This window comes from Mycobacterium sp. DL592, from assembly GCF_011694515.1.
In the GTDB taxonomy this organism is placed as follows: domain Bacteria; phylum Actinomycetota; class Actinomycetes; order Mycobacteriales; family Mycobacteriaceae; genus Mycobacterium.
This window is the reverse complement of the sequence record NZ_CP050192.1, coordinates 3,352,347-3,464,403: the sequence shown is the minus strand read 5'-3', so window position 1 is coordinate 3,464,403 and position 112,057 is coordinate 3,352,347. Positions and strand designations below refer to the sequence as shown.

At 66.8% G+C, this 112,057-nt stretch carries 111 protein-coding genes and 1 pseudogene (1 of these 112 running past the window's edge); 72 read left to right on the top strand and 40 right to left on the bottom strand.

All coding sequences use genetic code 11. From position 1 onward, the window contains the following. The first annotated feature begins 76 nt into the window (after positions 1-76). The 12 genes from HBE64_RS16625 to HBE64_RS16570 all read left to right on the top strand — a co-directional run bounded on the left by HBE64_RS16625 (position 77) and on the right by HBE64_RS16570 (position 12,665). On the top strand, positions 77-1,285 hold the full coding sequence (locus tag HBE64_RS16625) for an enoyl-CoA hydratase-related protein (RefSeq protein WP_167104411.1): 1,209 nt from the start codon (positions 77-79) through the stop codon (positions 1,283-1,285). Between the two features lie 4 nt (positions 1,286-1,289). Beyond that, positions 1,290-2,450 carry an acyl-CoA dehydrogenase family protein gene (locus tag HBE64_RS16620; protein WP_167104408.1) on the top strand — a complete coding sequence of 387 codons (1,161 nt, stop codon included), beginning with the start codon at positions 1,290-1,292 and terminating at the stop codon, positions 2,448-2,450. Positions 2,451-2,472: 22 nt separating this feature from the next. Continuing rightward, positions 2,473-3,792, top strand: a complete 1,320-nt coding sequence (locus HBE64_RS16615) for an NAD(P)/FAD-dependent oxidoreductase (RefSeq protein ID WP_167104405.1) — start codon at positions 2,473-2,475, stop codon at positions 3,790-3,792. A gap of 2 nt (positions 3,793-3,794) precedes the next feature. Beyond that, positions 3,795-4,505 carry a hypothetical protein gene (locus HBE64_RS16610; protein WP_243841348.1) on the top strand — a complete coding sequence of 237 codons (711 nt, stop codon included), beginning with the start codon at positions 3,795-3,797 and terminating at the stop codon, positions 4,503-4,505. Next, a complete protein-coding gene (locus HBE64_RS16605; RefSeq protein ID WP_167104402.1) occupies positions 4,502-5,272 on the top strand; it encodes a hypothetical protein in 771 nt (256 codons plus the stop codon). Before HBE64_RS16610 ends, HBE64_RS16605 begins: the two co-directional genes overlap by 4 nt. A gap of 125 nt (positions 5,273-5,397) precedes the next feature. After that, positions 5,398-5,802: an SCP2 sterol-binding domain-containing protein gene (locus HBE64_RS16600; protein WP_167104399.1), complete on the top strand. Its 405-nt coding sequence runs from the start codon at positions 5,398-5,400 to the stop codon at positions 5,800-5,802. A 4-nt stretch (positions 5,803-5,806) separates the two neighbouring features. Beyond that, on the top strand, positions 5,807-7,351 hold the full coding sequence (locus HBE64_RS16595) for an acyl-CoA synthetase (protein ID WP_167104396.1): 1,545 nt from the start codon (positions 5,807-5,809) through the stop codon (positions 7,349-7,351). After that, on the top strand, positions 7,348-8,625 hold the full coding sequence (locus HBE64_RS16590) for a cytochrome P450 (protein WP_167104393.1): 1,278 nt from the start codon (positions 7,348-7,350) through the stop codon (positions 8,623-8,625). Before HBE64_RS16595 ends, HBE64_RS16590 begins: the two co-directional genes overlap by 4 nt. A 12-nt stretch (positions 8,626-8,637) precedes the next feature. Continuing rightward, positions 8,638-9,429, top strand: coding sequence for a coniferyl-alcohol dehydrogenase (locus tag HBE64_RS16585; protein WP_167104390.1), 792 nt, complete (start codon positions 8,638-8,640; stop codon positions 9,427-9,429). Positions 9,430-9,437: 8 nt separating this feature from the next. Beyond that, positions 9,438-10,838: an aldehyde dehydrogenase family protein gene (locus HBE64_RS16580; RefSeq protein ID WP_167104387.1), complete on the top strand. Its 1,401-nt coding sequence runs from the start codon at positions 9,438-9,440 to the stop codon at positions 10,836-10,838. Continuing rightward, positions 10,838-11,029: a ferredoxin gene (locus HBE64_RS16575; RefSeq protein ID WP_167104384.1), complete on the top strand. Its 192-nt coding sequence runs from the start codon at positions 10,838-10,840 to the stop codon at positions 11,027-11,029. The genes HBE64_RS16580 and HBE64_RS16575 overlap by 1 nt, the downstream gene beginning before the upstream one ends. A gap of 34 nt (positions 11,030-11,063) precedes the next feature. Beyond that, positions 11,064-12,665 (top strand): FAD-dependent oxidoreductase, encoded by a 1,602-nt coding sequence (locus tag HBE64_RS16570; RefSeq protein WP_167104381.1) that lies wholly within the window; start codon positions 11,064-11,066, stop codon positions 12,663-12,665. A gap of 48 nt (positions 12,666-12,713) precedes the next feature. Here HBE64_RS16570 and HBE64_RS16565 read toward each other — a convergent pair whose 3' ends face one another. From HBE64_RS16565 to HBE64_RS16550, 4 genes are all read right to left on the bottom strand, one after another. After that, positions 12,714-13,865: an acyl-CoA dehydrogenase family protein gene (locus tag HBE64_RS16565; RefSeq protein WP_167104378.1), complete on the bottom strand. Its 1,152-nt coding sequence runs from the start codon at positions 13,863-13,865 to the stop codon at positions 12,714-12,716. Between the two features lie 2 nt (positions 13,866-13,867). Next, positions 13,868-15,019 (bottom strand): acetyl-CoA C-acetyltransferase, encoded by a 1,152-nt coding sequence (locus HBE64_RS16560; protein WP_167104375.1) that lies wholly within the window; start codon positions 15,017-15,019, stop codon positions 13,868-13,870. Positions 15,020-15,084: 65 nt separating this feature from the next. Next, positions 15,085-15,762, bottom strand: a complete 678-nt coding sequence (locus HBE64_RS16555; RefSeq protein WP_167104372.1) for a TetR/AcrR family transcriptional regulator — start codon at positions 15,760-15,762, stop codon at positions 15,085-15,087. Positions 15,763-15,777: 15 nt separating this feature from the next. Next, positions 15,778-16,434 carry a TetR/AcrR family transcriptional regulator gene (locus tag HBE64_RS16550; RefSeq protein WP_167104368.1) on the bottom strand — a complete coding sequence of 219 codons (657 nt, stop codon included), beginning with the start codon at positions 16,432-16,434 and terminating at the stop codon, positions 15,778-15,780. A gap of 104 nt (positions 16,435-16,538) precedes the next feature. Here HBE64_RS16550 and HBE64_RS16545 point away from each other — a divergent pair, with 104 nt between their 5' ends. From HBE64_RS16545 to HBE64_RS24765, 13 genes are all read left to right on the top strand, one after another. Continuing rightward, positions 16,539-17,672 carry an MlaE family ABC transporter permease gene (locus HBE64_RS16545; RefSeq protein WP_371743995.1) on the top strand — a complete coding sequence of 378 codons (1,134 nt, stop codon included), beginning with the start codon at positions 16,539-16,541 and terminating at the stop codon, positions 17,670-17,672. Further along, positions 17,672-18,538: an ABC transporter permease gene (locus HBE64_RS16540; RefSeq protein ID WP_167104365.1), complete on the top strand. Its 867-nt coding sequence runs from the start codon at positions 17,672-17,674 to the stop codon at positions 18,536-18,538. Before HBE64_RS16545 ends, HBE64_RS16540 begins: the two co-directional genes overlap by 1 nt. A gap of 205 nt (positions 18,539-18,743) precedes the next feature. Beyond that, positions 18,744-19,640: a Mammalian cell entry related domain protein gene (locus HBE64_RS16535; RefSeq protein WP_371744194.1), complete on the top strand. Its 897-nt coding sequence runs from the start codon at positions 18,744-18,746 to the stop codon at positions 19,638-19,640. Continuing rightward, entirely contained in the window at positions 19,640-20,644 is a 1,005-nt protein-coding gene (locus HBE64_RS16530) for an MlaD family protein (RefSeq protein WP_371743994.1), read from the top strand. Before HBE64_RS16535 ends, HBE64_RS16530 begins: the two co-directional genes overlap by 1 nt. Next, entirely contained in the window at positions 20,641-21,603 is a 963-nt protein-coding gene (locus HBE64_RS16525) for an MlaD family protein (protein WP_167104359.1), read from the top strand. Before HBE64_RS16530 ends, HBE64_RS16525 begins: the two co-directional genes overlap by 4 nt. After that, entirely contained in the window at positions 21,603-22,724 is a 1,122-nt protein-coding gene (locus HBE64_RS16520) for an MlaD family protein (RefSeq protein ID WP_167104356.1), read from the top strand. The genes HBE64_RS16525 and HBE64_RS16520 overlap by 1 nt, the downstream gene beginning before the upstream one ends. Further along, positions 22,721-23,728, top strand: a complete 1,008-nt coding sequence (locus tag HBE64_RS16515) for an MlaD family protein (protein WP_208300493.1) — start codon at positions 22,721-22,723, stop codon at positions 23,726-23,728. The genes HBE64_RS16520 and HBE64_RS16515 overlap by 4 nt, the downstream gene beginning before the upstream one ends. Further along, positions 23,725-24,681 (top strand): MlaD family protein, encoded by a 957-nt coding sequence (locus tag HBE64_RS16510; protein WP_167104353.1) that lies wholly within the window; start codon positions 23,725-23,727, stop codon positions 24,679-24,681. Before HBE64_RS16515 ends, HBE64_RS16510 begins: the two co-directional genes overlap by 4 nt. A 45-nt stretch (positions 24,682-24,726) precedes the next feature. Beyond that, positions 24,727-25,374, top strand: a complete 648-nt coding sequence (locus HBE64_RS16505) for a hypothetical protein (protein ID WP_167104350.1) — start codon at positions 24,727-24,729, stop codon at positions 25,372-25,374. A gap of 41 nt (positions 25,375-25,415) precedes the next feature. Then, positions 25,416-26,015: a hypothetical protein gene (locus tag HBE64_RS16500; protein WP_371743993.1), complete on the top strand. Its 600-nt coding sequence runs from the start codon at positions 25,416-25,418 to the stop codon at positions 26,013-26,015. 11 nt (positions 26,016-26,026) lie between these two features. Further along, positions 26,027-26,491, top strand: coding sequence for a hypothetical protein (locus HBE64_RS16495; protein WP_243841347.1), 465 nt, complete (start codon positions 26,027-26,029; stop codon positions 26,489-26,491). Then, positions 26,488-26,874: a hypothetical protein gene (locus HBE64_RS16490; RefSeq protein WP_243841346.1), complete on the top strand. Its 387-nt coding sequence runs from the start codon at positions 26,488-26,490 to the stop codon at positions 26,872-26,874. The genes HBE64_RS16495 and HBE64_RS16490 overlap by 4 nt, the downstream gene beginning before the upstream one ends. Before the next feature lie 11 nt (positions 26,875-26,885). Further along, positions 26,886-27,461: a hypothetical protein gene (locus HBE64_RS24765; protein WP_243841345.1), complete on the top strand. Its 576-nt coding sequence runs from the start codon at positions 26,886-26,888 to the stop codon at positions 27,459-27,461. Between the two features lie 28 nt (positions 27,462-27,489). Here the strand turns inward: HBE64_RS24765 and HBE64_RS16485 are convergent, their stop codons facing one another. Then, on the bottom strand, positions 27,490-27,858 hold the full coding sequence (locus HBE64_RS16485; protein ID WP_167104347.1) for a DUF732 domain-containing protein: 369 nt from the start codon (positions 27,856-27,858) through the stop codon (positions 27,490-27,492). An 81-nt stretch (positions 27,859-27,939) separates the two neighbouring features. On the opposite strand from HBE64_RS16485, the gene HBE64_RS16480 reads away from it, so the two are divergent. After that, a complete protein-coding gene (locus tag HBE64_RS16480; RefSeq protein ID WP_167104344.1) occupies positions 27,940-28,326 on the top strand; it encodes a hypothetical protein in 387 nt (128 codons plus the stop codon). A gap of 2 nt (positions 28,327-28,328) precedes the next feature. Further along, positions 28,329-28,709, top strand: a complete 381-nt coding sequence (locus tag HBE64_RS16475; RefSeq protein WP_167104341.1) for a DUF4267 domain-containing protein — start codon at positions 28,329-28,331, stop codon at positions 28,707-28,709. A gap of 50 nt (positions 28,710-28,759) precedes the next feature. Here HBE64_RS16475 and HBE64_RS16470 read toward each other — a convergent pair whose 3' ends face one another. After that, positions 28,760-29,113 carry a DUF4286 family protein gene (locus HBE64_RS16470; RefSeq protein ID WP_167104338.1) on the bottom strand — a complete coding sequence of 118 codons (354 nt, stop codon included), beginning with the start codon at positions 29,111-29,113 and terminating at the stop codon, positions 28,760-28,762. A gap of 132 nt (positions 29,114-29,245) precedes the next feature. Here HBE64_RS16470 and HBE64_RS16465 point away from each other — a divergent pair, with 132 nt between their 5' ends. Beyond that, positions 29,246-29,935 carry a M15 family metallopeptidase gene (locus tag HBE64_RS16465; RefSeq protein ID WP_167104335.1) on the top strand — a complete coding sequence of 230 codons (690 nt, stop codon included), beginning with the start codon at positions 29,246-29,248 and terminating at the stop codon, positions 29,933-29,935. On the opposite strand, the gene HBE64_RS16460 is transcribed toward HBE64_RS16465, so the two are convergent. Next, positions 29,932-30,546 carry a TetR/AcrR family transcriptional regulator gene (locus HBE64_RS16460; protein WP_167104332.1) on the bottom strand — a complete coding sequence of 205 codons (615 nt, stop codon included), beginning with the start codon at positions 30,544-30,546 and terminating at the stop codon, positions 29,932-29,934. The two genes, HBE64_RS16465 and HBE64_RS16460, sit on opposite strands and share 4 nt — an antisense overlap. Before the next feature lie 99 nt (positions 30,547-30,645). On the opposite strand from HBE64_RS16460, the gene HBE64_RS16455 reads away from it, so the two are divergent. The 3 genes from HBE64_RS16455 to HBE64_RS16445 all read left to right on the top strand — a co-directional run bounded on the left by HBE64_RS16455 (position 30,646) and on the right by HBE64_RS16445 (position 35,384). Next, positions 30,646-32,172: an NAD(P)/FAD-dependent oxidoreductase gene (locus tag HBE64_RS16455; protein ID WP_167104329.1), complete on the top strand. Its 1,527-nt coding sequence runs from the start codon at positions 30,646-30,648 to the stop codon at positions 32,170-32,172. Beyond that, positions 32,169-33,017, top strand: a complete 849-nt coding sequence (locus HBE64_RS16450; RefSeq protein ID WP_167104326.1) for an alpha/beta fold hydrolase — start codon at positions 32,169-32,171, stop codon at positions 33,015-33,017. The genes HBE64_RS16455 and HBE64_RS16450 overlap by 4 nt, the downstream gene beginning before the upstream one ends. Positions 33,018-33,080: 63 nt before the next feature. Further along, complete coding sequence (locus tag HBE64_RS16445) at positions 33,081-35,384, top strand: family 1 glycosylhydrolase (protein ID WP_167104324.1); 2,304 nt, start codon at positions 33,081-33,083, stop codon at positions 35,382-35,384. 5 nt (positions 35,385-35,389) lie between these two features. Here HBE64_RS16445 and HBE64_RS16440 read toward each other — a convergent pair whose 3' ends face one another. Genes HBE64_RS16440 through HBE64_RS16425 form a run of 4 tightly spaced genes read right to left on the bottom strand, consistent with a single transcriptional unit; the run spans position 35,390 to position 39,825 of the window. Next, positions 35,390-36,367, bottom strand: coding sequence for an amidohydrolase family protein (locus tag HBE64_RS16440; protein WP_167104321.1), 978 nt, complete (start codon positions 36,365-36,367; stop codon positions 35,390-35,392). Positions 36,368-36,386: 19 nt separating this feature from the next. Continuing rightward, complete coding sequence (locus tag HBE64_RS16435) at positions 36,387-37,388, bottom strand: VOC family protein (protein ID WP_167104318.1); 1,002 nt, start codon at positions 37,386-37,388, stop codon at positions 36,387-36,389. Further along, complete coding sequence (locus tag HBE64_RS16430; RefSeq protein WP_167104315.1) at positions 37,385-38,251, bottom strand: alpha/beta fold hydrolase; 867 nt, start codon at positions 38,249-38,251, stop codon at positions 37,385-37,387. Before HBE64_RS16430 ends, HBE64_RS16435 begins: the two co-directional genes overlap by 4 nt. Continuing rightward, the gene (locus HBE64_RS16425) at positions 38,248-39,825 is read right to left on the bottom strand and encodes a bifunctional 3-(3-hydroxy-phenyl)propionate/3-hydroxycinnamic acid hydroxylase (protein ID WP_167104312.1); all 1,578 of its coding nucleotides are present in this window, start codon (positions 39,823-39,825) and stop codon (positions 38,248-38,250) included. The genes HBE64_RS16430 and HBE64_RS16425 overlap by 4 nt, the downstream gene beginning before the upstream one ends. 103 nt (positions 39,826-39,928) lie before the next feature. Between HBE64_RS16425 and HBE64_RS16420 the strand changes: the two genes are divergently transcribed. The 5 genes from HBE64_RS16420 to ppdK all read left to right on the top strand — a co-directional run bounded on the left by HBE64_RS16420 (position 39,929) and on the right by ppdK (position 46,129). Beyond that, positions 39,929-40,561 (top strand): TetR/AcrR family transcriptional regulator, encoded by a 633-nt coding sequence (locus HBE64_RS16420; protein ID WP_167104308.1) that lies wholly within the window; start codon positions 39,929-39,931, stop codon positions 40,559-40,561. Then, positions 40,561-41,349 (top strand): 2-keto-4-pentenoate hydratase, encoded by a 789-nt coding sequence (locus HBE64_RS16415; protein ID WP_167104305.1) that lies wholly within the window; start codon positions 40,561-40,563, stop codon positions 41,347-41,349. Before HBE64_RS16420 ends, HBE64_RS16415 begins: the two co-directional genes overlap by 1 nt. 32 nt (positions 41,350-41,381) lie before the next feature. Further along, the gene (locus tag HBE64_RS16410; RefSeq protein WP_167109303.1) at positions 41,382-42,314 is read left to right on the top strand and encodes an acetaldehyde dehydrogenase (acetylating); all 933 of its coding nucleotides are present in this window, start codon (positions 41,382-41,384) and stop codon (positions 42,312-42,314) included. Then, positions 42,311-43,330, top strand: a complete 1,020-nt coding sequence (gene dmpG, locus HBE64_RS16405; RefSeq protein ID WP_167104302.1) for a 4-hydroxy-2-oxovalerate aldolase — start codon at positions 42,311-42,313, stop codon at positions 43,328-43,330. Before HBE64_RS16410 ends, dmpG begins: the two co-directional genes overlap by 4 nt. Before the next feature lie 105 nt (positions 43,331-43,435). Continuing rightward, entirely contained in the window at positions 43,436-46,129 is a 2,694-nt protein-coding gene (ppdK, locus tag HBE64_RS16400; protein WP_167104299.1) for a pyruvate, phosphate dikinase, read from the top strand. 11 nt (positions 46,130-46,140) lie between these two features. On the opposite strand, the gene HBE64_RS16395 is transcribed toward ppdK, so the two are convergent. The 3 genes from HBE64_RS16395 to HBE64_RS16385 are packed head-to-tail and all read right to left on the bottom strand — an operon-like array spanning position 46,141 to position 48,462. Next, entirely contained in the window at positions 46,141-46,800 is a 660-nt protein-coding gene (locus HBE64_RS16395; protein ID WP_167104296.1) for a M15 family metallopeptidase, read from the bottom strand. A 20-nt stretch (positions 46,801-46,820) separates the two neighbouring features. Then, a complete protein-coding gene (locus HBE64_RS16390) occupies positions 46,821-47,735 on the bottom strand; it encodes a CPBP family intramembrane glutamic endopeptidase (RefSeq protein ID WP_167104293.1) in 915 nt (304 codons plus the stop codon). Between the two features lie 28 nt (positions 47,736-47,763). Continuing rightward, positions 47,764-48,462: a PAS and ANTAR domain-containing protein gene (locus tag HBE64_RS16385; RefSeq protein WP_167104290.1), complete on the bottom strand. Its 699-nt coding sequence runs from the start codon at positions 48,460-48,462 to the stop codon at positions 47,764-47,766. 379 nt (positions 48,463-48,841) lie between these two features. Here HBE64_RS16385 and HBE64_RS16380 point away from each other — a divergent pair, with 379 nt between their 5' ends. Beyond that, positions 48,842-49,309 (top strand): dopamine receptor D4, encoded by a 468-nt coding sequence (locus tag HBE64_RS16380; protein WP_243841344.1) that lies wholly within the window; start codon positions 48,842-48,844, stop codon positions 49,307-49,309. Positions 49,310-49,318: 9 nt separating this feature from the next. On the opposite strand, the gene HBE64_RS16375 is transcribed toward HBE64_RS16380, so the two are convergent. Together HBE64_RS16375 and HBE64_RS16370 are read right to left on the bottom strand one after the other, a co-directional pair. Continuing rightward, entirely contained in the window at positions 49,319-50,989 is a 1,671-nt protein-coding gene (locus tag HBE64_RS16375) for a SulP family inorganic anion transporter (protein WP_243841343.1), read from the bottom strand. A 52-nt stretch (positions 50,990-51,041) separates the two neighbouring features. After that, positions 51,042-51,680, bottom strand: coding sequence for a heme-binding protein (locus HBE64_RS16370; RefSeq protein WP_167104287.1), 639 nt, complete (start codon positions 51,678-51,680; stop codon positions 51,042-51,044). 132 nt (positions 51,681-51,812) lie between these two features. On the opposite strand from HBE64_RS16370, the gene HBE64_RS16365 reads away from it, so the two are divergent. Next, positions 51,813-52,652 carry an SDR family oxidoreductase gene (locus tag HBE64_RS16365; protein WP_167104284.1) on the top strand — a complete coding sequence of 280 codons (840 nt, stop codon included), beginning with the start codon at positions 51,813-51,815 and terminating at the stop codon, positions 52,650-52,652. Here the strand turns inward: HBE64_RS16365 and HBE64_RS16360 are convergent. The 3 genes from HBE64_RS16360 to HBE64_RS16350 form a co-directional block, all read right to left on the bottom strand. Then, complete coding sequence (locus tag HBE64_RS16360) at positions 52,649-53,791, bottom strand: acyl-CoA dehydrogenase family protein (RefSeq protein WP_167104281.1); 1,143 nt, start codon at positions 53,789-53,791, stop codon at positions 52,649-52,651. The two genes, HBE64_RS16365 and HBE64_RS16360, sit on opposite strands and share 4 nt — an antisense overlap. Further along, entirely contained in the window at positions 53,792-55,024 is a 1,233-nt protein-coding gene (locus HBE64_RS16355; RefSeq protein ID WP_167104278.1) for an acyl-CoA dehydrogenase family protein, read from the bottom strand. Positions 55,025-55,283: 259 nt separating this feature from the next. After that, positions 55,284-56,255 carry an alpha/beta hydrolase family protein gene (locus tag HBE64_RS16350; protein WP_167104275.1) on the bottom strand — a complete coding sequence of 324 codons (972 nt, stop codon included), beginning with the start codon at positions 56,253-56,255 and terminating at the stop codon, positions 55,284-55,286. On the opposite strand from HBE64_RS16350, the gene HBE64_RS16345 reads away from it, so the two are divergent. After that, entirely contained in the window at positions 56,254-56,964 is a 711-nt protein-coding gene (locus HBE64_RS16345; protein WP_167104272.1) for a nucleoside/nucleotide kinase family protein, read from the top strand. The genes HBE64_RS16350 and HBE64_RS16345 overlap by 2 nt on opposite strands. Before the next feature lie 103 nt (positions 56,965-57,067). Here the strand turns inward: HBE64_RS16345 and HBE64_RS16340 are convergent, their stop codons facing one another. After that, entirely contained in the window at positions 57,068-58,456 is a 1,389-nt protein-coding gene (locus tag HBE64_RS16340; protein WP_167104269.1) for an MFS transporter, read from the bottom strand. 131 nt (positions 58,457-58,587) lie between these two features. On the opposite strand from HBE64_RS16340, the gene HBE64_RS16335 reads away from it, so the two are divergent. Next, a complete protein-coding gene (locus tag HBE64_RS16335) occupies positions 58,588-59,862 on the top strand; it encodes an ATP-binding protein (RefSeq protein WP_167104266.1) in 1,275 nt (424 codons plus the stop codon). Here HBE64_RS16335 and HBE64_RS16330 read toward each other — a convergent pair. Next, positions 59,859-61,397: an ATP-dependent DNA ligase gene (locus tag HBE64_RS16330; protein WP_167104264.1), complete on the bottom strand. Its 1,539-nt coding sequence runs from the start codon at positions 61,395-61,397 to the stop codon at positions 59,859-59,861. The genes HBE64_RS16335 and HBE64_RS16330 overlap by 4 nt on opposite strands. 98 nt (positions 61,398-61,495) lie before the next feature. Beyond that, positions 61,496-63,037: a molybdopterin-dependent oxidoreductase gene (locus tag HBE64_RS16325; RefSeq protein ID WP_167104262.1), complete on the bottom strand. Its 1,542-nt coding sequence runs from the start codon at positions 63,035-63,037 to the stop codon at positions 61,496-61,498. A 143-nt stretch (positions 63,038-63,180) separates the two neighbouring features. Here HBE64_RS16325 and HBE64_RS16320 point away from each other — a divergent pair, with 143 nt between their 5' ends. From HBE64_RS16320 to HBE64_RS16310, 3 genes are all read left to right on the top strand, one after another. After that, positions 63,181-63,948: an SDR family NAD(P)-dependent oxidoreductase gene (locus HBE64_RS16320; RefSeq protein ID WP_167104259.1), complete on the top strand. Its 768-nt coding sequence runs from the start codon at positions 63,181-63,183 to the stop codon at positions 63,946-63,948. A 77-nt stretch (positions 63,949-64,025) separates the two neighbouring features. Beyond that, complete coding sequence (locus HBE64_RS16315) at positions 64,026-66,200, top strand: acyl-CoA dehydrogenase (protein WP_167104256.1); 2,175 nt, start codon at positions 64,026-64,028, stop codon at positions 66,198-66,200. An 86-nt stretch (positions 66,201-66,286) separates the two neighbouring features. Then, complete coding sequence (locus tag HBE64_RS16310) at positions 66,287-67,630, top strand: neutral zinc metallopeptidase (RefSeq protein WP_167104253.1); 1,344 nt, start codon at positions 66,287-66,289, stop codon at positions 67,628-67,630. Here HBE64_RS16310 and HBE64_RS16305 read toward each other — a convergent pair. Further along, a complete protein-coding gene (locus HBE64_RS16305; protein ID WP_167104250.1) occupies positions 67,627-68,301 on the bottom strand; it encodes a helix-turn-helix domain-containing protein in 675 nt (224 codons plus the stop codon). The two genes, HBE64_RS16310 and HBE64_RS16305, sit on opposite strands and share 4 nt — an antisense overlap. Positions 68,302-68,453: 152 nt before the next feature. On the opposite strand from HBE64_RS16305, the gene HBE64_RS16300 reads away from it, so the two are divergent. Continuing rightward, positions 68,454-69,269: a class I SAM-dependent methyltransferase gene (locus HBE64_RS16300; protein WP_167104247.1), complete on the top strand. Its 816-nt coding sequence runs from the start codon at positions 68,454-68,456 to the stop codon at positions 69,267-69,269. A 4-nt stretch (positions 69,270-69,273) separates the two neighbouring features. Here the strand turns inward: HBE64_RS16300 and HBE64_RS16295 are convergent, their stop codons facing one another. The 4 genes from HBE64_RS16295 to HBE64_RS16280 are packed head-to-tail and all read right to left on the bottom strand — an operon-like array spanning position 69,274 to position 73,068. Then, the gene (locus tag HBE64_RS16295) at positions 69,274-70,302 is read right to left on the bottom strand and encodes a nitronate monooxygenase (protein WP_167104244.1); all 1,029 of its coding nucleotides are present in this window, start codon (positions 70,300-70,302) and stop codon (positions 69,274-69,276) included. Further along, entirely contained in the window at positions 70,299-71,711 is a 1,413-nt protein-coding gene (locus HBE64_RS16290) for an MmgE/PrpD family protein (protein ID WP_167104241.1), read from the bottom strand. Before HBE64_RS16290 ends, HBE64_RS16295 begins: the two co-directional genes overlap by 4 nt. Then, positions 71,708-72,313, bottom strand: a complete 606-nt coding sequence (locus HBE64_RS16285; RefSeq protein WP_167104238.1) for a muconolactone Delta-isomerase family protein — start codon at positions 72,311-72,313, stop codon at positions 71,708-71,710. The genes HBE64_RS16290 and HBE64_RS16285 overlap by 4 nt, the downstream gene beginning before the upstream one ends. Positions 72,314-72,360: 47 nt before the next feature. Then, the gene (locus HBE64_RS16280; RefSeq protein WP_167104235.1) at positions 72,361-73,068 is read right to left on the bottom strand and encodes an SDR family NAD(P)-dependent oxidoreductase; all 708 of its coding nucleotides are present in this window, start codon (positions 73,066-73,068) and stop codon (positions 72,361-72,363) included. Between the two features lie 151 nt (positions 73,069-73,219). Between HBE64_RS16280 and HBE64_RS16275 the strand changes: the two genes are divergently transcribed. The 5 genes from HBE64_RS16275 (at position 73,220) to HBE64_RS16255 (ending at position 78,769) form a co-directional block, all read left to right on the top strand. Further along, positions 73,220-74,149 carry a LysR family transcriptional regulator gene (locus HBE64_RS16275; RefSeq protein WP_167104232.1) on the top strand — a complete coding sequence of 310 codons (930 nt, stop codon included), beginning with the start codon at positions 73,220-73,222 and terminating at the stop codon, positions 74,147-74,149. Between the two features lie 114 nt (positions 74,150-74,263). Beyond that, positions 74,264-74,698: a hypothetical protein gene (locus HBE64_RS16270; protein ID WP_167104229.1), complete on the top strand. Its 435-nt coding sequence runs from the start codon at positions 74,264-74,266 to the stop codon at positions 74,696-74,698. An 89-nt stretch (positions 74,699-74,787) separates the two neighbouring features. Then, the gene (locus tag HBE64_RS16265) at positions 74,788-75,792 is read left to right on the top strand and encodes an NAD-dependent epimerase/dehydratase family protein (protein ID WP_243841342.1); all 1,005 of its coding nucleotides are present in this window, start codon (positions 74,788-74,790) and stop codon (positions 75,790-75,792) included. Between the two features lie 19 nt (positions 75,793-75,811). Beyond that, positions 75,812-76,489 carry an SIMPL domain-containing protein gene (locus tag HBE64_RS16260; RefSeq protein ID WP_167104223.1) on the top strand — a complete coding sequence of 226 codons (678 nt, stop codon included), beginning with the start codon at positions 75,812-75,814 and terminating at the stop codon, positions 76,487-76,489. 159 nt (positions 76,490-76,648) lie between these two features. Further along, positions 76,649-78,769: a SpoIIE family protein phosphatase gene (locus tag HBE64_RS16255; RefSeq protein WP_243841341.1), complete on the top strand. Its 2,121-nt coding sequence runs from the start codon at positions 76,649-76,651 to the stop codon at positions 78,767-78,769. On the opposite strand, the gene hypB is transcribed toward HBE64_RS16255, so the two are convergent. Together hypB and HBE64_RS16245 are read right to left on the bottom strand one after the other, a co-directional pair. After that, on the bottom strand, positions 78,764-79,528 hold the full coding sequence (gene hypB, locus HBE64_RS16250) for a hydrogenase nickel incorporation protein HypB (protein ID WP_167104217.1): 765 nt from the start codon (positions 79,526-79,528) through the stop codon (positions 78,764-78,766). The two genes, HBE64_RS16255 and hypB, sit on opposite strands and share 6 nt — an antisense overlap. Before the next feature lie 23 nt (positions 79,529-79,551). Then, a complete protein-coding gene (locus HBE64_RS16245) occupies positions 79,552-79,887 on the bottom strand; it encodes a hydrogenase maturation nickel metallochaperone HypA (RefSeq protein ID WP_167104214.1) in 336 nt (111 codons plus the stop codon). A gap of 270 nt (positions 79,888-80,157) precedes the next feature. Here HBE64_RS16245 and HBE64_RS16240 point away from each other — a divergent pair, with 270 nt between their 5' ends. From HBE64_RS16240 to HBE64_RS16220, 5 genes are read left to right on the top strand one after another with little or no spacing between them, the layout of a single operon-like run. Then, positions 80,158-82,611, top strand: coding sequence for a carbamoyltransferase HypF (locus tag HBE64_RS16240; protein ID WP_167104211.1), 2,454 nt, complete (start codon positions 80,158-80,160; stop codon positions 82,609-82,611). Continuing rightward, positions 82,584-82,859, top strand: a complete 276-nt coding sequence (locus HBE64_RS16235; protein ID WP_167104208.1) for a HypC/HybG/HupF family hydrogenase formation chaperone — start codon at positions 82,584-82,586, stop codon at positions 82,857-82,859. The genes HBE64_RS16240 and HBE64_RS16235 overlap by 28 nt, the downstream gene beginning before the upstream one ends. Continuing rightward, positions 82,856-83,959 carry a hydrogenase formation protein HypD gene (hypD, locus tag HBE64_RS16230; protein WP_167104205.1) on the top strand — a complete coding sequence of 368 codons (1,104 nt, stop codon included), beginning with the start codon at positions 82,856-82,858 and terminating at the stop codon, positions 83,957-83,959. The genes HBE64_RS16235 and hypD overlap by 4 nt, the downstream gene beginning before the upstream one ends. Further along, the gene (gene hypE / locus HBE64_RS16225; RefSeq protein ID WP_167104202.1) at positions 83,952-85,028 is read left to right on the top strand and encodes a hydrogenase expression/formation protein HypE; all 1,077 of its coding nucleotides are present in this window, start codon (positions 83,952-83,954) and stop codon (positions 85,026-85,028) included. The genes hypD and hypE overlap by 8 nt, the downstream gene beginning before the upstream one ends. 2 nt (positions 85,029-85,030) lie before the next feature. Further along, positions 85,031-86,104 (top strand): phosphotransferase family protein, encoded by a 1,074-nt coding sequence (locus HBE64_RS16220; protein WP_167104199.1) that lies wholly within the window; start codon positions 85,031-85,033, stop codon positions 86,102-86,104. A gap of 102 nt (positions 86,105-86,206) precedes the next feature. Here the strand turns inward: HBE64_RS16220 and HBE64_RS16215 are convergent, their stop codons facing one another. Next, positions 86,207-87,739, bottom strand: a complete 1,533-nt coding sequence (locus HBE64_RS16215) for an amino acid permease (RefSeq protein WP_167104196.1) — start codon at positions 87,737-87,739, stop codon at positions 86,207-86,209. A 175-nt stretch (positions 87,740-87,914) separates the two neighbouring features. On the opposite strand from HBE64_RS16215, the gene HBE64_RS16210 reads away from it, so the two are divergent. Together HBE64_RS16210 and HBE64_RS16205 are read left to right on the top strand one after the other, a co-directional pair. Continuing rightward, entirely contained in the window at positions 87,915-88,964 is a 1,050-nt protein-coding gene (locus HBE64_RS16210; protein WP_371744193.1) for a putative nucleotidyltransferase substrate binding domain-containing protein, read from the top strand. Positions 88,965-88,984: 20 nt separating this feature from the next. Continuing rightward, positions 88,985-89,788 (top strand): Fic family protein, encoded by an 804-nt coding sequence (locus HBE64_RS16205; protein WP_167104193.1) that lies wholly within the window; start codon positions 88,985-88,987, stop codon positions 89,786-89,788. 19 nt (positions 89,789-89,807) lie between these two features. Here HBE64_RS16205 and HBE64_RS16200 read toward each other — a convergent pair whose 3' ends face one another. Beyond that, complete coding sequence (locus HBE64_RS16200) at positions 89,808-89,945, bottom strand: hypothetical protein (RefSeq protein WP_167104190.1); 138 nt, start codon at positions 89,943-89,945, stop codon at positions 89,808-89,810. Positions 89,946-89,967: 22 nt separating this feature from the next. Further along, positions 89,968-90,342, bottom strand: a complete 375-nt coding sequence (gene trxA / locus HBE64_RS16195; protein WP_167104186.1) for a thioredoxin — start codon at positions 90,340-90,342, stop codon at positions 89,968-89,970. A 177-nt stretch (positions 90,343-90,519) separates the two neighbouring features. On the opposite strand from trxA, the gene HBE64_RS16190 reads away from it, so the two are divergent. From HBE64_RS16190 to HBE64_RS16175, 4 genes and pseudogenes are all read left to right on the top strand, one after another. Further along, positions 90,520-90,789, top strand: coding sequence for a metal-sensitive transcriptional regulator (locus HBE64_RS16190; protein WP_167104183.1), 270 nt, complete (start codon positions 90,520-90,522; stop codon positions 90,787-90,789). 27 nt (positions 90,790-90,816) lie between these two features. Further along, positions 90,817-91,230 carry a DUF302 domain-containing protein gene (locus HBE64_RS16185; RefSeq protein WP_167104180.1) on the top strand — a complete coding sequence of 138 codons (414 nt, stop codon included), beginning with the start codon at positions 90,817-90,819 and terminating at the stop codon, positions 91,228-91,230. Beyond that, positions 91,154-91,622, top strand: a pseudogene (locus HBE64_RS16180) (response regulator transcription factor); the annotation flags it as partial. The gene HBE64_RS16185 and the pseudogene HBE64_RS16180, both read left to right, overlap by 77 nt. Before the next feature lie 329 nt (positions 91,623-91,951). After that, complete coding sequence (locus tag HBE64_RS16175) at positions 91,952-92,428, top strand: homocitrate synthase (RefSeq protein ID WP_167104177.1); 477 nt, start codon at positions 91,952-91,954, stop codon at positions 92,426-92,428. A 79-nt stretch (positions 92,429-92,507) separates the two neighbouring features. On the opposite strand, the gene HBE64_RS16170 is transcribed toward HBE64_RS16175, so the two are convergent. Continuing rightward, positions 92,508-93,992, bottom strand: a complete 1,485-nt coding sequence (locus HBE64_RS16170; protein WP_167104174.1) for a cytochrome P450 — start codon at positions 93,990-93,992, stop codon at positions 92,508-92,510. A 137-nt stretch (positions 93,993-94,129) separates the two neighbouring features. Between HBE64_RS16170 and HBE64_RS16165 the strand changes: the two genes are divergently transcribed. Together HBE64_RS16165 and HBE64_RS16160 are read left to right on the top strand one after the other, a co-directional pair. Next, on the top strand, positions 94,130-94,768 hold the full coding sequence (locus HBE64_RS16165) for a TetR/AcrR family transcriptional regulator (protein WP_167104170.1): 639 nt from the start codon (positions 94,130-94,132) through the stop codon (positions 94,766-94,768). A gap of 4 nt (positions 94,769-94,772) precedes the next feature. Continuing rightward, positions 94,773-95,642 carry an SDR family oxidoreductase gene (locus HBE64_RS16160; RefSeq protein WP_167104167.1) on the top strand — a complete coding sequence of 290 codons (870 nt, stop codon included), beginning with the start codon at positions 94,773-94,775 and terminating at the stop codon, positions 95,640-95,642. A 3-nt stretch (positions 95,643-95,645) separates the two neighbouring features. On the opposite strand, the gene HBE64_RS16155 is transcribed toward HBE64_RS16160, so the two are convergent. Both HBE64_RS16155 and HBE64_RS16150 read right to left on the bottom strand, forming a co-directional pair. After that, a complete protein-coding gene (locus HBE64_RS16155) occupies positions 95,646-96,692 on the bottom strand; it encodes a DNA polymerase IV (protein WP_167104164.1) in 1,047 nt (348 codons plus the stop codon). Beyond that, complete coding sequence (locus HBE64_RS16150; protein ID WP_167104162.1) at positions 96,689-97,291, bottom strand: TetR/AcrR family transcriptional regulator; 603 nt, start codon at positions 97,289-97,291, stop codon at positions 96,689-96,691. Before HBE64_RS16150 ends, HBE64_RS16155 begins: the two co-directional genes overlap by 4 nt. An 86-nt stretch (positions 97,292-97,377) precedes the next feature. On the opposite strand from HBE64_RS16150, the gene HBE64_RS16145 reads away from it, so the two are divergent. The 4 genes from HBE64_RS16145 (at position 97,378) to nrdE (ending at position 101,263) form a co-directional block, all read left to right on the top strand. Then, positions 97,378-97,920 carry an NAD(P)H-dependent oxidoreductase gene (locus HBE64_RS16145; protein WP_167104159.1) on the top strand — a complete coding sequence of 181 codons (543 nt, stop codon included), beginning with the start codon at positions 97,378-97,380 and terminating at the stop codon, positions 97,918-97,920. A 465-nt stretch (positions 97,921-98,385) separates the two neighbouring features. Continuing rightward, on the top strand, positions 98,386-98,628 hold the full coding sequence (locus tag HBE64_RS16140) for a redoxin NrdH (RefSeq protein ID WP_167104156.1): 243 nt from the start codon (positions 98,386-98,388) through the stop codon (positions 98,626-98,628). A 26-nt stretch (positions 98,629-98,654) separates the two neighbouring features. After that, a complete protein-coding gene (nrdI, locus tag HBE64_RS16135; RefSeq protein ID WP_167104153.1) occupies positions 98,655-99,131 on the top strand; it encodes a class Ib ribonucleoside-diphosphate reductase assembly flavoprotein NrdI in 477 nt (158 codons plus the stop codon). Then, positions 99,098-101,263: a class 1b ribonucleoside-diphosphate reductase subunit alpha gene (gene nrdE, locus HBE64_RS16130; RefSeq protein ID WP_167104150.1), complete on the top strand. Its 2,166-nt coding sequence runs from the start codon at positions 99,098-99,100 to the stop codon at positions 101,261-101,263. Before nrdI ends, nrdE begins: the two co-directional genes overlap by 34 nt. Positions 101,264-102,008: 745 nt before the next feature. Here the strand turns inward: nrdE and HBE64_RS16125 are convergent. Then, entirely contained in the window at positions 102,009-102,389 is a 381-nt protein-coding gene (locus HBE64_RS16125; protein WP_167104147.1) for a DUF5997 family protein, read from the bottom strand. A gap of 25 nt (positions 102,390-102,414) precedes the next feature. Here HBE64_RS16125 and HBE64_RS16120 point away from each other — a divergent pair, with 25 nt between their 5' ends. The 3 genes from HBE64_RS16120 (at position 102,415) to ygiD (ending at position 104,934) form a co-directional block, all read left to right on the top strand. Then, positions 102,415-103,122, top strand: a complete 708-nt coding sequence (locus tag HBE64_RS16120; RefSeq protein ID WP_167104144.1) for a LysR family substrate-binding domain-containing protein — start codon at positions 102,415-102,417, stop codon at positions 103,120-103,122. A gap of 76 nt (positions 103,123-103,198) precedes the next feature. Continuing rightward, on the top strand, positions 103,199-104,086 hold the full coding sequence (locus HBE64_RS16115) for a phytanoyl-CoA dioxygenase family protein (protein WP_167104141.1): 888 nt from the start codon (positions 103,199-103,201) through the stop codon (positions 104,084-104,086). A gap of 62 nt (positions 104,087-104,148) precedes the next feature. Next, positions 104,149-104,934, top strand: a complete 786-nt coding sequence (ygiD, locus tag HBE64_RS16110) for a 4,5-DOPA dioxygenase extradiol (RefSeq protein WP_167109295.1) — start codon at positions 104,149-104,151, stop codon at positions 104,932-104,934. A gap of 6 nt (positions 104,935-104,940) precedes the next feature. On the opposite strand, the gene HBE64_RS16105 is transcribed toward ygiD, so the two are convergent. Further along, entirely contained in the window at positions 104,941-105,456 is a 516-nt protein-coding gene (locus tag HBE64_RS16105) for a hypothetical protein (protein WP_167104138.1), read from the bottom strand. Between the two features lie 9 nt (positions 105,457-105,465). Next, complete coding sequence (locus HBE64_RS16100; protein WP_167104135.1) at positions 105,466-106,644, bottom strand: NAD(P)/FAD-dependent oxidoreductase; 1,179 nt, start codon at positions 106,642-106,644, stop codon at positions 105,466-105,468. Between the two features lie 152 nt (positions 106,645-106,796). Here HBE64_RS16100 and HBE64_RS16095 point away from each other — a divergent pair, with 152 nt between their 5' ends. The 3 genes from HBE64_RS16095 (at position 106,797) to nrdF (ending at position 110,302) form a co-directional block, all read left to right on the top strand. Further along, entirely contained in the window at positions 106,797-107,534 is a 738-nt protein-coding gene (locus tag HBE64_RS16095; protein ID WP_167104130.1) for a TetR/AcrR family transcriptional regulator, read from the top strand. A 66-nt stretch (positions 107,535-107,600) separates the two neighbouring features. Then, positions 107,601-109,154, top strand: coding sequence for an NAD(P)/FAD-dependent oxidoreductase (locus HBE64_RS16090; RefSeq protein WP_167104127.1), 1,554 nt, complete (start codon positions 107,601-107,603; stop codon positions 109,152-109,154). A gap of 173 nt (positions 109,155-109,327) precedes the next feature. Further along, positions 109,328-110,302 (top strand): class 1b ribonucleoside-diphosphate reductase subunit beta, encoded by a 975-nt coding sequence (nrdF, locus tag HBE64_RS16085; RefSeq protein ID WP_167104124.1) that lies wholly within the window; start codon positions 109,328-109,330, stop codon positions 110,300-110,302. Between the two features lie 10 nt (positions 110,303-110,312). On the opposite strand, the gene HBE64_RS16080 is transcribed toward nrdF, so the two are convergent. Together HBE64_RS16080 and HBE64_RS16075 are read right to left on the bottom strand one after the other, a co-directional pair. Beyond that, positions 110,313-111,158 carry an ABC transporter permease gene (locus HBE64_RS16080; protein WP_167104120.1) on the bottom strand — a complete coding sequence of 282 codons (846 nt, stop codon included), beginning with the start codon at positions 111,156-111,158 and terminating at the stop codon, positions 110,313-110,315. Positions 111,159-111,324: 166 nt separating this feature from the next. Next, on the bottom strand, positions 111,325-112,057 hold the 3' portion of the coding sequence (locus tag HBE64_RS16075) for a hypothetical protein (RefSeq protein WP_167104117.1). Its footprint extends 80 nt past the window's final position; only the last 733 of its 813 coding nucleotides appear in the window; its start codon lies beyond the right edge, outside the window — the gene reads right to left on this strand; the stop codon is at positions 111,325-111,327.

The window sequence follows — 112,057 nt, the reverse complement described above, 5'->3', positions numbered from 1 at the left end:
TTGAGTACCTGCCTGTCCTCGAGTTGAATGCAGATTAAATAATGTGCGTCTCGACTCGCCCGAAGAAGGGGCATCCATGTCCGAGGTATCCCGCGACGCCCGCGTCGTGGCGGTCCAGAATCTCTACGACGCACTGGCGACCGGTGACCGCGGGACGATCGATCAGCTGCTGCATCCCGACTTCGTCGGACACGCTGCCGAAGGTCTCCCGCTGGGCATGGGCGGGCGGCATATCGGGCCGGAATCGATGCGTACCAACCTGTGGTGGCGGATCGGTGAGCACTTCATCGCCCGTGCCATCGCCAGTGACTTCCAGATTCTCGGTGACGGCCGCCTCATGGTGATCGGGCGCTACCGCGGAACCGCCCGGCGCAGCGGCCACCAGCTCGATGCCGAGTTCGTCCATCTCTTCGAGTTCTCACCTGACGGACGAATCACGACGCTGCACCAGCTCACCGACACCGCGGCCTGGCATGCGGCCCTTGACGATCCGTCGCGCTTGGAGACGATCGACTACGGCGTCGACAGCGGGGTGGCCACGGTATGTCTGCACCGGCCCGCCGAACGCAACGCCATAAATCTGCGGGTTGCCCAAGACACGCTGGCCGTCGCCCGCCGCATCGCCGCGGACGCGACGGTACGGTCCGTGCTGATCTGTGGAGACGGCCCCGCCTTGACGATCGGCGGCGATATCGGCTTCTTCCTCGACGGGGGACGAGAACACTTCGGTGAGCTCTTCGTCGAGATGACCACGCCTTTCCACGAGGCATTCGCCATTCTCAGCAGGCTCGACGTGCCGATCGTCACCGCCGCACACGGGGCGGTGGCCGGCGGCGGACTCGGCTACGTCTACGCCGCCGATCTCGTCGTCGCTGCCGAGGGAACCCGCTTCGTCACCGCCTTCGCGGGTCTCGCGGTGTCGGGCGACGGTGGCGGAACGTGGCACCTGCCCCGGCTCATCGGCGCTCGCCGGGCCGCAGCCGCCTACTTGCGCAACACCCCGATCAGCGCCGAGGAGGCGCTGGACTGGGGCTTGATCAACGAGATCGTCCCCGGCGACGAGCTGCGCCGGCGAGCCACCGACCTGGCCCACGAGCTGGCGCAAGGCCCGACGACGGCATTCGCCACCATGCGCCGGTTGTTGCGCGACTCGTGGCATCGCGACCTGCCCGCACAACTCGTCGCCGAAACCCACGGACTGCGGCTGACCGGCGACAGCCGTGACGCGGCCGCAGCCATCGCCGCGTTCGCCGCCAGGACCACCCCTGGATACACCGGAAGGTAGCCAAATGTCAGGACTGATCCACGATTCCGCCGAACACAGTGCCATTCGGGCGACTGTCGCCGCCATCGCCGATCGTTATGGCCCGCAATATTTCCTCGACCGCGCCCGCAGTGGTGGCGGCATCGAGGAACTCTGGAAAGACCTCGGTGCGGCCGGCCTGCTGGGCGTGCACCTGCCCGAGGAATACGGCGGCGGGGGAGGGGGAATGGCCGAGGCCGTCGTCGTGGTCGAGGAGCTCGCCGCGCACGGCATGCCCCTGTTGATCTGGGTGATCTCGCCCGCCATCTGCGGAAGCATCCTGGCTCACCATGGATCTGAGGAGATGAAGCGTCGCTGGCTGTCGGCGATCGCCGACGGTTCGCAGAAGATGGCCTTCGGGCTCACCGAACCTGATGCCGGCTCCAACAGTCACAACGTCAAAACCACCGCACGGCGCACCAATTCGGGCTGGTCGATCTCCGGTGCGAAGTACTACATCTCGGCGGTCGATCAGGCCGACGCCATCCTGCTGGTCACGCGCGATGCCGACGAGTCGACGCCGGAGAAGCCCCGGCTGTCGCTGTTCGTCGTGCCGACCGACGCGCCAGGGCTCAGTTTCCAGCAGATCGACACATCGATTGTCTCGCCCGACCAGCAGTTCACCCTATTCCTCGATGACGTCGAAGTCGGTGATGACGCCCTGATCGGCAGCGTGGGCAACGGGCTGCGACAGGTGTTCGACGGGCTGAACCCGGAGCGAATTCTGGTGGGCGCCTTGTGCGGTGGCATCGGCCGCTATGCCGTCGACAAGGCCGCGCTGTATGCCAATGAGCGCACCGTGTGGTCGACGCCGATCGGCACGCACCAGGGCGTCGCCCATCCGCTGGCGGAATGCCATATCAACGTCGAAGTCGGCCGGCTGGCCACCATGCGCAGCGCGGAGTTGTTCGACGCCGGTGAGTCGGCCGGCGAGGCTGCCAACATGGCGAAGTTCGCCGCATCGGAAGCCGCGCTGGCAGCCCTTGACCAAGCCATCCAGACACACGGCGGCAACGGGTTGTCCCATGAATACGGACTTTCCGAGCTGTGGTTCGTCACGCGGCTGATGCGGACGGCACCGGTCAGCCGCGAGATGGTGCTCAACTTCGTCGCCCAGACCTCACTGGGTCTACCCCGTTCCTACTGACGCCCCGACAGGAGAGATATCCATGACAACAACCGAGCAGGAATTCGACGTAATCGTGATCGGCGCCGGTGCGGGCGGGCTTTTTGCCGCGGCACGGCTGGCGCACAGTGGCTTTCGCACATTGGTGGTGGAGCGCTTGGACAAGGTCGGCGGACGGGCCTCCACCGACGACATCGACGGCTTCAAGGTCAACAACGGTGCGATCGTGATCGAGGTCGGCGGCATCACCCAGCAGACATGCGAGGAAGTGGACGCGCCGTTCGACATCCGGGAGCCCAAACCGCCGCTGCTGTATCGCATCGGAGGGAAGGACGTCGACGTCACCGGCGGTGGCTGGGGTCTGTTGTTGGGCAAGCTGACCCGGCAGGGCGCCAAACTGGTGAAGGGAATCGGCGCTGCCCGCAGCGACTCGGGCTTGCCCGAAGACGAGATATCCACCGCGCAATGGGTCGCGAAGTACACCAAGAACGAAGGCGTGCACGGCATCTTCCGCAATATGTGTGCGTCGATCTTCGCGGTCGGCTCCGAAGACCTGCCCGCTCGGGTGTTCCTGACGTACTTCACCCGCAAGAGCGCATTCAAACGATTCGGCTTCCATCCTGAGGGAACCATCGGCATATGGAAGGGGCTGGCCGCCGCAGTCGAACGCGACGGCGGACAGGTGTGGTTGTCGACACCGGTGACGGGCATCGTCTCGGCGGACGGGGTCGTGGGCGGCATCGAGGCCGTTCGCGACGGCGTGCCGGTCACCGTGCACGCACCGATCGTGATCAGCGACGTCGGGCCCGCGGCGACCCTGACGCTGCTCGGCGCGGACGCGGTACCCGCCGAGTACCGCGACCTGGTCGAGCGCGGTGACCGGCCGACGGCGATGATCTCGGTAAACTTCGCCAGCACCGAGCCGCTGATCGCCGCCCCCGGCATGCTGAGTTTCGCGAAGTCGCGCCGGTTGGCCTACATCGCGAACTTCACCGACCTCTGTCCCGAGATGGCCCCGCCGGGCTGGCATCTCTACGTGGGGACCTCGGTTCCGCAGCCCTCCATCGGAGACTTCGACGAGGCGGCCGAGACCCAGCTGTTGCTCGACGACCTCCGTGACACCATCGAGGACTTCGACACTCGTGCAAGGATTCTCAACATTGCCGTCACGCGGGACGGCTGGCCGCCGCAGCGCGCGGTCGCCGGGTTCGATCTGCCCCACGAAACCCCGATCGAGGGGCTGTGGAACGTCGGCGACGCGGTCAAGGAGTATGCCAATGGCGGGACGACCGCCTGTGCGGAGACCGCCAAGCTCGTCGCGGACAAGATCGTCGCCAGTTATCGCCCGTCAGTGCGGAATTGACCGTGTCGGCGACGCTGAAGAGGTTATGTGCCTGGTCGGGGCCGGCCACCGTCGTGGTGACCCTGATCGGATGGCTCATCGCCGGCGTTCTGCCCCTGCCGCTGGGATCGTCGAGCACCACACAGGAGGTCGTGGACTTCTACGGCCATGACACCCGGGTGCTGATCGGCCTGGTGATCGCGCAACTCGGCATCTGTCTGGTGTTTCCCCTTATTGCGTTGATAGCACTGGCGATGCTGCGCATCGAGGGTCGCACACCGCTGCTGACGCTGGTCCAGGTCGTCACCGGTGCCGCCACCGGTGTCCTGCTGTTGGTTCCGATGCTGTTGATGGCCGTCATTGCGTTCCGGCCTGATCGCAATCCCGAACTGACGGTCACCCTCAACGACATAGCCTGGTTGCTTTTCCTTACGCCGATCGCGCCGTTCATGATTCAGAATGTCGCGATCGGTACCGCGATTTTGGGAGATAAGCGCTCGGTGCTGCCACGGTGGGTCGGCTACTTCAACTTCTGGGTGGCCGCGGCGTTCGTCCCGGACGTGCTGGCGTTCTTCTTCCACGCCGGACCGTTCTCGTGGCGGGGCGTTTTCGTGTTCTGGCTGGCGCTGTTCGCCTATGCCGCATTCCTCATCGTGATGGGCGTGGTGCTGCGGTCAGCGGATCTGGAGACCACGCCGACTTCCGAAGAGGCGACAAACAGGAGCGTCTCATGACCACAACCGCGCAGCCAGCGCAACAGCAGATGCAGGCGAAAACCGATTTCACGCTGCTGCGGGCCGCGCTGTGGTCGGTGTGCCTGTATGTCGGCTTCGGCCTGGTGGGATTCGCGGGCTTCGCCGGATTCTGGCCACCCCCGGGGGAGGACCTCGACGCTGCGAGTATCACTCAGTACTTCCAAACCCACGGCACCGCAATCCGAATCGGCATGGTCCTCATGGTCGTCGGCGCACCCTGCTACTACACCTGGAGTGTGGCGTTGTCGAAGATCATCAGCCGCATGGAAGGGCCGCTGGGGCCCCTGTCGTTGATCGAACTGGTCGGCGGCTTGATGACGGCCCTGGTGACCGCTGTTCCTGCCGTCGTCTGGCAGACTGCAACGTTCCGGTCGGAGGGCCGTTCACCGGAGACCGTGCAGACGCTGTACGACTTCGGCTGGCTCTTCTTCGATCTGACCTTCATGTTCTCGCTACTTCAGAGCGTGGCTGTGGGCCTCGCGATCCTCGGGGATCGTCGTGCGGAGCCGCTGTTCCCGCGGTGGGTCGGATACGTGTGCTTCCTGACCGCTGCGGTCTACGTTCCCCTGAGCATGGTGCCCTTCCTGCGAACCGGGCCCTTCGCATGGCATGGGCTGCTCAACTTCTGGGCTGTGTTCGTGATGTTCTTCGTGCTCATCGCGGTGCTCACGCCCTACGCATTTCGTGCGCTACGTCGGCTCGAGTGCGAACTGTCGGTGGGTGGCGGCAGCGAGTTACCGGCCTAGGGCGGCTGTTCGGTCCGCTGCCGGCATAACCGTCGTCCTTGATCGGCACTATGCGTGTACCGCGAGCGGCAGAAGAGGTATGCTCGCAATCACAGTTTTGAATCAAGAATAAATTAAGGAGAACGATGGGGTTCACCGACTCTGCCGAGGTCGCCAAATACATCGGCGGCATCTTCGAGACTGCGTTCGTCGACCCTGAGATCGGCCCGAAGCTCGTGGCGACCGGGTTGGTGGTCGCGTTCGACTTCACCGACCCTGCGGCCGTCGTCGTGATCGATATGGCCAACAAGTCGGTCCGCGAGGGGGTGGCAGGGGGACCCGCGCCGACAGCGACGATGTTCATGACCGCCGATACCGGTAACGCCTACTGGCAAGGCAAGGTCAACCTGCCCCTGGCTATGGCCAAGAAGAAGATCACCGTGGAGGGCAACGTCGCAAGTCTGCTCAAGCTCGCGCCCCTGGGTAAGAAGCTCTATCCCTCCTATATCGCCCGGCTCCAGAACGACGGCCGCGCCGACCTGATCGTCTAGCGCGATGTTCCCCGGAGTCCACGCCGCCAGCGCTCCCGACCGGCCGGCAGTGATCATGGCCGGTACCGGCCGGGTGCTGAGCTACCGCGAGCTCGACGAACGCTCGGCACGGCTGGCATCAGCATTGCGGGAGCTGGGCCTGCGGCCCGGCAACGTGATTGCGGCGCTCAGTGACAACACTGCCGAGTTCTTCGAGATCTATTGGGCAGCATTGCGTTCGGGTCTCTACTTCACCCCTGTCAATCGTCATCTCGCGTCCTCAGAAGTCGCGCACATCCTGACCGACAGCGGGGCACGGGTCCTGTTCGCCTCGGCCGCGTTGAACGAGCTGGCCGCTGGTGTCGCGGCTGATGTCCCGGATCTCGACCGGCGCTACGCATTCGGCGGGGCGATCGAGGGTTTCGCCGACTACCGGGAGCTGCGTGATTCCCTCGGTGGTGGCGGACTCATCGATCAACCCCGCGGGGCGGAGATGCTCTACTCGTCGGGCACCACCGGCTATCCCAAGGGGATCAAACTGGCCCTGCCCGCCGTTTCCGTCGACGAGCCCGGCGCGGACCTGATCGCCGTGATGCTCCAGCAGGTTTTCGCAGTAACGAACGGCGACGTCTACCTCTCACCGGCGCCGATCTACCATGCGGCGCCACTGAAGTGGTCAGCCGCGATTCATGCCATCGGCGGCACCGTGGTCATGATGGAGAAGTTCGACCCCGCTGCGGCGCTGGCGGCCATCGAGCGCTACCGGGTCACCGTCACCCAGATGGTGCCCACAATGTTCGTTCGCCTCCTTCAGCTGCCGCAAGAGCAGCGGGCACAGTACGACACTTCCTCGCTGCGACTCGCCGTCCACGCCGGCGCGCCCTGCCCGCCGGAGGTCAAGGACGCGATGATCGCTTGGTGGGGGTCGATTTTCACGGAGTACTACGGGGCCACCGAGAGCCACGGAACCACCGTCATGTCGAGCACCGAATGGGCGACGAAGCGGGGGTCGGTGGGCAGGGCGGTGCTCGGAGTGGTGCACATCTGCGATGACGATGGCCACGAACTGCCCGCCGGAGAGGTCGGGCTGGTCTACTTCGAGCGTGATCAGCCCGCGTTCAGCTATCACAACGATGCGCAGAAGACCGCAGCATCGCGGCATCCGGCCCACCAGAACTGGGCCTCGGTGGGAGACATGGGCTATCTCGACGAGGATGGCTATCTCTTCCTGACCGACCGCAAGTCCTTCATGATCATCTCCGGCGGAGTCAACATCTATCCGCAAGAGGTCGAGAACGTTCTGGCATTGCATCCCAAGATATTTGATGCCGCGGTCATCGGTGTTCCTGACGCCGAGATGGGCGAACAGGTCAAAGCCGTCGTACAACTACGGGACGGGATCAGCCCGTCCGACGAGCTCGCCGCCGACATCATCGGCTACGTGCGAGATCGCCTCGCGCACTTCAAGGCACCTCGCTCAGTCGACTTCGTCGATCAATTGCCGCGCTCGGAGACAGGAAAACTCGTGAAACGGATTTTGAAAGCCCGCTACGTGGAGGCATCAGCATGAGCGTCCAGCCCGACACCGCACCGTCGACGCACACCGAACGCCCACCATTCGACCCGGTGAGCATCTCGTCACTGGAATTCTGGGCGCAGAGCTTCGACGAACGGGAGAAAGCGTTCAAGGTGCTGCGCGACGAACGTCCGGTCAGCTGGCACCGCCCGATCGAGGGCTCGATGATGGAGCCGGAGATCGACGGTGTCTGGGTGGTCACCCGGCACGAGGACGTCAGCTACGTCAGCAAGAATCCCGAGATCTTCTGCTCCGGGCAGGGCATCACCTTCGAAGCGGTCCCCGAGGAGATGCTGGACGCCATTCAGTCTTTCCTCGGCATGGACGGAGCGAAGCACTCAAGCCTGCGCAGGCTGGTCAGCTCCGTGTTCACCCCGCGCCAGGTGGCCAAGATCAAAGATCAGATCGACAACCAGGCCCGCTCGATCGTCGACGATCTGCTCGCGACCACAGAGGGTGACTTCGTCGAGCAGGTCTCCAAGCGGCTGCCGATGTGGACCATCTACGACATGCTCGGCCTGCCCGACGAGCAGCGCGACGAAGCGGCGCGGCTGGCCGAGGGCATGGTCGCCTGGGCCGACCCCGAGGTCGCGGCGGGACGCGAACCGGCCGAGGTGCTCACCGATTCGATGGTCGGGCTGCTCGAGATCGGCATGGGCCTGGCCCAGGCGCGCCGGGAAAAGCCCGAGAACGACCTGATGACGTTGCTGGTCCAGGCCGAGGTGGACGGCAGACAGCTCACCGACGACGAGCTCGGCCCGTACTTCGTGCTGCTGTCGGTGGCCGGCAACGACACCACCAAGACCACGACCACATTCACCACGATCGCGTTGGATCGCTTCCCCGAGCAGAAGGCGCTGCTGCAGAAGGACTTCGACGGGCACATCAAGGTTGCGATCGAGGAGTTCGTCCGGTGGACGACGCCGGTCATGACATTTCGGCGCACCGCGACCCAGGACACCGAACTGCACGGACAGCACATCCGCAAAGGCGACTGGGTGACGATGGTCTACTCCTCGGCCAACCGTGACGAGCGGGTGTTCGCCAACCCGCACGAGTTCGACATCACCCGGGCACCCAACCCCCACGTCGGATATGGCGGCGGCGGGCCCCACTACTGCATGGGTGCCTTCATGGCGAAGATGCAACTGGAGTCGATCTTCCGCGAGCTGATCGTGCGTGCACCGAATCTGCGGGTCGGCCAACCGGAATACCTGACCGGAAACTTCATCACCGCAGTGAAATCGCTGCCCTACACCCTCGACTAGGAGAGAACCCACATGGCTGACTTTTCCGGACGACGCTACGTCGTGACCGGGGCCGCCTCCGGGATCGGCCACGCCGTCGCCGAGCAACTGCTGGCGCGCGGCGCCGAGGTGACGAGCTTGGACCGCAACGTCCCGAAGGCGTCCGTACACAACCACATCGAGGTCGATCTGGCGAATCCGGCCAGCATCGACGCCGCGCTCGAACAGCTGACCGGCGAGTACGACGGACTGATGAACGTCGCCGGAATCCCGGGCACCGCTGCAGGTGAGCTCGTCTTCGCCGTCAATGCGCTCGCCGTGCGGCACCTCACCGAAGCGTTCTTCGAGCGGCTGACACCCGGCGGGTCGGTGACTGTGGTGTCCTCGACGGCCGGATTCGGCTGGCCCGAACGCTTGCCGGCGATCCGCGAGTTGCTGGCCACCGACACCTTCGAGGAGGGCGCGGCGTGGTTCAAGGCCAACCCCCAGCAGGGCAATGCCTACAACTTCTCCAAGGAAGTCAGCACGGTGTATGCGTTGTCGATGGGCCTGGCCCTGGCGCAGATGGGATTTCGGATCAACGCCGTGCTCCCGGGTCCGGTCGAGACCCCGATCCTCGTCGATTTCGAGGAGTCGATGGGCAAGGACACCCTTGATGGACTCAAGGAACTGCTGGGGCGGCACGCCGATCCGGACGACATCGCCTCGGTGGTGGTGTTCCTCGCCTCCGATGATGCGCGCTGGATCAACGGCCAAGCGCTGGCCGTGGATGGCGGTATCAGCGGTGCGGTGGCCTCTGGTGTCGTGCCTGCCCCCGAAATCTGATCTGCGCGATGACGATTGACGTTCCCGATTCCCGGCTGGCCGGTACCGACCACGGCTCGGAGCTCGTGGCGCTGCGGGCGGTGTTCGCCGCCGGCCGGACGAAGCCGCTGAGTTGGCGGCTCGACCAGCTCGCCGCGATCGAGCGGATGTGCACCGAGCAGGAGCCGGCCATCGCGGCAGCCCTCGGCGAAGATCTGGGCCGCACGGCGTTCGAGGGCTGGCTCGGCGATATCGCGTCCACCGCCGGGGAGGCGGCATTCGCCCGAAAGCACCTCAAGAAGTGGGTCCGCCGCCGCCGAACCGGCCTGCCGCTGGCACAGCTGCCCGGCAGTGGCTGGGTGCAATACGACCCGCTCGGTGTCGTCTTGATCATCGGCCCGTGGAACTACCCGTTCTACCTCAGTCTGGCTCCACTGGTCGCCGCCGTCGCGGCGGGCAACTGTGCGGTGATCAAGCCCTCCGAGCTGGCCCCGGCCACCTCGGCTCTGCTGGCACGACTCGTTCCGCAATACCTGGACGCCGACGCTATACGGGTCGTTGAGGGCGACGCGGCGACCACTCAGCGTCTTCTGGCCGCTGGGTTCGACCACGCGCTGTTCACCGGCGGAACCGATATCGGGCGCAAGATCATGGCCGCCGCCGCACCAACACTGACACCGGTGACCCTCGAACTCGGCGGCAAGAGTCCCGTGATCGTCGCTGCAGATGCCGATGTGGACGTGGCTGCGCGGCGCATCGCGTGGGTCAAGTTACTGAACTCCGGCCAGACCTGTATCGCGCCGGATTACGTCCTGGCCGATCAGTCGATCAGCGCCGAGCTGACGTCGAAGATCGTGGACGCTGTGCGCACGTTCCGTTCGGCAGAGCAGCACTCCGGTCTGCCGATTGTGAATGCACGCCAATTCGAACGGCTGGTGTCGTTGATCGACTCCACGTCGGGCCAGGTCGTCCTCGGGGGTGGCCATGACGCCGCATCCCGGATGATCGATCCGACGGTCATCGTCAATCCTGCGCCCACCGATGCCGTGATGACCGAGGAGATCTTCGGGCCGATCCTGCCGATCATCACGGTCGAATCACTCAATGCGGCAGTGCAGTTCGTCAACGCCGGGCCCAAGCCGCTGGCGCTCTACGTCTTCAGCCGGTCCCGCAGGACCGGTCGTGACCTCATCGACTCCATTCCCTCGGGTGGAGCCGTGATCAATCACGTGGCCATGCACTGCCTGGTACCGCAGCTTCCGTTCGGTGGGGTGGGCGCCAGCGGGATGGGTGCCTATCACGGGCGGTGGGGGTTCGAGGCGCTCAGCCACCGTCGTGCCGTGCTGGCCAAGACGGCCCGGCCCGACCCGAAGCTCGTGTACCCGCCCTATTCCGAGACGGCGGTCAAGCTCATGAAGAGGTTGTTCTGATGCGTATCGCGATCGACCACGCCAAATGCTCGGGTATCGGACTGTGCGAGCTCACGGTGCCAACGGTCTTCGAGATCGGTGACGACGGCCAGGCGCACGTCACCGATGCCGACCCGCCCCCGGGCGTCCGGCGTGCCATCGAAGAGGCCGTCTTGGCCTGTCCGACAGGTGCTGTGTCCGTCACGGACTGACCCCGGTACGCCGGAGAGTGAACAGGAGTGTGTTGTGGCTTTCGTGATCACCCAGAACTGCTGCGCCGACGCGAGTTGCGTGCCGGTGTGCCCGGTGGACTGCATCCGCAAGGACCCCGATGCCCGAGCAGGCGCTCCCATGCTGTACATCGACCCGGCCGCCTGCGTGGATTGCGGAGCATGCGTGGAGGTATGCCCCGTCGGCGCGATCTACTACGAGGACGATCTGCCCCCAGCCCAGAACCGGTTTCGGGATATCAACGCCGAGTTCTTCGTCCGGCACCCGCTCACGACGCGGCCGGCAGAAGCAGTTGAGGCCACGGGGAGCGTCGAACCGGGCTCGCTGCGGGTGGCGATCGTCGGTGCCGGCCCGGCAGCGTGCTACGCGGCCGTTGAGCTCGCGCAGACCCACGGTGTCGAGGTCGACGTCTTCGACCGGCTTCCTACTCCGTTCGGGCTCATCCGGTCCGGCGTCGCACCCGACCACCAGCGCACCAAGGACGTCATCAGTGTCTTCGAGCCGGTCCTGGGGAGCCCCGACGTCGGCTGCTACTTCAACGTCGAAGTCGGGCGCGACATCACCCACCGGGATCTGCTCGACCAGCACCATGCCGTGATCTATGCCGTCGGTGCCGCACAGAGTCAGAACCTCGGTATTCCGGGCGAACAGCTGGCCGGATATCACGCCGCCGCCGATGTGGTCGCCTGGTACAACGGCCATCCCGACCATAGCGGCGCCCGCATCGACCTGAGTTCGCAGCGTGCGGTGATCATCGGGAACGGCAACGTGGCCCTGGATGTGGCACGGGTGTTGCTCATGAGTCCAGGCGAACTGGTTCGCACCGATATCGCCGAGCACGCACTGCGTCAACTCGCCGACAGCGCGGTGCGAGAGGTGGTGATCATCGCTCGACGCGGAGCCGCCGAGGCGGCGTTCTCGGTCGGCGAGTTCATGGCGCTGGGGGAGCTCGACGATATCGACATCGCTGTCGAGGGCGAGCTCGGTCAGCGCCCGGACGATGACTTCGACGGTGCCCTGAAGTACGACATCGCCACCGAATACCTCGGCAGGCAACCCAGATCCGGAAACAAGCGGCTGGTCTTCCGGTTCTCCACCACCCCCGTCGAGCTTGTCGGAACCCAACGGGTCGAAGGGCTGCGGGTGCGGGCCTCCGGGGCGTCGGCCGATGACAGTGTGCAGACCATCGATACCAGCCTGGTGATGCGCTCGATCGGCTACCGGGGCAGTCCGATTGCGGACCTCCCGTTCGACGAGACCCGTGGGGTGGTGCCCAACGAGGGCGGCCGCGTCGTCTCCGACGGTGAAGTCCTGACCGGGGTATACGCCACCGGCTGGATCAAGCGTGGCCCGCGGGGAGTGATCGGCACCAACCGCGCCTGTGCCCATGAGACCGTCAGCGCGCTGCTGGAGGATTTCGCGGCAGGCAGGCTCAACCGCCACGTCGGCAGCAGGGCTGACCTGGATGCGCTCCTGGCGTCCCGTCGAGTCACCACTGTCGACTGGCAGGGCTGGCGGGCGATCGACACCGCTGAACGTATCCACGGCGCACGCCAGGATCGGCCCCGGGTAAAACTCACCGCGACATCTGAGCTGCTCGCAGCGGCGCGAAGCTAGCGAAATGAACCGCGCCGCCATCCTTCAGAGGCGGCGCGGTTCACGCAATCAGGATGTGGCGATCTCGCGGCCGATGATCTCTTTCATGATCTCGGTCGTGCCGCCGTAGATCGTCTTGATCCGGGTGTCCAAATAGGCTCGTGCGACCGGGTATTCGGTCATGTACCCGTAGCCGCCGTGTAACTGCAGGCACCGGTCGATGACCCGCTTCTGCAGTTCGCTGACAAACCATTTGCCTTTGGCCGCGTCGACCGGGGACAGCTCGCCGGCGTTGTAGGCGAGCACCGATGCGTCGACGTAGGACTCCACGATGTCGATCTCGGTCGCCATCTCGGCGAGTTCGAAACGGATGTGCTGCTTGTCGGTGAGGGGACCGCCGAACGCGTGGCGCGATTGGCAGTACTCGACGGTGAGGTCGAAGATCGCCCGAGTCGTGGCGATCGCCTCCGCAGTCACACCCAGGCGCTCTCGCGGCAGGTGGCTCATGAGGTATTGCAACCCTCGCCCGGTCTCACCGAGCAGGTTGGCTGCCGGGACGCGTGCGTCGTGGAAGAACAGCTCGGCGGTGTCCTGGCCGGGAAGTCCGATCTTGTCGAGCTTTCGTCCCCGTTCGAACCCGGGGGTGTCGCGCTCCACGACGAACAAGCTCAAGTCTTTCGAACCGCCGGTGTCACCGGTGCGGGCGGCCACCACGACGAGATCGGCCATGATGCCACTGGAGATGAAGGTCTTCTGGCCGTTGAGGATCCAGTCCTCACCGTCGCGACGGGCCGTCGTCCGGATTCCACGAAGGTCACTGCCGGCGCCGGGTTCGGTCATGGCCAATGCGCCGATGATCTCTCCCGCGGCGAAGCCCGGGAGCCAGCGCAGCCGTTGCTCCTCATTGGTGAGGTCGAGCAGGTAGTGCAGCACGAGATCGTCCTGCAGGCTGATCGTCACACCGAACGACAACGCATTGACCCTGGCGACCTCCTCGCATACCACCATGCGGTACCGATAGTCGGTTTCGCCCGCACCGCCGTACTTTTCGCCGACCTGCAGGGCGTAGATGCCGGCCTTGGCCGCGCGAGCGAAGACCGAGGGATCGATCCATCGGTCACGGTCCCAGTCATGCTGGTGGGGAACGACTTCCCGGGTCAGGAACTCCCGCACGGTCTCCCGGTACGCTTCGTGGTCGCGGTCATACAGACTCCGCCGCATCGTCAGAGCCTCTCGATGATCGTCACGTTGGCCTGCCCACCGCCCTCGCACATCGTCTGCAGTCCGTAGCGACCGCCGGTTCGCTCCAGCTCGTGCAACAACGAGGTCATCAATCGCGCACCGGTGCAGCCGATCGGATGACCCAGTGCGATCGCGCCGCCGTTGGGATTGACCGTCTCGGGGTCGGCGCCAATCTCGGCCAGCCAGGCCAGCACCACCGGTGCGAACGCCTCGTTGATCTCGACGGCGTCGATGTCGGCGATCGACATTCCGGTGCGTTTGAGGGCGTGCTGGGTTGCCGGAATGGGCGCGGTCAACATCATCACCGGATCAGCGCCGCGCACCGACATGTGGTGTATCCGAGCGCGGGGAGTGAGGTTGAAGCGGTCGACGGCCTCCTTGGAAGCGATCAACAGTGCCGCTGCGCCGTCTGAGATCTGGCTCGCCACTGCGGCAGTGAGAACACCACCGTCCACCAGAGTCGGCAATGTGGCCATCTTCTCCAAAGACGTGTCGGCGCGCGGTCCCTGGTCGACACTGACGCCGACGAACGGGATGATCTCGCGCTCGAATCGGCCCTCGGCAATGGCGGCCAGAGCCCGCTGATGGCTTGCGTAAGCGAATCTCTCATTGTCCTCACGGGAGAGCTGCCAGTGCTCGGCGATCAACTCGGCCCCGCGGAACTGGGAGATCTCCTGATCGCCGTAACGGGCCTTCCATCCTTGGCAGCCGGTCCACGGATCGACCGAGCCGAACGGCTCACCGGCGCCGAACGCGCTCAGGATCGGATACTGGCTCATCTTCTGCACACCACCGGCGACGATGAGGTCGGCCGTGCCGCTCATGACGCCCTGTGCGGCGAAATGCACTGCCTGTTGGGCAGATCCGCATTGACGATCGATCGTCACGCCGGGCACGGACTCGGGTAGTCCAGCGGCGAGTGCCGCGGTGCGCGCGATGTCCCCGGCCTGTGAGCCGATGTTGTCCAAACAGCCCAGAATCACATCGTCGATCGCGGCCGGGTCGATGTCATGGCGGCCGACGAGGGTGCTGATGACATGGGCGGCCATGTCCGCGGGGTGGGCAGCCGCGAACCCGCCGTTGCGCTTGCCGACTGGGGTGCGGACAGCGTCGATGATGAATGCTTCGGTCATGGGATTAATTTAACATAGAATCAAAAAACTCTATGGGGAGGTATCGCAGATCACCGGGGAGCGGATCAGCGCGTTGTGCGCGGGCTTCGCTTGCGTGGCGCGGGGGTGCTGGCGACCGGGGCGATGCCGCTTCGCACCAGAGCCTGGGCGTGGGTGACGATGGTGTCCAGAGACCCGCGCCGCGAATCCCACCATTCCGCAGCCCAGTTCAAGGCACCCAGTACCAGGCCCTGAACGACGCGGGGATCAAGGTCGTCGCGCATCTCGCCCTCGGCCGCGGCATCGTCGAAAAGGCGCTGCCAAATGCGTCCGTATGCAGCGCTCTCCTTGCGCTCGCGGCCGCGAAGATGCTCGGGGATCTGGCCGGCATTGCGGATCGAGGCGGTTGCGTAGTCGGACAGTTCAAGTTCGTGCCGCAGGTGAGCCTCGACTGCAACGAGGATGCGATCGAGCGGGGCGGTGCCGTCTGGCAACGCGTCCAAGGTCTCCTGCAGATAGCGCCGCATGTCGCTGATCCCGCAGAACATCACTTCTTCGATGAGGTCTTCCCGGGAGGGGAAGTAGTAGTAGATCGCCGGTGCCTGTAGTTCGGCGTACTCGGCGACGTCGGTCAGCCGCGTCCCGGCAAACCCCTTCACGCTGAGGACGTGGGCTGCCGCGTCCAGAATCCGCTGGCGAGTGCGTTGCGACTTGGATTCGACTTCGACGTCGGACCGGTCGGCGCCCGGCGGTTTTCTAGCCATCGTTTGATTGTATGGCTAGTGCGCGCGGTGACCGCGGAGGCCGTCGCGGATGAGGCACTGGGCATTGGCAACGACGGCGTCGATCGACCCGCGCCGCGGATCCCACCACTCGACTGCCCAGTTCAGTGCACCAAGGACCAGCATCTGCAGGATGTGGGGATCAGCGTCTTGTCGCAGCACTCCTTCGCGGGCCAGATCGTTGAACAACCCCCGCCACACGTCGCCGTAGCGCTCCTCCTCGCGGATCTGGCGTTGTCTGATGGCCCGCGGCACCTGCCCCGCGTTGCGGATCGCTGCGGTGGTGTAGTCGGAGATCTCCAATTCGTGCCGCAGATGGGCTTCCGCCGCTGCCAGGAGCCGATCCAGGGGTGATGTTGTGCCCGGCAATGCGGCCAGGGCGTCGACGACGTGCTCGCGCATGTCGGCAATCCCAGCCCACATCACCTCTTCGATCAGCTCGTCGCGCGATGAGTAGTAGTAATAGATCGCAGGCGCTTGCACATCGGCGCGGGTGGCCACCTCGGTGAGCCGGAGACCGGCATATCCCTTGGTGGACAGCACGTGTGCTGCAGCGGCCAGGATACGAGCCTTGGTCTGGGCAGATTTGGATTCGCCGGCCGCGTCATCGGTTGCGGAATCCGCGGTCCGCGATGAGGGGGTGCGCCTGGCCATCGCCACATGATAGGCCGCTCGGGGGAAAGGAACGGTGGTCAGTCACGTTGTGCCTCGCCCCGAGGGCGAGCCCCTGCCGCCGGAGGTCCCAAAATTTCTATTCCTTGTTTCTAATCTGGATTAGAAGTAATAATGCTGATGGTCGCGTGTGTGCCAACGAACGCTTCGGCGAACAGAAACGCCGGAACTCACCGTGCCAGACGAGGCGCTTCGGATTGGGAGTTGAGTTCTTGACGAGAGGGTTCGAGGAGCAGGGCGGTGAGGCGATCGACGGACGGCAACGTTGGGTGGACTCCGCCTCTGCGGCAGCCGGGGGCACACCGGCAGTGACAGTCCTGAACCGCCCGCAGCCAGCGGCGGATACAGCCGCCGTACGGCAGGCAGACCATCGCCGGCCGGGCGCCGGCCTGACGGCGGCAGCAGGGCAGGGCAGTCGGCGGGCGTTATCGAAGATCGCGGCACTACCCGTGCGCAGTGCCGCCACGATGGGGCGCAGCGTCATTCTGGCGGCCACGATCATCCGCTATGCAGTGACCGACACGCTCACGCTGCGCTTGTCGTACGGCGAACTCATCATCCAGGCCTGGACGTTGCTCAAGGTGACAGCGTTGCCCGCAGTCCTGATGGCAATACCCTTCGGCGCGATGGTAGCCGTGCAGCTATCGGGACTGGTGAACGAAGTGGGGGCCAACTCGCTTGTCGGGTCGGCCACCGGGGTTGCCGTCCTCCGTCAGGGCGCACCGGTCACGGCCGGCTTGTTGATGGGTGGTGCCGCAGCCTCAGCGATCGCCTCCGACTTCGGTGCCAGAGCCATCCGCGAGGAACTCGATGCGTTGCGAACCCTCGGAATCGACCCGGTTCGGCGGTTGGTGGTTCCGCGCTTCCTGGCACTGCTACTCATCACGCCGATCCTCGTTGTCATTGTCATCGCGATGGGTGTCGGAGCCGCGTTTCTCATCGCGACGGTCGTCAACGACGTCACGCCGGGGAGCTTCTGGCTGTCATTCGGTTCCTTCGCGAAGATGGCCGATGTCTGGTTCACCCTCGGCAAGGGTTTCGCCTTCGCGACGATCGTCGCCGTCATCTCGTCTCAGCGAGGTATGGAAGCCAGGGGCGGACCGCGTGGGGTGGCTGATGCGGTCAACGCCTCGGTTGTACTCAATGTGCTGGTGATCGTGATCGTCAACCTGGCGATCACGCAGATCCAGACGATGTTCTTCCCGATGGCGGTCGCATAATGGCGTCCGCAACGGTTTCTTCGGCACCCGCGCGGTTTGCGCAGATCCTGCAGGTGCCGGCTGCCGGTGTCAGCGAGGGATTCCGGACGATAGGGCAGTGGGCGGCGTTCATCTCCCAGACGATCTGGCTGCTCCCCATCACCGTCCGCCGCTACCGGCGCGAGACGCTTCAAGTGGTGAACAACCTGGCCTGGGGCCGGGGTTCGCTCGTGGTCGACGGCGGTGTGATCAGCGTGCTGGCCATTCTCGGTGTGACCGTCGGGGCCATCGTCGCCATCGAAGCCTTTGCGACACTGAACCTCATCGGGTTGGGTCCACTTGCCGGCGTCATCGGCGGCTGGGGCAATGTGCGCGAAATGGCTCCGCTTGTTGCCGGCGTCGCCTTCGCCGCCCAAGCGGGTTGTCGTATGACCGCCGAGATCGGCTCGATGCGGATTGCTGATGAGATCGACGCGGTCGAGGCGATGGGGTTGAGGTCGATCCCATTCGTCGTCGGAACCCGCGTGATCGGCGGTCTGGTCTGTGTCGTTCCCGGATTCCTGCTGACGCTGGTCGTCAGCTTCATCACCGCGGACACCGTGATCCGGGTGTTCTATGACCAGCCAGGAGGAACCTACTACCACTACTTCGTGCAGTTTCTGACCCCATCCGACATCGCCTACTCACTTCTCAAGGCGGTCGTCTACTGCACCGCGGTAACCCTGATTCATTGCTATTACGGGTATTTCGCGTCAGGGGGTCCCGTGGGGGTCGGTGAGGCCTCTGGACGTGCTATCCGCGCGAGCCTCGTCATCATCATGGTGCTGGACCTCGCGACCACAGTTCTGCTGTGGGGGTTGCGACCACAGTTCGTCTTCAAGGGATAGGTGAGCAGCCGTGCTTTTCCGCATGACAGCCGAGGCCGAGAGACGCAGGCTGATTCTGATCGGTGTTGCCCTCACAGTGGCCGTCACCTCGGTAGGCGCGGTATTGGCGATCGGTCCGTTCGGCGGCGGAGACGCGACCGACGACCTTGCCGTCAAGTTGGACCTACCCTATGTGGGGCAGGGTGTTTCGACAGGAACGCCGGTGATGATGCACGGCGTCAAGGTGGGCAGTGTCACCACCGTCTCGAGCCTGCCCAATGGCAATGTCCGGCTGTCTGCCGACCTTCAGTCCGGGCCGGCCACGGGCCTGACCGATGCCTTGGGGGTGGACTTTCGTCCGGCCAACTACTTCGGCGTCACCAGTATCAACCTCATCGCCGGCGACGGTGGTCAGCCGCTGCGAAATGGCGCGCAGATCGACACGGTGCCGAAAGGAAACTTCACCCTCCAGGCCTTGTTGTCACGCCTCGGCGAGATCACCGGTGGAGTGGTCACACCCCAACTGATCAGTGTCATCGACAGGGCAACGCGATACACCGACGGCCTCAATCCGCTCATCGAGGCGCTGGTGACAACCGCCAACGCCGTCACCGTCGTCCAGACCGTCAGCACTGAGCAGCTGCTGCGGAACACCACCGGTGTGAGCGTTGCGCTGCCGTCCTTCCTCGACAATGCGACCGCGGCCGGATACGACATCAACCAGGGGTCGGGCTTCGTGACCTTCAATGTGTCCAACGAACATGCACTTCCCGGATCAGACATTGCTGTGCGGCCCGGTCAGCCGCAAACCGAGGAGTACTGGCGGACAAGGTCGGTGGCAACGCTTGACGTGGTCGCGAACTCGTTCTTCGGCGCGATCGGAAAGGTGCTGTCGTCGCATCCTAGCGACCTGCTTCCCGCGGTGGGACTGATCAAGACCGTCGCCGACCCGGTTCCCGCTCTTGTTGCCCCCGTTGGCATCGCCGATACCCTGGTCGAACTTCGAACCCGATTTGAAAAGCTCTACGGCGGCACCCCCGAACAACGGGCCCTTCAGGTTCATCTCGTGCTCGACAACCTTCCCGGCGTACAGGCTCCGATCGACGCGATCGGAGGCCCCTGATGACGCCGCTCGGCGCGCTGTGGAGGTTCTTGCTCAGCGCCGCTGTCGCCGGGGTTGTGTTCGTTCTGATCGTCAACGTGCTGCGCCAGCCGGTGGCAGCTGAAACACGCTCATACACAGCTCAATTCACTGATGTGTCCGGCCTCCATGTTGACTCCGACGTGCGGGTTCGCGGGGTACGAGTCGGCAAAGTCGGTGCGATCGCGCTGAAACGGGTGGCCGGTCAGAGCATTGCCGTGGTGGACCTGAGCCTCGACCGACGCTATTCGGTCGTCGCCGACACGCGCCTGGCGGTCAAGTATCAGGCGCTGACGGGATTGCGCTACATCGACGTCGTCAATCCTTCCGGTAATGCGCCTGCCGGCGACCTGGTCACCCACATCCCTCTGGCAATGACCCAGCCATCTTTCGACATCACCACGCTCTTCAACGGACTCCAGCCCGCACTTGCCACGCTGAGCCCCGACGACATCGATCGATTCACCTCGAATGTGGCATCGTTTCTCTCCGGTGACGGGAGCGGGCTCGCGCCGATGCTCGAGAGCATCCGGACGCTGACCGAGTTCGTCTCCAACCGTCAGCAGGTGGTCGCGACGTTGATGCACAACCTCGCCTCCCTCGCCGATGTGTTCGGCGGGCATTCACAGGATTTCGTCCAAGTTCTCGAGTGGCTCAACAGACCCTTGGATGCGGCGATCTCCGTCCTCGACGAGTTCCGCAAGTCGGAGCTGTATGGTCCCGGGTTCACCGCAGCGGCCGTGCGGCTTCTCCAGAATGTCGGATTCAGACCTGGTCAAGCCGACATCGATGACGGATTCGATCGCGCCATCACGGTTTTCGATGACTACAGCGAGGCGTTCAAACGCATTCCCGTTCTGTGGGACAACGTTGAACCGCCGCCTCCGCCGGGGACGCCGCTGCCATGCTCGAGGGGGCCTGCGCAGCTGCCGCAATCCTTGGATGTGCTGCTCAACGGTCAGCGGGTGATCCTGTGCAACCGATGAGACTTCTGCGAAGCTCGGTGTTCTGGGGTGTCGTGGCACTGGTCGTCCTGCTGGCCCTGGCACTGACCGCGGCCCTGATCTACATCAGTCCACCTGGCGGGAAGACTGTCGTCTTCTACACCGACGACGCCGCCTCCGTCCGGCCCGGTGACTCGTTGCGCATCGCCGGCATACCCGTCGGCAAGGTCAAGGAACTCTCGCTCGAGGCCACCCAGGTCAAGGTGCGGGCAACAGTCGACGATGACGTCTTCGTCGGGGACCGGTCGCAGATCCAGGTCCGCATGCTCACGATCGTCGGCGGATACTACGTCGACCTCATCTCCCTCGGCGATAAACCGTTAGGAGACAGGGCAATACCGATCGAGCGCGTGACGATGCCGTACAACCTCATGCGCGCCTTGACCGACGCGACGAAGGTCACCGACAACGTCGACCCACAACCCATCCACGATTCGCTTGACCAGATCCAGCACGGACTCACCGGGACGAACACCGAAACGCTCTCGGCAGTGATCGACGCCGGAAATGCGCTCACAAGCACGATGCAGCGCCAGCGAGGTCAGATCTCCGCGATTCTGAACCTCTCCGACGAGTACATCCAGACACTGAGCAACTATCGAGGGAAGTTGCAAGAGCTGGTGTCGAAGATCGCGATCCTCGAGCAGACACTCGTGCTGTACGGCAAGGGGTTCGGGGCCGCCTTGAGTGGCATGGGCGACATCTCGGACGCCGTACTGGTCCCGTTCGGGCGTTTCTGGGTCAACCATCGAGAAGAGTTCATCGAGAAGGTGCGCCAGTGGCAGGACAGTTTCCGCCGATGGGCCGACAACAACAGCAGGATCATTCCCAGACTGCGCCGAGTGCGGGAGAAGATCGAGCGCGTCCTGGACGCGCAGAATGCGCGACCGGAGCTGCTCGCCACCGACTTGTGCATCCCCATGCCGGGAAGTCTCTGCTGATGTGGACGACGTTGGGCCGCAGGGCTATCCGAACCGCGCGGATGGCGATTGTGGCTGCCGTCGTGATCGCAGTCGGCTCGTCCTGTTCGCCGTCAGCGCGTGAGGCAACCGCGCCGTACTGCGCACTCATGCCCGACACCGTCGGACTCTACGTCGGCAACCCGGTCACCCAGATGGGCTATCCCATCGGTACGGTCACCTCGATCGCGGCGGGCAACAGCCAGGTCCGCGTCGAGTTCTCGGTGACCGAACGGCGCCAACTGCCCGCGGATGTCAAAGCCGTCATCCGATCACCGTCGATCCTGGCTGATCGTTCGCTGGAGTTGGTCGGCAATTACTCGGGCGGTCCCCGGCTGGTTCCCGGCGGCTGCGTTCCCCTCGAGCGCTCGGTGTCGCCGAAGACCGTATCCGAGGTGATCGGATCGGCGGACACCTTCCTCGCCGCCATCAACCCCGACGGATCAACCAACATCGCGGGCACCGTCCAGGGACTGGATCAACTGGCGCACAACAACGGCGCGGCCGCCGGGCGACTCCTGACAACGACGTCCGCGTTGCTGGACAGTCCCGACCAGGCCATCGCCGACATCGGCTCGATCGTGGAGAACCTCGGCGACCTGACGACGGCAGTCAAGGAGATGTCCGGGCCGTTGAAACAAGCCGTGCTCGATGCGCAGGCGACGACACCCGACCTGGCGAAAGCGGTGGACGGCGCGTCCCGGCTGGCAGGCGGACCCTACGAACTGGGGACGCTCAATCCGTTGATCGAGGCGGTTGCCGTGGTGGAGACGAGACTGGGCGACACCACGCAACTGACCCTCGACACGGCAGGGGCCACTCTGCGAAAGCTCAGTCCCCACGCGAATGCCCTCGCGGGCCTCTTCGACCCGGTCCCGTGGTGGATCAATAACCTTGCCAATCACTACAACTCACATCAGTTCAGCTTCTTCAACATCGCCTACCGCCCGCCGATGTTTCGCGTCCAGACCCACGACGGCCTGGCACTGTGCGGTGCGATGAACGCGGCGATGCCCGGCAGCTGCGCCGATGTCAACGGCGTCCCATACGCCGTCGACGTGGCATTGCTTCAATACGTACTGATGCAGGCGAGTCACCCATGAGGCGTTCGGTTCTCGCGACGACGGTGAGCGTGATCGGCGCGGTGCTGCTCACGTCGTGCGCGTCGATCACTGTGAATTCGCTTCCCCAGGTCGGTGGTGGCGACGACGGCTATCCGGTGACGATCGAGTTCACCAATGTCCTCAACCTGCCCGACCAGGCAAAGGTCGTGCAGGATGGCAAGACGGTCGGTGTCGTCACCCGGATCGACCTCAAGTCCGACCACGTGGACGTCGTGGCCCGCATCGACAGCGACACCGTCATACCGGGGGCCAGCCGTGCGACGTTGCAGCAGTCCACCGTTCTCGGCGATACCTATGTCGCACTCCAGGACCCGTCCGACGATGGCGGCGCGGCCACACCACGGTCAGCCGCGGTAGCGCCCGGCGGCCGCATTCCGGTCGTCAACACGACATCGCCACCGCAGCTCGAGGACACGATCGCCAACCTCGCCAATTTCGTTGGTAGCGGCTCGATCCAGCGAATTCAGAACTCCATCATCGGTGTCAACAAGGTCACACCGGCCCGACAAGACGAGTTACGCAGGATGGTCAGTCGAGTCACCGTCGACCTCGCGGATCTGTCCAACAACATCGATACCGTGGACCAACTACTCAGTGGTGCTTCCGGCACCGCTGCGGTGTTGAATCGCAATCTGCCGACTTATGCCTACTGGTTCTCGCCCGCCGGCATGACGGGATTCGACCGCGCCACCCAGGCCGCCGGTTACATCGGCACCGTTCTTCCGTCGATCGGCAGCATCTACAGCGGCGGCTACTGGTTGGTGCCGATGCTCAATTCACTCGCCGACGCGATGGGTGCTGTGCAGCAGACAAAGTGGGATGTCGAGGGCGAGGCGCCGCACTGGCGCGATCTGTTCCTCAACGACTTCCTGCCGGCCGACAAGAACCCCGCGATCAACATCACCTCCATCACCGGGCCCGACGGTCGAGAACTGGTCGGCAACGTCGAAGATGTATTGCGAATTCTCGGAGCGACACCATGAGAGCCTTCCGAAACCTGCTGTCGTTCGGCGCGTTAGCGGCGATCATTGCCTTCGCGGCCGCCTACATCGGCTCATTCGACCTGCATATCGGACCACCCGACAAGCGCACCAACCTCTCGATGTCCGTGCCGGACGTGAAAGGCCTTGTGGTCGGGTCGAACGTGCTGCTGCGCGGCGTACCCGTCGGCAAGGTCACCAAGGTGGTGTCCTCGATCCGTGACGCAACCATCGACTTCTATGTCGACGCCGACCACCGGATCCCAGTCGACACGAACGTGCGGCTGGACAACCTCTCAGCGCTCGGCGAGGCCTACATCGGCCTGATACCACAGATAGACCGCGGCCCGATGCTCCAGGACGGTCAACACATCGCTACGGAGGCAGTCACGGTCCCGCCGTCGATCGCCCAGTTGGCGACCAGCGTTGTACGGGTGCTCAACCAGCTTGATCCGGATCAACTTAAACGCACCCTCGGCGAGGCGGACGCAGCCCTTCCCGATCCGGAACGGGTGCTGCCGAACCTGGCGCGGGCCAGTGTGTTGCTTCGCAACATGGCTGACGGTATGAATGGTCGCGGCCAACAGGTCCTCGACAATTCCCAGACGCTCCTGCGAAACGCGGATTGGGTCGGCCCCACGCTGGCTGAACTGGGTCCATCGGTGCGGGCGACCGGAAAGGGCGTCTCCGGAACATTCGTGGGGATGATGCGCACCGTCGTCGCCAACAACCCCGCGAACGTCCTGCTGTTCCAGCAGTTCCTTGCCCGTATCCAGAACTTCCTCGACACCCGGGGACCCGACGTCAAGGTGCTGGCGCAGGCACTCACTCCGCAGTTCACCGGCATCGGCGGTGCCCTGATGAACTTCGATACCGGACAGATTCTCTCGAATGCGCTGTCAGGGATACCTGAGGAGGGAGCGATCACGCTGCATCTCACCATTCCCGATCGGTAGATCGGTCCCGTCCCAAACATTTTCGCATAAGGAGATCAACCCATGATGGACACAGAGATCCGTAGTGAGAGCGCACCACCTGACCTCGACGATGCCGGCGATTCGGAAACCCCGAGCGCACCTGCGCAGACGGCATCCGCAGACACGATGGAGCAGCGGGATCCGAAGGCAGGTAGGCGCTTCTCAGTATCCCTGCGCGCCTTGCTCATTGCGCTGTTGGTGAGTCTCTTGGTGGTCGCGGTAGCAGTCCTCGCCTGGCTCTACATCGGTGCCCGCACAACGCTGGCCGCACAAGAGCGCGCGGCAGCCGCGCAAAGTCATGCCGAGGAGATCGCCACCGACTATGCGGTCAGTGCCGCCGAGATGGACTACCAAGACTTCAACGCCTGGAAAGTGAAGTTGGTCAACGGTACATCGCCGGAGCTCAAGGACAAGCTCACCAAAGCCGCTGATTCGATGCAGCAGATCCTGGGGCCACTGCAATGGAAGTCGTCCGCGCGCCCGCTGGCCGCAAAGGTACGGTCAGAGGCCGGCGGCGTCTACACCGTCGACGCTTTTGTGAGCGTGCTGACGAAGACAATCCAAGCGCCGGCCGGCCTGCAGTCCACCGCGACATACAGCATCACGTTGGACAGCAAGAACAACTGGCAGATCACTGACGTCGGCGGCATCGACGCCGCGGTCGGCAAGTAACCCGGTTCGCGCTGGCTGGAGTCGCATTGGCAGGGAGATATGTGGCCGCCCGGTGGCGGTTTGCGTCCGCCGTGGTGGTGGGCCTATGGTGCACGACCGCATCTCTGGCTGGATCCGCGCGGGCTGATCCGGGCGAGAACTACGAGGCGCCAACACCGTTGCCGATGGTGGTCGCAACGCCCAGCGACTGGCAGCCGCAGTTCCCCTTCCCCTTCGACCAACTGCGTAGGTATGTGACCGACGCGGATATCAACGCCGAACGCGATATGTGCCAGTGGTTCAACGCTCAGTACTACGACCTGAAGGGCCAGATCGAGCGGCTCAACAACACCATCGTGCGAAACAACGGAGACTTCAATGGCGATGGGGTTGCGCAGCAGGTCGACATCGTCACGGCCAACATCGACCAGGCATTGGACTTCCTGGCGCCACGCGCCCAATCCCTGACTCAGAGTTATGACCATGCCGGTGACATGTATTTCCCTATTTACCAAGGAGATAGCTTCTATGGACTGTGGCAGCAGATCTCCAACGTCGGTAATGGACTGAGAGCGCGGCAGCCGACATGGTTCACCGGTCCTTCGTTCGCCCGGGCACAGCACTGGGGCAGCAAGATCAATCGATCGCACGTCTGCCGATAGGAGTGAATGTGATGGGGGTAGGCCGAGCCAGTGCAGGTGTGGCGGTGCTGCTGGTGATGGGTAGCTGTGGCCTTTCGGCAGCGGCGGCAGGCGCCGAGCCGCTCTCCAGTCTCGAGCAGGCGGTGGTGGCGGCCCGCGGAACCTCATCGTGTGGCCCCCTGCGCTCCGACCCGCGTCTTGCGCGGGCCGCTGACATTGTGAATCGGTCCACGATGAGCTACGTCAACCACACTGCGGAGAATGTGCCTGCCGATCAGCTCCACCCGACGGCGGTCGTCAAAGACGTTGGAGTCAGCGGCAGCAAAGTGATCTCGCTTGCGGGGGCGAGCCACGAGTACGGGGATTCTGTGCGCGGCGTTCTGGTGGAGGGACGCGACGTCATTCCGGACTGTTCGTACACCGACTTCGGGTCCAGCGTGATCGACGACGGACAGTCCGGCTACGTCTTCACCGTTGTCATTCTGGTCGGGCCATGAACGCCCGCACCGCCGTTGTCGCCACTGCTCTAGTGGCGTTGGTGACCCCGCAATGGTTCAGCCCCGCAACAGCGTGGGCCGACGGTCTGGTCACCTACGAAGTGGTCTCCGACGACGTAGATGTGGCGAATATCGAGTTTCAGAACGCAGGAGGTCGGGTTGTCGTCGAAGGCGCCGTTCTTCCGTGGCGGACCGTCGCACTCGTGCGTGTCGTGCGGGGCGCACCACCTGAGGGCAGTCAGGTGCGGGCGGACTGGCGCCCTAGTTCTGCGCCTGGCCGATGGGTCAGCGTTCGAATCATCGTCGACGGCAACGTCATCTGTCAGAACACACTCGACGTCGGCAACGCCGCCTGTTACGGCATTACGCCACGGATCACCTGAAGGGAGCGGCCATGTCGGGACATGCCAGTCGTCGCGCAGTGAAAGTCGCGGCAGTGGCCGGTGTTGCGGGCGCGGCGTTGAGCGGTGCCGTGCCGGCGTGGGCCGGCCCGGGGGCCGGGGGCCAAGCTCCTGACCCGTTACCCGATATCCGGTACTACGACAAGCTCGATGCGAGCGGCTTCGCACTTCCGGGCGGGGTCTGGTTCACGGCGCCGACGGGGCAGAACTGCGGCATCTGGGGTCTGGGCAGTTTCGGATGCGAAGGGGACATACCAGGCGCTCCACCTGGAACATCCCATATCGGTTGGATAGACGGCGACCGGGCAGTCCACTACGACTGGTCGATGACCGTCAGGTTCCCGTCATCGCAGGCGGCGCATCCTCTCCCGCCGTATTCTTCCATCACGCACGAGGGCACGACCTGCGCCGCCACTCCCGACGGCAACACCTATTGCGAGCGGGGGCCATTGCGCCTCCTGTTGGAGCCCACCAGGACATGGCTCTCACCGCCGTGGATGGATCTCAGCTGGATCGAGTTGGGCCCCGCTCCGTGCAATCCGCCAGATGGCGGTCCCTGCTATAAGTAGCCGGTCGGCGCTTGCGCCAACGCATTCCCTACTGCGGCGAAGGAACCCAGCTCGCCGCCGACTTGCGCAGCTGCCAGATCTGAGCCGGGCACAGTTCCTGGGACGCCTGGCTCAGCAGATACGTCGCCTGGAAGTCGTCACCGGTGTTGAAGTCTGATTTCACCTTGTTGACCAGCTGGCTGAAGCCGGCGCCGGAGGCGATCTGGTCGCACAGGCCGTACCCGTACGACAGTGCCGCGTCGGCGTTGGGGAAGTTGTAGCCGGGCCGCACCGTCACGTTCACCAGATACGCGACGCTGTCGGCCTGGGCGGGTGCCGCCGTGGACAGGCCGATGGCTGCGGCACACGCCGCCGCGACAGCGAGAGTCCGTGCGGTAATTGCAGCATCGATTGCCATATCGCGTCCTGGGTTGGCGGGCCGGGGTCAGCTGAGTCTAAAGCCATCCTCCGGCCGCTCGCCCTGTTCTACGATTCGGCCATGAAGCGGCCAGTGCTGTTGATGTCGACGGTCTGTATGGCGGCGCTGGGCAGCGCCATCGGAGTGGCGCATGCCGGGCCTGACGCCCCGTGCACCTACACGCTGTCACCACCGGAGGTCACCGGCGGAACCGTCAGCTCCACCGCAGTCATCGCCGGCTGCGGTGCGGCCGCCGGGCCGTACTCGGCCGTTGCCTGCATCCAACCGCTGGACAAGGATTCCGTCATCCAGTGCACCCAGGCCCGCGGCGCCGATCCGGCGACGATCTCCGTGCCGTATCACCCGGGCACCACCTACGTCGCGACCGGACGCGGCTGCGCGGCCTGGGCTCTGCAGCCCGCATCCCCGCCCTGCCAGATCCTCGGCCCGTTCACCGCGACGCTGTAGCCATGGCAGTCGATCGCGCCGCGCTGGTCGCCGGCGGCATCCGGCTCGCCTCGGGTCTGTCGTTCTTGGTCGACCCGCTGCGTGCCAATCGGCTGTGGGGCGAACCCAACGATCCCGGCCCCTCGGCGCGGCTGCTGCTGCGCTCGATGGGCTACCGCGATGCGTTGATCGGCGGACTGCTGCTCTCGGCGGGCCTGCGCGGCAAAGACACCCGCGGCTGGTTCCTGGCCTCCGGCGGTGCCGACGCGGCAGACCTGCTCGGAAGTGCCAGCGTGCACCGCGAGCTCACTCGCGGCCAGCAGATCATCGGGCTCGGCGGTGCGGTGGTGGGCGTTGGCGTCGGCCTGTGGGGCGCCACCCGGCGGCGTCATCCGCTTGAATAGCTGTGGTGCACAGGCACTGAGGTGCTGGTCGGCCCGTTCGAAGTCGAGCCCTACGTCACAGCGTGCGTGGTCTTGCCTCGGGTCCAGAAGGACACCCGCGCGCTGGTCAGGTCGAGACTGTCGCTCATGTGCACGGCTCCACTGGCGACGCTCTTGCGGATCTTGCCCATGATCTCGTCGACGTCGCCCTCCAGCTCGTAGACGCACATGTACCAGTGCTCAGGTGCCACGCCACCTTCGGCCTGGTAGATCGCTGCGTCGTGAAGGGTGTAGCGGGTCGCCGACAACATGCCCGGCACTGTGAGCAGTTCGGGGATGTGGACGTTGTCGTACCAGTCGTTGAACTCGTCCTCCTTGCCCGCAACGGGATTGGCGAAGACGACCTGAACGAATCGGTCAGTCATAGGAACCGTCCTACTTGTCGCGCGGCGTCACCGAGAAGCCGACCCAGCCGGCCCAGATGCGTGACTGATGTGATGCTGACATCCCAGCGGCGGCTTGGGCGCGTAATCGCGGAGCGCGCGTAGGCTCCCGCCATGTCGTTGCGATCGGTTCCTTTCGTGGTCGTCGCGGCACTGCTGCTCGTGTCGTGTGCCCATCAGCCGACCCCACCGCGTGCGACGGGTTCATCGAGCGTCATCTCGGCCCCGGCGCCCGCCCCCACGTCGTCGGGGCCTGTCGTGCAGCGGGTCACCGCGGCCGACCTCGGCGCCACCTGGCACCCCGACTGTCCCGTCACTCCCGAGCAGCTGCGCCGGGTCGAGCTCGACTACGTCGGCTTCGACGGCAAGACCCATCGGGGCGCGCTGGTGGTCAACGAGGCTCTCGTGGCTGACGTGATCGCGATCTTCGCCGACTTGGCGCGCCAGCGCTATCCGATCGCCACGATGCAGACCGTCGAGCACTACCCGAACGCCGACGACGAAGCGTCGATGGAGGACAACAACACCTCGGCCTTCAACTGCCGGCCGCTGCCGTCGGGCAGGGCCTGGTCGCTACATGCCTACGGTAGGGCGGTCGACGTCAACCCGCTGCTCAACCCATACATCACGAAATCCGGTGACCTGCAACCGAAGACCGCCGCACAGTATCTGGACCGCAACCGCACCGACCCCGGCATCCTGCATGCCGCAGACCCCGCGGTCCGCGCCTTCACCGACCGCGGCTGGACGTGGGGCGGCAGCTGGCACAACCCGATCGATTACCAGCACTTCGAACGGCCCTAGGAGCCGGCCAGCGCCTCGCCGAACGCCACCAGCGCCGTGCGGCCGATGGTCAGGATCGTCTCGTCGAAGTCGTTGTTGTCCCGGTAGGACAGTTCGAGCAGACGATCGGCCATCTCGACCGCGACAAGCATGTTCAGCGGGTCGATGTCGACGGGGATCAGCCCCGCGTCGACGAGGATGCCGTGCAGCCGATTGGCCAATGTCTGCATGCGAATCCGCACGTGCTTGGTGACCGCGGGGGAGGTGCGCCCACCCATCCACAGCCGCGCCGAACTGGGGTGCTTGCGGTAGTACTCGACGTGTAGGTCGATCTCTTTGTTGAACAGGTCGGCAAATGAAGTGACGGTCCAGGTCTGCTCGGCTTCGATGCAGCGCGCGTCGATCTCGTTGCAGTGCCGGGTGAGCAGCTCGTCGAAGATGGCGTCGCGATCGGCGAAGAACCGGTACAGCGAGGGATAGGAGACGCCCGCGCGGTCGGCGACGGCGCGGGTGGTCGCGGCCTCCACGCCCTGCTCGTCGGCGATGGCGGCGGCAGCGTCCAGGATCCGGGTCACGGTCCGCCGACTGCGCGCCTGCACGGGTTCACGCCGCGACGCGGTTGCAGTGGCCATTCGGTGCTCTCTCCTGGGAAAAGAAGTTCTTGACAAGGCTCGGCGAAACTATAACACTACTCTTGTTACAGTTTCTACCCTCGATGCGGAGTGTCCCCAATGACCGTCACCTCGTTCAACCAGGCCCGTCCCAAGCAGCCACTGAGCGGCCACGTCAACGTGCTGATCGTCGGCGCGGGCATCTCCGGTATCGGCCTCGGTCACCACCTGGTCACCAAGCAGCCGGGCAAGACCTTCGCGATCGTGGACAGCCGCGAGGCGATCGGCGGCACCTGGGACCTGTTCCGCTACCCGGGCATCCGGTCGGACTCCGATCTGCACACCTTCGGCTACGAGTTCAAGCCGTGGACATCCGACAATGCGATCGCCGACGCCCACGAGATCCTGGACTACCTGCACGAGGTCATCGAAGAGGACGACTTGGCTCGCCGAATCTACTTGCAGCACAAGGTCGTCGGCGCCAACTTCGACTCCGCCACCGCCCGGTGGACGGTCACCCTGGAGCGTGACGGCCAGCAGGCCGACGTCACCTGCGACTGGTTGTTCTCCGCCGCGGGCTACTACGACTATGCCGGCGGGTACCGTCCCGACTTCGAGGGCGAGGACGAGTTCGACGGTGTGATCATCCACCCGCAGCAGTGGCCCGAGGACCTCGACTACCGCGGCAAGAAGGTCGTCGTGATCGGTTCGGGCGCCACCGCGGTCACCCTGATCCCGGCGATGGCCGACGACGCCGCCCACATCACCATGCTGCAGCGCTCGCCGTCGTATGTGATGCCGCTCCCGCGCAAGGACCCGATCGCCAACTCGCTGCGCAAAGCGCTGCCGGAGAAGCTGGCCTACCGCATCACCCGCAAGCTCAACGTCGGCCGCCAACGCCTGATCTACGCCGCCAGCCAGAAGTATCCGAAGCAGGTGCGGCGGGTCATCCGCGCCCTCAACGTCAAGGCGCTGCCGGAAGGCTACGACGTCGACACCCACTTCAACCCGACCTACAACCCGTGGGATCAGCGGATGTGCGCGGTGCCCGACTCCGATCTGTTCCGGGCGATCTCGGCGGGCAAAGCCTCGGTGGTCACCGACCGCATCGCGCGCTTCACCAAGACCGGCATCCTGCTGGAATCCGGCAGGCAGATCGACGCCGACATCATCGTCACCGCAACCGGGCTCAAGCTGCAGGCCTTCGGCGGCATCCAGCTGACCGTCGACGGCCACGCCGTCGACCTGCACGAGAGCCTGGCCTACAAGAGCTTCATGCTCTCGGGCCTGCCCAACTTCGCGTTCGCAATCGGCTACACCAACTCGTCGTGGACGCTGAAGGTGGACCTGGTCTGCGAACACCTGTGCCGGATGCTGGCCTACATGGACCAGCACGGCTACGCCAGCGTCGTTCCGGTGGTCGACGACCCGACCATCGAGCGACGTCCGCTGCTGGACTTCTCCGCCGGCTACATCCTGCGCTCGCTCGAGACGTTCCCGCAGCAGGGCACCTCCGGCCCGTGGAGCGTCGCGATGGACTACAAGTCCGACTACGAGCGGCTGCGCAAGGGACCGGTCGACAACGCCGCCCTGCGGTTCAGCACCCTCACGCCGGCCGCGGCCAAACCGGACTTCGCCTCCGCATGAGCAGGACCACCTTCATCGAGGTGGACGGCCGGCGCACCCGGGTCAGGGTCGACGGCGACCCCGACCGGTCACCGGTCGTGCTTGTCCACGGCATCGGCCGCAGCCTCGAGGACTGGGCACCGCAACACGAGCGGCTGGCCCAGAACCATCGGGTGATCTCCCTGGACGTGCCGGGGTTCGGCTTCTCCGAGCGGCCCCGCCAGGCGATCACGCTGGCGGTCCTGGCCCACGGTGTCGGCCGCACCCTCGACGAGCTCGGCGAGACCCGGCCCGTGCACCTGGTCGGAAACTCACTGGGCGGCGCGATCGCCCAGCAGATACTGGCCGACCAGCCCGACCGGGTGGCCAGCCTGGCCCTGATCAACAGCGCCGGATTCGGCACGGAGGTCACCCCGCTCTTGCGGATGCTGACGGTGCCCGTCGTCGGCGAGCTGAGCGTCCGGCGGCCCTCCCGGCTCAACGCGGTGCTCTTCGAACGGCTGATCCACGCGGACAAGTCAGTGGCCACCAAGGAGCGCATCGATCACGCCTACGCCGTCGCGCAGCAACCCGACGCGGGCACGGTGCTGCGGGAGACCGCCATGGCGCTGGGCACACCGCGCGGTGTCAAGCCGCAGTGGCGCCGTGAGCTGGCCGCCACCGTGGCCCGGACCCCGCGGCCGACCCTGATCATGTGGGGCACCCGCGACCGGGTGCTGCCCGCACACCACATCGCCGAGGCCCAGCGGGTCTACCCGCACGCCGAGGTGCACCTGCTCTCCGGGGTCGGACACATGCCGCAAATCGAGTGCCCGGCCCGATTCGCCGAGCGCGTCCTGCCCTTCCTGGGCCGGGCCGGTGCTTGACGCGCCGTAGCAGCGCACCCATCATGTCCGTTAACTGACACCGCGACGGGGCGGAGCTCGGGCATGAGAACAGCGGACCAGCGGCAGGCGCGCGCCGCGGCCTCCATCGGGCGGGTGGGCGCCCTGGCTGTCGCCCTGGGTATCGGCGCCGCCGTTGCGACCGGGCTGGCCTCCCCTGCCCGTGCCGACACCTCGTCTTCGGACTCCAGTAGCGCACGTACGGCGGGCCCCAGTCACGGCCAGTCGGCGCGCTCAGCCGCCCGCTCGGCGTCAGATCGGGCAAATGCTAAGCGCGCCAACGTTTCTGCACCGGCCGCTGCGACCGTGACGGCCCAGCGCACCGTCACCACCTCGCCGGTGACCACCGGAACGGCGGTGCGCACCGGCGCACCGGTGGCACCCGCGAACAGCACGACCCTGCTCAGCCTGCTCGAGGGTGTCGGCCGCGAACTCGAGCGCACCTTCGCCAACAAGTACCCGACCACCAATCCCACGATCACCACCCAGAGCGCCGACGGCGTGGTGACCGGCAACCTCGGTGCGGCCGACGCCGACGGCGACCGGCTGGTCTACAGCGTGATCAGCGCACCTACCCTCGGCCGGGTCACCGTCGACCAGAACACCGGCGACTTCACCTACACCCCGGTGGTCGACGTCGGCACCTACGGCGGCAACGACGCGTTCACCGTCGCCGTCAGCGACGACACCAGCTTTCACATCCACGGACTGGCCGGGCTGGCACAGGCGCCGGTGGACTTCATCCGCAGCATCCCGCTGCTCGGGTCGCTGCTCTCGGACTACCTGCCCAGGGCGACCACGACCGCCACCGTCAAGTTGACCTTCGACGGGACCGGAGCCACCACCGCGCTGGTCTTCCCCGACGGCTTCCACTGGGGAGTGTCGACGGCAGGCTTCCAGTCGGAGATGGGAGCGGGCACGCCGGTGGACGTCAACTCCGACTGGTGGCAATGGACCCACGACGCGGCCAACAAGTTGCTGCTCGGCTGGAAGGGTGCGGTCCCCGAGAACGGGCCGGGGGAGTGGACCCAATACCCGACCGACATCGACCTCGCCCGTAACGGCGTGGGTGCCGACACCTTCCGGCTGGGCATCGAGTGGAGCCGGATCTTCCCGAATTCGACTGCTTCGGTGGACATCTCGAACGGCTTCACCCCCGAGGTCCTGGCACAGCTCGACGCACTGGCCAACCAGGATGCGGTCAGTCACTACCAGGACGAGCTGCACGCCATGAACGCCGCCGGGCTGGCGCCGATGGTGACGATCAACCACTTCACCCTGCCGCTGTGGATACACAACCCGGCTCAGGCGCGCCTTCAGGAGATCTTCGGTCTCACACCGCAATCCGGCGGCGGCTGGGTGTCATCGTCGACGGTCACCGAGTTCGAGAAGTACTCCGCCTACCTGGCGTACAAATTCGGCTCCGAGGTCAAGACGTGGGTAGTGCTCAACGAGCCGGTCAACTCGATGCTGACGTCGTACTACGCCATTCCGCTGGCCACCAATTTCCCGCCCGCGCTGAGCAGGCCCGACCTGGTGGCAGTCGGGCTGCGTAACGAGGCCGCGGCGTATTCGGCGTCCTATGACCTTATCCACCAACTGGATTCGGACGCTCAGGTCGGGTTCGCGCTCAACATGTACTCCTGGCGTGGTGGCGACCCGGCGAACCCGACCGACCAGCAGGCTGCCGCCGACTTCAGCGACTTCTACAACCGGTGGTTCCCCGACGCGGTGATCCGCGGTGAGGTCGACGCTAATTTCGACGGCGTGATCACCCCGGACGAGGTGCATCCCGAGCTGGCCGGAAAGGCCGACTTCTTCGGGGTGAACTACTACAGCCAGGGTATCGTCGCGGCCTACCGTGGCGCGTTCGCCGACGCGGCGTTGCCCATCATCAAGGGCTACCCGGAGTTCTCCCCGCTGATCAACGTCGTGGCGGGCGGTTGCCCGGCCACCGAATGCAGCGACACCGCCCAGATCATCAACCCGGCCGGACTGCGTGACGTCCTCGACATCGCCAACTCCTACGGAAAACCGTTGTGGATCACCGAGAACGGACTCGCCGACGCCACCGATACCAAGCGTGCGTCCTACGTGGTGCGCCACCTGGCGGTGATCAACAAAGCGATCGCCGACGGCATGAACATCGTCGGCTACACCGCCTGGTCACTGACCGACAACCTGGAGTGGGTGCTGGGCTACGACCCGAAATACGGCCTTTACTCCTATGATCCGGTGACCCTGCAGCGCACGCCGCGCCCGAGTGTGAGCCTGATCCACGACCTGTTCACCGGCAACGCGATCCCCGCCGATATCTTCCGGACCTACGTCAAGGACCCGCGCGTCTAGCGTCCTTACGCCAGCCGCGGGAACAGTGGCAACGCGTTAGTGCGATTGACGGCGGCGTGATCGGCGTCGACGTAGGCATCACCGGTGGCGGTGAAGTACTGGACCACCACCGGGGGTGCGAAGGGGAAGTCGCTGCCGAACAGGACGTGTCCGGGGTCGGCGAACGCGAGCAGGCTCGGTAACGCCGATGGACTGCCGGACAGGGCGATGTCGAAGTAGAAGCCGGAGAAATCGGCGAGGACGTCGTCGAGGCTGCGGCCGGCGACATCACCGGGCATCTGGGTGAGATCCTGGCTCTGCTGCAGGCTCTCGCCGAATATCTGCAGGGCCATTCGGTACGCCGCATAGGGGACGAAGCCGCCGGCGTGGCTGAGGATGAACCTGATATTGGGGTAGCGGTGCCGGATGCCGTTGCGGACCAACAGGAACGCCGCTCTGGTGGTGTCGAGCAGGAAGTCCGCGGCGAACGGCGGGATGCCCTCGACCGTCGGGCCGGGCAGCTCGGCAGGGTGGATGAAGACGACTGCATGTCGGCGGTCGAGTTCGGCGAACAGCTTCTCGTGCTCGGGCTGCCCGAGGTAGGTGCCGTTGGTATTGGCGATCAGCACCACCCCGTCGGCGCCGAGATCGTCGAGAGCCCTGGCTGTTTCGGTCAGCGCCCCGTCGATGTGCGGGAGGGGGACGGTGGCGAAGAAGCCGAACCGCTCGGGGTTGTCCTTGGCCAGTTCCGCGGAGAAGTCATTGACCTCACGGGCCACTCGGACTGCCTCCTGCGCGCTGGCGGCCGGTCCGGTCCCCGGTGTCGAGACCGACAGGATCGCGGTGGCGGTGCCGATCTGGTCCATCAGCTCCAGTGCGGCCCCGGCGCTCCAGTCCGGCAGATCGCGTCCGCCCGCGTCGGCGATGCCGTTCTTCCGCAGCCAGTCGACGTAGGGCGGCGGTAACAGATGCTGGTGGACGTCGATGCGGTTCGGTGCGGTCATGATGGGGACTCCTTTGTCCTTAGGCGTCTTGAATTCCGGCGCCGGCGAGTGCCGGTACCGGGTCTTCGCGATGCAGGACCGATTGTGCTCCGGTCTTGAACCGTTCGAAGAGCTCGACGATCGTCTGCCCCTCGGGTGTGTGGCCCCAGATGCTGATGCCCTGGTGGGTGGTGGGCTCCCACGTTGACTCGTCGACCACGATCGGGTTCCAGCCCAGCTCCCACTCGAAACCCGAGGGTGTCACGGCATAGAACGACAGCTCCTTGTCGTTGGTGTGCTGCCCCACCGACAGAGCCATGTCGAAGCCCAGCTCCTTGACCCGCTGATAGGCCGACGTCATATCGTCGAGTTCGGCGACCTGAACATTGCAGTGCTGGATCTTGGTCCGAATCGGGTTGAGCGGCAACCGGTTCACCGCGGCGATCGCGACGGTGTGGTGACGTTCGTTGACGCGTAGGAAGCGGATCTTGAACTTCAGTCCGCTGATCGTCTCGTCGATGTAGTCCGACAGCCGGGCATCGAACACCGTGCTGTAATACCCGCGCATCTGGTGCGGCTTCTTGGTCGCGATGGCCACATGGCCCATGCCGTCGGTGCCGGTGACGAACCCGCCCGCCGCGGCCAGCCGCAGCGGCTCGAACGCCGTGCGGGGGCTGACGTAGATCTCCTGAGTCAGCCCGTTGGGGCCGGGGAAGCGGGCGAACCGTTCCACACCACGCAACTCGGAGTCTTCGGCCGAGCCCGCGACGACCGGAACACCATGGCTCCGGATGCGCGACTCGATGACGTCGAACGTGGCGTGGTCGTCGAGTTCCCAGCCCAGGGCGGTGGCATCCTCGGCGGGCCCGCGCTGCAACAGGACCCGGCACGGATTGTCGTCGAGGCGGAACCGCACCACATCGGGCAGCGTCTCGTCGAGATGCATGCCGATGCCATCGCGGCCGAACCGGCGCCAGTCGTCGAACTTCTGCGTCTCGATGACCAGATAGCCGAGGTGTACCTTGCCGAAGATGTCGGTCATGAGATCGCCAATCGGGATGTGGAGGAAAGGAATTCGGCGACCACCTCGTTGAAGAACTCGGCGCGCTCCCACTGCATCCAGTGGCCGGTATGAGAGGTCATGACGAGTTCGGCGTTGGGCATGAGGTTCACCAGCATCGGGCCGCCAGAGGGCCGGTTCACCTTGTCGTCGCGTCCCCAGAGAATAAGCGTGGGGTTGGGCAGGTTCCGCAGCCGCTTGTCGCGGGTCAGGTCCATGCGAAACAGGGTGCGCAGTCCCGAAGGGCGTTGCAGCGGCGGGTTGGCCATGACCTCGGGGTCGAGCGAGGCCTGATAGCGCAGGTCGATGAGTTCGTCGGGCACGGCGGCGCCGTCGTAGACCAGGTAGGTGCGGATGAACGCGGCCAACTTCTCCCGGCTCGGTCCCTCGCCGCTATAGTAGGACAGCAGGCTCTTGAGCCCGTCGGTCGGAAGGCCGCGGGTGGTTCCGATTCCGCCCGGCCCCATCAGCACCAGCTTGCCCACCCGGTGCGGGGTGTCCAACGCCAGGCGCAGGGCCGCAGCGCCGCCGTATGAGTTCCCGACCAGATGGGCAGTGTCGATGCCCAATTCGTCGAGCAGGCCACGCATGGAATCGGCCAGGTAGCCGAACGGGTCGCTGTGGTCGACGTGCTTGACCGAGCGGCCGTACCCGGGCATATCGGGGACGATGACGCGGTAGGCCTGGGCCAGCGCGTCGATGTTGCGACCGTAGTTTGACACGCCGGATGCCCCCGGGCCGCCGCCGTGCAACATGACAATCGCTGGGCCGGAGCCTTTTTCAGCGACGAAGATCGGCCTGCCGCCGACGGTGACGACGCGTTCGGTCAGCTCAGTGGTGGTCATGCGTGATCCTTTACTCGGTTGGCCGCCGCGGTGAATCCCGCCGGCGGAGGAGGTAGCGGTTTGTCGGTGGTGCCACCGGCATAGACGAATCCGTCTGGGCGCAAGGCGATGACCGACGACTTCTTGTCCGCCAGCCAGCGGGTCAGCGTGCCGTCGCAGTCGACAATCCGGCCGACGCCGGGAGAGCTGCCTGGCGCAGCGATGGCGATGACCGGCACTCCGGCCGAACGCCACGCCTGCGAAGCCCTGTCGGCACCGGTGTGCAACACCGTCCACGTGCCGCCGACGACATCGTCGAACCGGACACGGTCACCGTTGGCGTCGATGACCCACGGCTGGGGGATCAGCCACCCGGCCGCGGGATTGCCGTTGCGGGCCAGCAGTCCCGACCCGTACCGAGCGGGCGGCAGCCATCGGTTGTTGCGCAGCCAGGTTTCGAAACCCGGAACTTTGGTCGCGGTGCGGAAGAACTGCCGACGCACCTTGGCGCGCAGGGGATTGCGATCGACGATGATCTTGCCGACCTTCACCGCGCGGTTGGTGACCTCCTTGACGTGCGGCAGTCGCTCGGCCTGGTAGGTGTCGAGCACCGATTCGGGCAGCGACCCCGAGATGACGGCTTGCAGTTTCCAGCACAGGTTCGCGACGTCGCGCACTCCGGCGCACATGCCCTGGCCGATCCACGGCGGCATCGCGTGTGCGGCATCGCCGGCCAGGAAGACCCGGCCGACCCGCCACCGGTCGGCGAACCGTACGTGGTGGCTGTAGCAGGCGAACCCGATGATCTCGACGTTCGCCTTGGTGATGCCCTGGTCGGTGAGGACCTTCCAGATGGCCTCGTCGGTGAGCAGATCCTTGTCGTCTTCTTCGTCTCGCATCGGGAACTCCCAGCGATGGTGGCCCAGGGGAGTCGGGCAGTCGACGGTTGGCCGGGCGGGATTGCAGTGGAAGCGCAGCCTGTCGTGTCCGGGCCATTCCTGGAGAACCTTGGTATCGATGACGATCCAGCGTTCCGAGAAGGTGCGGCCGCCGAACCCGATGCCCAGTTGGCCGCGAATCGCGCTGGACCCGCCGTCGGCGGCGATCACGTAGGTGGCGCGAATGCGTTTGAACTCGTCTGTGGTCAGGTCGGCGAGCATGAGTTCGGCGCAGTCGGGGTGCTGGATGACTCGCAGGCACTCGTGCTCGAGCAGGATCGAGACGTTAGGAAAGCGGTCGACGCCCTCGCGCAGCGCCTTGTCCACCGCGGGCTGGTAGATGAACTGCTGCGGCGGGTGGCCGTTGCCGCGGTCGACGGGCTGCAGTTTCACGATGCTCACGCCGTCGGCGTCGACGAAGTTGGCGCCCGCTCCGGGCTGCATATCGGCGTTGAGCCGGTCGGACAGGCCGACCTGCTGCCAGACGCGCATGACCTCTTCGTCCGTGGAGATCGCGCGGGCCCGGAAATAGATATCGGGGTCGCGTTCGATGACGACGACGTTGAGGCCCATCTGGCCGAGCAGGTTGGCGGCGGTGGCACCCACCGGGCCGTAGCCGACGATCGCGACGTCGTAGGCGTCATGCGTTGAGCTCATGGCTGTCTCTCTTCGTCATCCGGTCGTCGTCGACCGGGACTTGTTCTGTAGTGATCGCTACGGTAATGTAGCGATCGCTACAGAGTCAAGGGGTAGGAATCGAATGGCCACACACGAGCAGCCCAAGCGCAGGCAGCGAAGAGCGGACGGCGAACAGTCCCGCACCCGCATCCTCGACGCCGCCACCGAGATCGCCGCCGAGCGCGGCTACGAGGGCACCAGCATCGGCGCGGTCAGCGCCAAATGCGGGCTGCCGGCCAGCTCCATCTACTGGCACTTCAAAGACAAGGACGACCTGATCGCCGCGGTGATCGAGCGCAGCTTCGGCAACTGGTTGAAGGTCTGGCAGCTGCCTGACGACCTGGTGGCCCGCGAACGCCTGATGGAGGTCGCTGCCGGCACGGCCAAGGCGGTGGCGGATTCGCCGGACTTCCTGCGCCTCGGCCTGATGCTGGCGCTGGAGCGCCGCCCCGTCGAGCCGCGTGCCAGGGCGATGTACATCCAGGTCCGGGACCAGGCCTTCGACGCGCTGATTCGCAGCCTGGGTGCCCTGGCCCCGGGCCTCACCGATGCGCAGACCCGTGCGCTGGCGACCTACGCGATCGCCGGGGCTGACGGGCTGTTCATCGCCAAGGAGGTCGGCGGCGACAGCGTGGACCTGGGTGCCCTCTTCGCGATCCACGGCCAGGCGATCTACGACACCGCGTTGCGGATGATCCAGGAGAACGAGAACTGATGGGACTGCGCAGCGCGACCCTCGACGAGGCCGCTGAGCTGTTGTTCGCCGCCGACGTTGACCGCGCGCCGATCGCGCCACTGACCGAGCGGTATCCGGGGATGGACCTCGCCGACGCCTACGCCGTCCAGCAGGTTAACCTGGCCCGCCGGCTGCGCGCCGGCAATACTCTCGTCGGCCACAAGATCGGCCTGACGTCGGAACCGATGCAAACGCTGCTCGGAGTCGATGAACCCGACTTCGGCTACATCCTTGACGACATGGTGGTGGCGCACGGTGCAGCGGTACCCCGCCACCGGTTCTGTGCACCCCGCGTCGAGCCGGAAGTCGCATTCCTGTTGGGCGCACCTCTGCGCGGCCCGGGTGTGACCGCTGCCGACGTCCGCGCCGCGACCGAGGCGGTGGCCGTCGCACTCGAGATCGTCGACAGCCGGATCGCCGACTGGAAGCTGACGCTGCGCGACACCGTCGCCGACAACGCCAGTTCGGGCGCGGTGGTCCTCGGAGAGTGGGTGCCATTCGGCGCCGACGTCGATCTCGTGGGCGCGCGGGCGTCCTTGCAGCTCAATGGAACTGAAATCGATTCCGGGTTGGGCGCAGCTGTGCTGGGCGATCCGGCCGCCGCAGTGGCCTGGCTGGCCAACGCACTGGCACCGTTCGGAACACAGATCGCCGCCGGCCAGTTCGTCATGTCCGGTTCGTTCACCACCGCGGCGTTTGTCGAATCCGGCGACGCCGCGTCGGCCACCATCAGCGGCCTTGGCACCGTGTCGCTGACCTTCACCTGAGGAAAACCGTGACCTCACAACAGAACTGGCCGGTGGCGATCATCGGCTCGGGCAATATCGGCACCGATCTGATGATCAAGATCCTGCGCAGCGACGGGCCGCTGACGATGGGGGCGATGGTCGGTATCGACCCGAACTCCGACGGTGTGGCGCGCGCCCAGCGCATGGGTGTGGCGACCACCGCCGACGGGGTCGACGGACTGCTGGCGATGCCCGGCTTCGCCGATATCAAGCTCGTCTTCGACGCCACCTCGGCAGCGGCACACCGGTCCAACTGGGCCAGGCTCCGCGACACCGGGGTCCGCGTGCTGGACCTCACCCCGGCCGCCGTCGGACCGTACTGCGTTCCGACGGTCAACCTCGAGGACCACCTCGACGCACCCAACCTCAACATGGTCACCTGTGGTGGGCAGGCCACCGTCCCGATCGTCTCGGCGGTCAGCGCGGTCGGCGTCGTCTCCTACGCCGAGATCGTCTCGTCGATCTCGGCGAAGTCGGCCGGCCCCGGGACCCGGGCCAGTATCGACGAATTCACCGAAACCACCTCCGCAGCCTTGTGCACCGTCGGCGGAGCGCAGCGCGGCCGGGCGCTGATGATCCTCAACCCGGCCGATCCGCCGATCATGATGCGCAACACGGTCTACTGCCTGGTCGACGGCGATGTCGACGCTCCTGCGATCGAGCGTTCCGTCGAGGCGATGGTCGAGAAGGTTCAGGCCTACGTGCCCGGGTATCGCCTCAAGGCACGCCCGCAGTTCGAGACGTTCGGCCCCGACGACGCACTGGTCATCCCCGAGACCGGAAAGTTCGTCGGCACCCGGGTCACCGTGCTGCTCGAGGTGGCCGGTGCGGCGCACTACCTGCCGGCCTACGCAGGCAACCTCGACATCATGACCTCGGCGGCCAAGGACACCGCCGAACGCATCGCCAGCCACGCCGCCCGCACCACCGGAGCCACGCTATGACCGGCGATCTCTACATCAGCGACGTCACCCTGCGCGACGGTATGCACGCCGTGCGCCACCAGTACAGCACTGGCCAGGTGGCGACGATCGCCGCTGCGCTCGACGCCGCCGGGGTGGACTCCATCGAGGTGGCCCATGGCGACGGACTGGCCGGATCGACATGCAACTACGGGTTCGCCGCCCACACCGACCTGGAGTGGATCGAGGCCGTGGCATCGGTGGTGCGCCGAGCCAAAGTCGCGACACTGCTGCTGCCGGGAATCGGGACGGTGCGAAACCTCAACGATGCACACCGCGCCGGGGCGGCGGTGGTGCGGGTGGCCACGCACTGCACCGAAGCCGATATCGCGGCCGAACACCTCTCTGCGGCAAGGGAACTCGGCATGGACGCGGTGGGCTTCCTGATGATGAGCCATCTGACCACACCGGTGGCGCTGGCCACCCAGGCCAAGCTGATGGAAAGCTACGGCGCCGGCTGTGTCTACGTCGTCGACTCCGGCGGTGCCATGCTGATGCACGATGTGGCCGAACGGGTCGACGCGCTGCGCCAGACCCTGCATACGACAACCGAAATCGGAATCCACGCCCACCACAACCTCTCACTGGGCGTGGCCAATTCGATGGTCGCCGTCGAACACGGCGCCAACCGGGTCGACGCCTCACTCGCCGGCATGGGCGCCGGTGCGGGCAACGCTCCGCTGGAGGTGTTCATCGCCGCGGCCAGCCGCAGAGGATGGAATCACGGCTGTGACCTGCACGCGCTCGAAGATGCCGCCGACGAACTGGTCCGTCCGCTGCAGGACCGACCGGTCCGGGTGGACCGCGAAACCCTGACACTGGGGTACGCCGGCGTCTACTCCAGCTTCCTGCGGCACGCCGAGGCCGCCGCCGAACGCTACGGGCTCGACACCCGCACTCTGCTCGAAGAAGCCGGCCGGCGCGGGATGATCGGCGGCCAGGAGGACATGCTCGTCGACATCGCCCTCGACATTGTTGGGGCAACGGCGCCACCATGATCGATTGTTGGGGCAACGGCACGACCATGTTCGTCGGCGGCTGCCGAACCGGCACGGTGAGCCCGCCTTTCGGCTTACCGTTTGGTAACCGCAAGGAGAACTCCGATGACCAAATACGTCTACGACTTCACCGAGGGCGACAAAGACCAGAAGGGCCTGCTGGGCGGCAAGGGCGCGAACCTGGCCGAGATGACCAAACTCGGGCTGCCGGTGCCGCCCGGCTTCACCATCACCACCGAGGCGTGCCGGGAGTATCTGGCCCACGGCAGCGCGCCCGGCGAGTTGCGGGTGCAGGTCACGATGGCGCTGCGCCAGCTGGAGGACAACCTGGGCCGCCGCCTCGGCGACCGGCACGACCCACTGCTGGTCAGTGTTCGCTCCGGGGCGGCGTTCTCGATGCCCGGGATGATGGAGACGGTGCTCAACATCGGGCTCAACGACGCCAGCGTGAAGGGACTTGCCGAGGAGTCCGGCGACGAGCGATTCGCCTGGGATTCCTACCGCCGGCTGGTGCAGATGTTCGGCAAGACCGTGCTGGAGATGCCCGGCGAGGTGTTCTCCGATGCGCTCGACAAGGCGAAGTCGACGAAAGGCGTCTCCAGCGATCTCGACCTCGACGTCGACGATCTCAAGGCGCTGGTGACCACCTTCAAGGACGCCGTGCGTGAGCACTCCGGTCAGGAGTTCCCGCAGCATCCGCGCGAACAGCTCGACATGGCGATCAACGCCGTCTTCGACTCGTGGAACACCGACCGGGCCCGGCTCTACCGGCGCAGGGAGCGGATTCCGCAGCACCTGGGCACCGCGGTCAACATCTGCACCATGGTGTTCGGGAATCTGGGGGAGTCCAGCGGCACCGGCGTCGCATTCACCCGGGACCCGGCCACCGGACGCACCGGCGCATACGGGGACTACCTGGCCAACGCCCAGGGTGAGGATGTCGTCGCCGGAATCCGCAACACCCTGTCGCTGGACGATCTCAAGGACTTGGATCCCAAGTCGCACAAGCAGCTGCTGAAGGTGATGCGCCGGCTGGAGACCCACTACCGCGACCTGTGCGACATCGAGTTCACCATCGAGCGCGGCACGCTGTGGATGTTGCAGACCCGGGTCGGAAAGCGCACTGCCGCAGCGGCATTCCGGATCGCCGCGCAGCTGGTCGACGAGAACCTCATCACGCTGGACGAAGCGCTGGCCCGGGTGTCGGGCTCGCAACTCGCGCTGCTGATGTTCCCGCAGTTCGACCGGTCGGTGCCCCGCGATCTGCTGACCAAGGGGATGGCCGCCTCACCCGGTGCCGCTGTGGGCCGCGCGGTGTTCGACTCGCCGACCGCCAAGGCGTGGGCGGGCCGTGGCGAGCAGGTGGTCCTGGTCCGGCGGGAAACCAACCCCGACGACCTCGAAGGCATGATCGCCGCGGACGGGATCCTGACCGCGCGCGGAGGCAAGACCTCGCACGCCGCCGTCGTCGCCCGCGGCATGGGCAAAACGTGCGTGTGCGGCGCCGAAGCACTCGACGTCGACGCGGCCGGGCGCACCGCGCGGATCGGCACGGTCGTGATCAACGAGGGCGACCAGATCAGTATCGACGGCTCGACCGGTGAGATCTTCCTGGGCGCGATGCCCGTTGTGCCCTCACCGGTCGAGACCTATCTCGAGTCCGGTGTCGAGGCGGCGCTCACCGGCGCCGACGACGAGACCGCCGCGCTGGTCAAGGCCGTCGACCGGTTGCTCACCCACGCCGACAGCCGACGGCGCCTGGCGGTGCGGGCCAATGCCGACACCGCCGCCGATGCCGCCCGCGCGAGATCCCTTGGCGCCCAGGGCATCGGCTTGTGCCGCACCGAGCACATGTTCCTCGGCGATCGTCGGGTGCTCATCGAACGGGTCATCCTGGCCGAGGGCACCGACGAACGCGACGATGCGCTGGCCGCCTTGCTGACCCTGCAGCGTGAGGACTTCACCGGACTGCTCGACGCGATGGACGGCCTGCCGGTGACCATCCGCCTGCTCGACCCGCCGTTGCACGAATTCCTACCGGACCGAACCGAATTGGCGGTCAAGGTCGCCGTCGCCGAGGCCAGGGGGGAGACCGGTCCGCAGGTGGAGGCTGACCGCAAGCTGCAGGCGGCGGTGGAAAGGCTGCACGAGTCGAACCCGATGCTGGGGCTGCGGGGAGTGCGACTGGGCCTGCTCACCCCGGGCCTGTTCGCGCTGCAGGTGCGGGCACTGAGCGAGGCGGCATGTCACCAGATCGCCGCGGGCAAGAACCCGAAGATCGAGATCATGGTGCCACTGGTCGGCTCGGTGATGGAGCTGCACCTGGTCCGCGACGAAACCGAACGGATCCTCGCCGATGTGGCCGCCGAGAACGGTGTCAGCCTGACCGTTCCGATCGGCACGATGATCGAATTGCCGCGCGCCGCACTGACCGCCCACCGGATCGCCGATGCCGCGGACTTCTTCTCCTTCGGCACCAACGACCTGACCCAGACGACCTGGGGCTTCTCCCGCGACGACGTCGAGTCCACGGTGTTCGCCGCCTACCTGGAAAAAGGTGTCTTCACCATTTCGCCGTTCGAGACCATCGACGCCGACGGCGTGGGCAGGCTCGTGGAGATCGCCGCCCGGGAGGGCCGAAAGACCAAGCCCCACATCAAGCTTGGCGTCTGTGGCGAGCACGGCGGCGACCCCGAGTCCATCCACTTTTTCCACCGGACGGGCCTGGACTACGTGTCCTGCTCGCCGTTCCGGTTGCCGGTGGCCCGCCTCGAGGCCGGCCGGGCCGCCGTCGGCTGACCACGCCGCGCTCAGTCGACGGGCACGTCCAGGATCGGCCGTTGCACACCGGCGCCGGGACCGTCGAAATGCCACCACTCGCCGGAGTACGGCGCCAGCCCACCGGCTGCCATCGCCGAGCGCAACTGCGCCCGGTTCGCCTGCGCCTGCGCGCTGACCCCGTCGGTGGCATAGGCCATCGCGCGCGGGGAGAAGTCGTCGAATCCGGTGCCCATGTCCACCAGCCGGCCCTGCTGCGCCAGCGTCACGTCCACCGACCGGCCGGCCTCGTGGCTGCGCGCATACGGTCCGGGCCTGGCCACCCATGCCGGGTTGGACACCACGTCGAACATCCGGACCTGGACGTCGTGCGGGCGGTAGCAGTCCCAGAACACCAGAACCTCGCCCTGGGCCCGCAGTGCCTCGGCGGCCGCCGCCAGGCCGGGCGCCATCGACTCGTGCACCAGGCACCGGGCATCTGCGGGGTAGAGCTGCACGCCGGTGAAGTTGTCCGCCCTGGCGTAGCGCATATCGACGATCGCGTCGGGAACCACGGTGCGGACGTCGACGAAACCGGCCGCCGCGGCCTGCGGGCTCACCGGCGGCACCCCGCCGTCGGGGCCGGCCGCCGCCGTCGGCGCCAAGACCAATGCGACGGTCAGGCCGGCGAGCACTCCCTGCAATGCGGGCATGTCTGCATTGTGCCTGTCGGTCAGCGCCCGGCGTCCCCGAGGTCGAGCCGCTCGGCCTCCGCGCGATAACGCGGGTAGCCGAGCCGGCGCCGGGTGACCAGCACCAGCGCCAGCGTTGTCACGACACACAGGATCAGCACCCCGAACTGTCCGCTGAATTGGGCGACATCCGAGGAGATCACCCCCTTGTCTGCCAGCCGCAGCAGATAGGTGGCGGTGCCGTCGACCGAGCCGTGCAGCAGGATCGCCAGCAGCAGACTGGCCTTGGTGTTGTTGAACAGCCAGGTGAAGACGAAGCTGATGCTGGTGGTGAACACCACGAAAATGCCAACGCCCACAACACCATTGACCGCACCACCGGCAAACCACGACGGGGCGTAGAGGAAGAAGTGCCACCCGCTCCACAGCAGCCCGAGCAGCAGCGTCGCCCGCACCGGACCGAACCTGTGCTGCATCCGCGGCAGGGCGAACCCGCGCCAGCCGGATTCCTCGAACAGCGGACCGAAGACGAAGTGCGCCAGATAGGAGCTCGGGTAGAGCGCCAGCGCCGACGGGGTCAGGGCCCGCAGGGCCTCTGGGCTGACCAGGGCCGCGGTGATCAGCAGCTGGCCGACGGGGATGAGCAGCATCGCCACCAGATACCAGGCCGGGCCCACCCGCCAGCACCTCAGTCGCTGGACGAGTCGGTGCACGCCGGCCCGGCCCTGGGTGACCGCGGTCATGAAGAACGCTGTTCCGGTGACACCCACGGCGACGGCGGGCAGCGCATACCAGGACGGTGTGTGGGTGGTCTCGGAGAACGCGGGCACGCCGGTGATCACCAGCGGCGCCCAGAGCAGCCAGGTCACCGCGTAGGACAGGACGAAGAACGACAGCAGCGGTCGGGCACGAAGGATCCGGGCGATGCGCGCGCTCAGCGCGGGGTCGTCGGGCACCACGGGAGCATAAGTGCCCGGCGGCCGCTCAGTACGGTTGCGGCTCGGCTGAGCTTCCGATGCGACGGTCCGCAGTCAGCAGCAGGTTGTCGTAGGCGGATCGGGGTGCGGGCTTTCCGCTCTGGGTGAGGCTGACGAAGTCGGTGACCACCTGCTCGGCAAGCACCCGCAGCTTGATATTGGCTTCCTGGGAGCGCCACCGCAGCAGGTCGAACGCCGCGTCGGCCTCGATGCCGTAGATGATCATCAGCATGCCCTTGGCCTGTTCGATGGCCGCCCGGTTTTCGGCGATCTCGGCGATCGCCTCGGTCAGGCGCCGCTGCTGGTGATGTTCGGCGGGGCTGACGTCGACGTAGAAGCCGTGCGTGCCGACGACCACGCCATCGTCGTCGAGCAGCTTGTCGGCCACCACGATGACGTGGTGAATGCGGCCTTCCGTGTCGAGAATCCGGTGCCGGGTGCTGAACGCCTGATGATGCCTGCGGACCTCGTCGAGGGTGTTCGCGACGGCCTGGTAGTCGTCCGGATGTTTGTGCGACAACACCAGCTCGGTGGTGGGGGAGACAGTGCCCGGCTGGTAGCCGTGCATCAACTGAACCTCAGGGGACCATTCCCAGCGCTCGTCGGCGAAGTAGAACCGAAACCAACCGACCTGCTCAGGCCGGCCGCCGGACTCGTCGCCGGCGAGGGCACCCCCGGTCAATACGTCATCATCCGGAACCTGCATCGATACCCCTGCCCGAATCGCCTTCTGTTCGCTACTAGTCATAACGACCGCATCAGCTGGGAAAGTTTCGAGACTTCAGGCGCGCCAGAACCCCGATATCCCAGGTTCTGCGGGCAACGAATCTTTACACCCGGGTACGCCCCGTTTCAAGCCGATTTGGTGTTCGTGCTGGTCAGGGGGAGTCGAGACGGTGCTGCGGGGCGCCGTCGGCTCCAGGCCGCGGGGCGTTGACACCGAGGCGGGCGGGACTGGTGAAACCGAGGTGACGCAAGTGGCTGATGTAACAAAATGGAGGTGGTATCTGAATCACCGGTATAGGGCGCTCACCGGCCGAGATGACCGGTTTTCGCCGTCCGGAACGACCGCGGAGGAGATGACGGTGGCGATCACCATGAATACGACCGTCCACAGCTGGGCGCCAGTGCGCCGAGCCTGCCTCGGGGTCGCAGCGCTGGGCGCGGGGTTGGCAGTCCTGAGCGCACCTACTGCCCTTGCCGATCCGGCCGAACCGGCGCCCGCCCCGGTCGTTCCCGTCGACGCCACCACGCAGGCCGTGTCGGCCGAGCCGACCCAGCTCGCCGACGGTGTGCCGCACCTGCCCAGCCCGGGCAACCTGCCGCCGGGCACCACCGACACCCCGCCCCAGACCCGCAACATGGGCTACCTGCGCGAGATCTGGCACGCCATCCAGACACAGGACGTGACGATGGGCGACGCGCTTCTCCTGCTCGCTCAGCGCCCGATGACCGCCAGCGCCGGACCCGGCCAGTCGTCGGCGCCGTCCGGGCCGATCGGTTCCTCGGCCGCGGCACCCGTGGACGCCGCACCGGCGGCACCGACACCGTAGGCCGGCCAGTCAGTGCCGCTTGGCGACCTCGAGGGCGAGATCGGGGTCGGGCTGGTAACGCTCGTCGGCGAGCACCTCGTGCCACCACTGGGTGCGCGCGACGGTCTGCAACGCGCGTTCGGGCAGTCCGGTGAACATCAAACGCACACCCGCGCCGGACAATTCGAGGTCGAGGTCCACCAGGATGTGCAGGACCGTCGACTCCAGGACGGTCTGACGCACCAGGTCGAGCACGACCACAGTCGGTGTCGTCTCGGCGTTCAGCGCGGCATTGCGGATGACGGCGATGTTCGGACGCACATTGGCGGCGTAGAGCGGCACCAGGCAGCGCAGCACCAACGGATCTGCGGGCGCCAGCGTCGCGTTCTCCGGCTGCTCCACCCACGCCCCGTTGTCGGCTCGCAACAGCTGGACGACGTGGGGGCTGTTGACGACGTGCAGCACGATCAGCAGGGTCACCGCCACGGCGACGGCAACGGCGACGATGAGCCCGAATGACAGCCCGAGTGCGGCAACAGCGATGGCGCCCAAGCACTCTCGTGGATTAAGCCGGTAGAGCCGGCGCAACGCCGCGATGTCGACCAGCCGCGAGACGGCGACGACCACCACCGCACCGAGCACCGCCTGGGGCAGCCGGTCGAGAATCGGGGCGACCACGAGTGCGACCAGCACGGCCAGCGCCGCCATCACCAGCCCGCTGATCTGGCTGCGCGCGCCGGAGCGCAGGTTCACCGCGGTCTGGGCGAAGCCGCCGGCGGGAGGCAGCGAATGGAAGAACGAACTGGCCACCGATGCCAGCCCCAGCGCCAGCAGTTCGCGGTCGGGCTCGACCGGCGGCTCGCCGGTACGGCGCGAGGTCCGCGCCACCGCGATGGACTCCAGGAACGCCATCACCGCGATCGCCAGCGCCCCGGGCAGCAGCGGGACGATGTGATGGTCGAGGTGCGGCAGCTCCGGAACAGGCAGCCCCGCGGGCACCGGCGGGATCAGCGCCACACCGCGATCGGGCAGGGCGAACACGGCGCTCACCACGATCCCGGCGACGATGACGACCAGCGGCCCGGGCACCCTCGGGGCGAGTTTGGCCAGCGTCAGCAACACCACGATGCACACCACCGAGATGACCACGGTCACCAGGCTGGACTCGCGAATCTGCGACAGCGCCGCCCAGGCGACGCGGAAGAACCCGGTGTTGTTCGGATGCGGCGGAACGCCCAGCAACCGCGGCAACTGCGCGGCCGCGACCGTCAGGCCGACTGCGATCTTGATGCCGATCAGCGTCATGTCGTTGATGTTGTCGACCAGCATGCCAAGCCGAAACAGCCTGGCAATCAACAAGAACCCGCCGACGAGGATGGTCAGCGTCACCAAGTCGCCACGCTGGTCGGTGGAGCCGATCAGGATCCCGCCGGCGAGCATGGTCGAGGCGGTCAGGCTGGACACCGTCGAGGTGGTGCTGATGCTGACGGCGCGGGCGCCACCGATGAACGCGTACACCATCACCGGGAAGATGCAGGTGTACAACCCCATCTGGACCGGCATGTTGGCGACGGTGGCGTAGGCCATCGCCAGCGGAATCACCACCGCGCCGGTACTGAGGCCCGCCATGATGTCGCTGCGCAGCCATGTCGCGTGGTACGGCCGAATCGCCGGGGCCAGCCAGGGTGCGGGTGTGGGCACGCCGGAATTGTGCCACCGTGCCACCGGGACGTCGCGGACTACCGCGGCGTGGTTAATTCACGGTGTCGGCGAGTTTAACGAGAACCTCGTTGCGGCGCAGGAACGGAACCGTCCACGGGGGATCGTAGAACCACGCCTGCGGTTCGCTGATCGCCTCGATCTTGTTGCGGCTCAACGTGTCCAACAATTTCTCGGCATGCGCGGCGACACCCTTGGACCCGTAGGGCCCGTTGTAGCGCAGCACGGCCACCGTCTCGCCGGGCACCTCCACCAGACGAACACGTTCGTCCTTCGGGGTCGGCAGCGTGTCCATCGTGTACTTCGACGGCATGAAGAACTGGATGACCCAGTCGCCGGTCGAGTCGCGCTGGGAGGCGACCGGGGCTGTCATCGCGATCTTCTCGCTCTGCTGCTGGGCGACCGGGGCTGTCATCGCGATCTTGTCCTTGCCTGAGTTGGCGCCGAAGATGTAGCGGGCCAGGCGTCGGAAACCCTCGCTGCGGCTGGCCTCCTCGTTGGCCGACTCGACGGTGGTCTCGGCGGCGATCCGCGGGCCGTACCGGCGGATCTGCACCCCGTCGATCTCTCGCTCCACGGTGTAGTCCGGCTCCTCGGTGCCGCTTCGGATCCCCACTATCGACCCGCCGGCCTCGGCGATCTGTGTGACCGCACCGACAATCTTGTTCAGCATGACCACCCTCCTTCTGTCCACCAGTCAAGCCCTTTGCAGGCGATCTGTCAGGCGCTCGCCAATGACAGTTTCCTAACGCCGGACGACCGCCCCCCAGTTCCGCTGAGCGACCGCTCAGATAACCTCCTGGGCATGAACACGGTCTCGATCATCACTGGGGGCGCGGGTGGCATGGGTCTGGCCACGGCGAAGATCCTCGGTCATGACCACCACGTGGTGCTGTGCGACGTCAGGGGTGAACGCCTTGAGCAGGCGGCGGCCACGCTGAGCGATCTCGGCATCACGGCAACCACGGTCAACGCCGATGTCACCGACCGCCACGCCGTCACGCGCCTCTTCGAGACCGCGACGGCACTCGGGCCGCTCGCCTCGGTCGTCCATACCGCCGGCGTCAGTCCCAGCATGGGCGACGCCGACTACATCGTCAGCACCAACGCGATCGGCACCGTTGAAGTCAACGAGGCCTTCTTCGCCTCGGCTCCGGAAGGCGCCGCCATCGTCAACGTGGCGTCGATGGCCTCGCACATGCTGCCCGACGAGATCGTCCCCACCCAGCACTTCGACCTCGCCCTGACCGACGAGACGCAGTTCCTCGAGGAGATGCTGACGGCCTGCAACCTGGCTGGTGAGCAGATGCGCTCCGGGCTGGCCTACAGCCTCAGCAAGTATTTCGTGCGGTGGTACAGCACCGCGCAGGCCGAGCGGTTCAACGGCCGCGGGCTGCGCATCGTGTCGGTGTCACCGGGGTCGGTCGACACCGAAATGGGCCGGCTGGAAGAGAAGGCCGGCGCTGGGGCAATGGTCGCCGACTTCGCGGTGCCCCGCTGGGGCAAAGCCGAGGAGATGGCCGAGTTGTTCGCCTTCTGCGTCAGCGACCGAGCCGCCTATCTCACCGGGACCGACATCCTCAACGACGGCGGAGTGATCGCCTCCATGCGGGAACGCAACCGCAAGGCAGCCCAAAACGGTTAGGGCCGAGACAGTTTGGCGTAGCGGGTGCGGTGGTGGTCGGTGGATCCGAACTCGTACTGCACCGCGGTCAGCCGTTTGAAGTAGTGGCCGATCGCCAATTCCTCGGTCATGCCCATGCCGCCGTGCAACTGAACGGCGTTCTGGCCGATGAACCGCGCCGCGCGCCCGACGGTCACCTTGGCCGCCGACACGGCCTTGGCCCGCGCGTGCGCTTCGGCACCGAGGTTGAGCACGGCGAGATACACCGCGGACACCGCCTGTTCGAGTTCCATGTACATGTCCACCATGCGGTGCTGCAGCACCTGGAAGCTGCCGATCGGCTGGCCGAATTGCTGACGTTGCTTGCTGTAATCGACGGTGTCGGCGAGCACCTTGCGCATCGCGCCGACCGCCTCCGCGCACACCGCGGCCGCGCCTTCGTCGCGGGCCTGAGCGAGCGACGGCCATACGTCGTCGTCGAGCAACGCATCCACCGGCAGTCGGAGCCCGTCGAAATCGAGGTCGGCGGCCCGCCGGTCGTCGATGGTGTGGTAGCTGTGCAACGTCATCCCGTGCGGCGGTGCGGCGGGGTCGAACTCGATCAGGAACAGTGAAATCCCTTGCGCTTCTCCGGATTGGCCCGAGGTCCGCGCGGTGATCAGCAGATGGGTGGCGATCGGTGCGCCGACGACAACCGCCTTGCCGCCGGTAAGCACCCAGTCGGCGCCGTCGCGGACGGCGGTGGTGGACACACTGGCCCAACGGTCCCCGGAGTCCGGCTCCGCGGCGGCTACGGCGACGATCGCACTACCCTCGGCGATCCGTTCGAGCACCGCGGCGGCGGCCGGTCCGTCGGCGCGCTGCAGCAGGCCGGCCGCCACGACGGCGGTCTCGACGAACGGCTCGATCACCAGTGCTCGGCCCAATTCCTCTGCGATGACCATGATCTCGATAGGTCCACCGCCGATCCCACCTGCCGACTCGGGCAGCGTGGCACCCAGAATGCCGAGTTCCTCGGCGAAGCCGCGCCAGATGTCGGGCTGCCAGCCGAGGCCGACCTTGGCAGCAGTGCGGCTCTTCTCCAGCTCGTAGCGGGTGGCCAGGAACTTGCCGAGGCCGTCGCGCAGCAACTCTTGTTCTTTGCTCAGATTGAAGTCCATCTACAGCCCCAACGTCGCTTTGGCCAGGATGTTGCGTTGAATCTCGTTGGAGCCGGCGTAAATCGAGCCGGCCCGGTCGTTGAAGTAGCGCAGTGCGGCGACGGCTTGCCACGGCTGGCCGCTGATGTAGCCGTCGCGGGGCGGCTCGAAGTCTTCGACCGGCCCGCCGGGACGGGTGGCGTGCGGCTGATACGCCCGCCCGCGCGGCCCGGCCGCCTCGAGCGCCAGTTCGGTGATCGCCTGGGACAGCTCGGTGGACAGGACCTTGAGCATCGAGGACGCCGCGCCGGGGTTCTTGCCCTCGGCAACCGTTGCCAGCACCCGGTATTCGAGGATCTCGAGAACCTCGGTGCGGATGCGGATGTCGGCGAGTTTCGCGGCGAAGGCGGCGTCATCGATCAGCGGACCGCCTGACGGGCCGGTCTGAGTTTCGGCTTCGGCAGCGACCGACTCGGCCATCACCTGCAGGGCCGGCGCGGTGGCGCCACCGCCGCGCTCGAACTCCAGCAGGTACTTGGCAACCGTCCAGCCGTCGTCGATCTGGCCGAGCACATTGGACTTGGGCACCCGGACCCCGTCGAAAAAGATCTGGTTCTGCACCTTCTCACCGGAGGTCATCACCAGCGGCCGGATCTCGATGCCAGGGCTGGTCATGTCGATGAGAACGAACGTGATGCCCTGTTGCTTCTTGGCCGACCGCGACGTGCGCACCAACGCGAAGATCCAATTCGCCTCTCCGGCATGCGTTGTCCAGATCTTGCTGCCGGTGCAGACGAGGTCGTCTCCGTCGTCGACGGCCGCCATCGACAGCGCGGCGAGATCCGAGCCGGCCTCCGGCTCGGAGTAACCCTGGCAGAAGAACACCTCCCCGGTCAGAATGCGCGGCAGGAAGTAGTCCTTCTGCTCGGGGGTGCCGAAGGCGATGATGGCGTGGGCGACCATCCGGATGCCCATGGGCGACAGCGATGGAGCGCCGGCCAGGGTCGATTCGCGGCTGAAGATGTAATGCTGGGTCAGAGACCAGTCGCAGCCGCCGTACGCAGGCGGCCAGGCCGGGGCGGCCCAGCCGCGTTCGTGCAGGATCGCCTGCCAGGCCATGCTGGCGTCGTGGTCGGCGTAGACGCTGGTCATCAGTCGGCCGGCCTGGCGCAGATCGGGTGTGAGTTTCTCGTCGAGGAACGCGCGCACCTCATCGCGGAACCGCAGATCCTCGGCTGACCAGGACAGATCCATCCACGACCCCTTATCTGCACACCACCGTTATCAAACGACGGTAAACCGTGTCCGATTTTTCCGCCCAACCGGGTTTGGTTGGCCGCCGCGGGGGGAACTAGTGAGGTCGGCCCGTGGGGTGCGGACACAACGTGACACTGAGAGGCCCGGTCCCTGAACAAGGGACCGGGCCTTTCGTCATATGCGGGCCGCGCCGAGTGGCCAGATGTGACACGCCAACCGTCGAATCGCGTGCCCTAAGTGGCCACTCGGCGCGACGTCAGGCGGTCGGCGCCACGCCGAGCACCCGCTGGATGTCGGGCTTCATCGCCTGCAACTGCCCACCCCAGTAGCCCCAGCTGTGGGTGCCGTTGGGCGGGAAATTGAAGACGCCGTTGCGCCCACCCGCGGCCTGGTAGCGGTTCTGGAACTCCTGGTTGGTCCGGATGGTCAGACCTTCGAGCAGCTGCGCGGGAATCTGGGCATTACCCAGTCCGGCGTCCAGGTCGGTCGGGTTGCCGTTACCGCTGTACACCCAGATCCGCGTCCCATTGCCGACCAGTTGGCTGATGTGCAGCATCGGGTCGTTGCGCTGCCAGGCCCCGCCGCCGTAAGCCCCCCACATGTCGAGGGCGTTGAACCCGCCCGCATCGGCCATGGCCACCGAGACCAGGATCGGCCACGGGCTGGCCGAAAGGTTCAGGAAGCCGGACAGCGACGATGCGTACACGAACTGGCCCGGGTGGTAGGCCGCCAGGATCAGCGCGGCGCTGCCCGACATCGACAGCCCGACCACGGCGTTGCCGCTGGGGCTGACGTCCTTGTTGGCCGACAGCCAGGCCGGAAGTTCGGAGGTCAGAAACGTCTCCCACTTGTACGTCTGGGTGGTGCCGTTCCCGGTGGCCGGCCGATACCAGTCGGAGTAGAAGCTCGACATCCCGCCCACCGGCATGACCACCGACAGCCCGGAGTCGTTGAACCAGGAGAACGCGCCGGTGTTGATGTCCCAGCCGTTGCGGTCGTCCTGGGCGCGCAGGCCGTCGAGCAGATAGACCGCCTTGGCTCCGCCGCCCTGGAATTGGACGGTGATGTTGCGGCCCATCGATGGGGAGGGGACGCTGAGGAATTCGACCTCGGCAGCCCTGGCCGTCGGTGGCGGGGCGGTGAGGTTGCCCAACATCAGCAATGCGGCCGAGGCGATGATGGCCGCCTGAATGATCCCCCGACTGCGTATGGTCCGAAATGGATTCATGAAGTGTCCTGCTCTGCGGTCGTCATCCCCGACCTACCCGACCTATCGAAAGCGGTTCGCCATCAGTTACGCCGACGACACTTTTCTGGACGATCTGGTCACAGACGTCACAGTGGTGCTCGACGCCGGACCGGGGCGGGTCGTCGTCGGCATCACCGGGCCCCCGGGGGCGGGCAAGTCGACGGCGGCGCAGGCCCTGATGGCCCAGTTCGCCGGGGCGGCCTATCTGCCGATGGACGGGTTCCATCTGTCCAATGCGGTTCTGGACCGGCTGAGCCGCCGCGGGCGCAAAGGTGCACCCGACACTTTCGATGCCGCGGGCTATGTGGCGCTGCTGCGGCGGGTGCGTTCGGAGTACGCGGTGGGCGATGTCTACGTGCCTGCGTTCAGCCGCGAGCTCGACGAGGCGGTGGCGGCCGGGCACGTCGTCGCGCGCGATTCGCGGCTGGTGGTCACCGAAGGCAATTACCTGGGGGTGCCCGACGGGGACTGGGCTGCGGTCCGCGGCCTGCTCGACCGGTTGTACTACCTGGACTGCCCGGCGCCCGTTCGGCGGCGGCGGTTGGTGGCCCGCCACATCGACGGTGGCCGCACACCGCAGGCGGCCGCGGCGTGGGCCGACGACGTCGACGAAGCCAACGCCCGGCTGATCGCGACGACACAGCCGTTGTGCGACATGGTGATTGCCGGCGGAAGCGGGCGCGGTTGAGCCGGATCCGATCGCGACAGTAACGCCACGGCGGAATCCGGGGTCGGTAATTCGCCGTGGCGTTACTGTCGGTGCGCTCAGTTCGCAGGCGAGGCCGATCCGATCAGCCGGGGTGGACGCTGTCGCCGAGGTGATCGCCGATCGAGTTCGAATCCAGCGAGGCGTCCTTGGTTTCACGCATCGCCAGCAGCGCGACGAACGTGAGAGCCGCGGCCACCATCAGGTAGACGCCCACCCAGCCGACGCCGTAGCTGGTGGCCAGCCAGGTCGCGATGAACGGCGCCACCGCGGCACCCAGGATGCTGGCCACGTTGTAGGCGATACCTGAACCGGTGTAGCGCACATTGGTCGGGAACAGCTCCGGCAGTACAGCACTCATCGGTCCGAAGGTCAGGCCCATCAGCGTCATGCCGATCACCAGGAACTGCAGCATCGCCCCGTCTGAGGCCCGCCCGGGCGCCAGTAGGAATCCGAAGAAGGCTCCGTAGACCATGATCGCCGCGGTGATGACCAGCAGGGTGCGGCGCCGTCCGAAGATGTCGGCGAGCCGGCCCGCCACCGGAATCAGCGCGGCGAAGAACAGCACCGAAATCAATTGCAGACGAAGGAATTCGACGTATCCGAAGCCCAGGCCGGTGCCGTCCGGTGGCCGCTTGCCGGTGCCGTAGCTCAGCGCCCAGGTGGTCACGATGTAGAACAGGGTGTAGGTCGCCAGCATCACGAACGTGCCGATGATCAGTTGGCGCCAACTCGTGCGGAACAGTTCGGTCAGCGGCGTCTTGACCCGTTCACCGCGCTCGAGCGCCCGCTGGAACACCGGCGTCTCGGTCAACCGCAGCCGCACGTAGAGCCCGACCGCGACCATCACCGCGCTGAGCAAGAACGGGATGCGCCATCCCCACGTCATGAACGCGCCCTGCGGATCGGGTTTGGCGGTGCCGTTGCCCAGCCAGGTGATCAGCGCCAGGAACAATCCGTTGGCCAACAGGAATCCGAAGGGTGCCCCCAGTTGCGGCCACATCGCCGCCCAGCCCCGCCTGCCCGGTTTGGCGGTCTCGGTGGCGAGCAGGGCGGCGCCGCTCCACTCGCCGCCCAGCGCCAGGCCCTGGCTGAATCGCATCACCGCCAGCAGCGCCGGAGCGACCAGACCCACCTCGGGGTAGGTGGGCAGCAGCCCGATGATGAACGTGGCGATGCCCATGGTCAGCAGGGAGCCGACCAGGGTTGCCTTTCGCCCGACCCGATCGCCGAAGTGGCCGAACAGGATTGAGCCCACCGGCCGGGCCACGAACGCCAAGCCGAAGGTGGCCAGCGAGGCCAGCAGTGCGGTGGTCGGGTTGCCCTTCGGGAAGAACAGCTGGGGGAACACCAGGACCGCCGCGGTGGCATAGGCGTAGAAGTCGTAGAACTCGATGGTGGTGCCCACCATCGACGCGACCACGATTCGGCTGCGCGGGACGCCGTCTACCAAGTCGGCTTCGGTGGTGCTCATCGACTCGCTTTCTGCTCGGGAGGTGCAAATCATCGCATCCACGTCACAACCACACCCGAAAACCACCGATCGGGGGATGCCGCCGCCCGTCGGCCGGTGCACGATTCCCCCGACACCGAAGGAGGTGGACGATGCCGCCGTGGCGTTTGCGCGACTATCACGACGAGGACCTCGATCAAGCCATTCAGGTCTGGGATCAGAGCCGTACCCTCGGTTCGGGTGAGCCGGTGTTCACCGTGGCCGAGGTGATGGCGGCCGCCCGCAGCGGTCAGCCCGCTGTGGTGGCCGAGGTCGGCGACGAGGTCGTCGGCATGGCGGTGGCGCAGACCCAGGGCGAGCGGGCCTGGATCCTGTTGGTCGCGCTCGGTTCCCGCTGGCGGCACCGCGGTATCGGCAGCGCATTGCTCGGTGACCTAGAGCGCCGGCTGCGATCACAAGGCGTTCGCCGGATCTGTGCGGTGATGCCCGATGGGGCGACCGGTGCGGCGGCCTTGGAGAACTCCGGCTATGTGCGACGCGATGGGCTGGTCTACTTCGAGATGGTCGAGCACCTGGGCCTGGATCAGGCCAATCTGCTCGACGAACTCGGCGGCCAGCTGCTGCCGCCCGGCCTGCTCGGGGAGATGGCCGGTATGGAGCAGGAGAAGCAGATCATCGAGCGCCGCATCGTCGACCCGCTCGCCCATCCCGACGTCGCCGAACGCTACGGGGTGCAGCCGCCGAAGGCGGTGATCCTGTTCGGGCCGCCCGGAACCGGCAAGACCAGCTTCGCCAAGGCGATCTCCTCGCGGCTGGGCTGGCCGTTCGTCGAACTGTTCCCGTCGCGGCTGGCCAGCGGACCCGGCGGGCTGGCGGCCTCGCTGCGGGAGGCCTTCGCCGAGCTGGCCGAACTCGACGAGCTCGTGCTGTTCATCGACGAGGTCGAGGAGATCGCGACGGCACGCTCGGGGGCCTCGACGGCCGAACTCGGGGTGACCAACGAGCTGCTGAAACTCATTCCGGCGTTCCGCCAGAAGGACAGCAGGCTGCTGGTGTGCGCCACCAATGCCGTGCACTCGCTGGACTCGGCGTTCCTGCGGCCGGGGCGCTTCGACTACGTCATCCCGGTCGGCCCGCCGGACCAGCCCGCGCGCCGCGCGGTGTGGCAGCGTTATCTGGGCAAGGCCTGCGCCGAAGTCGACGTCGACCGGCTGGTCGCGGCCTCGGAGTTCTTCACCCCGGCCGACATCGAGTTCGCCGCTCGCAAGGGATCGCAGGCCGCGTTCGAACGCGAGATGCGCCATGGCCGTGGCGAGCCCGCGGGCACGCCGGACTACCTCGACGCCATCGGGGAGATCCGGCCGACGCTGACCGCGGAGATGCTGGCCGAATTCGAGCGCGGCAAAGCCGAATTCGCCCGCGTTTAGGCGCCGCGCTCGTAGAAGGCCCGCACGGTGTCGATGGTGTCGGCCTCGGCCGGGCTCTTGTCGTCGCGGTAGCGCAGCACGCGGGCGAAGCGCAGCGCCATCCCGCCGGGGTAGCGGCTGGAGCCCTGCACACCGTCGAATGCGATCTCGACGACCTGCTCGGGGCGGACCTGCACCACGTAGTGGTCCAGCGGGCTGGTGGCCAGCTCGGTGAACCGCGCGGTCTGCCACTCCAGCATCGCGTCGGTCATGCCCTTGAAGGTTTTGCCCAGCATGACGAAGCCGTCATTGACCGGATCGCGCGCGCCGAGGTGGATGTTGGACAGCTTGCCCGTGCGGCGGCCCGAACCCCATTCGACGGCCAGCACCACCAAGTCCAAGGTGTGCACCGGTTTGACCTTCAGCCAGCCGGCGCCCCGCCTGCCTGCCTCGTAGGGCCCGGCCGGCGACTTGGCCATCACGCCCTCGTGCCCGGCTGCCAGGGTGGCGTCCAGAAACTGTTGCGCTGCAACAGGATCGGCGGTGACGAGGCGGTCGACCCGCTGGCGGGCGGGCACGATCTGCTCCAGCGCGGCGATGCGCCGGTGGGTCGGTTGGTCGAGCAGGTCGACGCCGTCGAGGTGCAAGATGTCGAAGAAGAACACCGAAAGTGGTTGAGCCGCTTGGGCGGCTGCGATGTCGACGCTCCTGCCGAACCGGGATGCGGTGACCTGGAAGCGGTGCGGGCGGTTGTCGGGCCGCAGGGCGATGGCCTCCCCGTCTGCGATGAGGTCGCTGACCGGAAGACCGCGGGCGGCCGCGACCACCTCTGGAAGCCGGGCGGTGACATCGTCGAGGCTTCGGGTGTACACCGTGACGTCCTGACCGCTGCGGTGGATCTGCACCCGCGCCCCGTCGAGCTTGGCCTCGAAAACAGCTTCGCCGCCGAGGCGTTCGAGTGCCTCGGCGACTCCTGCCGCGGTCTGGGCCAGCATCGGCCCAACGGGTCTGCCGACGCTCAGGGTGAACTCGTCGAGGGCCTGCACACCGCCGGTGAGTGCCGCAGCCGCGACGGCGGGCAGCTCACCTCCGAGCATGGCCGCGCGGCGCACCGCAGCTGCCGGGAGGCCACCGGCCTTGGCGACGGCGTCGGCCATCACCCCACCGAGGGCGCCCTGGCGCAGTTCACCGGACAGCAGCCGGTGCAGGAACAGCTGCTCGTCGGCGGTCGCAGCGCCGAACAGCTCGCCGAGCAGGCCGGTACGCCGGGTTTGCGAGCCTTTGCCCGCCACCGCGCCGATCTCGCTGAACGTGGCGTCGACCTCGCTAACGGTCAGCGCCGGGACGTCGGCAGGGGAGGGCAGCGAACGCAGGGCGGCCCAGCCGACACCGATCTGGCGCTGCGGCAGTTCGCCGGACAGCCAGGACACCACGATCGCGATCAGGCGGGGGTCCGTCGTCGCGCCGAGCAGGTCGACGATCCGGGCGACCTTCGCCAGCCGCGATGACGTCGCCGTCACATCGGCTGAGGCCGCCGCAACATCGCCGAGCAACATGCCTCCAGAGTGGCATGGCCGACTGACATCACCGAGATTGAACGGACGCAGACACACTGCGAGTGCGCCTCTGCGTCACGTCAATCTCGGCGCAAGGACTAGGTGACGTCGAAGCGCACCGAGTGCCAGCCGGTCGCCCCGTCGGGTGCCGGTAGAGCCTGGTCCTGGGTCTGTACTGCGCCGGTATTGTCGGTGGCACGCACCGTGACGGTGTGCGCACCGGGTTGAGTGGCGGTCCACGGGAAGCTCCACAGTCGCCAGGCGTCGTTGGAGTAGGACGCCCCCAACTGGGCCGGCTGCCACGGTCCGTCGTCGATCTGGACCTCGACGGCTTTCACGCCGCGGTTCTGGGCCCAGGCGACCCCGCCGAAGGTGACCGGTCCCTGGGCGACTTTCTGCCCGTCGCGGGGGACGTCGATGCGTGACTCGGTTTTGATCGGGCCGCGCTCGGACCAGCCCAGCTTGGTCCAGTAGGCCTGCGCCCGGTCGAAGCGGGTCAGCTCCAGGTCCGTGACCCATTTGGTGGCCGAGACGTATCCGTACAACCCGGGAACCACCAGCCGCGCCGGGTAGCCGTGCTCGACGGGCAGCGGTGCGCCGTTCATCCCGATCGCGAGCATCGAATCGCGCCCATCGGTGAGCGCCTCGACCGGGGTGCCCGCGGTGAAGCCGTCGACGGAGGTGGACAGCACCATGTCGGCATCGGAATGAATTCCGGCCGCGCTCAACAGGTCCCGCACGCGGTAGCCGGTCCAGGTGGCATTGGAGATCAGGTCACCGCCGACCGGGTTCGACACGCACGCCAGCGTCACGACCTTCTCGATCGGAGTGAACTTCTGCAGATCCTCGAAGGTGTAGGTGATCTCGCGGTCGACCATGCCGTGGATCCGCAGCCGCCAGTCGGCGCGGGAGAGCTGCGGGACACTCAGCGCGGTGTCGATGCGATAGAAGTCGGCGTTGCTGGTGATGAAGCTCGGCAGCTGCACGCCGGCCGGCTGCACAGTTGCGGGTACCGGCGGGGCCGGTGGCGTCACGGTGGGCAACGCGAAGCTGTCCCGGTCGCCGGACACCGAACGCAGCCCCCGGCTGATCGCCGCGCCGGCCACCCCGCTGAGCAGCCCGAGCCCGGCGAGACCGAACGTCACCAGCGACAGTCGTCGGCCCGGGTCGACGCCGGCGGCCTGCGTCGAGGCGGTTTCGCGGCCATCGGTGATCCGCCCGGAGGTCAACCAGCGCAGCACGGCGATGCCCGCCGCCGCCCCGACGAGGGTCGGGATGATGTCGGTGACGTGGGCACCGGGCCGGGACAGGACTGCGGCACTTCCGGCGACGGCGCCCGCCAGGATCGCCAGCGTGCCCGTCGGCACCCGGGAGCGCTCCCAGATTGCGCTGACGGCGGCCAGTGCCGCGATCACCACGAGCACCATGACTGACAGGAACAACTTGTCGGCGGTGCCGAAGGTCTGGATCGCCCATTCCTTGACCGGACCCGGCGTCAGGTTGATGACGGCCGTCCCGACCGCGGTGCGGGCGTCGGCTGCGGGGGAGAACAGCACCGCCAGCAACTGCGCCACGCCGACGGCCACCGCAGCCGCGGCGATACCGGCGCCCATCCGCAGACCAACGCTGGTTCGGGCCATGTCGCCAACGTACCGCTGACCTACCGCCGAGGGGGTGACCCACGTTCATTACCGATCGGTGACGAGCGGTAACGTCCTTACCGATTTGGAACTGAAAGCTGCACGGTAAGGGCCGAGGCGGCACCGACAACAGGAGGAATCGGATGGAGATCTCGGGCAAGAAGGTGATCGTCGTAGGCGGCGCCTCGGGCTTCGGGCGGGCAAGTGCCGAGCTGCTGGCCTCGCGCGGCGCCAGCGTGGCGATCCTGGACCGCGAGGGCACCGACGGACCCGAGGTCGCGGCTGCCATCGGCGGCCCGTTCTTCGCTGTCGACGTCACCGACTTCGAGGGCACCGAGAAGGTGCTCGCCGACGCCGTCGACGCACTCGGTGGCCTGCACGTCATCCTGACCACGGCCGGCGGCGGCATCGGGGAGAAGACCCTGGGCAAGAACGGCCCGCACGCGCTGGAGACCTTCCGCAGCACGATCGACCTGAACCTGATCGCCAGCTTCAACATCAGCCGGCTGGCCGCTGCCCACATCGCCAAGAACGAGCCCGAGGACGAGGAGACCGGCGAGCGCGGCGTCATCATCAACACTGCGTCCATCGCGGCGTTCGAGGGACAGATCGGCCAGGTGGCCTACACCGCAGCCAAGGCCGGTATCGCCGGGATGTCGCTGACGATGGCCCGCGACCTGGGCAGTGTGGGAATCCGCGCGCTGGCCATCGCGCCCAGCCTGTTCGCCACCGGCCTGACCAAGGGCATCCCCGATGAGTTCGCCAAGGCGCTGACCAAGGACGCGGCTTTCCCCAAGCGGCTGGGCAAGCCCGAGGAGTTCGCCAAGCTGGTCGCGGCGATCGTCGAGAACCCGATGCTCAACGGGCAGTGCATCCGCCTGGACGCCGGGCAGCGTTTCGCCCCCAAGTGAGAGCCGGGTTCCGGAAGCGACTGACGGCGGTTGTGGTAAGGCATTAGGAGAACTGGCGCAGCCTCGAGAGGACACTGATGGGTATCGCACTGACCGACGATCACCGTGAACTCGGGGAGGTGGCGCGCTCCTTTCTGACCGCGCAGAAGGCGCGCTGGGCGGCGCGAGAGCTCCTCGACTCAGATGACGAGGCCCGGCCGGCGTTCTGGGCCGAGCTGGCCGAACTCGGCTGGCTCGGCCTGCACGTCGACGAGCAGTACGGCGGCTCGGGATACGGACTGCCCGAACTCGTCGTCGTCGTTGACGAACTCGGCCGCGCTGTGGCGCCGGGGCCGTTCGTCCCGACCGTCGTCGCCTCGGCCGTCATCTCGGCAGCCGGCACCGACGAACAGAAGGCCCGGCTGCTGCCCGGCCTGATCGACGGAACGGTCACCGCCGCAATCGGTTTGGGTGGTGACGTCGCACTCTCGGGCGAGACGGCAACCGGTGACGCCGGTGTTGTTCTGGGTGCCGGCCTGGCCGATCTGCTGCTTCTGGTGGCCGGTGAGGATGTGGTGCTCGTCGACCGGCACGCGAGCGGGGTGACGGTCGAGGTGCCCGGAAACCTCGACCGCACCCGCCGCTCGGGCCGGGTGTCGCTGACTGAGGTCTCCGTAGGCGACAACATCCTGATCGAAGGGCGCTCGGCCGCGGTCGCCTACGCGCGCACCCTGTTCGCGGCTGAGGCAGCCGGTGGGGCATCGGACTGCGTGGACACCGCGGTCGAATACGCCAAGGTGCGTGAACAGTTCGGCCGCACCATCGCCACCTTTCAGGCGGTCAAGCACCACTGCGCCAACATGGTGGTGGCCGCCGAGTCCACGGTCGCCGTGGTGTGGGATGCCGCCCGCGCGGCGGGAGAGTCCGCCGAGGAAGGGCAGTCCCAGTTCGAGCTGATCGCCGCTGCCGCAGCGACATTGGCCTTCGGCGCCTATGTCCGCAACGCCGAGCTCAACATTCAGGTGCACGGCGGTATCGGCTTCACCTGGGAGCACGACGCGCATCTGCACCTGCGCCGTGCCCTGACCCTGCAGGCGCTGCTGGGTGGAGACGGACCGTCGACCGACGTTTTCAATCTGACTGCGTTGGGGGTGAGCCGGTCCAACAGCCTCGACCTGCCCGCCGACGCCGATGCGCTGCGCGAGCAGATCCGTTCGGATGCTGCCGAACTCGCCAAGCTCGACGACAAGGCTCAGGTCGACGAGCTGATCGCCACGGGCTACATCATGCCGCACTGGCCCAAGCCGTGGGGTCGCGCCGCAGGTGCCATCGAGCAGCTTCTGATCGAGGAGGAGTTCGCCTCAGCGGGTATCACGCGTCCCGACTACGGCATCACCGGCTGGGTCATCCTGACGCTGGTCCAGCACGGAACACCTTCGCAGATCGAACGATTCGTGGAGAAGGCGCTGCGCAAGGACGAGATCTGGTGCCAGTTATTCTCCGAACCGTCGGCCGGCTCGGATGCGGCGGCGGTCAAGACCCGCGCCACCCGGGTCGACGGCGGTTGGAAGATCACCGGCCAGAAGGTGTGGACCAGCGGCGCGCACTATTGCAAGCGCGGACTGGCCACGGTGCGCACCGACTTCGATGCCCCCAAGCACCAGGGCATCACGATGGTGATCCTGGACATGGAGGCACCGGGTGTCGAGGTTCGGCCACTGCGGCAGATCACCGGCGGCTCGGAGTTCAACGAGGTGTTCTTCACCGACGTGTTCGTCCCGGACGATGACGTGGTCGGTGAACCCAACGCCGGGTGGACCGTCGCGCGGGCAACCCTCGGCAACGAGCGGGTCAGTATCGGTGGCGGCGCCGGCGGCATCGCACCCGCCTCCGCCTGGCTGGTGGACCTGGCCAAGCGCAACGGCGACCATGTCATCGGCGCCAAGCAGCGGGTCGGCCGGTTCCTCGCCGAGGACCACGCGCTGCGGCTGTTGAACCTGCGCCGCGTCGTCCGCAGTATCGAGGGTGCCGGCCCCGGCCCCGAGGGCAACATCACCAAACTCAAACTCGCCGAGCACTTTCAGGAGCAGGGTGCCATCGCGGCATCGCTGCTGGGCCCCGAACTGGTGCTCGAGGGTGGCGAGGGTGAGCTGGCAGCCCGTGCGGCGATGGGCGCCCGCGGAATGGCGATCGCCGGTGGCACCTCGGAGGTCACCCGCAATCAGATCGCCGAACGAATTCTGGGCATGCCGCGCGATCCGTTGATCAAGTAAACACTCAGCAACGCTCAGCGGAACTCGGACGTACGGCTTTTGCCGTACGGGACGCATAATGCGTGGTTTCTGGCTAATGTTCGCGCATGCGTGCGCGTGTACTGCCCGTTGTCGCGGTGGCAATCCTGGTGGCCGGCTGCGGTGGTTCGAAGACGGTGACGGCCACGCCGGTGTCGCAGGCGCCGCCGTCCAGTGACATCACCATCCACGGTGACGCCTCGACGCCGGTGAACAAGATCGCCGTCGCGGCGATCGCCGATCTGCAGAAGTACTGGGGCGATGAGTTCCCCAAGCTGTACGGCAGCGACTACAAGCCGGTCGAGGGCGGCTTCTACGCGGTGGTCCCGTCTTCGGGCGATCTGCCGCCGTGCGCCGCCGATGCCAGCGAGATCGCCGGCAATGCCTTCTACTGCTCGACCAAGGACGATGTCGCCTGGGATTCCGAGAAGCTGCTGCCGGAACTGCAATCCAAGTTCGGTGATTTCGTCATCCCCATCGTGCTGGCCCACGAGTGGGGTCACGCGGTGCAGGCCCGCTCGAACTTCACCGCCCGCACGGTCACCAAGGAACTTCAGGCCGACTGCTTCGCCGGTGGGTGGGCCAAACACGCCCAGGACACCGGACTCTTCAAGGCCAACGCCGCCGAACTGGACACCGCGCTGGCCGGCATCCTCGACCTTCGAGACTCGCCGGGCACCAGCAAGATCGACCCGTCGGCACACGGCAGTGGTTTCGACCGCGTCGGTGCTTTCCAGGACGGATACGACAACGGGCCCACTGCCTGCAAGGCCTACCGCGACGACAACCCGGTGGTCGTCGAACTGCCCTTCAACGACGCTCAGGACGCGGCCAGCGGCGGGGATGCGCCGTACGACTCCATCATCAACGGGGTGCCCTACGACCTGGAGGACTACTGGAGCCAGGTGTACCCGGAGCTCACCGACGGCGGGAAGTGGTTACCGCTCAAGGGACTCGAGCCGTTCGACCCGGCCAACCCGCCCACGTGCGGCGGCAACTCCACCAAGGACTACGCACTGTTCTATTGCGTCCCCGACGATTACATCGGCTGGGACAACGTCGACGCCATGCCGACGGTGTATCGCCAGGGCGGCGACTTCGCGGTGGCCACACTACTGGCCACCCAGTACGGCCTGGCCGCGCTGACGCGGGCCAACGACAAGTCCGACGACAAGACCCAGTCGCTGCGCGCAGACTGCTTCGCGGGCGCCTACACCGCCAGCGTGGTGCTCGGAAACCGTTCGCAGACAAGCAGTTTCCGCATCTCGCCCGGAGACCTCGACGAGGCGATCACCGCGCTGCTGGTGTTCCGCGGCGACGGTGACGTCAACCGCCAGGGCGCCGGGTTCGAGCGGATCCGGCACTACCGCGACGGCGTCATCAACGGCGCCGAATCCTGCCTCAAGAACTAGGCGGGCCGCGGTACCGCGGCGATCTTGGACTGGCCGATCCACTCGGGCAAGGCCTTGCGGGCGGCCGCGTCACCCGAGACGGCGGTGCGCCCGTCGAGCAGCGCCCGCGACCATGACACGTCGCCGCGCCAGATCTCGGTGAGGGTGCGCAGGCTCGTCTTCACTGTGGCGGCGACGTCGTATCCCGGGTCGAAGTCACAGACGTCGGCGTGACCCTCGGTGACCACCAGCCACCACCGCGACGCCTTCGGGGCGACGCCGTCGAGTTCGAAGGCCACGGTGGTTCGGGCCCGCGGCCAGCTGTCGATCGGGATGTTGCGCTGGACATCCCAGAACAGCAGGTGCGGATCGAGGTCGTCGTCGCCCATCTGCGGAATCCAGCGCACCCCCCACGCGCCGATGGCGTCGACCACGCCTGCCAGCTCACGGCCGCACTCGGTCAGGCTGTAGGTGGCGCGCCCGTCGATCTCGCTGCGCTGCACCACCCCGGCGCGCGCCAGCGACTTGAGTCGCTTGGACAGCAGCGCCGGTGACATCTTGGGCACGCCGCGGCGCAGGTCGTTGAAATGCGCACTGCCCTGCAGCAATTCGCGCACCACCAGAAGCGTCCAGCGCTCGTCGAGTAACTCCATCGCCTTGGCGACCGGACAGAACTGCCCATAGCCCGACATGGCGTGCTCCTTTCCGCGGTCCTTCCAGTACACGCCTTCACGGCGACCGTGACTAGTACAGATCCTGTACTGCATTCGGTTCACTTCCGGCACTGGAACCGCGTCGCCGCCGCGCGCACGATGAGATCAGCACTTCGAGAGGGGAGAACACCATGAGTGCAACAACTGTCGACCGTGAACTCGAGGCCCGGCATCGGGCACTGTGGGCGCTGGGAGATTATCCGGCCGTCGCCGACGATCTCGTCGCCCCGCTGGGAGCCGACCTGGTGGCGGCTGCCGATATCCAGCCGGGACAGCGGGTTCTCGACGTTGCGGCCGGTACCGGCAACGCGGCGTTCGCCGCTGCCGCGGCCGGCGCCCGCGTCATCGCCAGCGACCTGTGCCCGGAACTACTGGCGCACGGACGGAGCCTGCCTGACCGGCGCGGCGTGGATGTCGAGTTCCGCGAGGCCAACGCCGAGGCGCTGCCGTTCGGCGACGCGGAGTTCGACGCCGTCATGTCCTGTATCGGGGTGATGTTCGCCCCGCACCATCAGCAGGCGGCCGACGAACTGGTCCGAGTGTGTCGGCCCGGCGGCCGGATCGCCGTGCTGAGCTGGACGCCCGAGGGTTTCATCGGGCAGATGTTCGCCACGCTCAAGCCGTATGTGGCGCCGCCGCCGCCCGGTGTGCAACCGGCTCCGCTGTGGGGTGACGAAACCCATGTCCGGGCGTTGTTCGGTGACCGTGTCGAGTACATTGACCTGCGGCGCGGTGAGCTGGCCGTCGACGCCTTCGCCGACGGTGCACGCTTCCGGGACTACTTCAAGGTCAACTACGGGCCGATGGTGTCGGCCTACCGGTCCATCGATGACGCGGACAAGGCCGCTGCACTCGACGCGGACCTGGCCGCACTCGGTGACCGGGCACTGGCCGATTCACCGGCGATGCAGTGGGAGTACCTGGTGGTGACCGCCCGGCGGCGCTGAGGATTCAGACCTCGGCTACCAGGTGGGTCAGGATCTGCGCCGTCGGCTCCTCGGTGATGTGGCGAAATCCGGTGCCGGCCCACAAATGCAGCAGATCGGGCCTGCCGGCGGCCGCTGCGGCCTTCCGCAGCGCACTGGTGAGGTGGTGGATCGCCGGATAGCCCAACGGGGCGTCGGCTTCGTGGGCGTCGATGAAGCTGTTACGCACGCCGCGGGCGGGCCGTCCGGTGAACGCCTGCGTCACAACCGTTTCGGTGTTCGCGGGGTCGGCCAGCGCCGCCCGGTGGGTTGCCGAGGCTCCGCTTTCCGCACTGCGGAGCAAGGCGGTACCCACGGCCACGGCCGCGGCACCGGCGTGTAGCGCCGCAGCCACGTCGCCGGCGCTGGCAATGCCGCCGGCGGCTATCACCGGCACGGCGACGCGGTGAACGACCTGGGCGACCAGATCGGTGAGCGGCACCTCAGCGGGGCGTCGGGCGGGCGTCAAGGTACCCGAATGTCCTCCAGCAAAAGCGCTTTGGACGGCCAGCGCATCGACTCCCGCGTCGGCGGCCAACTGTGCCTCAGCCGCCGACGTGACGGTCTGGATGACGAACGTTCCGGCCGACTGCAGGCTGGTGATCACCGCACGGTCAGGAATTCCGAAGGTGAAGCTGACGACCGGAACGGGGTCGGTGCGCAGCTGGTCGATCTTGGCTTCGAAGGCGTCGTCGTCCTCGATCGGTTCGGCAGGCAGCGTGAGCCCGAAGCGGTCGGCCTCCGGCTGCAGCGACGCGGCGTACGCGCGGTATGCCTGCCTGTCCACCGCAATGGTGTTCGGCGCGAACACGTTGACACCGAACGGCACCCCCGCCGCACGCAGCTGCCCGACCTCGGCCTGCACCGCTTCTGGCGTCTTGTATCCGGCGGCGAGGAAACCGAACGATCCGGCTTCGGCCGCGGCAAGCACCATCGCGACGGTGGTGGGTCCGCCCGCCATGGGTGCGGCCACGACGGGCAGGGAAACCCCCAGTGAGGACAATGGCGAGTTCATCGGGGTTCCCCTGGTGCGAAGCCGGTCAGCAGATCCATCAACGCGGGCACCGTGATGTCGTCGAGGTGCGCGACGGCCGCGACGATGTCGATGCGCCGCGGCTCCCCGACGCGGGGTGCGGCGAGCCAATGGAACTTCTCGATTACACGATCCCATGTCATGGGGTGGCTGGGTGCTCCCTCGAAGTCGTCCTGGTCGCGGGTGATCCGGTGTCCGTCGCGCAGTGTGATCGTGACGCGTACCGGGGTATGACTGGGGTAGCGCGCGGTGAGCGCGGCGTCGGCGCGCACGGTCACGCGGCTGAGCAGGTCCTGGACATCGGCTCGGCGGATGCGGCCGGTGTCGAGTTGGTCAGGGCCGACCTGCCCGTCGATGAGCGCCGCGGCCACAAGGTACTTCAGGTTGTAGTCCGCCTGCTCCTTGGTTCGGGGCGCATCCTTGTCGCCGAAGCTCCCGCCGCCTGCGATGTCGTAGGCGGTCTGGAAGGTGTCGACCCGGACGGTCTCGACGTCGCTGTGCCGGACACCGTGCTCGGCGGCGAGCGCGAGCACCGCGTCGATGGGCGCCTGGCCGTGGATCAACGCGCAGTATTTCTTGAGGTAGGTGTGTTCGACCGCGCCCAGTGTGGGCTCGTCGAGCCGGAGATCGATGTGTTGGCCGAACAGGTGCTCGAGGCCATTGGGTCCGTCGATGAGCCCGCGCGGCCCGGTGACACCACGCTGAGCCAGGGCGGCCGCGTATACGGCGCGCTGTGCGGTGATCCCCGGCGAGATGCCTTTCCAGTGGGACACCGGCTCGGAGTGGATGGCTGCCACCGAGACGTTGTCCGCAGCGGCCATCGCGATCGCGTCGGCGGTCTGCGCGGCGCTCAGACCCAGCAGCCTGGCCGATCCCGCCGCCACCGACATGGCCAGCTGCAGCGCATGGTTGAGACCGTGCGCCATGACCGGCACGGACTGCGAGAACCGGCACTGCACTTCGTAGGCGACGGCAAGCGCCAGTAGGAACTCAGATCCGGTCGCCGCTGTGCTCTCGGCCACCGACAGCAGTGCGCCGAAGTTGTCGGCCGGATGGCACAGTCCGCCGGGGGTCAGGAAGGTGTCGAGCAGATCGACGTAGCGCACCGCGACAGAGTTGAACAGCGCGGCTTGATCCACACTCGACCAGCCGCCACCGATCAGTCGGGCTCGCGGCCTGGCGCCCACGGCTTCGATCTGGTCGCGCACCGCCCGCACGGTCTCACCGTCGAGGGCGGCGATCGCGCAGGCGATGCTGTCGAGGACATTGCGGCGCAACAGCGCCGCGGCGCCGCCGGGAATGTCGGCCGGCTCGGCAGACACCACGAAATCGGCCAGCGCGTCGACGGCGAATCGTCTCGAGGCGGTGGTCGTCGCCGACACGGTGCTCATGATCGGACTCCCTGCGGGTCGTTGGGGTGCGGGGTGAGCGGTGTCGTCTCGACGGTCATCCACACGTGCAGAGGCAGCGACTCGAGGGTCGCCGACAGCTCGGACCGGTCCCGCCCGCTCCACAGACCCCACGTCCGCCACTGGCCCGGAGCGTTCGGTGGTGTCCACAGCCGGACCAGCCTGCCCTCGCCGGCGAGCTCGCGGGCGTGGATCGCCTCCTGCCTTTTCAGTTCGCCGACAACGTCATCGGTCGTCGCGGGCGGAACGGTGATCGTCAAACTGGTCAGGAACTCCTGATCGTGGCGACCCCGCGTGGACCGCGGATCGTTGGGATGCGGCGCCAGCGGTGTCACCGCGTCGGTGCGCCAGACATGCAGCGGCATCGACGCCAAGCTCTCGTCGAGCGCCCGGTCGCCGTCGGCGGCGAACAGTCCGATCGTGCGCCATTCACCCGGCGCCAACGGTGGCCGCCACAGCCGCAAAACCGTTCCGTCAGCGGCGAGTTCGCGAGCGCGGGCCGCCTCGCGGGTGCGGATGTCCTCCACCGTCTCCGGTGGGGTGCCCGCCGGGACATGGGTGGTCATGTCGACCAAGAACTCCATGGCAAGTCCTTCTCATCAGTTCTGCGCGTTGATATTGCGTTGATATTTCAATGCCCGGCGCTCTGGCCGCCGTCGACGTGCAGCACCTCGCCGGTGACGAACGGTGCGTTCTCCAGATAGACGACCGCATCCACGACGTCGTCGATGTCGCCGAGCCGGCCCACCGGGTGCAGCGCCGCCAGGGCGGCGTGGGTCTCCGGCGGGTGCATGGGCGTGCGGATGACACCGAGCGCCAGGGCGTTGACCCGGATGCCGCTCCCGGCGTACTCGATGGCCAGCGACTTGGTGACTGCGCTCAGGCCGCCCTTGGTGAGGGAGGCGAGGGCGGAGGGCACTTGGGAATTGGCATGGTCGACAAGGCTGGTCGAGATGTTCACGACATGTCCTCCCTCGCCGCCGGCGAGCATCGCGGCGACGGCGCTGCGCGTGACGTCGAAGAATCCGCGCAGGTTGACTCCGGTGACAGCCGCATAGTCCTCGTCGGTGTAGTCGGTGAACGGTTTGGCGATGAAGATCCCGGCGTTGTTGACCACCGTGTCGACCCGGCCGAATGCGCTCAGCGCCGCGTCGACGATCCGCCCCCCGGTGCCGGGCTCGGCGATATCGGCGGCGACATTGCACACCATCGGATCGTTCGACTCGTCGATCGAGCGGGCCGTCGCGACGACCGCGTATCCCAACTTGCGGTATGCCGGAACGAGTCCCGCGCCGATGCCTCTCGACGCTCCGGTGATGATGGCGACTTTCTGACTCATGGAACTGCCCTCCGTATTCATTGGCCCAACAGATCAGCGGCCCAACAGGTGTAACCATCGTCAGCCGCACACATGTCCGCCGGCCACGACCAATCTCCTCGCTGCTGAGAGGTTCAACCTCGTACGGATCGGCGGGAACTACGATGGGTCCGTGGAGCTGCGCCAGCTGCGCTACTTCGTCGCCGTCGCCGAGGAACTGAACTTCGGCCGGGCGGCGGCTCGGCTGCACATCGCCGGGCCCTCGCTGTCCCAACAGATCAAGGCGCTCGAGCGCGATCTGCACGTCCCGTTGTTCGACCGCGATCGGCGATCGGTGGTTTTGACCGCTGCCGGGGCGGCCCTGTTGCCGAAGGTGCGGGAGTTGCTGGCCCATGCCGACGAGTTGCGGACGCAAGCCGACGGGCTGGCCGACGTCGAGCCGGTCCGGCTCGGGTATGTCAGCTGGTATCCGCCGGATCTGGCCCAGCGCACCGCCGGTGTGGCGCAACTCCGGATCGACGCGTGGGTGCTGCCGTCGCATACCCAGGCGACGCGCGTCGCGGAGAACACCATCGATCTGGCGATCTGCTGGCTGCAGCGCCAGGAACTCGACGAACACGGTCTCGAGGCCAGGCTGCTCGGGATGGATGTTCTCTATGCGGTGGGGCCGGACGCGGGCGCCGGGACGGTCGACGCCCGGGATACGGTCGTCCTGCTTGACGCGGACACCGCCAATTGGTCGTCGTGGAACAGATACGCCACCCAGTTCGCGCACGACACCGGCGCGCGAATGGTGCGGATCGATGACGGTGGCATCACCGGACCCGCGTTCTTCGAACATGTTCGGCGGCTGCGATGCCCGGTGCTCAATTCGCCCAAAGACAGAATCACGCCCATCCCAAAGGATCTCGCGCGGATCTCAGTGGTCAGACCCCAGCCGGTGTGGACTTGGTCGCTGGTATCGCGCCGAGACGAGAACCGGCCCACCGTGGCCGCCGTCGTCCACGCGCTGACCACAGACATCGGTGATCTGCAGACCGCCGAGGGGCCGTCGTGGCTACCTGCCGACGATCCCCACCGGTCGGCTCTGCGCATCGGCTAGGAATTCGGGAACAGCCGCGGGAACAGGTCGTGGAGTCGTTCGCGCACACCGGGTTTCGGCTCGGGTGCACCCGGCCGGAGGACCGGTGGTGGCGCCAAGGTCGATGCCGTCGCCGTGACGCTGGAGAAGGGCGGTGCTGGGGCGGGCTTGACGGAGGCCGACGGTGACGGGGCCACCGCGGTGGTGGTCGCCGCGGCCGTCGTCGGGGCAGCGGGCGTCGGGACGGCTGACGGCCCTGCGGGCTCCGCGGAGCGGTTGGCCATCGCGATCACCGCGGCCACCAGAGTCGCCAGGGCAACCATGCCCAGCGCGCCCAGCACCACCGAGGTCCAGCGGCGCTGCGGAGTGAAGTCGGGTAACTCCGTCTCGCTCAGCGGTACCGCCGACGACCATGCCGCGTCGAGTGCGTCGGCCGCAGCGCTGACGTCGTTGCCGGTGCCGAGATACAGCGGCCGGGTGGTTGCCGTCGCCGGTGTATCGGTCGTGGTCTGGTCAGTGGTCGACGAAATGGTGCTCAGCCTCCGCAGTATCGGACCCCGCCGATCCTAGTGAACGGCGCCGCCCCGGTCATCCCGCACGGGCGGTGAACAGATTCTCGACATTGTCTTTTCAGCTGCTCATGGGGCATGCTGCCGGACGTGGCGCGTGCGGACAAACTGGTGATCGGGGCGAGCGGCTTCCTCGGGTCGCATGTGGCGCGTCAGCTCGTCGAACGCGGCGACACCGTGCGAGTGATGCTGCGCAGCACCAGCTCCACCCGACCGATCGACGACCTGCCCGTACAGCGCTTCTACGGCGACATCTTCGACGACGACGCGCTGCGCACCGCGATGGCCGGCTGCGACGTCGTCTACTACTGCGTCGTCGACACCCGCGCCTACCTGCGGGACGCCGCGCCGCTCTACCGGACCAACGTCGAGGGCCTGCGCCACGTGCTCGACGCCGCCGTCGAGGCCGATCTGCACCGCTTCGTCTTCACCAGCACCATCGGCACCATCGGGCTGGGCGACGGCGGCACCGTCGACGAGAACACCCCGTTCGACTGGGGTGCGAAGGCGGGGGACTACATCCGGTCTCGGGTGCAGGCCGAGGAACTGGTGTTGAGCTACGCCCGGGACAAGGGTCTGCCCGCGGTCGCGCTGTGCGTGTCCAACACCTACGGGCCCAGGGATTGGCAGCCCACCCCGCACGGTGCGCTGGTGGCCGCCGCGGCCTTCGGGAAGTTGGGGTTCTACATGGCCGGGATGGCGACCGAGGTGGTCGGCGTCGTGGACGCCGCGCAGGCACTTGTGCTGGCCGCCGAACGCGGCCGGGTCGGGGAGCGCTACATCGTCTCGGAGCGGTTCCTGCCCTATCGCGAGCTGTACGAGACCGCCGCGCAGGCCGCGGGGGTGCCCGCGCCCCGGTGGGGAATTCCCAAGCCGGCGCTGCGCGCCGCAGGGCTCCTCGGCGGCGTGGCGGCGGCGCTGACCCGCCGCGACCTGCAGCTGACACCGACCTCGGTGCGGTTGATGGACATCATGGCGCCGATGGACCACGGCAAAGCGGTCCGTGAACTGGGCTGGCAGCCGCGCGACGTGCACGAGTCGATTCGCGATGCCGTGGAGTTCTTCATCCGGCGGCGACGGGAGCATGTCGGCTGATCTCTCTAGGGTGGGCCGCATGACTGATGTTGCGATCAACGTCCGCGGCGCACACTCGGTGACGCTGGCACCCGAACTCGGAACCGTCCACGCCACGCTGGCGCTGGAGGGCCCGCAGCCCGAGCCGGTGTTCCGGGCCGTCGCCGCCGCGCTGGCGGAGGTCAAGGCCGCCCTCGAAGGACGCCACCATCCCGAGGACGGCCCGGTGACCAGGTATTCGGTGGACCAGGTGCGGGTGAATTCCTACCGCCCGTGGCACAAGGACGGCAAGAAACTACCCCTGGTCCACGCCGCCTCGGTGACGGTCGAGGCCACCTTCGCCGACGTCGACGAGCTGGCCACCTGGGTGTCGTGGGCGGCCGGCGTCGACGGGTTGTCGATCCATCACATCGAATGGGAGTTGACCGAGACCAGCCGGCTGCGTGTGGAGCGCGACACCCGGCAGCGGGCGGTGCAGGAGGCGCGCAGGCGTGCCCAGGACTATGCCGACGCTCTGGACCTCGGCGCGGTGACCGTCCGCAGCGTCAGCGACCCGGGCATGAACCGGCCCGCGCCGGTCGCCAGGGCCGCCATGCTCGCTCAGGGGGCGCCGTCGGCCGACGGCCCCGCCGAGTTCGTGCTGTGTCCGCAGGATGTGGAGGTCAGCGCCGAGGTGGAAGCCACTTTCGTCGTCGAAAGACCGCCGACGACAACATGATTCGTCTACTGAGGGCACCTGCTCCGGGTGGTGCCGAATCACTCGGGTGGTTCGGCTGCGCCCGCCGTACAGCTATGACTAGGCTCGGCGGGTGCTCTTTTCGTTCGCCGAGTCGTCGAAGGGTGAGCCTGTTTGACCGGCGCTAACCGTCAGGACCGTGTGGGAGCGGCATCGGGTCTGTTCGGTTGGGTAGCTCTGGCCTACGTCGTCGGGGCCGTCCTGTCGTGGCAGACGTTAGGCGGCGGCGTCGGTCCGGCGTTCTTCCCCGCGGCCGGGGTGACGGTGGCCGCGATGCTCCTGACGCGCCGGTCGCTGTGGCCGGTGATCGTCGCTGCGATCGTCGTCGCCGAACTTGCCGTCGATCTGCGCTACGGCGCAGGCTGGCCCGCGGCGGCCGGCTTCGCCGCGGCCAATGTGGTCGAACCACTGGTCGGCGCATCGGTGGTGCACCGATGGTGCAAGGGGCCGCCCGATCTGCGCCGGCGTGATGACCTGGCCCGCTTCGTCGCCGGGGCCGGGGTGCTGGGTCCGCTGGCGGGCGCCCTGATCGGCGGGCTCGTCACCGTCGCGATCCGTGACGGAGCGTGGCTACCGTCGGCCGTGCTGCACTGGTGGGCAGGCGACGGCATCGGCGTGCTGGTGATCGGCGCACCAATTCTCCTGTGGCCCAAGCAGAGTCACATTCTCGCCGCCCGCAAGCTCGAGACGGCCCTGACTCTGCTCGCTACGGCGGCGCTGTCGGTGGCGGCGTTCGCCACCGCCGTACCGCCGGCGCTTTTCCTGCTGCCCGTGATGGCGTGGGCGGCCTTTCGGCTCGACGTCCTCGGTGCCGCGCTGGCCGGAGCGGTACTGGCCCTGGCCGCCAACGTCATGACCGACGCCGGCTACGGCACCTTCGCGCAGCTGGACCTCCCGGCGCCCGGGCGGCTGGCGGTTGCCCAGGCCTTCATCGCGGTCGTCGTCCTGGTATCGATGCTCATCGCCCAGGAGGCCGCGGGCCGGGTCGCCGCGGTCAGGCAGCAGCAGGCCGAACGGCGCGAACGGCTGCGCCTGGAGACGCTGGCCCGGCTCGGCCAGCTGCTGTCCGGCGCGCTGACCCAGGAGCAGATCGGCGACGCGGTGAAATCGCAGGTGCTCAACGACGCCGGCGCTGCAGCGCTCAACTTCGGACTGGTGTCACCGGACGGAACCCGACTCGAGTGGGTGACGATGGCCGGATATCCGGAGCCGGTCGTAGCCAGGTTCGGTCGCGGGGTGTCCCTCGACGAACAGATCGCGGCCTGCGAGGTCGTCCGCACCGGGCAGCCGGTGGTCATCCGCAGCGAGGCGGACTACCAGCGCAGGTATCCCGACAACGCCGCGTGGCTGGCGGCCAGCGGAGCCGTCTGTACGGTCAGCTGGCCGCTGACCGGCGGTGGCAAGTCGATCGGGGCGCTGGTCCTGGTGTGGGACCGGCCGCAACCGCTGGACACCGCCCAACTGGCCTACGCGTCGGCGGTGGCGACGATGATCTCCCAGGCGCTGGTCCGCGCGCGGGTCTACGCCGACGAGCATGCCCGCGCCGCCGTCCTGCAGGCCGCGGTGCTGCCGAGCAGCCCGGCGGCGATCGACGGTATCGACGTGGCGATCAGCTACGAACCGGCCGATGCGGTGCACGGACTGGGTGGCGACTGGTACGACGCCATGGCTCTGCGGCAGGGCCGCACCTATGTGACGGTCGGCGATGTGGTCGGCCACGGACTGCCCGCGGTGGAGGACATGGCCCAACTGCGCAGCGCCGCCCGGGCGATGGCGCTGCAGGGACTCTCCCCGGCGCGGCTGCTCGGTGAGCTCAACACGTTTACCCGGCATGCCAGCCACGGCAAGTTCGCCACCATGAGCGTCGCGATCTTCGACCCCGGCGACAGGTCACTGTCCTACGCCTCGGCGGGTCACCCGCCGCCGCTGCTGCGCCGGGCGGCCACCGGGGACGTCGTGCGGCTTGCCACCGGCCACGGTCCGGTCCTGGGCCCGGTCGAGGACATCAGCTACGCCCAGGGCTACACCAAGCTCGCCGACGGCGACATCGTGGTGCTCTACACCGACGGCCTCATCGAACGGCGCGGCCAGGACATCGAGACCGGAATCCGGTGGGCGCAGCGGCTGATCCAGGACTGGGCGGCTGACGAACCGCTGCAGCAGGCATGTCAGCGGCTCTCGCAGACCATGGCCCCGGCGCCGCGCAACGACGACGTGTGCGTGGTCGCGGTCCGGTTCAGCCTGGGCAGCGCGGCGTCATGACTTCGCCGCGGTGAATTTACGGATCCAATCGAACCAGGCCGCCATCCCCGCACCGGTGCGGGCGCTCACCGGCAGGATCGTCGCCGACGGATTCACTTGCCGCACATGGGCGATGTAGGTGTCGACGTCGGCGTCGAGATGGGGCACCAGATCGATCTTGTTCAGCAGCACCACGTCGACCGAGCGGAACATCACCGGGTACTTCAGCGGCTTGTCCTCGCCCTCGGTCACCGAGTAGACCATCGCCTTGGCGTGTTCACCGACGTCGAACTCCGCAGGGCACACCAGGTTGCCGACGTTTTCGATGACCACCAGGTCCAGGGTGGGCAGGTCGAGGCCTTGCAGGGCCCGGTTGACCATCGGGGCGTCCAGATGGCATTCCCCACCGAAACCGTTGTTGGTGTTCAGCAGCGAGATCTGGGCGCCGCGGCCACCGAGGCGGGCGGCGTCGATGTCGGTGGCGATATCGCCCTCGATGACGCCGACGGCGATGTCACCGGCAAGCTCGTCGAGCGTCGCCGCCAGCACGGTGGTCTTGCCCGAACCCGGTGAGCTCATCAGGTTCAGCGCGCGGATGCCGTTGGCCTGGAAGGCCGACCGGTTGATGTCGGCGCGGGTGTCGTTCTCGGCGAAGATCGACTCGAGGACCTCGATCCGTTGCGAACCGGTGCCGTACCCGCTGTGGTCACCGTGGTCGTGGTCGTGGTCGTGGTCGTGGTCGTGCGCGGTGCCGTCGTCGTGGCGGTGAAATCGACCCATGGTGAAGACCTTTCGCTCGTCGATCAGGACACGTCGAGGGAGGTCACCATGAACTCATTGCCGCGGACCACCTCGACATCGGCGCTCTCACACTGCGGGCAGCTGACCGACCACCGTGAGGTGATCTCGGACTGCTTCCCACATCCGCGGCAATGGACTTCGGCGGTGACCCACTCCAGCACCAGCTCGGCCTCGGGCATGCTTTCGTGTTCGCGGACCATGCTCCAGCAGAACGACAGTGACTCCGGCACCACCTGGCGTAGCGCGCCGATCTGAACGTGCACCACGTCGATGCGCCGGTCCTGGGCGTACGGCCTGACCACTCCGGCGATCGCATGGCACAGCGACAATTCATGCACCGTCGGCCACTACCCCTTCACCCCAATCACCCCGGATCGTGCAGGCCTGCACCTTACGTCCGGCGCGGCGCGGATCGGGCCTGTTTGGGGGCGGAAAAGCGCAGGATTTTGGTGCCGGAATGTGATTGTGGTCATAGGGGTCCGGGACTACCGTGAGTGGCACTTGCCCGCGCTGACAGCCCACCTTCGCGGGTAGCCGTGTCATCGCTGCGGAGGTTCATGAGCACCTTTCTACCCCTGCGGCCGGTGGGCTGAGATACGGGTGAGCTGATGAACGTGCGGGTGCGTCTCGACGTCACCGGTGTGGTGCAGGGCGTCGGCTTTCGCCCCGCGGTCGCCCGGATCGCCGCCGAGCACGGGCTGAGCGGTTTCGTGTTCAACGACGCCGGGTCGGTGCACGCCGAACTCGAGGGGCCGCCCGCCGACGTCGACGCCGCGGTGCTCGCGATCGGCCACCGCCCGCCGCCGATGGCCCGTATCGACACGCTCCGCGCCCATCCCGTGGAAGCCAAGGGCGACAAGGGCTTTCACGTCATCGACAGCCGTAGTGGTGACGACTCCCGCACGCTGGTCCCACCCGACGTCGCGGTGTGCGCGGACTGTCTGCGGGAAATGCGCGACCCGGCCGACCGGCGATCGGGCCACCCGTTCATCACCTGCACCAACTGCGGCCCCCGCTACACCGTGATCACCGACCTGCCGTATGACCGGCCGACGACCACCATGGCCGCCTTCCCGATGTGCCCGGCGTGCGCGGCGGAGTATCACGACCCGATGGATCGCCGGTTCCATGCGCAGACCATCGCCTGCCCGGACTGCGGACCCCGCCTGCAGTGGCGGCCCGCGGCGGGGGAGGCGGACGACGCCGACCCGATCGGTGCGGCGGTGTCGGCGTTGCTGGCCGGGGCGATCGTCGCGATCAAGGGCATCGGTGGCTTCCACCTGGCCTGCCGTGCCGACGACGTGAACGTGGTCGCCGAACTGCGTCGCCGCAAAACCCGGCCGACCAAGCCGTTGGCGGTCATGGTGGCCGACCTGGCCGGGGCAGCCGAGGTCGCCGTCCTGAGCGACGCCGCGTCGGCGGCGCTGAGCTCCCCGGCGGCACCGATCGTGCTGGTGCCCCGCCGGCACGGCATCGTGGCCGACGAGGTGGCTCCTGGCCTCGGCGAACTGGGCGTGATGCTGGCGTACTCCCCGGTGCACCATCTGCTGTTCGACCGGTTGGGCGGAGCCGCTGGGCCGGCGACATCGGGCACTGGAGCCGCTGGGCCGGCGACATCGGGCACTGGAGCCGCCGGGCCGGCGACATCGGGCACTGGAGCCGCTGGGCCGGCGACATCGGGCACCGTGCCGCTGGTGATGACCTCGGCCAACCAGGGTGGCTCGCCGATCGTGTTCCGGGATGCCGACCTGTCGTGGATCGACGGGTTGGCCGACGCCGTGCTAACCCACGACCGGCCCATCCATGTGCCCTGCGAAGACTCGGTGGTCACCATCGACGACGAGGGCAACGAGCTGCCGCTGCGCCGCTCCCGCGGCTACGCGCCGCTGCCGGTGTCGGTGCCGCACCCGGGCCTCGAGCGGGCCATCCTGGCCACCGGTGGCGATCTGAAGACGACGTTCTGCCTGATGGGCGGCTCTGATAATCGGGCGGGCTACGCGCACATGTCGTCACATCTGGGCGACATGGCGGACCCGCGCACCCAGAGCTGTTTCGAGGCTGCCTTCGAGCACCTGGCCTTCATGACCGACCGTCGGCCCGAGGTGATCGTCCGCGACCTGCATCCCGGCTACGCCACCACGGCATGGGCGCAGCGGTATGCCGCAGGCCGGCCCGTCATCGCCGTGCAGCACCACCACGCGCACGCGGTGTCCCTGCTGGCCGAACACGGCAGGCTGGGCACCCCGGTCATCGCCGTCACCTACGACGGCACCGGCTACGGCACCGACGGCACGATCTGGGGCGGAGAACTGCTGGCCGTCAGCGACGCCGCCCGGTTCACCCGGGTGGGGCACCTGCGTGAGTTCGCGTTGCCCGGCGGCGACGGTGCGGCCCGCCAGCCCGCGCGTATCGCACTGGATCTGTTGAGCCGGGCCGGCGTGCCGTGGACGGCCGACCTGCCGCCGGTGGCATCCCTGGACGCCACCGCGCTGCACATCTTGGGCCAGCAGATCCCCCGCGGGCTGGGCTGTGTGGCCACGACCAGCATGGGCAGGCTCTTCGACGCCGTGGCCAGCCTGCTCGGCGTCTGCCAGGACGTCACCTACGAGGGGCAGGCCGCCGTCGAACTCGAGCACCTGGCGCGCCGCGGCACGCCGGTGCCGCTGGAGTTCACCGTCACCGACGGGGTGCTCGACCCCGCGCCGGTGATCACCGGCATCGTCGCCGGCCTGTGTGCCGGCACACCCAGCGCTGATCTGGCCGCCGGCTTCCACGATGCCGTCATCGGTGCGACGGCTGCCGCGGCCACCGCGTGCGCGCGGGCCGCGGGCATCTCGGTGATCGGCTTGACCGGCGGAGTGTTCGCTAATCGTCTTCTCGTAGAAGGACTTCGGCGGACGCTCGCCGAGCATGGGTTCGAGGTCCTGACTCATCGAATCGTCCCCTGCAACGACGGAGGTCTGGCGCTCGGCCAGGCCACCATCGCCGCCGCGATGCTCTGCGACGCGGCGGCAGTACCGGAAAGGAATGGCATATGTGCCTCGGAATCCCCGGCAAAGTGATCGAGATCTGGGAAGAGGCGGGTACCAGGATGTCGACCGTCGAGTTCGGCGGCACCACCAAGACGGTGTGCCTGGCCTACCTGCCGGATATGGAGATCGGCGAATACACGATCGTGCACGCGGGTTTCGCGATCACCCGACTCGACGAGGCCTCGGCCCACGAGACGCTGAAGATGTTCGAAGACCTCGGCATCCTCGAGGAGGAGCTGAGCGGTGTCGAAGGTCAGGGCAGGAGGGAACCGGCGTGAAGTATCTCGACGAGTTTCGCGACCCGGTCGCGGCCAAGGCGCTGGTGGAGGCCATCCGGCGACGCTCGACCCGCCCGTGGACGATCATGGAAGTCTGTGGCGGACAAACGCATTCGATCATCCGCAACGGGATCGACCAGCTGCTCGACGGGGCCGTCGAGTTCATCCACGGACCCGGCTGCCCGGTGTGTGTGACCCCGCTGGAGATGATCGACCGGGCGCTGGAGATCGCCTCGCGCGACGACGTCATCTTCTGCTCGTTCGGTGACATGCTGCGGGTGCCCGGCAGCCACCAGGATCTGTTCAGCGTGCGCGCCCGCGGTGGGGACGTGCGCATCGTGTACTCGCCGCTGGACGCCACCCGCGTTGCCGCCGAGAACCCCGACAAACAGGTGGTGTTCTTCGGCGTCGGCTTCGAGACCACCGCGCCGGCCAACGCGATGTCGGTGCTGCACGCCCAGCGGCTGGGCCTCACCAACTTCTCGGTGCTGATCTCCCACGTGCTGGTGCCGCCGGCGATGGCCGCGATCCTGAGTTCGCCGACCAACCGGGTCCAGGGTTTCCTGGCCGCCGGGCATGTCTGCACCGTGATGGGCACCTCCGAGTACGGCCCGCTGGTCGAGAAGTTCGGCGTGCCGATCGTGGTGACCGGCTTCGAACCGCTCGACCTGCTCGAAGGCGTGCGCCAGGCGGTGGACCTGCTGGAGTCGGGCAAGGTCGAACTCCGCAACGCCTACCCGCGGGCGGTCAGCGACGAGGGCAACACCGTCGCGCAGCAGGCGCTGGCCGACGTGTTCACCGTGACCGACCGGCAGTGGCGCGGCATCGGCATGATCCCGAAATCCGGCTGGGCGCTGTCGGACAAGTACGCCGCGTTCGACGCCGAACGCAAGTTCGGGGTGGGGCATCTGACCGTGGCGGAGTCCGCGGAGTGCCACGCCGGAGAGGTGCTGCAGGGTCTGCTCAAGCCCAACCAGTGCCCCGCGTTCGGCACCACCTGCACCCCGCGCACACCGCTGGGCGCCACGATGGTCTCCAGTGAAGGGGCATGCGCGGCGTACTACCAATTCCGGCGGTTGGAAACGGCGGCGAATGTCTGAGCAACCCGTTACGTCCATCGATCCGTCGGACTGGGTGTGCCCGCTGCCGCTGCGCGAGACCAAACGCATCCTGCTGGGTCACGGCGGCGGCGGCATCCTCTCCGAGGAACTGATCGAGAACCTGTTCCTGCCGGCGTTCGGGTCGGCAGGCGGTCCCGCGCGGGATTCCGCACTGCTCGACGTCGCAGGCGGCCGGATCGCACTGACCACCGACTCCTACGTCGTCAACCCGCTGTTCTTCCCGGGCGGCAACATCGGTGACCTCGCCGTCAACGGCACCATCAACGACCTCGCCATGAGCGGTGCGCAGCCACTGGCACTGACCGCCGGGTTCATCATCGAGGAGGGACTGGAACTCGAGGTGCTCGGCGCGATCGCGCAGACCATGGGCAAAGCCGCTGGCGACGCCGGCGTCGGCATCGTCACCGGCGACACCAAGGTGGTCGGAAAGGGCGGCGCGGACGGGCTTTTCATCAACACCGCCGGTGTCGGTGTGGTGCCCGACGGGCTGCGCATCGGACCCGACCAGGCCCGCCCCGGCGACCACATCATCATCTCGGGAAACATCGGTGAGCACGGCGTGGCCATCATGAGTGTGCGCGAAGGTATCGACTTCGGCACCACCGTGACCACCGACAGCGCGCCACTGCACCGACTGGTGGCCGCCATGCTGGCGGCGGTCGGCGACCCGAACGCGGTGCACACGCTGCGCGACCCCACCCGCGGCGGCCTGGTCGCCTCGACGGTCGAGATCGCCCGCACGGCGGGCGTCGGCGTCGAACTCGACGAGCATCTGATACCGGTGCCCGAGACCGTGGCATCGGCCTGCAGCTTCCTGGGTCTGGACCCGTTGCAGGTCGCCAACGAGGGCAAGCTGGTGGCGTTTGTCGACCCCGCGCACAGCGAGGCCGTGCTGGCGGCCATGCGATCTCGGCCCGAAGGAGCCGACGCGGTCATCATCGGTCGGGCGGTTGAGGTGCATCCGGGAATGGTCGTCGGGCGCACGGCCTTCGGGACCACCCGGGTGATCGAACGCGAACTGGGTGAACAACTTCCGCGCATCTGCTGACGATGGCCGACACCACTGACTGGGCCGCCGAGGTCCCGGCCACGATCGACGACGCGGCCGTGACGGCGCTGACCAACTGGGTGCGGGCCAACGGCATCGGCTCCGAGGTGACCGACGTCGAACCACTGGCCGGGGGTACCCAGAACGTGGTCGCCCGGCTACGGCTCGACGGCCGGCCGTTGGTGTTGCGCAGACCGCCGCCGCATCCCCGGCCCAACAGCAACCGCACCATGCAGCGTGAGATCGCCGTGCTACGAACCCTTTCCGGCAGTGACGCGCCGCACCCGCAGATCGTGGCGGCCTGCGAGGATCTCGACGTGCTCGGGGTGGTCTTCTACCTGATGGCCGAGGTCGACGGGTTCAACCCGGCCACCGAGGTCGCCCCGGCCTACGCCGCCGACCCGGCGCTGCGACACCAGGTCGGCCTCAACTATGCCGCCGCGCTGGCCGGGTTGCACCGGGCACCGTGGCGGGGCCGTCCGCTGGAGCGGCTGCAACGGCCGGGATCCTTTCTGCAGCGCCAGGTTCCGAACTTCCTCACACTGCTGGAGAGCTACCGTCACGAGCGCTACCGTCCGGAGTCACTCAAGGTGAACCGGCTTGCGGACTGGCTCGGCGAATACCGCCCGCCCGACGCCGAGCCGGCCATCATGCACGGCGACGCCCACCTGAACAACACGCTGCTGCGGCGCGAGGTGCCCGAAGTGGCGGCATTCGTCGACTGGGAGATGTGCACCGTCGGCGATCCGCTGCTGGACCTCGGCTGGATCCTGGTGTGCTGGCCGCATGATCCCGACCCGATCAATGCCGGGCGGGAACTGGCCGCGCTGGGGGGTCTGCCGAACCGAAGCGAACTGATCGCCGCGTACGCCGACGCCGGCGGCAGATCCACCGAGCACCTGGACTGGTATGTGGCGATGGCGTGCTTCAAGCTGGCGATCGTCATCGAGGGCACCTACTCGCGGTACCTGGCCGGGCAGGCACACCGGGAAGCCGGTGAGCGGCTGCATGATTCGGCCAGCCGGCTGATCGGGCTGGGGGAGCGGGTCGCCGCCGGCGACAACCCGTTCACCTGAACGGCACCCCACCCCACGACCGGTGAGCAGGCGCAAAATCGCACCGGCCGGGCCGGATTCGTGCGATTTTGCGCCTGCTCGCGGTGAAGGCCGGAGGCCCGGCTACTTCTTCTTGCCGACCAGAGCGTCGACCGGGTCCGGTGCGCCCTCGCGGTCCTTGACCACCCGGTAGGCTGCATAGCCGACGATCAGGGTGGCGGCGGTGAAGATCAGCGCGAAGTACTGCAGGATCCACGAGTCGCCCGCCGGGTTGTATACCTCCTGGCGCGGCCAGCCGATGTTGATCACCAGCAGTCCGCCCATCACCACGGCGATCAGATTCACCGGGATGCCCCACTTACCGAGGTCCATCACCGGCGGCCCGTAGGACAGGCTGGTGCCGCGCAGCCGGTGGATCAACGCGGGCACGGTCACCATCAGGTAGGCCAGGTACACGATCACCACCGACACCGATGCGATCGCGGCGAACACGCTGGACTGGCCGAGGTTGACCAACAGCACCAGGATGGCCAGCAGGCTCACCGCGATACCGGTGATCACCGGGGTGCCGGTGCGCTTGTTGACCCTGGCGAGGAACTTGCCGAAGGGCAGCCGGTTGTCGCGGGCCATCGAGAACATCACCCGCGATGCCGAGGCCTGGATGGCCAACGTGGCCGAGAACATCGCCACCGCGACCAGAGCCAGCAGGGTCTTGCCCAGCCAGGTGTCGAGCTGGCTCTCGATCACCCATGCCATGCCGCCGGTCGCGAGGTCGTCGCCCAACTGGGGTGCCGACATCAGCGCAGCCAGGATCATCAGGCCGCCGCCGACGAACGAGACCAGCAGCGCGTTGACGATGGCCTTGGGGGCGGTGCGGCGGGGATCCCTGGTCTCCTCGGAAAGCTCTGCGGCACTGTCGAATCCGTACATCACGTAGGCGGCCATCAGCATGGAGGCCAGGAATGCGGGCAGGTAGTGGATGCCGCTGCCGTGGCCGCCGGTGTCCGCGACGGCCTGTACCGGATTGCGCTCGGCGGTGAAGAACATCGCCGCGATGATCAGCACCACACCGATGATCTCGATGGTGACGCCGGTGACGGTGATGCGGGCCATGAACTTCACACCCGCGGCGCTGATGATCGTGCAGAGCACGATCGTGATCGAGCCAAGAATGATGCCGTTGGTGGCACCGTCGACCGACAGCGGGTCGATGTCGGTGCCGACCAGCTGGAAGCCACTCCAGATCGGCGGCAGCACCGTCTGCATGGCGATGGCCAGTGCGGCGATGCTGACGATGTAGCCGATCAACATGAACCAGCCGGCGAACCAGCCGACGGCGTTTCCGGCCAGCCGCCGTGACCACTGGTAGATGGCCCCGGCGACGGGGAACTTTCCGGACAGTTCGGCGAAGATCAGGCATACGCAGAACTGGCAGACGAACACGATCGGCCAGGTGAAGAAGAAGGCCGGCCCGCCGAGTGCGAAGCCCAAAGGGAAGAAGGCGAATACAGTCGTCAGGATCGACACGAAGGAGAAGCCCGAGGCGAAGGCGGCGTACCCGCCGATGCCACGGTGCAGTTCCTGGGTGTAGCCCAGTTCGGAGAGTGTCTCGGCGTCCTCTTCGGACGAGATCGCCGGATCGAAGGTTGCGGTCATGTGGTGTGTGCTCCTGTGGTCGGGAGGGGCCGGATCGCCGTTGACCCGGAGCTAATAACTGTCATGTGACAGAAATTTAGGTCAGAAGTTTGTCGTGACGGTTTCCGCCGCATCACATCTGCGTGACCACGCCAAGGTCGCACGGGCCGCGCCCGGGCAGGCCACAATCATCCTCATGCCCGCCGAATCCGAGTCCAGCCGGAACATGGTGGCGACGGTCGCTGACATCGACGCCGCCGGTGACGAGCAGGCTCTGCGCGCTGCGGTCAAGCGGGCTCAGCAGGCCGTCGCCGCTGAACTGGGCCGCCACACGCCGACGCTGGCGCTGGCCGCGGGCTGGTCGGAGGCGATGCGCAGCACGGTGGCGACAGCGGCGCGGCTGGTCGCCGGTGTCGAGCAGGGGCCGGAGCCGCGGTGGACGTGGTTCGTCTCGGGCAGCGTCGGCCGCGGTGAGGCCGTGCCCGGTTCCGATGTCGAGACGTTGGTCGCGCTGGCCGACGACGTCGACGACGAGGGCAAGTCCCGGGCGCTGACGCTGGCCGCCGAGGTGCACACGCTGCTGGAGTCGTGCGGTCTGCTGCTCGACGACAACGGGGTGCTGGGCAGCCGGCTGCGGTTCTGCCGGCGCGACATGAGCTGGGCCGAGGGCATCGAGCGGTGGGCGGCAGAACCCGAGTCGGACCGCGGTGTGGTGATGCTCGGGCTGCTGGCCGACGCGTGGAGCGTCACCGAAACTGAACGGCGCGAACGGCTTCGGCCGCACGCGATCGCGGCGGCGCGGCGGCATGCGATCGCGCGCAAGTCGATGCTGCAGGACGCCACCTATGTGCGAGCCTCGATCCCGGGCCGATTGCGCATCTTTGCCACCCAGGTCGACCGGGCAGACCTCAAGGCTGCCGTGATCGACCCGATCGTGAAGATCGCCCGCTGGGGCGCGCTGTCGGCGGGCTCGGACGCGCTGACCACCATGGAGCGTCTCAACGACGCGGCGGCGGCTTCGGTGCTCGACAGCGACGACGCGTCGAGCCTGCGGGACTGCTACGTCGCGCTGTCGCGGATTCGCTGGCGCCTGCGGACCGGACCGTGGCTGGACGGCAAGCCGGTGGATGACACCGTGTCGATATCGGCACTGGCGCCACAGGAGCGGGCCACGGTGCGCACGGTGGCTCGGGAGGTCAGCGGCATCAGGCGCAAACTGGCCTTTCTGTCCTCGATACCGCACTAGCCGCCGCCCGGATGAACCCCATGGATCGGCTCTCACCCGGATTGCGGCACGGCCTCCACCAGACAGTGGCGGCGCAGCGACTCGAGGGCTGGCGGCCGACCGATCACCACCTGGCGACCCTGGCCGAATTGATATGTGGCGAGCGCGCATTCGCCGACTACCTCGCCGAGCACCGGGCGCGTCACCCGCCGCCGCGAGCGCCGCGACGCAGCTTTCGCCGGCGGCGTCCCTACCTCATTCCGGGAACGACCATGCTGCGCAACAACTTCGGTACCGATTCGGCCGAGGTGCTCGCAGAGTTGGAGTTCGTCGCAACCGCCGGACGCACCGCCCAGTGGCACCAGCGCCTGGCTGCGGGCCGAGCCGGCGTCGCCGATCTCGACATCTGCACTCTGCACCAGCACGTCTTCGCCGACGTCTACTCCTGGGCCGGACGATTGCGGGTCACCGAACTGCGCCGGGGTGACACCGTGTTCGCCTGGCAGGCCGACCTCGCCGATGCGGTTTCCGAGCTGGAGCGGCGGGCACGGGCTCTGCCCGACGAGCTGGACATCACCGACACCGCCCGCCTGGCCTACGAGTTCGCCCGGTGGTACGTCGACTACAACCAGGTGCACCCGTTCCGCGAGGGCAACGGCCGCACCGGGACGCTGCTGCTGCACACCCTGGCCGCGGTGTGCGGTCACACGCTGGACCTCTCGGGGGTCAGCCGGGCTCAGTGGTATGCGGCATCGCGGGACAGCATGCCGTTCCGGCGTGCGGGAGCGGCCAATCACCGCCCGTTCCTGCCGGTGTTCCTGGATGCGCTGTCGGTGGCCGAATAGCCCTGTGGCGCAGCAGCAGTCAGCGGTTTGCCGGCTGGTTGGCCGCGCAGGTGCACCACTGGTTGGCCGGCACCGAACGCTGCACGTCGGCGACGTGTTCGCCGCAGCCTGCCCACGTGATCTTGTGGCAGCTCGGGCACTCAACGGGGTAGCACATGATCACTCCTCTGTTGTGAAGACTAGGCGTGGGCGGTGTCTTTGCGCGCAGCAATGGTCGCACGGACCTCGTCCATATCGAGTTCGGCGACCTTGGTGATCAGCTCCTCGAGAGCGGGTGCGGGCATCGCGCCCGGCTGGCTGTAGACCAGGATGCCGTCACGAAACGCCATGACCGTGGGTATCGACCGGATCTGCAATGCGGCGGCGAGTTCCTGTTCGGCCTCGGTGTCGACCTTCGCGTGCACGACGTCGGGGTGGGCGTGTGCGGAGCGGTCGAAGACCGGGGCGAAGGCGCGGCACGGGCCGCACCACGAGGCCCAGAAGTCCACGATCACGATCGGCTTGCTGGTGATCGTCGACTCGAAGTCGTCGAGACTGAGGTTCACGGTGCTCATTGGATGTGGTCCTTTCAGATAGGTTTTGGTACCCCCTCGGGTATTACTAACGTTGAACGCAGAATACCCCGCAGGGTATTCCGCCACCGTGACGCGGTACCCGGGGATGAATTCCTCGCGCGTGTCGTTATACCCCTACGGGTACGCTTGACCCCACAGAACCTCAGGAGGGTTGTCATGGTCGGAGACGAAGACGCCATTGCCGCGGTGCTCAACCGGCTGCGCCGAGCACAAGGTCAGCTCACCGGTGTGATCTCGATGATCGAGCAGGGTCGCGATTGCAAGGACGTCGTCACCCAGCTGGCCGCAGTCTCGCGGGCACTCGACCGGGCTGGTTTCAAGATCGTGGCGACTGGGCTGCGCGAATGCGTCAGCGGTACCGCGGCCGACGGCGGCGCTCCGATGAGCGAGGCGGAGCTGGAGAAGTTGTTCCTGGCGCTTGCCTGATCCGCACCAACTCAAGGGGGAGTCACGATGAGCATCGCTCTGTCAACCACGCTGAAGGCCTCGTTCGGCGACGCCGTCGAGCGCACCCGGGAGGCGCTGGCGGCCCAGGGCTTCGGGGTGCTCACCGAGATCGACATGAAAGCCACGCTGAGCAAGAAACTCGGCGCCGCCGCCGGCGACGACCTCGGCGACTACCTGATTCTGGGGGCCTGCAACCCGCCCCTGGCCCATCGCGCCGTGAGTATCGACCGCCAGATCGGGCTGTTGCTTCCGTGCAACGTCGTCGTACGCACCGACCCGGACCACGAAGGTTCGGTGGTCGTCGAGGCGATGAACCCGCAGCTGCTCGTCGAGGTGACCGGCGATGCGGCACTGCGGCCGGTCGCCGACGAGGTCGGCGCCAAACTGCAGACGGCGATCGACTCGCTCGGAGACTCCTAGAGAGACCACAGCGGCCAGTCATCGGGCACTCGTCGTCGACGACGAGATCGCCCTGGCCGAAGTCGTCGCCGCCTATCTCACGCGGGAACACTTCGAGGTGACCTCTGCGGCCGACGGAACCGACGCTCTGCGCCTGGCCCGGGAGTGCGACCCCGATGTGGTGATCCTCGACCTGAGCCTGCCCGGTATCGACGGGTTGGAGGTCTGCCGCCAGCTGCGAACATTCTCCGACGCCTACGTCGTAATGCTGACCGCACGGGACACCGAGGTGGACACCATCGTCGGGCTGTCGGTGGGCGCCGACGACTACATGACCAAGCCGTTCAGCCCCCGCGAACTCGTTGCCCGCGTTCAGGCGATGCTGCGGCGGCCCCGCAGAGCGCCGCAGACCACCGGTGCCGCACCCGCCGAACGGGTGTCCATCGTGATGGGGTCCTCTCGGTCGGGTACGCGCGGCGGCGCGCCGCACGTCCTGTTCTTCGAGGGTTGCCGCCGCTGGCGGGGCTTTCGCTAGTCGTTCGATGAAGATTCGATGAAGGTGGGCGGGGCTTCCGAAACCCGTTTGCACCGCCGTCGCGGCGAGGTCTACCATCGGCGACCGTGCATAGTGCGCGTCTCGTAGTAGCAACCCACAGCGGGGTCTGATCCAGACCGACCCCCCGCTGTGGGTCATCAGCTGCGCCGACGTCGGTCCCCTCGAGTACTACGAGAAGACCGCATCATGAGCCCCATCACCACCATCCCGGATCCGTCGCCACGGTTCTGCGCGCCGCTACCGCACGGCGTGCGCGAAGACGCCGCAACCCTGTCCTGGAGTGCGTTCATCGCCCGGTACAGCCCCAGCTCGGGCCCGGTTCGGCTCGGCACCTGGGAGTCCGACCAGGCCGGCCGGCCATCGAGCAGGTGCGGTGCGCAGGCCCACACCTTCCGCGCCACCCTGGCGCTCGGCGATCGCATCGAAACGGCGATCGCCCAGGCCAGTGGACCGCTCGCCGCGCTGACCGCGATGCTCTACGAGCGCGGCATCGGCGTGGAGATGATGGCCTTCCACCAACTGCAATCCGGTGCGCACACCGCCACCTTCGTCAGGGGTGCCAACGGCCGCCACGACCGGTGGGCGATGGGCTGGGCCGAGGACCCCACCCAGTCGGCGTTGCGCGCCGTGATCGCCTGCGCCAACCGTCTTGTCGCAGGCTGACCCGCGCCGAGATTGACGTGACGCAGAGTCCTTCTCGAACTTCTTGTGCGCCAAGTCAATCTCGCGCGGCGAAGAGCACTCAGCGCAGCGGGCGCAGCACAATCGGCATACCGTCGATCGGCACCGGCATTCCGGCGTAGTCGTAGTGTGCCTTGTAGCCGGGGTGCGGCAGCTCTAGCCGGTACTTGCGCAGCAGCCGGTGCATCACCGTCTTGATCTCCAGCTGGCCGAACACCATGCCGATGCACTTGTGCGCGCCGCCGCCGAACGGGGCGAACGCGTAGCGATGCCGCTTGTGCTCGGAGCGCGGCTCGGCGAAGCGGTCCGGGTCGAACTTCTCCGGGTCGGTCCACAGCTCCGGAAGCCGGTGGTTGAGGCCGGGCCAGATGTTGACACTGGTGCCGGCCGGCACGAAGTACCCCAGCAGCTCGGTGTCGCGGACGGCCTGGCGGACGTTGAACGGCAGCGGCGTTACCAGGCGCAGCGACTCGTTGATCACCAGATCGAGAGTCTCTAGCTTCTCCAGTGCCTCGATGTCCAGCGGGCCGTCGCCGAGGCGGGCCGACTCGTCGCGGCAGCGCTCCTGCCATTCCGGGTTGGCCGCAAGCTGATTGGCCATCGTCGTCAGCGTCGAGGTGGACGTGTCATGGGCGGCCATCATCAGGAAGATCATGTGGTTGACGATGTCGTCGTCGGTGAAGCTGTTGCCGTCGTCGTCGGTGGTCTGGCACAGCACCGACAGCATGTCGGTGCCGCCGGAGTTGCGGCGTTCCTTGAGCCGCTCGACGAAGTACTCCTCGAGAACCTTGCGGGCCTGCAACCCGCGCCACCACTTGAAGGGCGGCACGCTGGTGCGGATGATCGCGCCGCCGGCGCGGGTGGTGGTGGTGAACGCCTGGTTGACCTTGGTGACCAGTTCGTGGTCGGAGCCCGGCTCGTGGCCCATGAACACCACCGAGGCGATGTCGAGCGTCAGCTCCTTGATCGCGGGATGGAACAGGAACCGCGGATCATTGGTGACCCAGTCGTTGGCCACGACCGCCGAGGCGACCCGGTCGATGTGCTCGACGTAGCCCGACAGCCGGGTGCGGGTGAACGCCTCCTGCATGATGCGGCGGTGGTACATGTGCTCTTCGAAGTCGAGCATCATCAGGCCGCGGTTGAAGAACGGCCCGATCACCGGGTGCCAGCCCTTCTGCGAGAAGTCCTTGTTCTTGTTGGAGAACACCGCCTGGGTGGCGTCGGGGCCCAGCGCGACGACGGCGGGCAGGGCCGGCGAGTAGGCGTAGTGCAGCGGGCCGTACTTGCGGTAGACCTGCATCAGATAGTCGGGTCCGCCGCGGAACGTCTCGATCATATGGCCCAGCAGCGGCAGCCCGGAATCGCCCATGATCGTCTTGAGGTCGCTGCCGGCGGGCGGCTCGGCCAGCGGGAACTGCGGCCACTCGCGCTCGCGCAGCCGCTTCTCCACGGCACCCATCCCGGGGATGGTGTTCAACGTCGGGGTGAACCGGCGACGAGCCTGGTCCAACAGGTACTGCGGGGTACTGATCGTGGCCATCAACGCTCCTGGGGAAGGGGACGGGCGGGACGGATCATGGGTGCCGGCCGGGACTGATACTTGAGGTAACACCATCCTCACCACGACACTTGACGTGTGTCAAGTTTCACTTCGGGCGTGCCGTGGTGCAAGGTGAACGGGTGACCGCGCACCAGCACTCCGTCGAGGCGCCCCGCCGCCGCGGCGACAAGCAGCGGCATGCGATCGTGCAGGCCGTTCGGGAGCTGCTGGAGGAGAAACCGTTCTCCGAGTTGTCGGTGAGCATGATCAGCGACCGCGCCGGGGTGGCCCGCTCGGGCTTCTACTTCTACTTCGACTCCAAGTACTCGGTGCTGGCGTACCTCGTCGGCGAAGCCGGGCAGGAACTCGACGACCTCACCCACTCGTATGCCCCGCGCGGCCCCGAGGAGACTCCCGCCGCCTTCGCCGAGCGCATGGTCCGCAGCGCCGCAGCGGTGTACGCCCACAACGACCCGCTGATGAGGGCGTGCAACGCCGCCCGGCACACCGATGCCGAAATCCGGGAGATCCTCGACGGATACAACGAGGCCGTCGTCGCCCAGATCGTGCCGATCGTCGAAGCCGAGATCCGCAACGGCACCGCCGACCCGATCACCGACGACATCTACGGTCTGGTCCGCACGCTGGTGGCGACGACCGGGCTCACCCTGTCCGGGGAGACGGCGTTCCTGGGCCCGGAGCGCGACATGGATGCCGCGGTGCGGATCCTGGAGAAGTTGTGGCTGCGCGCCCTGTGGGGTGGACGGGTCGGCGGCTGAGCGGATGACCGGCGGTTTCGCGGGCAAGAAGGTGTTCGTCACCGGTGCGGCCAGCGGCATCGGCCGCGCGACGGCGCTGCGGCTGGGCCGGGAGGGCGCCGAGCTGTATCTGACCGACATCAACGCCGAGGGCCTGGAGTCCACGGTCGCCGACGTTCGCGCACTGGGTGCGCCGGTGCCCGAGCATCGCGCCCTGGACATCTCCGACTACGACGCCGTCGCCCACTTCGCCGCCGACATCCACACCCGGTTCGGCGCGATGGACGTGGTGATGAACGTCGCGGGCATCTCGGCGTGGGGGACCGTCGAGCACCTGACCCACCTGCACTGGCGCTCCATGATCGACGTCAACCTGATGGGTCCGATCCACGTCATCGAGACGTTCCTGCCGCCGATGGTCGCCGCCGGCCGCGGCGGTCATCTGGTCAACGTGTCCTCGGCGGCGGGCCTGGTGGCGCTGCCCTGGCATGCCGCCTACAGCGCCAGCAAGTTCGGGCTGCGCGGCCTCTCGGAGGTTCTGCGGTTCGACCTCGCCCGCCACGACATCGGGGTGTCGCTGGTGGTGCCGGGAGCGGTCGACACCCCACTCGTGCAGACCGTGCACATCGCCGGGGTCGACCGTGAGCACCCCAAAGTGCAGCGCTGGGTCAAGCTTTTCAGCGGTCACGCCGTGACTGCCGACAAGGTGGCCGACCGCATCGTGTCCGGTGTGGCGAAGAACCGCTTCCTGATCTACACCTCGGCGGACATCCGCGCGCTGTATGCGTTCAAACGGCTGGCCTGGTGGCCCTACAGCGTGGCGATGACCCGGGTGAACGTGTTCTTCACCCGGGCGCTTCGGCCACGCGGCGCGCAGTCTCTGCCGCCTGCCTGAAAATCATTGCGGCGCAGCCAGTTCCAGCCGCACGCCGAGCAGCCGCACCGGACGGTCGAGTTCGAAGAGGTCCAGCACCCGCAGGGCCGCGGAGGTGATCACCTCGCGTTCGGTGCTCGGCGCGTCGAGCTTGCGGATCTTGGTGCGCGTGTAGAACGTGTTGGTCCGCACCGTCACGGCCACCCGGGTCACGATGCGCCCCTGACCCACCACCTCATCGAGTGCGCGGTTCGCGAGATCGACGACGGCTGCGTCCATTTCGGCGCGGTCGGTCAGGTCCTGCGGGAAGGTCACCACGTGGCTGCGTGAGCGCGGAATCCACGGCTGCGCGCTGACGGTGGCATCCCCGCCACCCTTGGCCAGCAGCAGCAACCACAACCCGGTGCGCGGCCCGAACGTCGCACTGAGCAGTTCGGCATCGGTCGACGCCAGCTGCCGCACTGTGGTGATATCAAGGGCGGCAAGCTTTTTGGCGGTCTTCGGCCCGACACTCCACAGCGCGTCGACCGGGCGCTGACCCATGACGTCCATCCAGTTCGCGTCGGTGAGGGTGTAGACGCCGTCGGGTTTGCCGAACCCGGTGGCCACCTTGGCGCGCTGCTTGTTGTCGCTGATACCGACCGAGCAGACCAGGCCTGTCGCGGCGGCGATCTCGGCGCGAATGCGCTCCGCGAGCGCCACCGGGTCAGCGACCTGCGCGCCCACGTAGGCCTCGTCCCAGCCCCACACCTCTACCGGATGGCCGAGGTCGCGCAGCACGCCCATCACCTGATCGGAGGCTTCGTCGTAGGCCGCCGGGTCTGAGGGCAGAAACGTCGCGTCCGGGCAGCGCCTCGCCGCACTGCGCAACGGCATGCCTGCGTGCACACCGAATTCCCTTGCCTCATAGGACGCGCACGTCACCACCTTGCGGGCCTCGGTGGGATCGCCGCTGCCGCCGACGATGACCGGAAGGCCGACGAGTTCGGGATGCCTGCGCAGTTCGACTGAGGCCAGGAACTGGTCGAGGTCCACGTGCAGGACCCAGTGTCGGGGCTCGGTCGCGGTCACGTCCCGCACAGCTTGGTCGCGACGCTGTCCCAGGCGTCGGCCAGGCTCTCGAGGCTTCGGCCCGAGTCGGCGAGTTCACGGGTGACGTAGTCGGCATCCAGCAGTGCCAGCAGGGCGTCGGCCTGGGCGGCGAGATCTCCGCTGCTGCCCGCCGCCTCGAGGAGAACACGCACGTGCGTGCGCATCACGGCGAACGGTGCGTTGTAGCGGGCTTCGGGGTCGCGGTTGGCTTCGGAGAGCAGTTCGCGATGGGCGTGCACGAAGCGCAGTCGTTCGCGGCCGAAGGCCAGCAGCCGTTGCAGCGGCGGGGCGTCGGGGCCCAGCGGTGGCGGCCCGAACAGGTAGGCCTGCTGCAGGGTCCGCTCGTCCTCGTCGAGCAGCACCATCATCAGGCCCGCGCGGCTGCCGAAGCGACGGAACAGCGTCCCCTTGCCGACGCCGGCAGCAGCCGCGATGTCGTCCATCGACACGGCCTCGGTGCCGCGCTCGTCGATCAGTGCGCGGGCGGCGTCGAGCAGCAACAGGCGGTTGCGCGCAGCATCGCCACGCTCTTGCGGCGCCGAAATCGGCAGCCCACCCACCCCGTTGACGGCGGTCACATCCGCCACTTTAGCTCAGGTGGAATTAATCGGACCGTAGTCCGGTTACCTCGTGCGAAGATCCGAACACAACGGAAGGAACGGACATGGCGGACATCAAGGTCCTGGTTTTGGTAGGCAGCCTCCGGGCGGCATCGATCAATCGGCAGCTGGCCGAACTGGCCGTGGAGTCGGCGCCCGACGGCGTGACGGCCACCATCTACGAAGGGCTTGGTGACGTTCCCTTCTATAACGAGGACCTCGACACCGAGGACGCGCCGGCCGCGGTGGCCGCGTTGCGTGCGGCGGCCGCTGACGCCGACGCCACCCTGGTGGTCACCCCGGAATACAACGGCAGCATTCCGGGCGTGCTCAAGAACGCCATCGACTGGTTGTCGCGCCCCTACGGCAACGGCGCGCTGAAGGACAAGCCGCTGGCCGTCATCGGTGCCGCGCTCGGCCAGTACGGCGGCGTGTGGGCGCACGACGAGACGCGCAAGTCCTTCGGCATCGCCGGCCCCCGCGTGGTGGAAGCGATCAGCCTGTCGGTGCCGACCCCGACCTTCGACGGTAAGCACCCGCGGGAGACCGCCGAGGTGGCCGCCGCCGTGCGCGACGCGGTGGGCAAGCTCGCCGCCGAGGTGAGCTGACCTAAAGCATCGTTGCATCGTCAAAGCCGCCAGTGCGTCGCGGGACGCACTGGCGGCTTTTGCTGTTTGGCGGGGCCGTGCGCGCCGCAGTGGCCCGGATTTGTCGGTGCTCGCTGATAGACCTGACGCGATGACCGTCTGATCGGCGTGTTGTGACGTGCGACACGCCGTCTGTGGCGGGGGTGGAGGGCTTACGACCTGGGAATTTCACAATTGTTATTCAGAACATGTTGTATCTCTTCTCGTTGTCGGCCACTAGGTGTAGTGTCTGAGACGCCGAAAGACCACAAGATTCACAGGTTCGCCGGAGCGCCGAAATCGGGACCGAGTGCCGATCCGGACACCTCCGCCGGTTGGGAATGACGGGGTCTGGCAGCGAGCTGAATATCCGTGAGTGCCTGCGCACAGCCAGTCCCGTAACCGACTTGAGTCCATCTCCATGTTTCGCTGAGGAGCCACCCGAAGATGACCATCACCGTGTACACCAAGCCCGCGTGCGTGCAGTGCAATGCCACCTACAAGGCGTTGGACAAAGAAGGCCTCACCTACGACATCGTCGACATCACCGAGGTGCCCGAGGCGCGTGACTACGTGATGGCCCTGGGCTACCTGCAGGCACCTGTCGTCGTTGCCGGCGGCGATCACTGGTCCGGATTCCGGCCCGATCGCATCAAGGCTCTCGCCGGCGGCGTCGCAGTCAGCGCCTGACTCCCGGGCGCCACTGGGGGAACGTGATGAGTCCGGATGGCAGCCTCGAGAGCTCGCCGCGATTGGTGTACTTCTCCAGCGTTTCGGAGAACACGCACCGCTTCGCGGTCAAGCTGGGGTTGCCCGCCATCCGGATTCCACTGCACGACCGCATCGAGGTGGAACGTCCCTACGTCCTGCTCCTGCCCACGTACGGCAAGGGCCGGGGGGACAGCCCCACCCTCGATGCGAAGGGTTACGTGCCCAAGCAGGTCATCGCGTTTTTGAACAATCCGCACAATCGGTCCCTGATCCGTGGAGTGATCGGGGCCGGCAACACACAATTCGGTGCCGAGTACTGCTTTGCGGCCAGCCTGGTCTCACACAAGTGCAACGTGCCACTGCTATACCGCTTCGAAATGATGGGAACCGTAGAGGACGTGGAAGCCGTCCGTGCGGAACTGGCTGAATTCTGGAAGGACGAGGACACGTGCCACCAACGGTCACAGCTGCTGAGCCTGTAGCCCCGACGCACGCGTTGCCGGGGGAGACTGACTACCACGCGCTGAACGCGATGCTGAATCTGTATGACGCAGAAGGCAAGATCCAGTTCGAGATGGACAGGCTGGCCGCGCGCCGGTACTTCCTCGAACACGTCAACCAGAACACGGTGTTCTTCCACAACCAGGACGAGAAGCTCGACTATCTGGTGCGGGAGAACTATTACGAGCGCGAGGTGCTCGACCAGTATTCGCGCAACTTCGTGAAGTCGCTGCTGGACCGGGCTTTCGCCAAGAAGTTCCGGTTCCCGACGTTCCTCGGCGCATTCAAGTACTACACGTCCTACACGCTGAAGACCTTCGACGGTAAGCGCTACCTCGAGCGCTTCGAGGACCGCGTGGTGATGGTGGCGCTGACGCTGGCCGCCGGTGACACGATGCTGGCCGAGAAGCTGGTCGACGAGATCATCGACGGACGGTTCCAGCCGGCCACCCCGACGTTCCTCAACTCGGGCAAGAAGCAGCGCGGCGAGCCGGTGAGCTGCTTCCTGCTGCGTATCGAGGACAACATGGAGTCGATCGGCCGCTCGATCAACTCGGCGCTGCAGCTGTCAAAGCGCGGCGGCGGAGTCGCGTTGCTGCTGACCAACATTCGCGAGCACGGCGCGCCGATCAAGAACATCGAGAACCAGAGCTCCGGTGTCATCCCGATCATGAAGCTGCTGGAGGATTCGTTCTCCTACGCCAACCAGCTCGGAGCCCGCCAGGGTGCCGGGGCGGTGTACCTGCACGCGCACCATCCCGACATCTACCGCTTCCTGGACACCAAGCGGGAGAACGCCGACGAGAAGATCCGCATCAAGACGCTGAGCCTCGGTGTGGTGATTCCTGACATCACCTTCGAGCTGGCCAAGAAGAACGAGGACATGTACCTGTTCTCGCCGTATGACGTCGAGCGCGTGTACGGCGTGCCGTTCGCCGACATCTCGGTCAGCGAGAAGTACTACGAGATGGTCAACGACGGCCGGATCCGCAAGACGAAGATCAAGGCACGCGAGTTCTTCCAGACGCTGGCCGAGCTGCAGTTCGAGTCGGGTTACCCGTACATCATGTTCGAGGACACGGTGAACCGCGCGAACCCGATCGAGGGCAAGATCACGCACTCGAACCTGTGCTCGGAGATTCTGCAGGTCTCGACACCCTCGGAGTTCAACGAGGATCTGTCCTATTCCAAGGTGGGTAAGGACATTTCGTGCAACCTCGGTTCGCTGAACATCGCCAAGGCGATGGACTCGCCGGACTTCGCGCAGACCATCGAGGTGGCCATCCGCGGGTTGACCGCGGTCAGCGACCAGACGCACATCTGGTCGGTGCCGTCGATCGAGCAGGGTAACAACGACTCGCACGCCATCGGCCTTGGCCAGATGAACCTGCACGGATACCTTGCGCGCGAACGGATTTACTACGGCTCCGACGAGGGCATCGACTTCACCAACATCTACTTCTACACGGTGCTCTACCACTGCCTGCGTGCGTCGAACAAGATCGCCATCGAGCGAGGGTCGGCGTTCAAGGGCTTCGAGAAGTCGAAGTACGCCAGCGGTGAATTCTTCGACAAGTACCTCGAGCAGGTGTGGGAGCCCAAGACCGACAAGGTGCGGCAGCTGTTCGCAGACGCGGGCATTCACATTCCGACGCACGAGGATTGGCAGCGGCTCAAGGAGTCGGTGCAGGCCCACGGTATCTACAACCAGAACCTGCAGGCCGTCCCGCCGACCGGGTCGATCTCCTACATCAACCACTCGACGAGCTCGATCCATCCGATCGCGTCGAAGGTCGAGATCCGCAAGGAAGGCAAGATCGGCCGCGTCTACTACCCGGCGCCCTACATGACCAACGACAACCTGGACTACTACCAGGACGCGTACGAGATCGGCTACGAGAAGATCATCGACACCTACGCCGCGGCCACTCAGCATGTGGACCAAGGCCTTTCGCTGACGTTGTTCTTCAAGGACACTGCCGATACCCGCGAGGTCAACAAGGCGCAGATCTACGCCTGGCGCAAGGGAATCAAGACGCTCTACTACATCCGGCTGCGGCAGATGGCGCTGGAAGGCACTGAGGTGGAGGGTTGCGTCAGCTGCATGCTGTAGGGGTATGACGTTTGGCAGGCCAGGGGCATTTACTCTGGCCTGCTACATGTCTAGATGCACCAGAGAAGAGCTCATTCTGGGCGATCACGGTGTCGGCGCCAGATGTCGGACCTCGGACATATCGTTGCCGAGTGACGCCAGCTGCTGCACCCGGAGGACCGTCCCGCGGATCGCGATTGTCGGCGGTCTTCGCTCATTCGCTGCCGTATCTTCTCGTTGCCGCTGTGGTGACGATGGTGGCATCGTGTTTTGGGGTACTACTGGACCTCTACTACGTCGTTGTTGCGGTTTTTCTCGCCAGCGCAGTGATCTCGACATTTCACCGCCGCTCAGACCGACTCTGCATTCGCTGTATGGCCGACGTGCCCGCCGACGCACCTGTGCGTGTGGAGCGACAAGACTGGGTTCTCCGCTTCTCGCACTTCACAACGACACTGCCGGCGATTCTTATCCTGCTGGCTTTGACGATCTTCCCGATACTGGTCACCCACGTGATGCCGGCGCCTAGCCCCGTTTCTTCTACTTACCACAGATGGTGTGGACGTTCACGGTCGTGTACTCCGAGTGGGTCCACCATCGCCTGCGCCCATGGTGCCCGTACTGCCGGGATTGGGGAGATGGGGGGGATCCTGAACCATCGCCTGATCCAACAACTTTCGGCACCAAGACGGCGCGCTGATGCACCTTCGGTGATAGCGCATGCGTTAACAGCAGACTTGGCGAATTCCTAGCCGTGAACGCTGTCTCAGCGAGCCTTCTCGGCGCGTAGCGCCTTGAGGCGCCGCTCCTCGCTGAGCACCGCCTGGTAGCTCTCGCGTTCGGCGATCAGCCAGTCCGGTTTCTCGGCGAGCAGCGCGTCGATCTGCTCGGTGGTCAGCGCATCGGTGATACCCCCGCGGGTGAGGCCCGAGATCGACACACCCAGCTTGGCGGCCACCAGGTTCTTCGGATGCGGCCCGTTCTTGCGGAGGTCCTGCAGCCATTGCGGCGGCTCCGCCTGGAGAGCCGCCAACTCGTCGCGGGTGATCGCGTTCTCCTGGAAATCCGCCGGGGTCGCAGGCAGGTATACGTCCAACTTCTTGGCCGCTGTGGCGGGTTTCATGGACTGTGCGTTCGGCCTGCTCATGCCCGTCAGCCTATAACCTGAGACGGTGACCCAGTCCTCGCTCACCCTCGGGTACGTCCCGGGGGCGACGCCGGCGAAGTGGGCGCGGATCTGGGCCCAGCGCCACTCCCGCACCCCGCTGCGGCTGTGCGCCGTTGCCGCCGCCGCCGCGGCCGCCGACGTGCGGTCCGGGACAGTCGATCTGGCGTTGTTGCGGCTGCCGGCCGACACCTCGGCACTGGCGGTCATCCCGCTTTACGAGGAGACGACGGTGGCCGTGGTGCCCACCGACCATCTCCTGTCCGCAGCCGACGAGGTCACCTCCGCAGACCTCGCCGGCGAGCCGACGCTGCGGCCACTCGACGACGTCGTCGCCTGGGCGGACGCTCCCGGCGTCCCGGTCGAGCACCGGCCCGAAACCACCGAGGACGCAATACAACTCGTCGCCGCGGGCATGGGCGTGCTCATCGTTCCGCAGTCGCTGGCCCGGCTGTACCACCGCAGGGATCTCACCTACCGCCCGATCGTCGACGGGCCGAAGTGCCCGGTGGCGCTGGCCTTCCCCGAAGGCCCACCGTCGGCCTTGGTCGAGGAGTTCACCGGGATCGTGCGGGGCCGCACCCCCGGCTCGTCGCGGGGCCAGGCCGAGCCCGCACCCAAGCGCACCGCGCGGGAGAAGACCCTGGCCAAGCAGGCCGCCCGCGCCGCTGCGGGCAAGGTCGCCCGCAAGCCCGGCGATCGTGGGCGGCGCTGAGGTAACGCCGGTCAGCCGTAACGGCTAGGTGACGCTGTTTTACCTGGTCAACACACATGCTCGGGATACTCGAGCGATGACCGCGCTGACGCACGTTCCGGCCACCACCTCCGCGGCCGAGCTGGCCGACCACCTCCGCCGCGACGGCTACGTCATCGTCGACAATCTGGTGCCGGAGTCGTTGATGGACACCATCACCGACGAACTGGGGCCCTACCTCGACTCGACGCCAATGGGCTACAACGCGATGATCGGTCAGAAGACCCGGCGCACCGGCGCGCTGGTCGCCCGCTCACCGGCCTGCCGCACGCTGATTCAGAATCCCAGCGTCCTCGGCGTGTGCCAGGACTTCCTCGGCCACGCCAGCACGTTCCAGCTGATGCTGACCCAGGTGATCTCGATCGAACCGGGCGAAACCGACCAGGCGCTGCACCGCGACCAGAACGCCTTTGACTTCTACCCGTTTCCCGACGACTACCACGTGCAGTGCAACACGCTGTGGGCGATGACCGACTACACCGCCGAGATGGGCGCCACCCGGGTGGTGCCGGGAAGTCAGGTCGGCGACAAGAAGCCCACCGACTACGCCGACGACGAGTGCCTGCAGGCCGAGATGACGCGCGGTTCGGTGCTGCTGTACTCCGGCAAGATCGTGCATAGCGGTGCTGCCAACCGCAGCCAGAAGGTTCGCCGCGCCATCAACGTCAACTACTGCGTCGGGTGGGTCCGCCAGGAGGAGAACCAATTCCTCTCAGTCCCAACAGAAGTCGCCCGCACCCTCGACGACGACCTGCTCAAGCTGATCGGCTACCAGGAGGGCGCCTGGGCGATGGGCTACTTCCGCGACTTCGAGGACCCGCTGCGCGCTATCCGCGGCGACGCCGTCGGCTACGGCTTCGATGCGGCCAAGCTCAACGGCAACGCCGGCGCCGCCTACGCCAACCTGGTCACCCACAGCGAGTGATGCGCGTGACGTAACTGGCTACTCGCGGCCAATGGCGGTTAACTAGACCGATGACCACCGCCATGCCTGCCGCCTTCATCGGGCACGGCAGCCCGATGAACGCGCTGGAGTCCAATCGCTACACCACGGCGTGGCGTCAGTTCGGGCAGTCGGTGCTCGACTCCGTCGGCAGGCCGCGTGCCATCCTGGCGATCAGCGCGCACTGGTACATCAACGCCACGGCCGTCACCGCGATGGTCCGTCCGCGCACCATCCACGACTTCTATGGCTTTCCCACCGAACTCTTCGAAATGCAGTACCCGGCACCGGGTCTGCCGGATCTCGCCGAGGAGATCGCCGACGTCGTCAAGCCGACCTGGGTGGGCGCCGACCTCGACAGCTGGGGCATCGACCACGGCACCTGGTCGGTGCTGGCGCACGCCTTCCCGGACCACTCGGTGCCGGTGGTGCAACTGTCCATCAACGCCTACAAGCCGCTGGACTACCACCTCGAACTCGGCGCCAAGCTGGCAGCGCTGCGCGAGCACGGGGTGCTGATCGTGGGCAGCGGCAACGTGGTGCACAACCTGGGCGCGATGCAGCCCTCGATGGGGGACAACGGTTTCGATTGGGCATTGCGCTTCGACGACGCCGCGCGGGCCCAGATCCTCGACAATCCGTCCGGGGCTGCAGGGTTGCAGGCCGACGCCGACTACGACGCGGCGGTGCCCACGCCGGATCACTTCATCCCGCTGCTGTACTTCGCCGGGCTGGCTGCCGCCCAGAACGACACACCCGAGGTGCTCACCGACGGATGCGAATACGGCTCGCTGTCGATGACGTCCTACACCCTGGGCGTGGGCAGCTAGCGTTCGTCAGCCGATCAGCTCAGACCAGAACGGCACCGTCTGCCGCGGCGACGTCACGGGCTCGCTGCGCCCGAAATCGCTGTCGATGTAGGTGAAAAGGTCGGTGCCGCAGCAGGTTACGTCGGCCTGATACACCGAGAGCACGGGATTGCCGTGTGTCCCGCGCCCGCCGGCAAGATAGCGATTGGAATGCACCGGCACCAGCTGCGGCACCCGCGCCAGCTGATATCGCGCGCTGCGCAGGGCGTCTTTCATCCGGGCCGGACGTGCGCCCCACTCGGCACCCCAGAAGTCGCGCCATTCGACAGCGAACACGATTCCCTCGACGGGCAACTGCAATTGCTGCTGAAGGCCCCGGCGCGGCCCGTTGCGCCAGTCGGGCCACGAATCCCCGACCGGCAGAGCGTCCGCCAGAAACGACCGATGGTCGTCGGCGAACTCGAAACCGAACTCGTCCTCGACGCGCGCCAACTCGTCGTCGGTGAGGCCTGGCGTCAGCGTCACCGTGCCGTCACCGACCATGCGCCCAGACTAGGTGTGCGACGGGCTCTGTTGCTTCTTGTACAGCGACTTGAGCAGGAAGTCGCGGAAGGTGTGGTTGTCCAACAGCTTCAGGCCTGTCTCGGCGACCTTCGGGTAGCCGGCGAGCTTGTTGAAGAAGCGCCCACGCTTGTACTCGCGCCCCCAGGCCGCTTCCATCCGCAGCTGGTAGTTGGTGAAGTCGTCGGGCCCGCCGTTCTCCAGTGCGGCCATCGCGCACTCGCCGGCAGCCAGCCCGGACTCGAGCGCCTTCGAGATGCCTGCACCGGACACCGGCTTACCGGCGCCGAGCGAGTCGCCGGCGAACAGCACCCCGGGACGCCACGGCGGCCACGCGGTGAAGCCCATCGGCAGCCGCCACGCCCGCACGGTCTTGTTCTTCTTCAGTTCCTCGACCGAGGGCAGCTCCCACTCCCGCGGAAGACTGTTGAGGAAGTCGCCGAAGAAGTGGGTGGCGTTGATGGATTGCCAGTTCTTGTAGCTGTTGACGTAGCCCAACCCGATGTTGAACCGGCCGCCGCCCATCGGGAAGATCCAGCCGTAGCCGGGCAGCTGGTCGCCCTGGAACAGCAGCTTGAGGTAGATCTCGAAGCGGTCGGAGTCGGCCCGGTTGGCGTGCATCTCCGAGCGGATCGCGATCGCGGAGTAGCCGTTGTAGTCCGAGTCGATCTTCAGCGCCCGCTTGATGGGGGAGTAGGCGCCATCGGCCGCGATGACCGCGTCGCCGAAGACCTTCTCGCCGTTCTTGAGCACGACGCCGACCACTCGGCCGCGTTCGTCGAGTTCCGGCCCGGCGACCTCGGCGCCCTGGCGGACCACCGCGCCCGCGGACTCGGCGTGCTTGAGCAACAGGGTGTCGAGCTCGGTGCGGCTGGCGGTGTGGCCGTGGTCGGGCATGCCGGGACGTTGGGGGAAGGACAGGTCCCACTCCGAGGGGGAATACACCGTCACACCGCTGATGCGGTGGAACTGGGACACCTCGTGGGCCAGGCCCATCTTCTGCAGATAGCTGACCGCACGGGCGGTGAGCCCGTCACCGCAGGGTTTGTCGCGGGGAAACTCCGCCTTGTCCAGGACCACCACTTTGGCACCGGTCTGCGCGGCCTGCCAGGCTGCGGCGGCTCCCGAGGGACCGCCGCCGGCAATGACCACGTCGAATCGCTCGGTCACAACTCCTCGTCTCACTCAATGGCCCGACCCGTCCGATGCTAGCTGAGAAAGTTGAACCGCTCCCGGCGTGAACGCCCCCGCAGTGGGGACGAAACAGTGACCTCGTCACGAGTCGCCCTGGTCAGCCAATACCGGCAGGTACAGTGCATGACGTGCGCAGAGTGACACGGCCGCGGCCGGGGGCCGATTCCGGCAAGGTCGACGCGCGCAGCGAACGGTGGCGCGAGCACCGCAAGAAGGTCCGCGCGGAGATCGTCGACGCCTCGTTCCGTGCGATCGACAAGCGCGGGCCCGAAGTCAGCCTTCGCGAGATCGCCGAGGAAGCCGGCACCGCCAAGCCGAAGATCTACCGGCACTTCACCGACAAATCCGACCTGTTCCAGGCGATCGGCGCCCGGCTGCGCGACATGCTCTGGGCCGCGATCTTCCCCAACATCGACTTCGCCAAGGATCCGGTCCGCGAGCTGATCCGCCGCAGCGTCGCCGAATACGTCAACCTCGTTGACCAGCACCCCAACGTGCTGCGCTTCATGCTGCAGGGCCGCTTCCCCGAGCAGTCCGAGTCGACGGTGCGGGCCCTCAACGAGGGACGCGAGATCACCATGGCGATCGCGGAGATGTTCAACCACGAACTGCGGGAGATGGAGCTCGACCCGGCGGCGCTGCAGCTGGCCGCGTCGGCAACGTTCGGGTCGGCGTCGGCGGCCACCGACTGGTGGCTGGGTCCCGACCCCACCAGCCCGCGGCGGATGCCCTCGGACGACTTCGTCAAACACCTGACGACGATCATGCTCGGCACCATCGACGGAACCGCTGAACTGCTGGGGATCGACCTCGACCAGAACCGGCCGATCCGCGACGCCATGCCGCGACGCGCCGCCGTCAGCTGAGCGCACCGAATCCCGGGCCGAAAGACCCTTTAGCCGATACCGGCGGTATTGGGTACTTTGGTGGGCATGACCGTCGCCGAATCGCAGGCCCCCGCCGAATCCCCGGCCAGGACCCCCGTCCACACCCGGGCCCTCGTCATCGGCACCGGGTTCTCCGGACTCGGGATGGCCGTCGAACTGCAGCGCCGCGGCGTCGACTTCCTGATCCTGGAGAAGGCTGACGGGATCGGCGGCACCTGGCGGGACAACACCTATCCCGGATGCGCGTGCGACATCCCGGCACATCTGTATTCGTTCTCGTTCGAGCCCAAGGCGGACTGGAACCACGTGTGGTCCTTCCAGCCCGAGATCCTGGCCTACCTCCAAGGTGTCGCCGACAAGTACGGACTGGCGCGCTACATCCGCTTCGGCGCCCACGTCGACCGGGCGCACTGGGACGACACCGACTACCGGTGGCACGTCTTCACCAAGGACGGCCAGGAGTATGTCGCGCAGTTCCTCATCTCCGGCGCCGGCGCATTGCACATCCCGTCCATCCCCGACATCGAAGGACTCGACGAGTTCGGCGGCTCGGCGTTCCACTCCGCACAGTGGGATCACAACGTCGATCTCACCGGCAAGCGTGTGGCTGTGGTCGGCACCGGTGCCAGCGCCATCCAGATCGTGCCGCAGATCGTCGACCAGGTGGGGCAGTTGCAGCTCTACCAGCGCACCCCGGCCTGGGTGCTGCCGCGGCGCAACGACGCGATCCCAGCCCGGCTGCGGGAGGCCTTCGCCACGGTGCCGGGCGCCCGCGCGCTGGTGCGCAACGGCATCTACTGGTTCCAGGAGTCGCTGGGTTTCGCGATGACGAAGCGCCCTGAACTGCTCACCCTCGGCGAGCTGGCCGGCAAGTGGAACATTCGCCGCCAGGTCCGCGACCCGGAGCTACGCCGCAGGCTCACGCCGAACTACCGGGTCGGCTGCAAGCGGGTCCTGTTCTCGGACAACTACTTCCGGGCGATCGCCAATCCCCGCTCGGAGCTGGTGACCGATCGCATCGCCCGCATCACACCCACCGGGATCGTCACCGCCGACGGAACCGAGCGCGACGTCGACGTCATCGTGTTCGCCACCGGGTTCCACGTCACCGACTCCTACACCTACGTCGACATCAAGGGCCCAGGCGGCGGGGATCTGGTCGACCGGTGGAACCGCGAGGGGGTCCAGGCGCACCGCGGGGTCGCGGTGGCCGACATGCCGAACCTGTTCTTCCTGCTGGGCCCCAACACCGGGCTCGGACACAACTCGGTGGTCTTCATGATCGAGTCTCAGATCGGCTACGTCGGGCAGGCGATCGCCGCGGTCGACAAGGCCGGCGCGCAGGCCCTGGCCCCGACCCGGGCTGCGCAGGACGCGTTCAACGCCGAGCTGCACGAGGCCCTGGAACGCTCGGTGTGGAACACCGGCGGCTGCAGCAGCTGGTATCTCGACGAGCACGGCAAGAACCGCACGCTGTGGAGCGGCATGACCTGGCAGTACTGGCTGGCGACGCGTTCGCTGAAACGTTCGGAGTACCGGTTCTCCGGCGTCGGACGGAGCCGACGGCCATGGCGGTTCCGGCGGGCATCAACGAGCTGAGGCCGAGCTGAGGCGCGCCGACACGCCGACGGCGTGCGCCACGCCCGGCCGACCTGTGCGTTCGAGATCGGTGAAACACAACTTGTTGTGTTGCGGTGTGTTGTCGGACCCCAGGGGTAGTGTTTGGTCATCAGCCGGAAACGGACAAAACATCGTGGTGAAGTGGGGTTTCGGTGAGCGATGGGACGAAGCTGATCGACCGGGCAACGGCGATCAACTGGAACCGTGTCATTGATGAGAAGGACGCCGAGGTATGGGATCGGCTGACCGGCAACTTCTGGTTGCCCGAGAAGGTCCCGGTGTCCAATGACATCCCGTCCTGGAACACGCTGACCGACGCCGAGAAGCAGCTGACCATGCGGGTGTTCACCGGCCTGACCCTGCTCGACACCATCCAGAGCACCGTCGGGTCGGTCAGCATGATCCCCGACGCACTCACCCCGCACGAAGAAGCGGTACTGACCAACATCACCTTCATGGAGTCGGTGCACGCCAAGAGCTACAGCTCGATCTTCTCCACGCTGTGCTCGACAGTCGACATCGATGAGGCCTTCCGCTGGTCGGAGGAGAACGTCAACCTGCAGCGCAAGGCGCAGATCATCCTCGACTACTACCGCGGCGACGATCCGCTCAAGCGCAAGATCGCTTCGGTGTTCCTGGAGGCGTTCCTGTTCTACTCCGGGTTCTACCTGCCGATGTACTGGTCGAGCCGGGCCAAGCTGACCAACACCGCCGACCTGATCCGGCTGATCATCCGCGACGAGGCAGTGCACGCCTACTACATCGGCTACAAGTTCCAGAAGGGCTACGCCCTGGAGAGCGACGAGCGCAAGCAGGAACTCAAGGACTACGCCTACGAGCTGCTGTTTGCCTTGTACGAGAACGAGATTGAGTACACCCAGGATCTCTACGACGCGGTCGGCCTGACCGAGGACGTCAAGAAGTACCTGCGCTACAACGCCAACAAGGCGCTGATGAACATGGGCTTCGAGGCGCTGTTCCCCAAGGACGAGACCGAGGTGAACCCGGCCATCCTGTCGGCGCTATCACCGAACGCCGATGAGAACCACGACTTCTTCTCGGGCTCGGGGTCGAGCTACGTGATCGGCAAGGCCGTCGTCACCGAGGACGAGGACTGGGACTTCTGATCCTGGCGGGTCACCCCGCCAGATTGAACCCGCCTCCACCGCCGTAGATGGCCAGCGAGACGAGCAGCGTCACCGACACGACGACGACCAGCGATGTGCGCACGGCGTCACCGGTCGCGACACCGACACCTGAGGGTCCACCCGAGGCGAAGAAGCCGAAGTAGGTGTGTATCAACAGGATTGCCAACGCCATCAGGATGGCCTGGGTGAACGACCACAACAGGTCGATCGGATTGAGGAACGTCGAGAAGTAGTGGTCGTAAAGGCCCGCCGACTGCCCTAACAGCGCGACGGTGGTGTAGCGGCTGGCCAGAAACGACAGGATGACCGCAACCGCGTACAGCGGTGCGATCGACACCATCCCGGCGGCGATCCGGGTGCTGACCAGAAACGCGATCGGCCGGATCGACATCGCTTCGAGGGCGTCGATCTCCTCGCTGACCCGCATCGCCCCGAGTTGGGCGGTTACCCCTGCGCCGAACGTGGCGGCCAGACCGATCCCGGCGACCACCGGCGCGGAGATCCGCACGTTGATGAACGCCGCGAGGAACCCGGTGAGCGCCTCGATGCCGATATTGCCCAGCGAGCTGTAACCCTGCACGGCCAGCGTGCCGCCGGTGGCCACGGTCAGAAAGCCGACGACGACGAGTGTCCCGCCGATCATCGCCAGCACGCCGGCGCCCATGCTGATCTCGGCGATCAGCCGGACAATCTCACTGCGGTACCAGCGCACCGCATAGGGGATGCCCCCGATCGCCCTGGCGTAGAACAACGTCTGGTCGCCGATGTGGCCCAGCACCGTGCCCGGCCGCTCGAGGGCGCGAATGAGTCCGGGGAAGACGGCCCGGTACGTCACTGGCGTTCACTGGTCGATGGACAGCAGTCACCGCGATCGCATCGCTGACGTCGTGGTGCCACATAGCTCAAGGTCCTCGCACGGGAAATCGTCCTCTAGGGCCGTTCGTCCCGGGTGCTCGCGCCGAAAGGCTTCTCGTTGCGGGACGGCGGTGCCCGGTATTAGGTCATTGGTCGCCGTGCTGTCGGGTCCGCTGAATCTGGTTTTTGATCTCGCGGTAGGCCGCCACCCGCGCCATCACCGACTCCGCCGCCGAGTTCGTCGGGGCGACATTGGGAGTCGCTTCGATCCCGTACAGCATGGCGCTCAACTCGGCGTGCAATTGCGCGCGTTGCTCTGCCGTTCTTGCGTCCCTGCGTTCGGCGCGCAGTGATTGGTCGACCAATTGAGCTTCGTTGGCGCACTTGGCGATCAGTCCGACCCGTTCCAGGGCAGCGCATTCCAGATCGGTGACAGTTGCTTGTGCCTCCGCCAGCAGCGTTCTGTCATCGGCGCCGGGGTTGTCCAAGGCGGACAACTCGTTGGCGACTTTTCTTAGCGCGTAAGCTTTTTCGAAACCGTTGGTGATTCTCGTGATGTCGGCCGTGAAATCCACGTCTCCGAGCCACCCTTCGCGGGCGGCCTCCGATGCGGTGATCTGCTTCACCGCGCCGAGGGTTGATTCCACCAGTTGAGCGTTTTGCGCACCCAGGGTGTCGATGCGGTGTTGCCGGACCTTGCGCGCCTTTTCTTCGCGTTCGCGCTTGGCGGCCGCCTCCCGGGCGGCTTTCTCGACGCGTGCCTGTTCCTCGGCTGCGGCCCGATTCTTGTCGTGGGCAGCTGCCGCCTTCACGGTCACCACGATCAGGGCCACGGCGGCCACTGTGGCACCGAGACCGATCCAGACCTCTTTGGGCACC

Excerpts from the sequence above, each read along its gene's own strand:
- HBE64_RS16555 (WP_167104372.1), bottom strand. The coding sequence starts at position 15,762 with ATGGCTAGAAAACCGCCGGGCGCCGACCGGTCCGACGTCGAAGTCGAA.
- HBE64_RS16330 (WP_167104264.1), bottom strand. The coding sequence starts at position 61,397 with ATGTTGCTCGGCGATGTTGCGGCGGCCTCAGCCGATGTGACGGCGACG.
- HBE64_RS16325 (WP_167104262.1), bottom strand. The coding sequence starts at position 63,037 with ATGGCCCGAACCAGCGTTGGTCTGCGGATGGGCGCCGGTATCGCCGCG.
- HBE64_RS16395 (WP_167104296.1), bottom strand. The coding sequence starts at position 46,800 with ATGCCCGCATTGCAGGGAGTGCTCGCCGGCCTGACCGTCGCATTGGTC.
- HBE64_RS16470 (WP_167104338.1), bottom strand. The coding sequence starts at position 29,113 with ATGACTGACCGATTCGTTCAGGTCGTCTTCGCCAATCCCGTTGCGGGC.
- HBE64_RS16240 (WP_167104211.1), top strand. The coding sequence starts at position 80,158 with ATGAACGTGCGGGTGCGTCTCGACGTCACCGGTGTGGTGCAGGGCGTC.
- HBE64_RS16315 (WP_167104256.1), top strand. The coding sequence starts at position 64,026 with ATGGGTATCGCACTGACCGACGATCACCGTGAACTCGGGGAGGTGGCG.
- HBE64_RS16595 (WP_167104396.1), top strand. The coding sequence starts at position 5,807 with ATGTTCCCCGGAGTCCACGCCGCCAGCGCTCCCGACCGGCCGGCAGTG.
- HBE64_RS16480 (WP_167104344.1), top strand. The coding sequence starts at position 27,940 with ATGAAGCGGCCAGTGCTGTTGATGTCGACGGTCTGTATGGCGGCGCTG.
- HBE64_RS16365 (WP_167104284.1), top strand. The coding sequence starts at position 51,813 with ATGAACACGGTCTCGATCATCACTGGGGGCGCGGGTGGCATGGGTCTG.
- HBE64_RS16525 (WP_167104359.1), top strand. The coding sequence starts at position 20,641 with ATGAGACTTCTGCGAAGCTCGGTGTTCTGGGGTGTCGTGGCACTGGTC.
- HBE64_RS16385 (WP_167104290.1), bottom strand. The coding sequence starts at position 48,462 with ATGCAGGTTCCGGATGATGACGTATTGACCGGGGGTGCCCTCGCCGGC.
- HBE64_RS16445 (WP_167104324.1), top strand. The coding sequence starts at position 33,081 with ATGAGAACAGCGGACCAGCGGCAGGCGCGCGCCGCGGCCTCCATCGGG.
- HBE64_RS16620 (WP_167104408.1), top strand. The coding sequence starts at position 1,290 with ATGTCAGGACTGATCCACGATTCCGCCGAACACAGTGCCATTCGGGCG.
- HBE64_RS16475 (WP_167104341.1), top strand. The coding sequence starts at position 28,329 with ATGGCAGTCGATCGCGCCGCGCTGGTCGCCGGCGGCATCCGGCTCGCC.
- HBE64_RS16625 (WP_167104411.1), top strand. The coding sequence starts at position 77 with ATGTCCGAGGTATCCCGCGACGCCCGCGTCGTGGCGGTCCAGAATCTC.
- HBE64_RS16210 (WP_371744193.1), top strand. The coding sequence starts at position 87,915 with ATGCCCGCCGAATCCGAGTCCAGCCGGAACATGGTGGCGACGGTCGCT.
- HBE64_RS16465 (WP_167104335.1), top strand. The coding sequence starts at position 29,246 with ATGTCGTTGCGATCGGTTCCTTTCGTGGTCGTCGCGGCACTGCTGCTC.
- HBE64_RS16215 (WP_167104196.1), bottom strand. The coding sequence starts at position 87,739 with ATGACCGCAACCTTCGATCCGGCGATCTCGTCCGAAGAGGACGCCGAG.
- HBE64_RS16340 (WP_167104269.1), bottom strand. The coding sequence starts at position 58,456 with ATGAGCACCACCGAAGCCGACTTGGTAGACGGCGTCCCGCGCAGCCGA.
- HBE64_RS16185 (WP_167104180.1), top strand. The coding sequence starts at position 90,817 with ATGAGCATCGCTCTGTCAACCACGCTGAAGGCCTCGTTCGGCGACGCC.
- HBE64_RS16510 (WP_167104353.1), top strand. The coding sequence starts at position 23,725 with ATGAGAGCCTTCCGAAACCTGCTGTCGTTCGGCGCGTTAGCGGCGATC.
- HBE64_RS16290 (WP_167104241.1), bottom strand. The coding sequence starts at position 71,711 with ATGAGCACCGTGTCGGCGACGACCACCGCCTCGAGACGATTCGCCGTC.
- HBE64_RS16460 (WP_167104332.1), bottom strand. The coding sequence starts at position 30,546 with ATGGCCACTGCAACCGCGTCGCGGCGTGAACCCGTGCAGGCGCGCAGT.
- HBE64_RS16355 (WP_167104278.1), bottom strand. The coding sequence starts at position 55,024 with ATGGATCTGTCCTGGTCAGCCGAGGATCTGCGGTTCCGCGATGAGGTG.
- HBE64_RS16280 (WP_167104235.1), bottom strand. The coding sequence starts at position 73,068 with ATGAGTCAGAAAGTCGCCATCATCACCGGAGCGTCGAGAGGCATCGGC.
- HBE64_RS16430 (WP_167104315.1), bottom strand. The coding sequence starts at position 38,251 with ATGACCACCACTGAGCTGACCGAACGCGTCGTCACCGTCGGCGGCAGG.
- HBE64_RS16310 (WP_167104253.1), top strand. The coding sequence starts at position 66,287 with ATGCGTGCGCGTGTACTGCCCGTTGTCGCGGTGGCAATCCTGGTGGCC.
- HBE64_RS16565 (WP_167104378.1), bottom strand. The coding sequence starts at position 13,865 with ATGCGGCGGAGTCTGTATGACCGCGACCACGAAGCGTACCGGGAGACC.
- HBE64_RS16490 (WP_243841346.1), top strand. The coding sequence starts at position 26,488 with ATGAACGCCCGCACCGCCGTTGTCGCCACTGCTCTAGTGGCGTTGGTG.
- HBE64_RS16140 (WP_167104156.1), top strand. The coding sequence starts at position 98,386 with ATGACCATCACCGTGTACACCAAGCCCGCGTGCGTGCAGTGCAATGCC.
- HBE64_RS16105 (WP_167104138.1), bottom strand. The coding sequence starts at position 105,456 with ATGGTCGGTGACGGCACGGTGACGCTGACGCCAGGCCTCACCGACGAC.
- HBE64_RS16515 (WP_208300493.1), top strand. The coding sequence starts at position 22,721 with ATGAGGCGTTCGGTTCTCGCGACGACGGTGAGCGTGATCGGCGCGGTG.
- HBE64_RS16540 (WP_167104365.1), top strand. The coding sequence starts at position 17,672 with ATGGCGTCCGCAACGGTTTCTTCGGCACCCGCGCGGTTTGCGCAGATC.
- dmpG (WP_167104302.1), top strand. The coding sequence starts at position 42,311 with ATGACCGGCGATCTCTACATCAGCGACGTCACCCTGCGCGACGGTATG.
- HBE64_RS16420 (WP_167104308.1), top strand. The coding sequence starts at position 39,929 with ATGGCCACACACGAGCAGCCCAAGCGCAGGCAGCGAAGAGCGGACGGC.
- trxA (WP_167104186.1), bottom strand. The coding sequence starts at position 90,342 with ATGAGCACCGTGAACCTCAGTCTCGACGACTTCGAGTCGACGATCACC.
- HBE64_RS16205 (WP_167104193.1), top strand. The coding sequence starts at position 88,985 with ATGGATCGGCTCTCACCCGGATTGCGGCACGGCCTCCACCAGACAGTG.
- hypB (WP_167104217.1), bottom strand. The coding sequence starts at position 79,528 with ATGGGTCGATTTCACCGCCACGACGACGGCACCGCGCACGACCACGAC.
- HBE64_RS16295 (WP_167104244.1), bottom strand. The coding sequence starts at position 70,302 with ATGAACTCGCCATTGTCCTCACTGGGGGTTTCCCTGCCCGTCGTGGCC.
- HBE64_RS16455 (WP_167104329.1), top strand. The coding sequence starts at position 30,646 with ATGACCGTCACCTCGTTCAACCAGGCCCGTCCCAAGCAGCCACTGAGC.
- HBE64_RS16585 (WP_167104390.1), top strand. The coding sequence starts at position 8,638 with ATGGCTGACTTTTCCGGACGACGCTACGTCGTGACCGGGGCCGCCTCC.
- HBE64_RS16145 (WP_167104159.1), top strand. The coding sequence starts at position 97,378 with ATGGCGGACATCAAGGTCCTGGTTTTGGTAGGCAGCCTCCGGGCGGCA.
- HBE64_RS16175 (WP_167104177.1), top strand. The coding sequence starts at position 91,952 with ATGAGCCCCATCACCACCATCCCGGATCCGTCGCCACGGTTCTGCGCG.
- HBE64_RS16495 (WP_243841347.1), top strand. The coding sequence starts at position 26,027 with ATGGGGGTAGGCCGAGCCAGTGCAGGTGTGGCGGTGCTGCTGGTGATG.
- HBE64_RS16575 (WP_167104384.1), top strand. The coding sequence starts at position 10,838 with ATGCGTATCGCGATCGACCACGCCAAATGCTCGGGTATCGGACTGTGC.
- HBE64_RS16115 (WP_167104141.1), top strand. The coding sequence starts at position 103,199 with ATGACCGCGCTGACGCACGTTCCGGCCACCACCTCCGCGGCCGAGCTG.
- HBE64_RS16535 (WP_371744194.1), top strand. The coding sequence starts at position 18,744 with ATGATGCACGGCGTCAAGGTGGGCAGTGTCACCACCGTCTCGAGCCTG.
- HBE64_RS16350 (WP_167104275.1), bottom strand. The coding sequence starts at position 56,255 with ATGAATCCATTTCGGACCATACGCAGTCGGGGGATCATTCAGGCGGCC.
- HBE64_RS16335 (WP_167104266.1), top strand. The coding sequence starts at position 58,588 with ATGCCGCCGTGGCGTTTGCGCGACTATCACGACGAGGACCTCGATCAA.
- HBE64_RS16190 (WP_167104183.1), top strand. The coding sequence starts at position 90,520 with ATGGTCGGAGACGAAGACGCCATTGCCGCGGTGCTCAACCGGCTGCGC.
- HBE64_RS16580 (WP_167104387.1), top strand. The coding sequence starts at position 9,438 with ATGACGATTGACGTTCCCGATTCCCGGCTGGCCGGTACCGACCACGGC.
- HBE64_RS16590 (WP_167104393.1), top strand. The coding sequence starts at position 7,348 with ATGAGCGTCCAGCCCGACACCGCACCGTCGACGCACACCGAACGCCCA.
- ygiD (WP_167109295.1), top strand. The coding sequence starts at position 104,149 with ATGCCTGCCGCCTTCATCGGGCACGGCAGCCCGATGAACGCGCTGGAG.
- HBE64_RS16220 (WP_167104199.1), top strand. The coding sequence starts at position 85,031 with ATGGCCGACACCACTGACTGGGCCGCCGAGGTCCCGGCCACGATCGAC.
- HBE64_RS16360 (WP_167104281.1), bottom strand. The coding sequence starts at position 53,791 with ATGGACTTCAATCTGAGCAAAGAACAAGAGTTGCTGCGCGACGGCCTC.
- HBE64_RS24765 (WP_243841345.1), top strand. The coding sequence starts at position 26,886 with ATGTCGGGACATGCCAGTCGTCGCGCAGTGAAAGTCGCGGCAGTGGCC.
- HBE64_RS16600 (WP_167104399.1), top strand. The coding sequence starts at position 5,398 with ATGGGGTTCACCGACTCTGCCGAGGTCGCCAAATACATCGGCGGCATC.
- HBE64_RS16370 (WP_167104287.1), bottom strand. The coding sequence starts at position 51,680 with ATGCTGAACAAGATTGTCGGTGCGGTCACACAGATCGCCGAGGCCGGC.
- HBE64_RS16125 (WP_167104147.1), bottom strand. The coding sequence starts at position 102,389 with ATGAGCAGGCCGAACGCACAGTCCATGAAACCCGCCACAGCGGCCAAG.
- HBE64_RS16300 (WP_167104247.1), top strand. The coding sequence starts at position 68,454 with ATGAGTGCAACAACTGTCGACCGTGAACTCGAGGCCCGGCATCGGGCA.
- HBE64_RS16235 (WP_167104208.1), top strand. The coding sequence starts at position 82,584 with ATGTGCCTCGGAATCCCCGGCAAAGTGATCGAGATCTGGGAAGAGGCG.
- HBE64_RS16415 (WP_167104305.1), top strand. The coding sequence starts at position 40,561 with ATGGGACTGCGCAGCGCGACCCTCGACGAGGCCGCTGAGCTGTTGTTC.
- HBE64_RS16615 (WP_167104405.1), top strand. The coding sequence starts at position 2,473 with ATGACAACAACCGAGCAGGAATTCGACGTAATCGTGATCGGCGCCGGT.
- HBE64_RS16520 (WP_167104356.1), top strand. The coding sequence starts at position 21,603 with ATGTGGACGACGTTGGGCCGCAGGGCTATCCGAACCGCGCGGATGGCG.
- HBE64_RS16260 (WP_167104223.1), top strand. The coding sequence starts at position 75,812 with ATGACTGATGTTGCGATCAACGTCCGCGGCGCACACTCGGTGACGCTG.
- HBE64_RS16285 (WP_167104238.1), bottom strand. The coding sequence starts at position 72,313 with ATGGAGTTCTTGGTCGACATGACCACCCATGTCCCGGCGGGCACCCCA.
- HBE64_RS16345 (WP_167104272.1), top strand. The coding sequence starts at position 56,254 with ATGAAGTGTCCTGCTCTGCGGTCGTCATCCCCGACCTACCCGACCTAT.
- HBE64_RS16440 (WP_167104321.1), bottom strand. The coding sequence starts at position 36,367 with ATGACCGCACCGAACCGCATCGACGTCCACCAGCATCTGTTACCGCCG.
- HBE64_RS16505 (WP_167104350.1), top strand. The coding sequence starts at position 24,727 with ATGGACACAGAGATCCGTAGTGAGAGCGCACCACCTGACCTCGACGAT.
- HBE64_RS16160 (WP_167104167.1), top strand. The coding sequence starts at position 94,773 with ATGACCGGCGGTTTCGCGGGCAAGAAGGTGTTCGTCACCGGTGCGGCC.
- HBE64_RS16435 (WP_167104318.1), bottom strand. The coding sequence starts at position 37,388 with ATGACCGACATCTTCGGCAAGGTACACCTCGGCTATCTGGTCATCGAG.
- HBE64_RS16550 (WP_167104368.1), bottom strand. The coding sequence starts at position 16,434 with ATGGCCAGGCGCACCCCCTCATCGCGGACCGCGGATTCCGCAACCGAT.
- HBE64_RS16450 (WP_167104326.1), top strand. The coding sequence starts at position 32,169 with ATGAGCAGGACCACCTTCATCGAGGTGGACGGCCGGCGCACCCGGGTC.
- ppdK (WP_167104299.1), top strand. The coding sequence starts at position 43,436 with ATGACCAAATACGTCTACGACTTCACCGAGGGCGACAAAGACCAGAAG.
- HBE64_RS16530 (WP_371743994.1), top strand. The coding sequence starts at position 19,640 with ATGACGCCGCTCGGCGCGCTGTGGAGGTTCTTGCTCAGCGCCGCTGTC.
- HBE64_RS16560 (WP_167104375.1), bottom strand. The coding sequence starts at position 15,019 with ATGACCGAAGCATTCATCATCGACGCTGTCCGCACCCCAGTCGGCAAG.
- HBE64_RS16425 (WP_167104312.1), bottom strand. The coding sequence starts at position 39,825 with ATGAGCTCAACGCATGACGCCTACGACGTCGCGATCGTCGGCTACGGC.
- HBE64_RS16320 (WP_167104259.1), top strand. The coding sequence starts at position 63,181 with ATGGAGATCTCGGGCAAGAAGGTGATCGTCGTAGGCGGCGCCTCGGGC.
- HBE64_RS16605 (WP_167104402.1), top strand. The coding sequence starts at position 4,502 with ATGACCACAACCGCGCAGCCAGCGCAACAGCAGATGCAGGCGAAAACC.
- HBE64_RS16090 (WP_167104127.1), top strand. The coding sequence starts at position 107,601 with ATGACCGTCGCCGAATCGCAGGCCCCCGCCGAATCCCCGGCCAGGACC.
- HBE64_RS16485 (WP_167104347.1), bottom strand. The coding sequence starts at position 27,858 with ATGGCAATCGATGCTGCAATTACCGCACGGACTCTCGCTGTCGCGGCG.
- nrdI (WP_167104153.1), top strand. The coding sequence starts at position 98,655 with ATGAGTCCGGATGGCAGCCTCGAGAGCTCGCCGCGATTGGTGTACTTC.
- HBE64_RS16305 (WP_167104250.1), bottom strand. The coding sequence starts at position 68,301 with ATGTCGGGCTATGGGCAGTTCTGTCCGGTCGCCAAGGCGATGGAGTTA.
- HBE64_RS16200 (WP_167104190.1), bottom strand. The coding sequence starts at position 89,945 with ATGTGCTACCCCGTTGAGTGCCCGAGCTGCCACAAGATCACGTGGGCA.
- hypE (WP_167104202.1), top strand. The coding sequence starts at position 83,952 with ATGTCTGAGCAACCCGTTACGTCCATCGATCCGTCGGACTGGGTGTGC.